This window comes from Mycobacterium sp. NGS56, from assembly GCF_059812425.1.
Map to the genome: position 1 here is coordinate 1 of NZ_JCALCQ010000011.1, position 113,606 is coordinate 113,606.

The following is a 113,606-nucleotide window of genomic DNA, read 5'->3' on the forward strand; positions in this document are numbered from 1 at the left end:
TTGCACGTCGGGACACTGGGCGAAGGCCGACGGGATGACGGCGGCGGACACGGCCGACACGGCCACGCCCGACGCTGCGATAACCGCTGCTGAACCGATGGAACGAACGATGTGACGCGCGATCATGCCGCCATTGTGCCCAACCGACACGCCTCTTAAACACCGGAAACACCGGAATTACCGTGTTCTCATAAATTAATCGCCGCTGATGCGGACGGGCTGAGATCGGTTGCGCGCCGTACTCATCCGCCGCCGGTGTGGGAACTTCGCGCGCCTACCCCATCATCGAGACCGCCTCCTGAGCCGTCACGAGCGGGCCGGAGCGCGGGCCCGTGATGCAATGTGGTCTGCTACTTGTAGTTACGAGCCCGGGGCGCGGTGAAGCAGCAGCCGACCTCGGCGAGCGGCTCGAGTGGATGCGGCAGCGAAGTTGAATGCGATAGCGCAGGCTCTGCAAACGGTCACGGACCACGTGGCCAACCCGGCGCGGGTATCGGACCCCGATAGGTTGCGCGCCGCCGTCTTAGGCAAAACCGTCTTGGTGACCGGCGCCTCCTACGGCATCGGTGAGGCGACCGCACGCAGCGTCGCCGCGGCGGGGGCGACCGTCCTGGTGGTGGCCCGGTCCGAGGAACGGCTCCACGACCTTACGGCGTCGATCAACGCCGGCGGGGGTAAAGCGGTCGCGTACCCGACCGACCTCACCGACGAATCCGCGGTGAGCACCCTGACCAAGCAGATCACCGAGGAGCACGGCCCCCTCGACATCCTGGTGAGCAACGCAGGCAAGTCGCTGCGCCGCTCGTTGCACGACCAATACGACCGACCGCACGACTTCCAGCGCACCATTGACATCAATTACCTGGGGCCGGTGCGGCTGCTGCTGGGGCTGCTGCCGGCCATGCGCAACAACGGCAGCGGGCACATAGTAAACGTGTCGAGTGTCGGCGTGCGGGTGGTGCCGGGTCCGCAGTGGGGTGCCTACCAGGCGTCGAAGGGCGCCTTCGACCGGTGGCTGCGCAGCGTGGCCCCGGAACTGCATACCGACGGCGTCGATGTCACCACGGTCTATTTCGCACTGGTCCGAACCAGGATGATCGCGCCTACACCGTTGCTCGGCCGTCTTCCCGGACTGTCGCCGGACGAAGCCGCCGACGCCATCGCCAAAGCGATCATCGAGCGGCCGCGCACCATCGAACCGCCCTGGGTGCTACCGGCCGAGTTGGCCTCTGTGCTGCTGGCAGGCCCGGCCGACTACGCTGCGCGGGTGTGGCATCGCCGGTTTTTGACGCAGCCCGACACCGACGAGGCCGACGATGTCGAATGACCGCGTGGTGACCACCGCCGCCCGTGCCCTGCTGCGCTCCGGTCTGCTCAATCCGCTGACCCCGCTTGCGGGGTTTCGGCTTCTTCGCGAGGCCCGACGGGGTGGCACGAATCCCTATACGCTCTTGGCGGTCACGACCGCTCGTTGGCCCGACCGGACGGCGATCGTCGACGATGACGGCGCGCTGAGCTATCGCCAGCTGCAGCAAGCCACCGAGTCCCTGGCGAAGCGGTTGTCCGCCGACGGCGTCGTGCACGGACAGGCGGTCGGGGTGATGTGCCGCAATGGACGCGGTTTCGTCGCGGGCGTTTTCGCCGCCGCGCTGCTGGGCGCCGACGTAGTGCCGATCAGTACGGAGTTCCGCAGCGATGCGCTGGCGGCCGCGATGCAAGCCCACCGCATTTCGGCCGTGGTCGTCGACGAGGAATTCGCTGAGCGAGTCCGGGCCGCGGATGACTCGGTCGTCACGGTCGATCCGGCGACGGTCGGCACCGACGAGGGCGCGCGCAGGCCGAACGTGGCCGCACCCGGTCGCATCGTGCTGTTGACGTCGGGCACCACCGGGCAACCCAAAGGGGTGCCGCGCACACCCCAGCTGCGCTCCGCGGTGGGCGTGTGGGTGACGATCCTCGATCGCACCCGGTTGCGCACGGGCTCACGAGTCTCGGTGGCAATGCCCATGTTTCACGGGTTGGGGCTGGGCATGCTGATGCTGACATTCGCGCTCGGGGGCACGGTCCTGACCCGCCGTGAATTCGACGCCGAAGCCGCGCTGGCCCAGGCGTCGCTGCAGCGCGCCGACGCCTTCACCGCGGTGCCCGTCGTGCTCGCACGCATCCTGGACCTACCCGAGCGGGTGCGGGCACGAAACCCGTTGCCCTACTTGCGGACAGTGATATCCAGCGGCGACCGCCTCGACCCCGCTCTGGGCCAGCGGTTCATGGACGCCTACGGCGACATCCTCTACAACGGCTACGGCTCCACCGAAGTCGGCATCGGTGCGCTGGCCACGCCCGCGGACCTACGCGAGGCTCCTGAGACGGTCGGGAGACCCGTCGTGGGGTGCCCGGTGCGCATCCTCAACAAGGGCGGCAGGCCGGTTGGGCCGCGTGTGACGGGGCGGATCTTCGTCGGCGGCGAATTGACGAGCCAGGGCTATACAGACGGCGCGGCGAAAGCCGTCATCGACGGCATGACCAGCACTGGCGACATGGGCTATTTGGACAACGCGGGCCGGCTGTTCATCGTCGGTCGCGAAGACGACATGATCATCTCCGGCGGCGAAAACGTCTATCCGCGTGCGGTAGAGAACGCGCTCGCCCAGCACCCCGCCATCGCCGACAGCGTGGTGATCGGTGTCCCCGACGAACGGTTCGGTCAGCGGTTGGCCGCGTACGTGGTCGCCAAGCCGGGCGGCGAGATCGATGTGGCGGAGTTGCGCGAGTATCTGAAGGGCCGGGTCTCTCGCTTCGAACAGCCCCGCGATATCAACATCGTCGACGGCATCCCGCGCAATCCCACCGGCAAGGTGCTGCGCAGGGAACTGTCCGGCTAAACACGATCGTCCGCCTCATTACTCGCGCCGCTACACGGCGCTCGCCGTCGCCGGACCGAAGGCTCACTCGTCGCCGGGCTCGAGGGCGGCGACCTGCTTGGCCAGCCAGTTGGGTGCCAGCGCCGAGATCGCGGTGGCACCCGCCGTCGAACCCAGCACGCCGGACCAGGCCACCGGGCCCAACGGTGTGCACCCGAAGAACTGGCTGAGCACCGGGGTCTGCACGATGCCGACCAATACGCCCGCGCTGCCGAGCGCGGTCGCCACGACGAGCGGGCTGTGCCGGCGTGTCAGCAACGTCTGTGCCAGCTGCGTAGTCACCAGTGCGGTCAAACCCATTGTCGCCGTGCGGCGTTCGGTACCCGGTGTCCACCGCCCGATGGTCCAGGCGGCCGTCGCACCCGCGGCCGTGACCGCGCCACGAGAGACGATCTGACGCATGAGCGGGGCGTCGAGCGAAGGGGTGGGTCCGGTGAGCACCTCGCGGCGGTGCAGCCGGCGCGCCTCATCGGCGGCCTCGGCGGAGTCGTACTCGGCTTCGTCGGGTTCGACGTACTGCGACGTGACCGCCACCGCGAGCGCGGGGAACATGTCGGTGAGCAGGTTCACCAGCAACAGCTGGCGCGTCCCCACCGGTGCGCGGCCCTGACCGAAGGCGGTCCCGATGATGGTGAACAACACCTCGCCGACGTTTCCGCCCACCAGGATGGTTACCGCGTCGCGAACCCCGGCCCACATGCTGCGGCCTTCGACGAGGGCGTCCATCAGCACGCTCAGATCGTCATCAGTCAAAACGATGTCGGCGGCGCCGCGAGCGGCGGACGATCCCCGACCGCTCACCCCGATACCGACGTCGGCCATCCGGATGGCGGCGGCGTCGTTGGCGCCGTCGCCGACCATCGCGGTCACGCGCCCGCAGCGCTGCAAGGCCGCCACGATCGCCACCTTCTGTTCCGGGCTGACACGGGCGAACACCTGCACGTCGGCGACCAGCCGGGCGCATGCGTCCTCATCGAGCCCGGCCAGTTCGGCGCCGGTCACCACCTGCGCGTCCGCGGGCAGGCCCAGCTGCCGGGCGATCGCGCGCGCGGTGATCGGGTGGTCGCCGGTGATCAGCACCACGTCACGGTCGGCGTCCACCAGCGCTTCGATCAACGGGCGCGCCGATGCCCGCGCGGTGTCGGCCAAACCGACGTAGCCGAGCAATTCGAGGTGCTCCGCCGCGGCGTCCACCGCATCGGCATCGGTGTCATCGTCTTCGGTCTCGTGCTTCCAACCGCGCTGCGCCACGGCGAGCACCCGCAAGCCCTGCTCGGCCAGCCCCCGCACTACCGCCTCGGCCCGCGCTCTGTCAGCTTTCGGATCGGCGAACTTGCAGCGCGGCAAGATGACCTCGGGAGCTCCCTTGAGCACCAGCACCGGCGCGGGCGCGGACTCGCCGTTGTCGTGGCCCTCGGTGCCGATCGCGGCGGCGAAGCCGCGACTGGACTCAAACGGCACCTCGGCGAGCATCATCCAGTCCGAATCACCGTGGCCGTTCAGCGAACTCGCGGCGGTGAGAATCGCCTCGTCGGTGGCGTGCGCATGTCCCTGGCCTTGCTGCGGCTGAGCGGACGCGCGCGCGGCGGCGCGCAGCAGGCCGGCCGATTCGGGATCGGTCAGTTTCGGGAACGGGTCGTGCGGATCGACATCGTCGGGCACGGCGCACACCACCCTCAGCCGGTTCTCGGTGAGGGTGCCGGTCTTGTCGAAGCAGATGGTGTCGACCCGGCCCAAGGCCTCGATGGTGCGCGGTGCGCGGACCAGGGCCCCACGGGCCGTCAGCCGCTGGGCGGCCGACAGCTGGGAGAGGGTGGCCACCAGCGGCAGCCCCTCGGGGACGGCGGCCACCGCGATCGCGACGCCGTCGGCCACCGCCTGTCGCAGCGGCGCGCGGCGCAGCAGCGCCAACGCCGACACCGTTGCGCCGCCGGCCAGGGTGAGCGGGAGCACCTTACTGGTCAGGTCCCGCAGGCGGGCCTGGATTCCGGCCGCCGTCTCGACGTCGGCGACGGCCGAGATCGCGCGGTGCGCGGCGGTGCCGACGCCGGTGGCCACGACGATCGCGCGGGCATGCCCGGCGACGATGGTGCTGCCCTCGAACAGCATGCTGGCGCGGTCGGAGTCGTTGACGGCGACGGGATCTACCTGCTTGTCCACCGGAAGCGACTCACCGGTCAGCAGCGACTCGTCGACCTCGAGGTCTTCGGCGATCAGCAGGCGGGCGTCGGCCGGGACCACTTCGGGTGCGGCCAGATCGATGACGTCGCCGGGCCGCAGGGACTTTGCGGATACCGTCGCGGTTCGGGTCGCGTGGCGGGCGGCCTCGAGCCGGCGGCGCGTGGTCGCGACGGCCGGAACGACGACGCGGCGCACCAGCTGGTCCTGCTCGGCGAACAGCTCGGCGGCGGCGGCCTCGGCCCGCAACCGTTGCGCGCCACCGGTTATCGCGTTGACCGTCATCACACCGGCCACCAGCAGCGCATCGATGTTGCTGCCGACGATCGCCGACGCCGCCGCGCCGACGGCCAGGATCGGCGTCAGTGGATCGGCGAGTTCGGTCCTGGTGGCCGACGCCAGTCTGACCACATTGTGCAAGGGCTTGCGCAGGGGCTCCAGCGCGGGGCTGTACGACAGGTCGTCGAGACGGCGTCGCCAGGACGGCTCGGTTTCGACGGCCAGCGGCCGCGCCCCACCGGCCAGCCGCGAGTACACGATTTCGGGATCCAGTGCGTGCCAGGCGGTGAGCGGTTGGGGGGTGGGGTCGGGCAACCGGAGCACCCGGGCGGCCGAGAAGGTTCCCGCCAGCAGGGCGGTGGCCGCCGCGGCATTGACCGGGTTGAGCCAGCGCCGGAAGCTCACCGGGCTGGTGGCCTTCTCTTCTTCGCCGGTGACGAGCAGCAGACCCGCAAGCGTGGTGCCGCCCTGCGCCAGGTGCACCGCCGATTCGCTGGCCGACCGGGCCACCGGGATCGCCGACAAAATGCGCACCGCGTCGGCCAGGTCGGTGCCGGTGATGATGTCCGCCGTCCACGCCGTCGCGGCACGCGGATCATCAAGCGCCACACCGACATCGGCGATCGCAAGCGCGGCCAGGGTGTCCGTCGAGGCGAAGTCCCGGTGCAGTGCGGTGATCAGCAGCACCGGTCCACGATCGGCTCGCAGCTCACGGACGACGTTCAGCAGCGGCGTGCCGGGCGGATGCGTGGTGCCGACGCTGGCGGTGAGGTCCTCGGTGCCTGCGACGTGGCGCAACACCACCCGCGCGCCGGTGCGGTTCGCGGTCTGAAACAGCGGAATCGCGTAGGGGTCGACCTCCCAGCCCACGTCGACGCGGCCGACGCGTTCGCCGTCGACGATCAGGTCGGCGCTTTCCAAGCCCTGCGCCGGCGCCGCCGAAGACCCTTGAGTCCGAGCCCATCTCAGTCGCGCACCGGTCGCGGGCAGTTCGTCGGGGTCGGGGTCGGGCGCCTCTTCGCCGTGCAGCAGCGCGTCGGCCACCTCGTAGACCCGGTCGTCGTCCCAGCCGGGAGCGTCTCCGCGGACGCGCAAGACGGCGCGATGGTCGCCGCGCAGCGCGGCGCCGTCGATAACGACAACCTTGACCCGGTCCAGGCGGCGCAGGGCGCCCGGGTCCAGAACCAGTTGCCCGGAATTGGCCAGCCCGCGGCCGAGTATCGCTGCGAACGCCTGGCGGCCCATATGAGCGGCCCGGGGCACCCCGGCCTCGATGGCCGCGGCCGCGTCCTCGATGCCACCGCCGGCGACCAGCGCGCTGACCGCGGCGATCAGCGAGCCGTTGGCCGCCGAATCGACATAGCTTTCCACCGGGCCGGCCATCGAGCCTTTGGCCTTGTCCATCGCGGCGTCGATCGTTCCGCCGACCACGACGTGGGAGGCCTCGCCGGCCGCCGCCGCGGCCCAGCTGTGCCGGGGCACCTCCGACTTGGCCGAGGAGATGACCGGAACCACCGGAGCCTGCGGCCGATCAGGGGAGGCAAGCTGCGGCTCGCGGTCGCGCCACACGCGCCGGTGCGCCGATGCCTCGGAGACCTGCAGGGTGCGTTGCGTCAGGTCGAGCATCGGGGTGCCGAACGATTGGGTCAGACCGTGGGCGGCCGCCGTCGTCGCTGCCAGCGCGATGTCCGTACCCACCCGGCCCAACCGGCCCTCCAGGATCGAGACCATGCGCGGCTGATGATTGATGAGCGCGGCCGCGGCGCGGGTGGTCTGCGGCGCAGCGGGCAGCCGGGTCACCCATCCGGTGACCGCCGCGCCTATAGCGACGAGATCCATCGCCGCCGCGGTCAGCGGCACCAGAATCGCGAGCGGGTTACCCGGGTCGGCGAACGGTGCGGAAGGCAGTTGCGGCTCCGACTTCGACCACGTGATGTCGGCGGCGATCGAAGACACCCCCGCGCGCACCTCGTCCAGAACGGCGCTGACGTCTGCGCCATCGGACAGTTCGACCACCAGGCGGCCCAGCGAGCCCTCGACGTGGGCCTTGGCCACACCGGGGATTCGCCGCACCGGCTCTTCCACGGCGGGCGCGTATTCGTGCCAGCGCGGGAACGGCAGCAACGGATCCAGGTCCAGGTGCACGCGGTTCCCGCTGTGCCAGCGCACCGGCGGCACGATGGCGGCGCGGGAACCGTCGGAGGAGCTGTCGAATCCGATCGCGTGGCCCGTCGTCTGGGCGACTGATTGAATGACCGGGCCGGCGAGCTCGGTCACCGGACTGACCAGCGCCTGCAGTGCGCCAGCGGCCCCTGCCGCGGTGGAAACACTGGCCCGCACTGCCTGAGCGGCTCCGCCAGCAACACCAGCGACGACGCCGGAAACGCCGGGAATCTTCACTCGCCACCCTTCAACTTCGTCTACCGCCCGCAATGATCCTGGCGTCTGGAGGGGCTGTCCACACGTGGGCGGGAAGGTAAAACCATGCGACGACACCGATGACGATGCAGGTCGGGCCTCCCTTATTGGGCAAGGGTGCGAATACGTCCCCCGACCAAGGTTACCGGGTTGGCGCCAAACCAAACGTGCTGAACAAGGCGGGGTCGAGGAAGACGGTGATGCCGGCGATCCCGGTAGCGCCGGTGGTCAGGACACTTCGGCAAGCACGAGCCGTAGCGCTTGTTCGGTGAGCCCGACCCCACCGATCCCAGCGACATCCGGTCGTCGCGCGAAGACCAAGTGGCGCAGCAGGTTCGGTAATTCTCGGCTGCTCCCGAAATGGACTGATAAAGGTGGGAAAACACGAATGCGCGGTAGCCGTCGAACGGCTACTCGCGCATATTCCGCTAAGAGAATTAGGCTATAAAATTCGGTGGTTCGCCCGGCCAACCTGATAGCCGGCGGGGAACGATTTCTCGATGACCTGGAGTTGGTGATCCACCCTGGATTCCAGCTCGAGCACGACGCAGTCGCTGAGGGCTTTCGATTCGAGAACTATGTACCGCTGACCACAATCGGTGATCGGGTCGCCCGAGTGCAATTTCTCGACCGGTACCGACTCCGCAGTTGCATCTGCCTCCATGCATGACACGTTAGGTCAATTCTGCATTTGAGGGAATAGACCGCTACGTCGCGCCGGGCCCCCGCTGCTTGAAGAACACGCTGACGTGAGAGATCAACCCGTCGCTGTTCTGCTCGAAAAGGATGCATTCGGGCCAGGTGGTCGCGACGTCATCGATCTCGAACGTCTCGGACAGCTCGGCGTACGACACCCGGGAATCCACGTGCGAGACCCGCTGCACATTGAGCCGATGGCCCTGCAGATTGGTGCAAACCTTGCGCAGGTAGGCGACATAGTGTGCCTTGCCCTCGACCACGTCGCAGAACGGGCCCTCCCGGGTAAGGCCGTCCCCGGCGATGGTGTCGGCCAGTCCGTCCCAGTCGTGAGCAGCCAGGCATTCCAGGTAGCGTTCGACCACTTGGCCTTGGGCGCCCATATTTTCTCCACTCGCTGGTGAGTCCACGGTAAGCATGGCGTCGTTGCCAGACTAGATCGATTGCCCGACTCCTTTTCGCGCCCCTGCGCGGCGCGCCTCGTCGTCGGGCTGGGTCGATTGCCCGACTCCTTTTCGCGCCCCTGCGCGGCGCGCCTCGTCGTCGGGCTAGGTTCCTCTCATGAGCTGGTGGACCGTCCACGCCGAACGAACGCTGTCTGAGCACGTGCCCGCGCCGCCCGACGCCGTCCGGGACTTCTACGTGAATCTGGACAACATCAAGCTCGTGCATCCGTTGATCGTGTCCGTGGAAACGGTGTCCCGCAGCGCAACCCCAGACGGCTACCAGCAGACCTACCGTGTAGTCGATCGGATTCCGTTGGGGCCGTTGACCTTACGAACCAGCTATCAGGCACGGCTGCGAGTGCCCGCGCGCGGTGACGTGCTGACCGAGGCCGATCAGTCGCCGGGGGTGCGGCTGCGCGGCACGGTGAGTTTCGATCCGGTCGACGGCGGCACCCAAGTCACCGAGCGGATAGGGATAACCGCCCCGCGGCTACTGGCCGGCGTGACCATCCGCGAAGGGGTCAAGGCCCACGTCAAGATGCTGGCCGGCATCCGCAGTCACTTCGAGTTAGGGAGGTCGCGATGAAGTGTCGTGCCGCTGTCCTGGACGGGGTCGGCAAAGACTGGGACATTCGCGAGGTCGATCTCGATCCGCCCCGCGCCGGTGAAGTCCTGGTACGCATGGCCGTTGCGGGCATCTGCCACTCCGACGACCACCTTGTCACTGGCGATGTGTTGCCGACCCCCGAGGTGCTGGCCTCAACCGGTATCCCCGAGCCTGACTGGTTCCCGATGCTCGGTGGTCACGAGGGCGCCGGTGTCGTGCAAGAAGTCGGGCCGGGTGTGACGGCGGTGCGGCCTGGGGACCACGTCGCGATGTCGTTCATTCCCGCGTGCGGCAATTGCCGGTTCTGTGTAAACGGCCAGAGCTACATCTGCGATGCCGGCGCCACTTTGTTCGCCAGGGAGATGCCCGATGGGACCTGTCGCCGGCATCTCGGCGACGTGAACCTCATGGCTTACGGTCAACTCGGCACGTTCGCCGAATACGCCGTGCTGACCGAAAGATCCGTCATCAAGATCGACGCCGCCATCCCGTTCCACGCCGCCTCACTCGTGTCGTGCGGCGTCAGCACCGGCTGGGGCTCGGCGACGGTATCGGCGGGCACCGAGCCCGGCGACACCGTGGTGGTCATCGGTACCGGTGGTGTGGGAATGAACGCCCTGCAAGGGGCCCGCGCCGCCGGCGCCACCTATGTCGTTGCAGTGGATCCCGTTGAATATAAACGGGATTCGGCTAAAATCTTCGGGGCCACGCACAACGCCTCCTCCGCCGAGGAGGCCATACCGCTGGTGGCCGACATCACCGCGGGAGTCATGGCCGACCGCGTCATCGTGACCGCCGGGGTTGTGCACGTGGACTTGATCCCGTTGGCCATGAGGCTGCTTCGCAAAGGCGGGACATGCGTGGTCACCGGCATCACTCCCTACAGCGAGCCCGCCGTCCCGCTCATCCTGCAGGAGATGGTGCTGTCCGCCAAACATCTCAGGGGAGCGCTCTACGGCGGCATGAATCCGCGCACCAGCGTGCCGTTGCTGTTGTCGATGTATCAGGCGGGAGCACTAAAACTCGACGAGTTGGTCACCCGGCACTACCAGCTCGACCAGATCAACGATGCGTTCATGGATCTGCGCGACGGCCGTAACATCCGCGGAATCATCGAGTTCGCCGATCTTTGACCAAGCCGGCCGGGTTCACTGTGCAAACCGGGCCCGCAACTCCCGCCTGAGCACTTTGCCGTAGCTGTTCTTCGGTAACTCGTCGACGAATTCGTAGCGCTTGGGCCGCTTGAAGCGGGCGATGCGCCGCAACAGATGCGCGTCCAACGACACGGCATCCACCACGCCCACGATGAACGCGACCACCACCTCGCCCCACTCGTCGTCGGGAGCCCCCACCACGCATGCCTCGCAGACGCCGGGATGCTCGAGCAGAGCCTCCTCCACCTCGCGCGGGTAGATGTTGCTACCACCGCTGATGACGACATCCTTCGACCGGTCCCGCAGCGTGAGGAAACCGCGGGAGTCGAACGATCCCATGTCGCCGGTGTAGAGCCAGCCGTCTTTGAGCGTGGTGCGCGTCGCATCGGGATTGTGCCAATACCCGGACATGACCGCGTCTCCGCGGCAGACGATTTCGCCGATCTCGCCCACGGGGGCGCTGCGCCCATCCGGGTCCAGCACCGCGACCTCCATCCCGGACCGCGCATAACCGACCGAACCCAGAATCGCGTCGTCAGCCGAGTCGTGGTCGGCGCGGCGCAGCCCGGTGATGGTCATCGGTGACTCGCCCTGCCCGTAGATCTGCGCGAAGACGGGGCCGAACGCCGCAATCGCCTTGCGCAGGCTCTCCACATACATCGGCCCGCCGCCATAGATGATCGCCTGCAGATTGGCCGGACGGCTGCGACCGGTATCCACCAGCCGCTGCACCATCGTCGGTGCCAGGAACGTGCTGACGGCCGGGTGGCGTTCGCAGAGGTCCAGGAACTCGTCGGGCTCGAACGCGCCCGACTCGGGCACCACCTGGCGGGCGGCGCGCAGGACGTACGGCAGGACATAGAGCCCGGAACCGTGCGACATCGGTGCCGCATGCAGCAGGGTGCAGTGTTCGTCCGGAGCGTCGATGTCGGCGAGGTGCGCGACCGTCATCGCCATGAGGTTGCGGTGCGACAGCATCGCACCCTTGGACCGGCCGGTGGTCCCGCTGGTGTAGAACAGCCACGCCAGCGCAGCCGGATCGGTGTGCGGCGGGTCTGTCGGCGGCGTGGCGAATCGCCGCGAATAGCTTTCGGAATCAATGGCTTCCGTCGGTACCCCGGTGAGTGGTGCCAGGCCGGTATGGATAGCCGATGAGGCGAACACTCGGGCCGCGCCCGCATCGGCGAGGATCTGCGCCATCTCGCGCGGATGCAGCTTGTAATTGATCGGGACGGCGACGCATTCGGCGGCCCAGGTCGCGAACATCAACTCGATGACCTCGGGGCGGTTGTGGGTAGCGATGGCGATCCGCGCGCCCGCACCATCCTGTTGCCGGATCGATGCGGCCAGGCGTAAGGCCCGGTCGCGCAACTGCACCCACGTGCACACGAGGCGATCCCCGTGATAGATCGCACCACGATCGGAAAAGCGGCTCGCGGCCTGATCGAGGAGGGCAAACAGGTTCATCGCTTGATCCACTGCGCCGACAACGCCGACTCCGAAAGATACTTCGTCGAGCTCCAGCCGCCGTCGACCACGATCGTTTGGCCGTTGATGAAACTCCCGCCCGGCGAGCACAGGAAGGCGACGGTGCTGGCGATGTCTTCGATGCGGCCCAACCGCTGATGCGGCGTCATCTCGGTGTTGATCTTGCGGAAGCGCTCATCTTTCAAACGCTTTTCGACCATCGGCGTCACCGTTACCCCCGGCGCGACCGCGTTGCAGCGGATGCCGGATGCGCCGTACTGGCAGGCGATGTGGGTGGTCAGCGCAGTGAGCCCGCCCTTGGCGGCGGAGTAGGCGCCGCCGCGCAGCCCGCCGACGACCGCGAACGTCGATGTGACATTGATGATCGCCGAGCCGGGCGCCATGTGCGGCAGCACCTCGCGGGCGAGCCTAAACGGTGCGCGCAGCATCAGGCCCAAGAAGTAGTCCAGGGTTTCGTCGTCGGTTTCGTGTAGCGGCTTCGGGCTGCCCACTCCGGCGTTGTTGATTAAAAAGTCGATGTGACCCCACCGGCCGACCGCGAGGTCCACGATGCGGCGCGGCGCGTCATCGTCCGTGAGATCCACGGAGAGTGTCGCGATCCGATCCGGATCATCGACCGCCCTTTCCAATTCGGTCAACCGTCCCTCGTCACGACCGGTGCCGACGATCGCCATACCCGCCTCGGCGAGCTTGGTGGCGCACCCCAGGCCGATGCCGCTGCTTGCTCCCGTGACGATTGCGACCTGCATCTCACCCATCCTTAATCTCTGCGCGCCGACCCGCCGCGCCCGGCTTCGCCCCGCTCGCGATCGCCACGTATCAGCGACGCCCGGATCTGATGCTTGAGTATCTTGCCCGCGTCGTTCTTCGGCAGGGCGTCCCAGATCACCACTTTTTCCGGGGCCTTGAACTTGGCGACCCCCTTGCTCACCAGGAACGCGAGCAGGCTCGCAACATCCGGGGTCTCGGCACCCGCGCAAACGATTACCGCACAGGCACGTTCTCCGGTGCGCTCGTCGGGCAGCCCGACGATCGCGATTTCGGCGATGCCGGGATGGTCGGCGAGCAGGTCCTCGACCTCCTTGGCCGAGATGTTCTCGCCGCTGCGAATGATGACATCCTTTGCGCGGCCGGTCACGACCAGGTACTCGTCATCGATCCAGCGCCCGAGGTCCCCGGTGCGGAAAAACCCAGCGGCATCGAACGCTTCGGTGCCGTCATCGGCATGACGGTATCCCAAGAGCATCTGCGGACCGCGCACGCAAATCTCCCCATCGCCGTCCGACGCCGCTTCGTGCGCGACGAGTTTGATCTCGGCGATCCCTGGCCTGCCGTCGGTTTCCGCCGCGCGATCGGCTTCCTCCGGCCGGGGGGCGCCGACCGTCGCGACGGGCACCTCCGTGCAGCCATACACCCGGGTGACCACCGCACGATCGAAATACCGGGCGGCGCTGCGGATCAGCGTCGGCGACACCGACGCACCACCGCAGATGAACATCTTCAGGTCGGGCATGCGGGTACCGGCGCGCTGCGCGGCGGACATCAGCTGTTGCAGAAACGGTGTGGCGCCGGCCATGTGGGTACACCGGTGCGAGCGCATCAGCGCGACCGCCTTATCTGCATCCCAGCGATCCATCAGCACCGCGGTCGTGCCCAGTAGCAGTGGGCACTCGAACGCATATATCGAGCCGCCGATGTGGGCGACCGGCGACGGCACCAGGAACGTGTCTCCCGGCGCGATCATCCACGGGTCACGGATCTGACGGATCAGCGCGTGCACCGAATTATGCGTGTGCAGGACGCCTTTGGGCCGGCTCGTGGTGCCGGAGGTGTAGAGGATCAATCGCACGGCATCGGGATCCAGCGGCGGAAGCGTCGCGGGGCCCGGCGCCTGCTGCAAGAGGGTCGCGTACGCCGTGTGCTGCCCGGCGTCACCGCGAAGCACCACCACTTCCGGCGCGCGGCTCATCGCGGTCGTCACGCGTTCGAGCATCGCCACATAGTCGTGGCCGCCGTATTGATACGGGACGAAAATCATCGCGGTCTCGGCGTCTTCGAGGATGTAACGCAGGTCGTGGTCGCGCAGCGACGGCAGGATCGGGTTCACCACCATCCCGGCGAGGGTGGCGGCGAGGTAAACGACGGCGCTCTCGTGCCAGTTCGGCAACATGAATGACACGGTGCCGCCCGGCGGCATGCGTGCCAGCATTGCGCTGGCCAGCGCGGTGGCCTGACTGGATAGGGCGGCGCAGTCCAGTCTTGTGTCCTTGTCCACCAAAAGCGTTCGCTGAGGCGATGATTCCACGGCCGCGCGCAGTGCATCAGCCAGCGTCGTGTGTACCCACCACCCGCGCCGGTATGCCTCCGCCGCACGCCCCGTGCCGGCCCGGGCGATCATCTCAGCCGGCCTGACCATCCACGCGACGCATCGTCATCGCGTACCGAAACCTCGACGACAGGTGGGTGTTGATCGTCACCTGGGCCACCTCGCCGTCGGAGGTCGTGTAGGTGCGCCGCATCTGCAACGCGGCGGTGCCCGCTTCGGCGCCGAGGCCATTTGCCATCTCGTCGGAGAGCGGGACGGCAGCGATCTCCTGGTGCAGCTGAGCGATGCTCACGCCGAAAAGGTCCTCGATCAAGGGAAATATCGGGCCGGCATGGCGCTGCAACAGCCTGCCCACCGCCGCGAAACTCCGGTTGATGTAGTACTCCGTCCGGCACAGCGGAACCGACGCGCCGTCGGCCTGCCGGTAGCCGCGGACCGACAGCCACTGGGTGCCGACCTCCAGGCCGGTCCGGCCGGCGAGCTCGTCGTCGATTATCACCATCGCGTTGGATTCGATTGTCAGCTGCGCCCCGGCGGCGAACGCGAGGAGGTCATCGATGGACATCGCGTCCTGCGCATAGGAACTCGACGCCGGCCGGGGAACCACCCGGGTGCCGGCCCGCGGGCGGGAAGCCACCAGGTTGTCCTCGCGCAGCCGGCGCAGCGCCTCGCGGATCGTGTAGCGGCTGACCGCGAAACGCTCGCACAGTTGGTGTTCGGTGGGCAACTGCGAACCCACCGGGTAAACGCCGTCGACGATCTCCTTGCGCAGGGTGCGTGCGATCTGGAGGTAGCGGTGGTCGCCCGCGATCGCCTGGACCATCATGGTCCGCCCGCGCTCGGGCGCAGCGCCAGCACGCTGCCGTCGCCGTCAGCCGAGAGGTAGAGCGTTCCGTCGGTCGCTGCGGCGATGCCGGCGAAGGGCCCCTGTGGCCCGGAGAACGGTGGCATGCCGCGCAGTGGCTTCGGCGTGACGCCGGGCGGAGGGCCGATGGGCAGCCCGGACGCGATCGTCCGCCGTGCCTCGGTGGTCATATCGAACGCGATCAACTCCTTGGCTCCGGCGTCGACGACGTAGAGCACACCGCCGTCGACCACAATGCCCTGCGGGCGCTGCAGATCGGCTATCACGGTCTCGATCCTCGACCCGCCCACGCGGATCACCCGGCCGGCACCGGCCTCTGCCACCAGACAAAGCCCGTCCGCGTCGACCGCCACCCCGACCGGCTCACGCAACTCTTTCGCCAGCACCTGAACGCCACCCGATTGCAGCGACAGCACCCGTCCGGTGCCCAGCTCCGCGAACACCGCGCCGCCGCCGCTCAGGGCGACACCGTAGAGCTGGTCGAAACGGTCGGCCAGCACCTCGGTTTCGCTCGCCCCCGGCCGGTAACGGGCGACCTGGCCGCCGGACGTGGTGACGACGAACTCGCCGGGGCCGCTTGGCGTGAGGCCGCGCAGAAACCCGGGATAGCCGGGGGTGAACAACATTGCCACGGTGCGCAGGGATCCATCCGGCTGCGCGGCGTAGAAGTACGTGCCGTCGGCGATGTAGAGCTGCCCGTCGTGGCCCACCGCCAGGTCCATGGGCCAGTTGAGGCCGCCGGCCAACACGGATCGCGTTGTGCCGTCCGGCGATATCTCGGTGATCTCGCCGGTGAAGTTGGAGACAAACAGCCGGTCGTCGACCAAGGTGCAGTTGTCCAGGCCCGGGCTCAATTGGGCGAGCAGGCGTTGTTCGCCGCTGCGGGGATCGATGCGCAGCACCTGACCGGTGGCCACCTGGGTTGAGACGATGTAGCCCTGCGCGTCGAACTTCACCGAGTCGGGCACGCCGAGACCGGTTGCGACACACTGCGGCTCGCCGCCGTCGGGGTGGACGCGCCAAATCTCGTTTGCGCCCATCACGGGGAAATACAACAGGCCGTCCGGGCCGACCTCCATCGCGTTCGGCGAGGGCACGTTCTCCAAGAGCACCCGTGGCGGTCCGCCCGCCAGGTCGAATTCCAGCAGCCGCCCACCGTCTCGGCATTCGCCGATGAACAACCGGCCCTGGTGAAACGTGATGCCGTTGGCGGACGGCACGTCGTCGCGCAGCACTCGCGTCCGGCCGTTGGTGTCGCGCACGCTGACCCGGCCGTCCATCACCTCGGTCGCATACAGATTGCCGCGGTCGTCGAACGCGACGTCGTCGGGCGCCACGATGTCGCCGCCCTTGGGGCTTGCGATGACGAGTTCCCCGGTGCGGTGATCGAGCGCGCTGATCTGACTGCCGGTCACCTGGGCGATGTAAATGCGCCCGTCCGGGCCGGTGCGCAGACCGTTGGCGCCGAACAGCCGGCTGGGTGCGGTGACCCGTTCGAGCTCCCAGCCCTCGGCGACGTCGATGGGCTGCGGCAGCGCATACCGCGAGGGCGGCGCTGAGATGGCCCCTGAGTTGGACATGCTCGCCGAGGTCCTTCCGTCAGCCGTTTGCGCTGGACGCTATCAACTCCTCTTAGTCCAGACAATAGCCGCCGACGCAGGCCGGGCCGACCTTGACAGCGCAGTCCAGCGATGGGAATAGTGTTCTCCAATGGACAGAACGCAATATTTTGTCCGGACAAATAAGTTAGCCGATCCCGCTGCGGACGCTGCCGCGTCGGCGGCGGGGGAAAGCAGGTCATGGCCGATCACGATGATCACGTGAACCTTTTGGGGCTCGACGGTCGCGTCGTGGTGGTGTCCGGCGCCGGCGGGGGCGGCATCGGCACGACCGTCACGGCCATGACCGCCCGGGCCGGGGCCACCGTGATCGCGGTGAGCCGGTCCAAGGAGAACCTCGACGAGCACATCGCTCCGCTGGCGCAGCAGGGGCTGGCGGTGGTGCCCGTCGCCGCCGACGCTTCGACCGATGAGGGTATCGCCACGGTGATCGACCACACGCGCCAAACGGACGGCAGTGTGTACGGTCTGGTCAATGTGGCCGGCGGCGCGGAGCCGTCGACGTGGATGCCGTCGACCCGGGTGGCGCGCGGCGACTGGCGCAAGATCTTCGCCGACAACCTCGAAACCGCGTTCTTCATGAGCCAGGCCGTGGCAAATGAACTCGTCGCGCGGCAACAGCATGGGTCGATCGTGTCGATCTCCTCGATCAGCGGCATGAACACCGCGCCTTTCCACATCGCCTACGGAACGGCCAAGGCCGCGATCGCCGCGATGACCCGCACCATGGCCCTCGAGTTGGCGCAGGCCGGGATTCGGGTCAACGCTGTGGCGCCCGGTGTCACCGAGACGGCGGCTTCGCGCACCTACGTCGACGAGGACCCCGAGCGAGACCGGCAGGCGATCGCGATGGGCCGCCGTGGGCGTCCCGAGGAGCAGGCCCGCGCCATCCTCTTTTTGCTTTCGGAGATGTCGAGCTATATCACCGGCCAGACGCTGCTCGTAGACGGCGGCCTGGACCTCAAGTGGAGTCACCTCGGCGCCGACAACACGTCGTTGTTCCTCAAAGACGAATCCTTCCGCGCGGCGATTAGGAGGATCCGATGACCGACCTGGACAAGGGCTTGAATCCCGAAGCGGGCGAGGAACTCTCGCAGCCGATGACGATCGGGGTCGAGGCATACATCTCGGAGGAATATGCCCGCGCCGAGCGCGACAAGCTATGGCGCAAGGTCTGGCAGCAGATCGGCCGCGTCGAGGAGCTGCCCGAGGTCGGCAGTTACCTGACCTACGACATTCTCGACGACTCGATCATCGTCGTGCGCACCGGCGAGCGGGAATTCCACGCACACCACAATGTCTGCATGCACCGCGGCCGCCGCCTGATCGACACCCCCGCGGGCGCCAAGAACGCCTGTGCGCGAACCCGAAAGTCGTTTGTTTGCGGCTTCCACGGCTGGACCTACGGCCTGGACGGCACGTGCACCCATATCCGCGAACAACAGGACTGGCGGGACGCCCTCACGCCCGACAACACCCACCTTCGACCCGTTCGAGTCGACACCTGGGGCGGTTGGTTGTGGATCAACATGGACCCCGACTGTGAGCCGCTGGGCGACTACCTGTTCCCCGCCGCGAAGATTCTGGACCCATTCGGGCTGGAGAACATGCGCTACAAATGGCGCAGGTGGCTGGATTTCGACTGCAACTGGAAGGTCGCGCTGGAGGCGTTCAACGAGACCTACCATGTCTACACCACCCATCCGGAGTTCAACAAGTTCGGCGAGTTCAAGGGATGGGCGAAAGCCCAAGGCAAGCACAGTCATATCGGCTACGACGCGCCCGAGGAGATGGAAGCGACCAAGTCCAAGATCCGCCTTGGCACCGGCGCCGATCCTCGTGTCTCGACTGCGGAGATGCAGGTGTACACGATGGAGGAAACCAACGCCACCACCACCCAGACGCTGGTGAACGCCGCCAAGCGACTGGTTCACGAATTGCCCGAGGGGACACCGGCCGACAAGGTTCTCGAGCACTGGCTGGCGTCGGCGCGCCGCGACGACGAAGCCCGTGGGGTGATCTGGCCGACGATCCCCGCCGACATCCTCGGGCAGGCCGGCACCGCATGGCAGATCTTCCCGAACTTCCAGATCGGCCAGGGTCTGACCAGCGCGCTGTGCTACGGCGCGCGCCCGCATCCCAGCTATAACCCGGACAGGTGCATCTTCGAGGTATCCGTCTTCGAGCTGTATCCGAAAGGCCAGGAGCCGCAGACACACTGGGAGTACACACCGGTCGGCGACCCCAGGTGGCGCTCGGTTCTGCCGCAGGACTTCTCCAACATGGCCGCCGTGCAGCAGGGTATGAAGTCTTCTGCCTTCCCCGGCACCAAGCCCAATCCGTATCGCGAGCGCAGCACCGTCAATCTGCACTACCAACTGTCGAAGTATATGGGCGCCGGTGAACCGCGGAAACTTTCAGGTGAGGAGCATTCACGGGCATGACGATGTACCAGGACGGTTGCGGGCCCACACAGACGCCCGATGACATCGACATCGCCGCGCTGCGCGAGAAATACGCTCACGAGCGAGGAAAGCGGCTGCGCAAGGAAGGATCCAAGCAGTACATAGAATTGGAGGACGACTTCGCCGGTTACTACGAAGTCGATCCCTACACCCCCGCGACGCCGCGCGAACCGATTGCCGAGGACATCGACGTCGCGGTGCTCGGCGGTGGCTTCGGGGGGCTGCTGTCGGCCGCCCACCTGAAGAAGGCCGGCGTCGACGACGTCCGGATCATCGAGCTCGGCGGCGACTTCGGCGGCGTGTGGTACTGGAACCGGTATCCGGGAATCCAATGCGACAACGAATCCTACTGTTACATCCCTCTTCTCGAAGAGCTGGATTTCATGCCTTCGAAGAAGTTCGCCGACGGCACCGAGATCTATCAGCATTGCCGCAACATCGGCAAGCACTTCGGCCTATATGATTCGGCGATCTTGTCCACCCAGGTACACGATCTGCGTTGGGACGCGGAGATCAAGCGGTGGCGGATCAGCACCAACCGCGACGACGACATCCGCGCCCGGTTCGTGGTGCTGGCGTCGGGCCCGTTCCACCGGCCGAAACTGCCCGGCATCCCTGACATCAAAGCGTTTGGCGGACACAGCTTTCATTCGTCGCGATGGGATTACGACTACACCGGCGGGGACGTCAGCGGCAACCTGCACAAGCTGGCCGACAAGCGCGTCGCGGTCGTCGGCACCGGCGCCACCGGCATCCAGATCGTGCCCTTCCTCGCCCGTGATGCCAAGCATCTCTACGTATTTCAGCGGACGCCGTCCACCGTCGACGCGCGCAACAACACCACGACCGATCCGGCCTGGGTCAAGACGCTGCGGCCCGGGTGGCAGCGGGAGCGACAACGCAACTTCCACTCGTGGACGTTCGAGGGCATGGCCCTGGGCCAACCGGATCTGGTGTGCGACTTCTGGACCGAGCTCGGTCGCAACACCGCGGCTCGGGTGCTCGCCCTGGACGACCCCGCTGCGATGACCCCCGAGGAGTTCATGGCCATCCGGGAGGAAGAGGACTACAAGATCATGGAGCGGCTGCGCCGCCGCATCGACACCCTGATCGAGGATGAGGCGACCGCCGAAGCGCTCAAACCCTATTACCGCTTCCTGTGTAAGCGGCCCTGTTCCAACGACGATTACCTGCCCAGTTTCAACCGTCCGAATGTCACGCTGGTCGACGTGTCCTCGAGCAAAGGCGTCGAGCGGGCGACGGAGAAGGGATTGGTCGCCAATGGTATCGAGTACGAGGTCGACTGCATCATCTATGCCAGCGGCTTCGAAATCACCACTGAGATCAGCCGCCGGTACTCGATCGAGACGATCGAGGGGCGCGACGGCCTGTCATTGTTCGACCACTGGAGCGACGGTTACAAGACGCTGCACGGGATGACCAGCCGTGGCTTCCCGAACCAGTTCTATACCGGCTTCACCCAAGTCGGCATCTCCGCCAACATCGCCGCCAACTACGAGCTGCAGGGCGAGCACATCGCCTACATCATCGCCGAAGCGCTGAAGCGGGGGGCGACCACGGTGGAGCCCAGCCGAGCAGCGCAAGAACAGTGGTGCGCGACGATCCGGGACACCGCGATCGACAACTCGGCGTTCGACGCCCAGTGCACGCCCGGCTATTACAACAACGAAGGCGGCGGCGGTGGAGAAGGAATCCGGTCACACCTGGGCGAGCCGTATGGACCCGGCTTCTACGCCTTCGAGGACCTGCTGCGGGTGTGGCGCGACAAGGGCGACCTGGACGGGTTGGTGCTCGGCACTTGAGCGAAACCCTTTCAGCGCAACTGCGATTCGATGGCCGTGTAGCCGTGGTGACCGGCGCAGGCCGCGGACTGGGTCGCGCCTACGCGAAGCTACTCGCCTCGCGTGGGGCGAAGGTGGTCGTCAACGATGCCGGCGGCGGCCTCGACGGCGACGGGGTGGACGCCGGTCCGGCCGAACGGGTGGTCGCGGAGATCGCGGCGGCCGGGGGCGAGGCCGTGGCATGCAGCGTGTCAGTTGCGACCCGCACAGGCGGCGAGTCCATCATCGCGGCGGCGCAGGAGCGCTACGGCGGCATTGACATTCTGATTCACAACGCCGGCAACGTCCGTCGCGGGTCGCTCAAGGAGATGAGCTACGAGGATTTCGAGGCCGTGTTGGACGTGCACTTACGCGGCGCGTTCAACGTTGTGCGGCCGGCATTTCCGGTCATGTGCGAGGCGGGCTACGGCCGCATCGTGCTGACGTCGTCGATCGGCGGCCTGTACGGCAACCACAACGTGGCAAACTACGCGACGGCCAAGGCCGGCGTGATCGGGCTGTCGAACGTCGCCGCGCTCGAAGGCGCCGCAGAGGGCGTGCGGTGCAACGTGATCGTGCCGGCCGCGGTGACGCGTATGGCCGAAGGCATCGACACGTCGTCGTATCCCCCGATGGGCGCCGAACTCGTTGCACCCGTGGTGGGCTGGCTTTCGCACGAGTCGTGCTCGGTGACCGGTGAACTGTTCATCGCGTTGGCGGGTCGCGTGGCGCGGGCGGTGATCGCGGAGAGCCCCGGCGTGTGCCGATCGTCATGGACGATCGAGGAAGTCGGGAGCCATCTGGATGCGATCCGACACGTCGAGGCGCCACTGATCTTTCCGGTTGTCCCCGACGGACACAATCAGCACATCCGCTACAGCTTCGAGCTGGCGCACCGCTTCGCCGACCAGGGAGCGCCCAATGGCTAGCCCGAGGGGCCCGATGGCCGGTATGCGGGTTATCGACCTCACCGCGATGGTGATGGGGCCGTATTGCACACAGATCATGGCCGACATGGGCGCCGACGTGATCAAAGTCGAACCACCACAAGGTGATAACACCCGCTACATCTCGGTGGGCCCGGCCCCGGGCATGAGCGGGGTGTTCGTCAACGTCAACCGCGGCAAGCGCAGCATCGTGCTGGACCTGCAAACCGACGCCGGAGCCCGCGCATTACGCGCTCTCGCCGAGACCGCCGACGTGTTCATCCACTCGATGCGCGCCAAAGCAATTACCAAACTCGGCTTCGGCTACGACGATGTCGCCGCGATCAATCCCCCCGTCATCTACACGAATTGCTATGGATACGGGCGTCGCGGGCCCGACCGCGACCGCCCCGCCTATGACGACACCATCCAGGCCGAATGCGGGCTGCCCGCGGTCCAACAGCAATTGACCGGCGAGGCCGATTACGTCGGCACCATCATGGCTGACAAGATCGCCGGACTGACCGCACTGTATGCGACGACGATGGCGTTGTTCCATCGCGAACGCACCGGACAGGGACAAGAAGTCGAGGTCGCCATGTTCGAGACGATGGCCTCGTTCATGCTCGTCGAACACGCCAACGGCGCGCTGTTCGACCCTCCCCTCGGCCCCGCGGTGTATCCACGAACCGTGGCGCCGAACCGCCGCCCGTATCGCACCAGCGACGGTTACATCGCAGCGCTGATCTACAACGACAAGCACTGGGACGCATTCATGAAAGCCGTGCAACCACCGTGGGCCAGCGAGGTGTATTCGACGTTGGAACAGCGCGCCCGCGAGATCGACACCGTCTACGGACTGCTGGCCAAAACCATGAAAGAGCGTTCCACCGCCCAGTGGTTGGAGTTGCTGCACGAACTCGAGATTCCGGCCGCGCCGCTGAACACGCCCGGCGCTCTGTTCGACGATCCGCATCTCAACGCCGTCGGCATGTTCGAGACGGTGGACAGTCCGCATGGCCCGGTGCGCTTCCCGGGGGTGCCCACCTGGTTCTCCCAGACACCCGGCCGCGTTGCCGGGCCGGCGCCCGAGCTCGGTGCCCATACCGCAGAGATCCTCGACGAGCTGGGGCTGGCCGTCGACGCCAACCCTGGATAACGGTTGCCAACGAGACAGATTGCCAGTGAAGGAGTTCCCCACGATGGCCGTGCCCGTCTACAAACGCATCCTCGACCTGTTCGAGGCCGAGGGTGTCAACACCCTGTTCGGCATTCCTGACCCGAACTTCGTGCACATGTTCGCCGAGGCGGACGCGCGCGGGTGGTCCGTGGTCGCACCGCATCACGAATTGAGCGCGGGATTCATGGCCGAGGCGGCGTCGCGGATGACGGGCAACCCCGGCCTGTGCGTCGGCACGCTCGGCCCGGGCATGGCCAACATTGCCGGAGCGATCCAGTGCGCGCTTGTCGAGAACTCGCCGGTGATTTTCCTCGGCGGGCAGCGGGCTCGCGTCACCGAGCGCCGGGTACGCCGCGGGCGTATCCAATTCATCCAGCAGGAGCCGCTTTTCGCCGCGTCGGTGAAATACAGCTCGTCCATCGAGTACGCCGACCAGACGGATGAGATCATCCACGAGGCCATCCGCAGGGCGATGTCCGGAACCCCGGGCCCGTCCTACGTCGAATTCCCGTCGCACGTGATCCTGGAGGAGCTCGACGTCGACGCCGCGCCGCCACCGTCGGCCTACCGGCTGGTCAAGCAGGGCGCAGGCACCCGCGAGGTGGCCGAGGCCGTCGAGCTGATCCGCGAAGCGAAGAGCCCGGTTCTGCTGGTCGGCCACGGCGTGCACACCTCCCGCACCCAGCAACAGGTCAAGGAGCTGGCGGAGCTGATGGCCTGCCCGGTGATCCAGACCTCCGGCGGCACCTCGTTCATTCCGGGACTGCAGGACCGGACGTTCCCCTACTTGTTCTCCCCGGCCGCCAACGAGGCCGTCGAGGAATCCGACCTGTGCGTCGCACTGGGAACCGAGCTCGGCGAGCCGATGCACTACGGCCGGACCCAGCATTGGGCCGCCAACAACGCGAACCGCAAGTGGGTGCTCGTCGAGCAGGACCCAACCGCCATCGGCGTCAACCGCCCGGTCGACGTGGCGCTGGTCGGCGATCTGCGCGGCGTGGTGCCGCAGCTGGTCGACGCGCTCAAGGATTCCCCACGCAAACCCGCACCCGCGCTGCAGGTCCTGATCGAAAAGGATACGAAAGAGCTTGCGGATATGGCGGAATCGGCACCGTCCGGGCATTCGCCGATTCATCCGGCCCGCTACGTCGTCGAGGCCACCAAGGCGTTCAACGAACTCGAGGACGGGATTCTCGTGCGCGATGGCGGCGCCACCGTGATCTTCCAGTGGACCTACTCGCAGTCCAAGCCGCGCGACGTGATGTGGAACCAGAACTTCGGCCACCTGGGCACCGGCCTGCCGTACGCGGTCGGAGCCTCCGTCGCCGAGGGGGGCAAGCGCCCGGTGATGCTGTTGACCAGCGATTCGGCGTTCCTCTTCCACATCGCCGAGTTGGAAACCGCTGCGCGGCAAAACCTTCCGCTGGTGTGCGTGGTGGGCGTCGACCACCAGTGGGGTCTTGAGGTGGGCGTGTACAAGCGCACCTTCTCCCAGCCGTCACCGCAGCCAGGTGTGCACTGGAGCAAGGACGTCCGGATGGACAAGGTTGCCGAGGGCTTCGGCTGCCACGGTGAGTACGTCGAGAAGGAAGAGGAGATCGGCCCGGCGATCGCTCGCGCCTACGCCAGTGGCAAAGTCGGTGTAGTGCACGTGTGCATCGATCCGAAGGCCAACTCCGAGGAGATGCCCAAGTACGACCGATTCCGGACGTGGTACGCCGAAGGCACCCAGTAAGAAAAGGACGATGTCATGCGCGAATACCTGAAGTTCTACATCGACGGCCAGTGGGTCGACCCGGTGCGCCCCAATGCCTTCGACATCGAGAACCCGGCGACAGAACAGGTTTCCGGGAAGATCTCGCTGGGGTCGGCGGCCGACGTCGACGTGGCGGTCAACGCCGCCCGGCGAGCCTTCGCCGGTTGGTCGCAGAGCACCCGCGAACAGCGTCTGGACCTCTTGCAGGCCATCCTCGCCGAATACCAGAAGCGGGCGGACGACCTCGCCGAGGCGGTCACCGAAGAGATCGGAGCGCCGCCCTCGCTCGCCGCCGGGCCGCAGGTCTTCCTCGGCATCGGTCACCTGACCACGGCCATCGACGCGCTGAAAAACTTCGAATTCTCCGAACAAAAAGGGGCGACCCTGATCACCAAGGAGCCGATCGGCGTCTGCGGTTTGATCACCCCCTGGAACTGGCCGATCAACCAGGTCGCGGTCAAGGTCTACCCGGCGCTGGCGACCGGCTGCACCGTCGTCCTGAAACCCTCTGAGGTAGCCCCGTATTCGCCCTACATCTTCGCCGAGATCCTGGATGCCGCGGGCGTGCCGGCCGGGGTGTTCAACCTGATCAACGGCGACGGCGCGGGGGTCGGTGTGGCCTTGGCGAGCCATCCCGACATCGACATGGTGTCGTTCACCGGATCCACCCGCGCCGGCGTCGATGTGGCCACGAACGCCGCCGCGACCGTGAAACGAGTGACCCAGGAGCTCGGCGGCAAGAGCCCCAACATCGTCCTCGATGACGGCGGCTTCACCCAAGCCGTCAGCGCCGGCGTGGCCAACATGATGCCCAATTCCGGGCAGAGCTGTAATGCCCCCTCGCGCATGCTGGTCCCGAATTCCCGGATGGACGAGGCCATCACCATCGCGCGTGAGGTCGCCGAACAGGTTCCCGTGGGCAGCGGCGAAGCGAAGGCCATCGGTCCGGTCGCGTCGAGGGCACAATTCGAAAAAGTTCAGCGCCTGATCCAGCAAGGCATCGACGAGGGCGCGACCGTGGTCGCGGGAGGCCCGGGCCGGCCGGCGGGGCTGGAGAAGGGCTACTACGTCAAGCCCACCGTCTTCGCGCATGTCACCAACGACATGACGATCGCCCGCGAGGAGATCTTCGGGCCGGTGCTGTGCATCCTCGGCTATGACGATCTCGACCATGCCGTCGAGATCGCCAATGACACGCAATACGGCCTCGCCGGTTATGTTTCGGGGGCCGACCTCGACACGGCACGCGAGATCGCCCGCAAGATCCGCGCGGGATGGGTGACCATCAATCACGCGTTCGACCTGAACGCCCCATTCGGCGGCTACAAGCGCAGCGGCAATGGTCGAGAATGGAGCGAGTTCGGCTTCCACGAGTATCTGGAGGTCAAAAGCACCCTGGGTTACGCGCCCGACAAGACCTGACGCGTCAGGCCGAAATCCCCACGCTGCACGGCGGAAAACACCTCGCGTGTCCTCCACCTGATTCTGTGCGCCCGCCTCTAGGCTGGCTTGCTGAACTCAACAGGAGGAGCAGCGACGTATCGGCATCAACCATGGCGCCGGGCGAAATGGTAGTTACGGCGCGCTGACAGCAAGCACAGAGCCGGGCGGGTCTCACCCCGCGCCGGCTCGCCGTACTCGGCCCCGATGGGTGGCCCCGGTGCGCCGGGTTGGCCGGTTGGCGATCTGGGACCGGCCGGAGCGGGCCAGTGGAATCCCGGCACTCGACGGGCTGCGCGCGATCGCGGTTGCGCTGGTGCTCATCGGGCACGGCGGCATCCCGGGCGTCAGCGGCGGATTCATCGGCGTCGACGTGTTTTTCGTTCTCAGCGGATTCCTGATCACCTCGCTGCTCCTGGACGAGCTGGGACGCAGCGGTCGTATCGAGTTGACCGGCTTCTGGATCCGGCGCGCGCGCCGGCTGCTGCCCGCACTGGTGCTCATGGTGCTCACCGTGGCCGCCGCCCGCCAGCTGCTGCCCGACCGGTCGCTGACCGGCCTGCGCGACGACGCGATTGCCGCCTTCGTGTGGATGGCGAACTGGCGATTCGTCGCCCAGAAGACCGACTACTTCACCCAGGGCGCTCCACCCTCGCCCCTGCAGCACACCTGGTCACTCGCGGTGGAGGAGCAGTATTACTTCGTCTGGCCGGTGCTGCTCATCGCGGTCACCCTACTGCTCGCCGCCCGCGCGAGGCGCCGCTGTTCCCGGGCCACCGTCGGTGGTGTGCGCTTCGCCACTTTCCTGATCGCCACCCTCGGTGCCCTGGCTTCGGCGGCCCTGGCCATCGTCTCGGCGTCGGATGGCACCCGCGACCGGATCTACTTCGGCACCGATACCCGCGCGCAGGCGTTGCTGATCGGTGCCGCGGCCGCCGCCCTGTTGGTGCGTGACTGGCCGTCGATGAACCGCGGTTGGTGCATGATCCGCACGCGGTGGGGGCGCCGGGTCGCCCGGGTTCTGCCGCTGTTGGGTTTGGCCGGATTGGCCGCGGCGACGCACTACGCCACCGGGGCCGGCGGAGAATTCCGCCACGGCTTGCTGATTGGAGTCGCGATTGCGGCGGTGATCGTCATCGCACCCGTCGCCCTGGAGCAGCGCGGAGTCGTCGCGCACGCGCTCGCGTTGCGCCCACTGGTGGGGCTGGGAACCATCTCCTATGGGGTCTATCTGTGGCATTGGCCAATCTTCTTGGCGCTGAACGGCGAACGCACCGGATGGTCGGGTCTGCCGCTATTCGCTGCCCGGTGTGGCGCCACGCTGTTGATTGCCGCAACGTCGTATTGGCTGCTCGAACAACCCATTCGGCGATGGCGCCCGGCGCGGGTGCCGCTGTTGCCGCTGGCGGCCGCGAGCGTTGCCAGTGCGGCCGCGGTGACTCTGTTGGTGATTCCGGTGGGCACCGGGCCCGGCCTGCGGGAGACCGGGCTACCGCCCGGCGTCTCGGCCGTCGCGGCGGTCTCGCCGTCGCCGCCCGGCGCGAGCCGGCCTCGAGACGCCAACCGGCCGTTCACCGTCTCGGTGTTCGGTGATTCGATCGGGTGGACCTGGATGCACTACCTGCCCCCGACGCCCGGGTTCACGTTCCTCGACCACACTGTCATCGGATGCAGCCTGGTGCGTGGCACGCCGTACCGCTACATCGGCCAGACTCTGGAGCAACGGTCCGAGTGCGACGGCTGGCCGATTCGTTGGTCGACCCAGGTCAGCCGCGACCAGCCAGACGTCGCGTTGCTCGTCATCGGCCGCTGGGAGACGGTGGACCGGGTCAACGAGGGCCAGTGGACTCACATCGGCGACCCGACCTTCGACGCCTACCTCAACGGTGAGCTCGAACGGGCGCTGAACATCGTGGGCGCTACCGGTGTCCGCGTGGTGGTTGCTACCGTTCCCTACAGCCGGGGCGGTGAAAAGCCGGACGGCCGGCTGTATCCGGAGGACCAGCCGGATCGGGTCAACCTGTGGAACACCATGTTGCGCAAGACCGTGAGCCACCATCGAGGAGTCGCGATCCTCGATCTGAACAAGAAGCTGTGCCCCGACGGGGTTTATACCCCCAAGGTCGATGGCATCAAGGTGCGCAGCGATGGCGTTCACCTCACCCCCGAAGGGGTGAAGTGGCTCACGCCGTGGCTCGAGGAATCGCTGCGCTAGACCCTAATCGCTTGTGCGGCAGCTGATCTCCATGCTATCGCTCTCGCGGACCTGGAAGTTGAAGCTGACGTAGCCGTTGTCCTGGTTGCGCACGCGATCGAGATAGGGCGCCAGGTCGGCCGAGCTGGCGTTGTCGGCGATGACCAGTGCACCCGTGGACAGGCGGGGCTCCAGCATCTCGATCACGGGTAAGTACAGGTCTTTCCAGCCGTCGAGCAACACGAAATCGACCGGTCCCCCCAAGTCCGCCAGCGTGGACAGCGCGTCGCCTTCCAGGATGGTGATGACGTCGTCCAGGCCGGTCTCGGCGAACGTCTGCTTGGCCGCGGCGATCTTGGTGTCGCTCAGCTCGGTGGTCACCACCCGGCCGGCGCCGTTGTCGCGCACCGCGGCGGCCAGATGCAGCGCAGAGATGCCGAACGACATGCCGAATTCGACGACGGTGGCCGGACGGGTGGCCCGCACCAGCGAATACAGCAGCCGGCCGGCGTCCCGCGTCACCGGGATGTAGAACTCGCTCATCGCCTCGGTGCGTTCCTGCGTGGTCATCGGCCGGTCGAACGCGCCGCGCCGCTCGCGCAACAGCGCCATCTGGTTTTTCGCCTCCGCATACATGCGGTCGAGCGTCGAAGCGACCCGGGCGTCCTGCAACGTAGTGGTCATGGCACCGAGCCTAGGCGCGCGTCCTTAGCGGGCGCTGGGAGAGCCGCGGAGGGTGTCAGGGATCCGCTAAGCGGTTTGACGACGCCGCGCACCGGTGTCACTATGGACCCCGCAAGCACCTCGGTAGGTGAGGCGTCTGCATGGATACAGGCCACTGACCCCGAACGTCGAGAGACGCCCCGGGTCAGGACAGCTCTTCCCGGACCCAAGGGTTGAGCCCAAGTGGCTTCCGGAATGTTACGGATACGCCGTGCAGTGCCGAAGCTCCGACGAGAGGGGTGCGGCCCGCGGTTTGTGTCGTGGGTCTTTCCAACCTCTTTCGTTCAGGTGAATGTGGCGACACCCGCGTGTGTCTTGGCCGTGAGGAGGTGAGGGCGAGATGAGTCCTGGCGATAGTCCGTATCCGAAATCCGTCTTGTCCCGATCCGGTTCCGGCATTTCTTTCACCGCCTGACCTCGTTGGTCTTGCGCGGTTGACACCCGTGCCGACGCCGATCGGGCTCCTGTCAGGAGAAGATCATGGCTTTTGTCGTCACGCACCGTTTTTCTGCGGCATCCGAGCGTGGACGGTCGATGCTGCGGGCAGGCCGGTTGGTGGCCAACAGGTTTCACCGGCGGGCCAGCTTGACCCCGCAGGAGCGGGCCAACCTGTACGTCTCGCGGATGCCGATCGCGATGGTCACCGCATCGCTGGGTGGCCACGTCGCGGGTTCCGACAGTAACCACCGTTGAACCACTGCCTGGGCGGCGGGCGTCCCAGCGGCGCCCGTCGCCCCAGGCTCGTTGAACGCCGCATCACCAATGCGTCCCCGCGACGTGAGAATCGCCCCAGATAGCGAGAATGCAATGACTTCGATCGACACCGGCGGCGGCCGCCGCACCCCGGTGGTCGGCGGGACCTCTAGCGCGCCGGAGGGCGCATCCTTGCCGGCCCGACGCCCGGCCGTGGTGGATTCCGCGCACGTCGGCGACATCGTCGGCGCGTTCGGGCGCATCCGGCGCGACGGGGACGGCGCGTCCAGTGGACGCTGGCGGCGGCTGCGGACGTTGGCCGTGATCACCGGGCCCGGGCTCATCGTCATGGTGGGTGACAACGACGCCGGTGGCGTCGCGACCTACGCGCAGGCGGGCCAGAACTACGGCATGGGCCTGTTGTGGACGTTGGCACTGCTGGTCCCGGTGCTGTACGTGAACCAGGAGATGGTACTGCGGCTAGGTGCGGTGGCCCGGGTTGGGCACGCGCGCTTGATATTCGAGCGGTTCGGCAAGTTCTGGGGCGCCTTCAGCGTTGGTGATCTGCTGGTCCTGAACGCGTTGACGATCGTCACCGAATTCATCGGTGTCGCATTGGCTCTCGGCTTCCTGGGTTGCCCGAAGATCATCGCCGTCCCGGCCGCCGCCGTGCTGCTGTTCGCCGTGGTGGCCGGCGGCTCGTTTCGCCGTTGGGAGAGGTTGATGTTCCTCCTGATCGCGGTGAATGTGCTGATCTTTCCGATGGTGTTCCTGGTGCATCCGACCGCCAAAGCAACCGTGGCCGGCCTGATCCCGCAATTCCCCGGCGGTCTCAACTCGACGGTGTTGCTGCTGGTGGTCGCGATCGTGGGCACGACGGTCGCGCCGTGGCAGCTGTTCTTCCAGCAGTCAAACGTGGTGGACAAGCGCATCACCGCCCGCTGGATCCCTTACGGCCGAGCGGATTTGGCGATAGGAATCGTTGTGGTCATGGTCGGCGCGACGGCGCTGATGGCCGTGGCGGCGTTCGGATTGACCGGCACCGCCGATGCGGGTCACTTCACCGATGCGGGCGCGGTCGCGGCGGGATTGTCGAAGCATCTGGGTCGCGCGGTGGGGGTGCTGTTCGCGATCATCCTGCTGGACGCGTCGCTGATCGGCGCCAACGCCGTCGGCCTGGCGACCACCTATGCGGTCGGTGATGCTATGGGTAAGCGGCACTCGTTGCATTGGAAGATCCGCGAGGCCCCGCTGTTCTACGGCGGCTACGCGATACTACTCGCGGTGTCGGCGGCGATCTCCTTCAGTCCCAACCACGTCCTGGGCCTGGTGACCCAGGGCGTACAGGCACTCGCCGGTGTGCTGCTCCCCTCGGCCACCGTATTCCTGGTGCTGCTCTGCAATGACCGAGCGGTGCTGGGGCCGTGGGTGAACACGGTGCGACAGAACATCATTGCGTGGAGCATCGTGTGGTGTCTGGTGCTGCTGTCGCTAGCGCTGACGGCGGCCACCTTCTTCCCCGATCTGTCGACGACCACCATCGAGGCTGGTCTCGCGGCCGGCGCGGCGCTCGGCATCGTCGGCGGTGCCGCGCTGATCATCATGGGTACACGACACCGGCACCTGACCGAGGCCGAAGCCATCGCGCGGACGCTCGGTGGCGGCCTGGACCCGCAAGAGGTCGACGAACTCGAGGACGCTTCGTCGCTGACGCGTGCCGAGAGACGGGCGGTACGGCGCCAGGACCGGTCGGCTTGGCAAACCCCCAACGTCGCGCTGCTCGATCGGCCCACGATGTCACCGATGCGCCGGGCGGGGCTGATGACCCTGCGGGTTTACCTGGTGGTGGCGGTAGTTTTCGTCATCATCAAGATCATGCAGGCCGGTGTTGTCGGGCCGGCCGCCTCATTCTGAGTTGGTTGGCAGCAGAACAATTTTCCCGTGCGTGTGCCGCTGCTCGAGTTCGGCATAAGCGTCAGCTACCCGGTCCAGCGGGTAGGTCGCGGCGATGTCGAACTCGATGGCGCCCGAGACGATCAGGTCGGCCATCTCCGCGAGCACCTCGGGCGTCGAGGCTTCCATGCTGCCCTCGGCCTTGGCGCCCACCTCGCCCGCCTTCTGAAACGAGATGATGGTGTCGATACGCTCGGGCGCCACGCCCAGATCGACGGCCAGCTGAACGTAGTCCGGACCGAACAGGTCGATGAACGCGTCGATGCCATCCGGCGCCGCGTCATGCAGCCGCCCGGCGAGTCCGTCACCGTAGGTGATCGGGCTGACGCCATGCGCGCGCAGCCAGTCGGCATTGCCCGGGCCCGCAATGCCGAGCACCCGCGCCTTGCGCAAGGCCAGCAGCTGCACGACAAGGCTGCCCACCCCACCCGCGGCGGCCGACACGGCGATCGTCTCACCGGGTCGGGGCGCCACCGCGCGGACGGCCGCATAAGCGGTCGCCCCAACCACGTACAGCGAACCCGCTGCCTCCCAACCGAGTTCGGAAGGTTTACGGATCAACTGGTTGACCGGGACCGCCGTGTGGGTGGCATGGCTGGACCGGCGCATGCTGAATCCCAAGACTTCGTCGCCGACCGAGAATTCGGTGACCCCGGGTGCCACTGCGGTGATGACGCCGGCCAGATCGCTACCCTGCCCGGAGGGAAAGGTGGCCGGGAACATCTCGTGCATCGCTCCGACGCGGATACCGGCTTCCCCGGGGTTTATCCCCGCGGCACGCACTTCGACGACGACCTCGCCCGGTCCGGGGGAGGGCATCTCGATGTCCGCGACGTACAACACCTCACGTCCCCCGTAACGGTCGAACCGTACCGCGCGCGCTGCAGCCGTCATACCGATCTCCTTCCAACACGAGACGTGTCACCCACGTCAGCATAGGCATGTCAAAGTGCTACCCACCGGACGCCGAGTGGGCCTATGTTCGTAGCAAGCCTGGTTTACCCCAGTGTTTCGCCGGCGGCGTCGGGAGCCGCGGTGAAAGCCGGATACCGATGACACGTGGAAGGAACATGCGTGGAAGTTGATCGGATCGGCATGGCCGGCTGGGCCGTTGCCCTCGCCGTGATCGGCGCCACGAGCACCGGATGCGGCGGCGCTGACAGATCCGCCTCGCCGTCGTCGACGTCGAAATCCCCCGCTTTGTCTATTTCGAGCGCGGTCACCGGCCCGCCGTCGGTCCAGCCCTCGGACTACGGCTACTTGCTGATCAAGCCGAACGACGTCGGCGGGGGCCTCACCGCGCCGCAGTCGCCCATGCTGAATCCCAACAATGCGCCCGGTGTTGCTCAGCTGTTCGCCAACGGCGACAGCAGCCATCGGCTGTGGGACACCATCGTGGTCGCCTCCGATCCTGCGGCGGCCGCCGCCGAATTGGCTTCCACCCAAGGCAGTTACAACGGCAAGGTGAATGGCAGCTGGCAACCGCTTGCCGTCGGCGCGAACGGGGTGACGATCTCGGGTACCACACCGGACAACACCCAGGCGATGGCGGTCTTGGTCTTCACCGAAGGCAAGGCACTGGTCACGCTGGAATTCGACAATCCGCCCAACGAGCCGGTCGATCCCGCCGTCGCTCTCGAGATAGCGCGCAAGCAGGACGCCGCGATAAAGGCCGGGCTACCCCGCTAGCTCAGCGTGCTCACACCAAGCCCAGCAAGCGCAGATCCGCGACGTACTTGTCGATCAACCCCGTCGACAGATGCGGAATATCCTTGCGTGGACCTATTTTCGCTGCCCGCACGGCGCTGCGGAACACATCGGTGGGGGCTGGCGCGCCGCGCAACGGCGTCTCCGGCTTTCGGTAGGCGTCCAGCAACGGCAGCACCGAATGCTGGCGCGGCTTGTCCGGCAAGGCCCGCAGGGCCGTGGCGAACCGGTCCAGCCATTCGTCGTAGTCGTCGATGCGCCGGATGTCGTGCCCGGCGGCGATCAGCCAGTCGACGAACACATCCAGGGATATGCCGTCGTCGTGCGGATTCATCACGTCGAACGACCGATAGTCTCCGGAATCCGCGGCGGGTGTGGCGATTTGCGCACCGAGCGCGGTAACCGCTTCGGCCACGAAATCGGCAGGCAGCCCGTCGTAATGGGCCACCGCCTGGTTCCCGTGCGCATCCGTTTGATAGAAGGAGGCCGGTGCGATACCGGTGGTCAGCAAGCTGAAGATCAAGCGGGTGAACGCATCTGGCACGTTCACCTGTCCGGCATACCGGCTGTGCGCCAGGATCATGTCGGACCGGAAGACCGCGACCGGCAAGCCGCACAGGTCGTGCGCCTCGCGCAGCAACACCTCGCCGGCCCACTTGCTGTTCGCGTACCCGTTCGCGTAGCTGTCATCGACCGGCCGCAACGCGCTGACGGTGCGGATGTCGCCGTCCTCGACGAACGTGGCCGGATCGACCGACAGGGCCACCGCGACCGTCGACAGGTATGTGACCGGTTTGATTCGCGTCGTTATCGCCAGCCGAATCAACTCTGCGGTGCCAACCACATTGGGGCCGAACAGTTGGTCGTATGGCAACACGTGGTTGACCAGCGCGGCCGGGTGCACGATCAGGTCGACACTCTGGGCGAGGCGCTCCCAAATATCCGGCTCCAAACCAAGATTCGGCACACCGATATCGCCGGTGATGACCTCGAGGTGGTCTGCGGCAAGCGTTCGGAACCGCTGCAGCAATTGCGGGTCGCCGCTATCGAAGACGGCCTCCAGTCGCTTGGTGGCGGCCGCGGCGTCCGCGGCGCGGATGATCGCGATGAGCTTTCCGCCGGTTTCGGCAAACCGTTCGAGCCACTCCAAAAGCAGGAACCGCCCGAGGTAGCCGTTCGCGCCGGTGAGCAGAACGGTGTGCGGCCTGCCGGTCGCCCGCGGCAGCGCCGGGGCCTGGGCCAGGGTGGACGGGTCGATGAACTTGTCCAAGGTGAGGTCCGCGGCGTGGACCTGCGTCGCTCCTTGCCCGTGCACCGTTGCGAAAGTTGGTCGCCGCGAACCCGATTCACGTTCAGATTCAACGTATTGCGCGATCCGTCCGAGGTCTGTTGCCGGTCCGGTAATCATCCCCACGGGCACCTCGATGTCGAAGATGTCCCGCAACAGGTTGGAAAAGGTAAGCGCCGATAGCGAATCGCCGCCCAGCTCAATGAATAGGGCGTCGGGTGCCGGCGGCCCGCCGGCCAGGCCAAGCAACGCCTCGGCCGCGCGGGTCAGCGTGAAGATCACCGGGCGGTCGGCCGCGCCCTCGCGCAAAGCACGCAATTCGGTCACCCGATTTTCGGCAAGCTGCGCATATAGCTGTTCGAGCCGAGCGCCGTAGTGCTCTTTGAGCTTGGGCCGTAGCAGCTTGCCTACCCCGGAGAGCAGGCCGTTGTCCTCGCTGAACGGTTGTGGCTCGACGACGAAGTCGACGGGCACCTCGTAGGACTGCAGCTCGGCGAGTTTGGCCGACTGGCGCAGGGATTCGCTCAGCGCAGCCTTCAGTCCGTCGTCGTCTTCGGCGAACTTCTGCGCGGCATCGTCGGTCGGGACGACGACGGCCAGCAGGTGCGGTCGCTCGCTGTTGCCGTACACGAAGATCTGGCGCACCAGGGCCGCGCTGGAGAACGCCGCTTCCAGGCGCGCCACGGCGACGAACTCTCCCTGGGCCAATTTCAGCACGTTGTTGCGGCGGTCGACATAAGCGAGCCGGCCCGGCTCCAGCTCGGCCATCACGTCACCGGTGCGGTAATAGCCGTCGGAGTCGAAGGCGCTGGCGGTGACATCGGGCCGCTTGAAGTATCCGGGGGTGGCGGTCAGCGACTTGACCAACAATTCGCCTCGTGGATAGGGCTTGTCGGTGCGAAAGTACCCCAATTCGGGAACATCGATCAGCTTGTAGTCAAGCACCGGGGGTTGGTTGATACGCCCGTCCTTGGTCACCATGCCGACCTCGGTGAGGCCGTAACCATCGAGAACGTGCACGCTCAAACAGGACTCGATGAAACTGCGCATCTCCGCTGCAAGGGGAGCGGTGCCACAGAAGGCGGTCACGATGCGTCCACCGAGTATCTGCTCGCGCAGCTCGGCCTGCGCCTGTGCCTTCGCCGCGGCGGTGTCGGCGCCGGAAGCCTCGAATCGATCGACGGCGCTCTGATAGCGCTGGTACAACATCTCCGCCACCCGTGGCACCAGTCCCATTTCGGTGGGACGCACCAGGTTCCAGTCGTCGAACAGCGTCGAGAGGTCACTCTCCGGGACAAAGTAACTGGTGCCACCGGCCTGGAACGCCGTCGACAGCGGTATCCGGCCGCCCAGGTGATTCAGGGGCATGAAATTCACGTTGATCACCGGCGTGTCCGCGAAGTCGGGCATCAATTCGGTGGTCCACAGCTTGCAGAGCATCCGCTCGGTATACATGGCGCCCTTGGGCAATCCCGTGCTGCCCGACGTGTACATGATCATGGCCAGCCGCTCGTCGGTGTCGCCGGTGAACATCGGCTCCGGCGGCAGGCTTCGGCCGCGTGCGATCACGTCATCGAGAGTCTCGATGATCACCGCAATGCCGGCACTCGCCAGGTTCGCCCGCGCGCGATCGACGCTCTCGCGGTGCTCGTCGACCTCGGGCCGGTAGTCGAAAACCACGACCCGCCGCAACGATGAAATGCCCAGTGCCGCTTGAACGGCGAGGTCGAGATAACCGACACCGGCGGCCAATACGGACGGCTCCACCTCCTCGACGATCGGCTTCAGCCGTGCGGCCGTCGAATTGTGCTGCAGCGGCACGGTGACCAGCCCGAGGTAGGCGCACACCAGATCGATGGTGAGATATTCGGCGCTCGCGAAACCGACGGTGGCGACGAAGTCCCCGGGCGCAACGGGATTGGTGGCGTCGTGTCGCCATGCGCCGGCGATAGCGCGGACGTTGTCCCATAGTTCGCGGTAGGTCATGGTGTCGAACCGGGGCAGCACCTGGGTGCCGGTTCGGCCGGTCGCTGAATCGGTGTTCAACGAGCGGGCGCGCCAGCCCACTGCGGGGCGATCGGCGTAACCCTGGGCAAAGATTTCCAGGATCTGCGGCAGTCGCAGGCCGGGTTGCCGTGCCGCGTGCTGCAGGGCCGGATCGGGCTTCGTAGTCCGAAACTGTTCGTCGTGGGCGTCCAAGTGGCGGATGCGTTCGGCTACCTGTTGGCGCGCCGCGCTGATCGGGCCTGTAGAGCTAACTTTCGCGCGCTTCGCCTCAACGGTCATGGCCCGCCTCTCGTTGGAGATCACTCGCCTACCTGAACGAACCCCCATGGGCCGCGCTTCCGTTCAACGGCTGTGACGGTTGTCACACCGTGTGGGCGCACGCCGGGGCGCCCGCGTCACGCCAGGGATATGTTGGCAGCGCTCACGCCACGACCTCGATAGGGTCGCCCACGTTGACCTGGTTGAAGTACCAGGCGGCGTTGTCGGGGCTGAGGTTGATGCAGCCATGGCTGACATTGGCGTTGCCCTGGGAATCAACCGACCATGGTGCCGAGTGCACGTAAACGCCGCTCCAAGTGACGCGTACGGCGTACTGAGCGGTGATCTTGTATCCCTCGGGCGAACTGAGCGGAATGCCGATGGTTCGCGAGTCCATCACCACGGTGCGCTGCTTTTCCAGCGCGGTGAAGCTGCCCATCGGGGTGGGCCGGCTGGGCTTGCCCATCGACGCCGGCATGGTGCGCAGCACCTCCCCGTCCCTGCTGACGGTGAAGGTGTGTTTGGAGATACTGGCGACACCGAGTAGCGCCTCGCCGGTATCGAAGCCTGTCGTCAGGGCTTGCACGCCGACCGACACGTGGGTGTGGGCGGGCCAATATTGGTTGGGAACCCACTGCACGACAGTGTTGTGGACCCACTCGAAGTGTCCGGTGACGCCGCTGGGCGACGTGACGTGGATGGACCGTTCGGCCCCGGCCCGATCGGCCACCGGAGCGGTGAAGGTCACCACGACCGGGTGGGCCACGCCCACCACGGCGCCGTCAGCGGGCAAAATCGAGGCGACTGCCGGGCTGGGTTGCGGTAGCGGCACGGCGGCGGTGCCGCGACCGACCGGCACGACGAGGCTCACAGCGGTGATCGTGACCATAACAAATAGATAACGAACACCCCGACGCATGGCGTCCACCCTTCGAGATGGTGTGACTAACACACCGATATCCTACTGGTTACCCATTGACCACCGGTTTCAGCAAACAATGACAGGCCAGCTGGGTCGTCACGGTAACGATTCGATCACCGATTGAGTTCAACCGCGCGCAGCGCAGCCGACTGGGTGCCGATCCTCGGCCGGCGACCCGTGACTTTTACGCAAGTTCGAGCCGCGGTTGCGTGAAAGCGGCGCCCATGCACCGGTTTTTTCGCGGACGCGAGGTTACGGTCTGCCCGGTAGGCCGAATTCATAGGGGTAACCGCCACGGTGGAGGCGCAAACTTCGGCTTGGGCCCGCGCCGGCAACGCGCTAGCCTCAGCGGGACCGGTGCCCAAAGGCCCAGCCGAACCCGAGGAGTGCGGGTGCTCTTCCGCCAACTGGAGTACTTTGTGGCGGTCGCTTCCGAGCGGCACTTCGCCCGGGCGGCCGAGAAATGCTTTGTCTCCCAGCCGGCGCTCTCAACCGCGATCGCCAAGCTGGAACGAGAACTGAACGTCACGCTGATCAACCGCGGCCACAGCTTCGAGGGCCTCACCCCTGAGGGAGAGCGGTTGGTGGTGTGGGCCAGGCGGATTCTCGCCGAACACGACGCGTTCAAGTCCGAAGTGGACGCCGTGCGCTCTGGCATCACGGGGACCCTTCGGCTGGGAACCGTTCCCACCGCCTCCACGACCGCGTCGCTGGTGCTCTCGGCGTTCTGTTCGGCGCACCCATTGGTGAAGGTGCACATCCTCTCTCGCCTGGCGGCCACCGAACTATACCGGCGGCTCCGCGAGTTCGAAATCGATGCCGCCATCGTGCATGCGGCGTCCGACGAGGCTCACGACGTCAACCTCGTCCCGCTGTACCAGGAGCGATATGTGCTGCTGGCAGCGGCGGACATGGTCGGATCGGGTACGGCGACGATGACGTGGGCGGAGGTTGCGCAGCTGCCGCTGGCGTTGCTCACCCCGGAAATGCGTGATCGCCAGATCATCGATCGAGCCTTCGCCGACCATTCCATCATGGTCGGCCCGCAGGTCGAAACGGATTCCGTTGCATCGTTATTCGCTCAGGTGTCGGCGGGCAACTGGGCCTCCATCGTGCCGCACACATGGCTGTGGGCTTCGCCGCTAGGGCCTGCGATCCGGGCGGTCGAAATGGTCGACCCGGTGCTCAAAGCCGATGTGGCCCTGGCTACCAACTCGAACGGACCGGGATCGCCGATCGCCCGCGCCTTGGGCACCTCCGCCGGGCAGCTGGCGCTGAACGAGTTTTTCGACGCGCAGCTGTTGGGGCTTACCCGCCGGCGCTGACCGCGGCCGGCGGTGGGGCGGCGGTACTGGCCGGGTTCAGGTTGGACAGATGCCCGCTTTCCACGCCCGCCGCCGGGTCGAGTTCGCAGTCGATGATCGACGGCTCACCGGTGCTGATCGCTTCGGTCAGCGCCGCACGCAGCTCCGGCGGAGTGGCGACGTGATATCCCCTGCCGCCGAACGCTTCCGCGAGCAGCTCGTGGCGCGCGCGGGCGTTCAACACTGTCGGAGCAGGATCCGATCCCATCGCCGCCGTGCCGGGGGTGGCCTCGTCGCCGCGGTAGACGCCGCCGTTGTTGAGGATGACGACGGCGACCGGCAGCCGGTAGCGGCAGATGGTCTCGATCTCCATGCCGCTGAAGCCGAACGCACTATCACCCTCGATCGCAACCACCGGCTTCCCGGTCTCGACGGCGGCGGCGATGGCATAGCCCATCCCGATGCCCATCACGCCCCAGGTTCCGGTGTCCAGCCGGTGTCGTGGCAGCTCCATGTCGATGACGTTGCGGGCCAGATCGAGCGCATTGGCTCCTTCGTTGACCACGTACGCGTCCCGGTTGTCCTGCAGCACAGCGCGAATCGCCCCAAGGGCGTTATAAAACCGCATGGGGTGCGGATTTTCGGCGAGACGCTCGCTCATCTTGGCATCGTTGCGTGTCGTGCGCTCGGCCAGCTCGCCGGTCCACTGTGGCGGCGCCGTGATCGGGCGGGCGGCCACGCCGTCATACAGCGCGGACATCACCGAGCCGATGTCTCCGGCCAGCGGCACGACTTGCTGGTTGCTGTCGAACTCGGTCGCGGCGATGTCCACTTGCACGAATTTGGCCGCACGGCTCCACTTCGGTGAATCCCCGTGGTCCAGAAGCCAATTCAGGCGTGCACCGACCAGCAGGACCGCGTCGGAACGCGAGATCGCCAGGGAGCGGGCGGCAGCGGCGGACTGCGGGTGCGAATCGGGCAGCAGGCCCTTTGCCATCGACATGGGCAGGAACGGAATCCCGGTGACCTCGACGAACTTCCGAATCACGATGTCGGCCTGGGCATACGCGGCGCCCTTGCCGAGCACGATCAACGGTCGTTGCGCCTGAGCCAGCACGCCCAGCGCGCGATCAACCGCGTCCGGCGCCGGCAGCTGTCGGGGCGCGGGGTCGACGACGCGCCAGACCGTGTCCGCCGCGGCGTCGGCGTTCATGGTCTGGCCCAGCACCTCACCGGGCAGATCCAGGTAGACGCCACCGGGTCGCCCGGAGACCGCGGCGCGAATAGCGCGCGCGACGCCACGCCCGATGTCTTCGACCCGATTGATCCGATACGCGGCCTTCGCGAACGGCTTCGCGGCGTTGAGCTGGTCGAGGTCCTGGTAGTCGCCGCGCTGCAGATCCACCAGCGCCCGATTGCTGGAGCCGGAGATCTGGATCATCGGGAAGCAGTTCGTCGTGGCATTGGCCAGCGCGGGCAGGCCATTGAGGAAACCGGGTCCCGATGTCGTGAGGCAAACACCGGGCCGCCGGGTCAGGAATCCGGCGGCGGCCGCGGCGTGGCCGGCCGAGGTCTCCTGCCGGAACCCGATGTAGCGGATTCCCGACGCCTGCGCGACGCGGGCAAGGTCGGTGATCGGGATGCCGACAATCCCATAGATGGTGCTTACGTCGTTGGCTTTCAGCGCGTCCACCACGAGGTGAAACCCATCGATCTGGCGTGTCGGAGATGCCGAAGCTGTGGACATGTGGCGACTCCTCGGGTGTTGCGGGTACTGCCTTCGCCATCACTGTCGCCCGTGCGCACGCCACGTGTCCAAGACCAGGGCGCTATCCGGCGATTTGCGTTGTCTATCGTGCCAGGTCAGCGCGCTGTTACCACGATTCAATAGCCGCCAGTTATCGATCGTGAGCGAATCGATATTGGACGCACCTGAAAGCCGACCGGCAGGGTGGCATCGGTAGCGGAAATGAAAGGAGTTCGGCGATGGGGTCAATTGAGGGCGGCGAGGAGTCGCCGGAAACCGCCGGCCCGCGCATCGCCGATCTGGTCGAGGCGGCCGCACGCCGGTCGCCGGAGGCACGGGCCCTGGTGGTCACCGCCGAGCGCATACCGGTCGACTATCGCGATTTGCTCCGGCTGGTCGACGATCTGGCCGCGCAGCTGACGTCCGCTGGACTGCTGCGCGGCGACCGGGTCGCGCTGCGTGCTGGCAATAACGCCGAATTCGTCGTCGGGCTGCTGGCTGCATCGCGTGCGGATCTTGTTGTGGTTCCGCTGGATCCGGCCCTACCCATCACCGAGCAACGTGCCCGCGGTGCGGCGGTGGGCGCTCGGGCCGTGCTTGTCGACCAGCGCGCCGACGCCGAAAACGACACGGGTGCATCGGACGGCTTGCCGTCGTGGCCGGTCGCGGTCACCGTCGACGGCACCGCCGCGGCGGTCAGCCTGGACGTCACCGCGGCACCCCGGCGTGACGTGTCGACCCCGGAGGGGCTGCGTGACGACGACACCATGATCATGTTCACCGGCGGAACCACCGGAGCGCCCAAAATGGTTCCCTGGACGCGCCTCAACATCGCCCGCTCGGTGGCCGCGATCATCGACGGCTACGGGCTCGGTTCGCAGGACGCGACGGTGGCGGTGATGCCGCTCTACCACGGGCACGGGCTGCTCGCCGCGCTGCTGGGCACCCTGGTGTCCGGGGGAGCGGTGTTGCTGCCCGCGCGTGGAAAGTTCTCGGCGCATACATTCTGGGATGACATCGAGGCCGTGGGGGCCACCTGGTACACCGCCGTCCCGACGATCCATCAGATCTTGTTGGAGCGCGCCCGCACCGAGCAGCCAGGCGGCGCACCCGCCCTGCGTTTCATCCGCAGTTGCAGCGCGCCGCTGACCGCCGAGACCGCGCAGGCACTGCACGACACCTTCTCGGCGCCGGTGGTATGTGCCTTCGGGATGACCGAGTCGACGCACCAGGTGGCGACGACGGCGATCGGCGGGGCGGGCAGGAGTGAAAACCCTGGTGCCACACCCGGTCTCGTCGGCCGGTCGACCGGACCGGAAATCCGGATCGTCGGTCCCGACGGCAAGACGCTTCCGGCGGAGACGGTCGGCGAAGTCTGGCTGCACGGCCCGACGGTGGTGCGCGGCTACCTCGGTGACCCATCCATCACCGCAGCCAACTTCACCGAGGGATGGTTGCACACCGGTGACCTGGGGACCGTGTCGCCGGCCGGCGACCTGGTCATCCGCGGCCGAATCAAGGAGCTCATCAACCGTGGCGGGGAGAAGATCTCGCCCGAGCGCGTAGAGGGTGTCCTGGCCACCCACCCCGACGTCCTCGAGGCGGGTGTGTTCGGCATGCCGGACAAGTTGTACGGCGAGACCGTGGCGGCGGTCATCGTCGCGCGCGGATCCGCGGCGCCGACGGCCGAGGAACTGACGGCGTTCTGCCGTGACCGCCTGGCGCCCTTCGAGGTGCCGGCCGAGTTCCAGCAGGCCGGTGAGTTGCCGCATACCGCTAAAGGTTCGCTGGACCGGCGCGCGGTGGCCGAGCAGTTCGGCCGCAAGGGCTGACGGGTTCTAGACGGCGGTGTTCAGCCGGGCGGCCGCGGATTCCGGCATGGGTTCGTAGCGGGCGAACGACCGGGTGAACGTCGCGGCCCCGTGGGCCAGGGACCGCAGGTCGATGGCGTAGCGGGTCAGCTCCACCTGCGGCACCTCGGCATTGACCACGGTGCGCTCGTTGCCCGCGGTGTCGGAGCCGAGCACCCGGCCGCGCCGGCTGGACAGATCACCCATTACCGCACCGACGAAGTCGTCGGGCACCAGCACCGAGATCTCGTCGATGGGCTCGAGCAGCGCCACCTTCGTCGCCGCGGCGGCCTCCCGCAACGCCAGCGACCCCGCCATCTGGAACGCGAAGTCCGACGAGTCGACGCTGTGCGCCTTCCCGTCGAGCAGCGTGACACGGATGTCGACTACCGGGTAGCCCGCGTGCACGCCCTTTTCCATCTGGGCCTTCACCCCCTTCTCCACGCTCGGGATGAACTGGCGCGGCACCGCTCCGCCGACCACCTTGTCCACGAACTCGAACCCGGAACCCTCGGGCAGGGGCTCCACCTCGATGTCGCACACCGCATACTGGCCGTGCCCGCCAGACTGCTTGACGTGGCGCCCGTGGCCTTTCGCCTTGCCGGCAAACGTTTCTCGCAGCGGGACGCGCAGTTCCACGGTGTCGACTGTGACGCCGTACCGGTTGGCCAGCGCCTCGAGTACCACGCCGGCGTGGGACTCCCCCATGCACCACAGCACGATCTGGTGGGTCTCCTGGTTCTGCTCGATCCGCAGTGTCGGGTCTTCGGCGGCCAACCGTCCCAGCCCCACCGAGAGCTTGTCCTCGTCGGTCTTGGCGTGGGCCGCAATCGCCACCGGCAGCAGTGGTTCGGGCATGGTCCAGGGCTTCAAGACCAACGGCTCCGACTTGTCCGAAAGCGTGTCACCCGTTTCCGCGCGGCTCAGTTTGCCGATCGCGCAGATGTCACCCGCCACCACCGAAGGCGCCGGGCGCTGCTGCTTGCCCAGCGGGAAGGACAGCACTCCGATGCGCTCATCCTCGTCGTGGTCCGGGTGCGCGTGGCCACTGCCGTTGCCGGTGCCGAAGAACGACGCAAAGTGGCCCGACACATGAACCGTCGTGTCGGGCCTGATGGTCCCGGAGAACACCCGGACCAGGCTGACCCTGCCCACGTACGGGTCCGACGTCGTCTTCACCACCTCAGCGAGCAGTGGCGCGTCCACGGCACACGTCAAACCGGCGTGCGGCGCACCGAGCTGGGTAAAGACCTCCGGCAGCGGGTGTTCCATCGGAGACGGGAAGCCGCGGGTAGCGACTTCCAGTATTTCCAGGGTGCCCACGCCGCTGCTGCTGCAGACCGGGATCACCGGAAAGAACGACCCCCGGGCGACGGCCCGCTCCAGATCCTGGATGAGCACGGATTCGTCGATGACCTCGCCGCCGAGATAGCGCTCCATCAGCGATTCGTCCTCGGACTCCTCGATGATCCCCTCGATCAGGGCGCCGCGCGCTTCCTCGATCTGCTCGGCGTCGGAGGGGTTCGGTGGCTGTACGGTGCGTTTGCCGTCGGTGTATTCGTAACGCGTCTGCGACAACAGCCCGATCAGGCCGTGGCAGGAGGGCAGGTCGGTGGGCAGGTAGAGTGGTAAAACCTTGTCGCCGAAAGCATTTTGCGCGGCAGCCAGCGCGTCGGCGTAATTCGCCCGGGTGTGGTCGAGCTTGGTGATCACCACGGCGCGGGGCATACCGACCTGGTCGCATTCCTGCCATAGCGATTTGGTGGGCTGGTCGACGCCTTCGTTGGCCGCGATGACGAACAGGGCGCAATCCGCGGCGCGTAACCCGGCCCGCAATTCGCCGACGAAGTCGGCGTATCCGGGAGTGTCGACCAGGTTGACTTTGACACCGTCGTGCGACAGGGATGCCACCGCGACGCCTACCGACCGCTGTTGGCGGATCTCGGCATCGTCGTAATCGCAAACCGTGCTGCCGTCGGCGATCGAGCCGCTCCGGGTTAGCACGCCGGCGGCGACCAGCAGGGCCTCGACGAGGGTGGTCTTGCCGCCACCTGACGGGCCCACCAGTACCACGTTGCGGATTTCGTCTGGACCGTTGGCGGTAGGAGCGTTGCCCGCTCCTTGGGAAGTGGTTGTCCTGTCGGCCATGACCTTCCTCCAGGTTGCCCGGGCGCGCCGTTGCTGACCTAGCCAGCACCTTTCTAGCTACCATTCACCCAACTTCGGTCGACCACAAGACCGTCGGGCCAGAACAGCCGCCACTGCGCCGGGCGGCGCCGCCGGGTCACCGCTCAGTAATGCCAGCTGGACCACCGCCGCACCGCGACCTCGATCACCGGGCCGTCCAGCGAAACCGATTGATATTGAGGGTATTTCGCGCGCAGTAGGCGGCGTGCGAGATCAACGGTGTCGTCGTCGGTGTGGACGGTGGCGACTCCGTCGAGGCGCACCCACCACAGTTGGGTCCAATCGTCGGCGTAGTGATCGACGAGCAGGCTCACCAGAGGGTTGCTGTCGATATTGGCCAGGCGGCGCAGCCGCCGGGTCGTCTTCGGCTTCGCGTCGACGGCCGTGTAGACGGATTCGCTCCCGTGGGGGGCGACCGCGAAGACCACCGGCACCAGGTGCGGTAGGCCGCCGGGCGCGACAGTGGCCAGGCGGGCCACCCGGGCCCGGCTGAAGCAGGCCTTGGGGTCGAATTCACCCACCGTGTCAGCTTAGGACGCGCGGTAGCTAAGGCCTGAAAGCCGCTGAGGCTGGTCAGAACCTGACACAGGCCGTGCATAGCTACCTGGATTACGGTTATATACACACACATGTGCCGCCAAGAGCCTGAGGCCGGGACAGTTGTTCTCTACCGCGAAGCAGGAGGCTGACACCGATGAGCAAACCGCACCGCCGCCCGGTCTTGTGGTCATGGTTGGTCAGCGTGCTGACCGTGGTCGGACTGGGCCTCGGCCTGGGGTCGGGCGTGGCCCTCGCTCCGGCGTCGGCGGCGCCATCCAACCTGGCGCTGGATCGGTTCAGTCCTCAGGCCCCAATCGACCCGTCGGCGATGGTCGGTCAGGTCGGGCCGCAGGTGGTCAACATCGACACCAAATTCGGCTACAACGACGCGGTGGGCGCCGGAACCGGCATCGTGATCGATCCCAACGGCGTCGTGTTGACCAACAATCACGTGATCTCCGGCGCTACCGACATCAGCGCGTTCGACGTCGGCAACGGCCAGACCTATGCCGTTGACGTGGTCGGCTACGACCGCACGCAGGACATCGCGGTGCTTCAACTTCGCGGCGCGTCCGGACTTCCCACCGCCGCGATCGGCGGCGAGGCCACCGTGGGGCAACCCATCGTCGCGCTCGGAAACGTCGGTGGCCAGGGCGGCACGCCCAACGCGGTGACGGGCAAAATCGTCGCGCTCAACCAGAGCGTCTCCGCGACCGACACGCTGACCGGCGCGCAAGAGAGCCTGGGCGGCCTGATCCAGGCGGATGCCCCGATCAAGCCCGGTGACTCCGGTGGGCCCATGGTGAACAGCGCCGGGCAGGTGATCGGCGTGGACACCGCCGCCACCGACAGCTACAAGATGTCCGGCGGGCAAGGCTTCGCCATTCCTATCGGGCGCGCGATGGCCGTTGCCGGGCAGATCCGGTCCGGCGCCGGTTCGAACACGGTCCACATCGGTCCCACCGCCTTCCTCGGCCTGGGTGTGATGGACAACAACGGCAACGGCGCGCGGGTACAGCGGGTGGTCAGTTCCGGGCCCGCCGCGGCCGCCGGGATCGCGCCCGGCGACGTCATCACCGGCGTCGACAACGTCGCGATCAACGGCGCGACGTCCATGACCGAGGTGCTCGTCCCGCATCACCCCGGGGACAACATCGCGGTGCACTACCGGTCCGGTGGCGGTGGTGATCGCACGGTCAACATCACCCTGGCGGAGGGACCGCCGGCCTGACACCCGCACCGACGCGACCCGACCGGTGGCCAATTCGTTTGCGACCGGGCGGGTTTCGGCGTAAGCGTGGGAGCGTGATTCCGAAAGTCGCGCCCAGGGTACACGTGGCATCGTGGATTTGATGAACGACGCAAGAGAAGCTGTCGAGCACCATCCCGAGGGGGGCAGTCACGTCCAGGACGGCGTCGTCGAGCACCCCGACGCCGAGGACTTCAACAACGCCGCCGCGCTGCCCACCGACCCAACCTGGTTCAAGCACGCGGTCTTCTACGAGGTGCTGGTTCGGGCTTTCTTCGACGCCAACGCAGACGGCGCCGGCGACCTGCGCGGTCTGCTGGGGCGCCTCGACTATCTGCAATGGCTGGGCATCGACTGCATCTGGCTGCCGCCCTTCTACGACTCGCCCCTGCGCGACGGCGGGTACGACATCCGGGACTTCTACAAGGTGCTGCCCGAGTTCGGGACGGTCGAGGATTTCGTCGCGCTGCTCAACGCCGCGCACGAGCGGGGCATCAGGGTCATCACCGACCTGGTGATGAACCACACCTCTGATTCGCATCCCTGGTTTCAGGAGTCGCGGCACGACCCAGATGGCCCGTACGGCGATTACTACGTGTGGAGCGACACCGCCGAGAAGTACACCGACGCGCGGATCATCTTCATCGACACCGAAGAGTCGAACTGGACCTTCGACCCGGTGCGCAAGCAGTTCTACTGGCACCGGTTCTTCTCCCATCAACCCGACCTGAACTACGACAACCCGGCCGTGCAGGAAGCCATGATCGACGTGCTCCGGTTCTGGCTCGAGTTGGGTATCGACGGTTTTCGCCTGGACGCGGTGCCCTACCTCTTCGAACGCGAGGGCACCAACTGCGAGAACCTGCCCGAGACGCACGCCTTCCTCAAGCGGGTCCGCAAGGTCATCGACGACGAATTCCCCGGCCGGGTGCTGTTGGCCGAGGCCAACCAGTGGCCGGCCGATGTCGTCGAGTACTTCGGCGACGCCACCACCGGCGGCGACGAATGCCACATGGCTTTTCATTTCCCGCTGATGCCGCGGATCTTCATGGCGGTGCGCCGGGAATCGCGCTTCCCGATTTCGGAGATCCTGGCCCAGACGCCTGAGATCCCCGACATGGCGCAGTGGGGGATCTTCCTGCGTAACCACGACGAGCTGACGCTGGAAATGGTCACCGACGAAGAGCGCGACTACATGTACTCCGAGTACGCCAAGGATCCGCGGATGAAGGCGAACGTCGGGATCCGCCGACGGTTGGCGCCGCTGCTTGATAACGACCGCAATCAGATCGAGCTGTTCACCGCGCTGCTCCTGTCGCTGCCCGGATCACCGGTGCTGTACTACGGCGACGAGATCGGCATGGGCGACGTGATCTGGCTGGGTGACCGCGACGGCGTGCGCACCCCGATGCAGTGGACCCCGGACCGCAACGCGGGCTTCTCCAAGGCCAACCCGGGCCGGCTCTACCTGCCGCCCAGCCAGGACTCCGTCTACGGTTATCAGGCGGTCAACGTCGAGGCACAACGCGACACCTCCACGTCGTTGCTCAACTTCACCCGGACGATGCTGGCCGTGCGGCGCCGCCACGAGGCCTTCGCGATCGGGACCTTCGAGGAGTTGGGCGGCTCGAACCCGTCGGTGTTGGCCTTCGTGCGGCAGGTTTCTCACGACGGTGACACCGTGCTGTGCGTCAACAACCTGTCGCGTTTTCCTCAGCCGATTGAGCTGAACTTGCAGCATTGGAGCGGTTGCACGCCTATCGAGCTGACCGGGCAGGTCGAGTTTCCGCGTATCGGTCACCTGCCCTACCTACTCACCCTGCCGGGACACGGGTTCTACTGGTTCCAGCTGGCGGGATGCGAGGAGGATGCATGACTCGCGCGGCGACGATGCAGAGCGAAGCGATGAGGAGGAGCGGCGCCGATGACTCACGCGGCGACGATGCAGAGCGAAGCGATGAGGAGGAGCGGCGCCAATGACTCGCGCGGCGACGATGCAGAGCGAAGCGATGAGGAGGAGCGGCGCCAATGACTCACGCGGCGACGATGCAGAGCGAAGCGATGAGGAGGAGCGGCGCCAATGACTCACGCGGCGACGATGCAGAGCGAAGCGATGAGGTGGGGGCACCTTCCGTTTGCGGGGAGATGCAAAGCGGAGTCGATGAGAAGGAGTGGCACAAATGACTCAGCCGGCCAAGCTGCCTTGGTCTGAGTGGCTTCCGCAGCAACGTTGGTACGCCGGACGCAACCGCGAACTGTCCAGCGCCGAGGCCAGCGTGGTCGTCCCGCTCGACGATGGTCTTGACCTGGTGCTCGTCGACGCCGACTACGTCGACGGTTCCCGGCATCGCTATCAGGTGATCGTGCGGTGGGACGCCGCCCCGGTCTCCGAATACAGCCACGTCGCCACCATCGGCGCCGCGGACGACCGGACCGGCTTCGACGCCCTGTATGACGCCGATGCGCCGCGGTTTTTGCTCTCGCTGATCGACTCGTCCGCCTCACGCAGCGGGTCGGGCACCGAGGTGAACTTCGTCAAGGAACCGGATGCAACGCTGCCGCTGGAGGCGATGGCGCACGTATCCGATGCCGAGCAGTCCAATACCAGCGTCATCTTCGACCGCGACGCCATCTTCAAGGTGTTCCGCCGAATCAGCAGCGGCATCAACCCCGACATAGAGCTGAACCGCGTACTGGGCCGGGCGGGTAACCCGCACGTCGCGCGGCTGCTGGGCACATACGAAATGGCGGGTGCGGACGGCGGCGCCGACGCGGCGTGGCCGCTGGGCATGGTGACCGAGTTCGCCGCCAATTCCGCCGAAGGTTGGGCGATGGCCACCGCCAGCATCCGCGACCTGTTCGCCGAGGGCGACTTGTACGCGTACGAGGTCGGCGGCGACTTCGCCGGTGAGTCCTACCGGCTCGGCGAGGCCGTCGCGTCGGTGCACGCCACCTTGGCCGAGACGTTGGGTACCTCGCAGGCAGCCTTCCCGGTGGACAACGTGCTATCGCGGCTGTCCTCGACGGTGGCCCTGGTTCCCGCGCTCAAAGAGCACGCGGCGACGATCGAAGAGCGATACCAGAAGTTGGTCAGCGAGACGATCACCGTGCAGCGCATCCATGGCGATTTGCACCTGGGCCAGGTGCTGCGCACGCCGGAGCGCTGGTTGCTCATCGATTTCGAGGGCGAACCGGGGCAGCCGCTCGAGGAACGCCGCGCGCCCGACTCTGCGCTGCGGGACGTGGCCGGCGTGCTGCGGTCCTTCGAATACGCCGCCTACGGACCGTTGGTCGACCAGGCGGACGACAAGCAATTGGCGGCGCGCGCCCGGGAGTGGGTCGAGCGCAACCGGACGGCGTTTTGCGACGGCTACGCGGCCGCCTCCGGGACCGACCCACGCGACTCGGCGCAGCTGCTGGCCGCCTACGAGCTGGACAAGGCGGTCTACGAGGCCGGCTACGAGGCGCGGCACCGGCCGGGTTGGCTGCCAATTCCGTTGCGCTCCATCGCTCGTCTGACCGCCGCCTAGTCGCGATCGCGGGCGTGGCGGGGCCGGGCGCAACGGGTCGCCGCCATCGGACGTGCCCTGCGAGCGCCAGGGTGATCGAAAGATAATTCCTGCTGTTCGCCGGCTTCATGGTGGGCGCAACGGTCGGCGGCTTCGTCAGCACGCTGGTCACCGGGACGGGGATGTTGGTGGTGGCGACCGTCGTGTGCGGGCTGACGGCCGGCTACACCTATTCGACTCCGACCGCCCGGCCCTTCTCGACGAGGCGTGAAAAGAGCATCGGCAGTAGCGCTGACCGGTGCGCTACTGCCGATGCTGGCCTGCCGGTTCTTAGGTTGCCGGTTGTGCTGGTTGCGCGGTGGTGGCGCTGGCCAGCAGCACCTGCTGCATGTCCGGCTTCATGGCCATCAACTGCTGATTCCAGTACGGCCACGAGTGCGTCCCGTTGGCCGGGAAGTTGAACACCGCGTTGCGTCCGCCCGCGGCCACGTAATTGTTCTGGAACTGCTGGTTGGTGCGCAACGTCAGGCCTTCCAGGAATTTGGCCGGCATGTTGTCACCGCCGAGATCGCTGGGGGTGCCGTTACCGCAGTAGACCCAGATGCGGGTGTTGTTGGCGACCAGCCGCGGGATTTGGATCATCGGGTCGTTGCGCTTCCACGCGGGGTCGCTGGACGGGCCCCACATGCTGTTGGCGTTGTAGCCGCCCGCGTCGTTCATCGCCAGCCCGATCAGCGTTGGCCACCAGCCCTCGGACGGGTTGAGGAAGCCCGACAGTGCGGCGGCGTACGGGAACTGTTGTGGGTAGTAGGCCGCCAGGATCAATGCGGAGCCACCCGACATCGACAGGCCCACCGCCGCGTTGCCGGCCGGGGAAACCTGCTTGTTGGCCTGCATCCACAACGGCATCTCCTGGGTCAGGAAGGTCTCCCACTTGTAGGTGTAGTTCTGTCCGTTACCCGACGACGGCTGGTACCAGTCGCTGTAGAAGCTGGACTGGCCGCCCACCGGCATAATCACCGACAGGCCGGACTGGTAGAACTCCTCGAACGCGGGGGTGTTGATGTCCCAGCCGTTGTAGTCGTCCTGCGCCCGCAGGCCATCGAGCAGGTAGACGGCGTGCGATCCGCCGCCCTGGAACTGGACCTTGATGTTGCGGCCCATCGACGGCGAGGGCACCTCAAGGTATTCCACGGGAAGGCCCGGTTTGGAGAAGGCCCCCGCGACGGGGGAGCCGCCGGAGGCTACCGCGAGACCGGACAGCAGGGAGGCACCCATAGCCGCGATCGCCAGTCGGCGCGGCATGATAGCCGCTGCGCCACGCAACTTTTCGAAGAACGACATAGCTCTCTACCCATCCCAACTTGCATCTGCCGCACGGTGCGGTCGAATTTGTTCTCGGGGAGTGAAACACAGCGGGAGCGCCGAATCCGACTGTCGCGGCCGCGATGACAGATCGCGGTTAGCTAACGATTGAGCCTCGCCCAGAAATCGTCACAGCCGGGTCACGATCGACTCTCGAAATCATCCGTCCACCTTGCGATGCGATAGCGCATGCACTATCGCATCGGCAACAGCATCAGGCAACCAGGCGGCGTAAAAGCGTTGATGCCGTGACGATTCCAAGAACAGCCGCCACCACCAGCACGACGATGTCCACGGGGTTGAAAGGGGTGCCGATCAGCAGGCCACGCAGTGCGTTCACCTCGTAACTCAGTGGGTTGACCTTGCTCAGCACGTGCAGCCACGTCGGCATCACGTCGACGGGGTACAGCGCGTTGGACGCAAAGAACAGCGGCATCGTGATCGCCTGGCCGATCCCCATCAGACGATCGCGGCTGCGCACCAGACCGGCCAGGGTCATGGACAGACACGCGAAGAACGCGGCGCCGAGCATGACGATGGCCATTGCGGACACGATCCGTAGCGGGTTGACCGTCAGGCCGATACCCATCACATACGCCAGCGCCAGTACGCCCACCACCTGGGCCACCGAACGGACGCCGGCTGCGAACGCCTTGCCGGTGATAAGCGCCGACGCCGGGGCCGGGGTCACCATGAGTTTGGCTAGTACGCCGGCGTCTCGATCCCAAATGATCTGTATCCCATAAAAAATCGAGATGAACAGCGCCGACTGGGCGATGATCCCCGGCGCCAGAAAAGCCAGGTACGACACCGATCCGGTGGGGATGACATGCAGGTGGCTGAACGTAGTCCCGAAGATCAACAGCCACAGCGCGGGCTGCACCATCCGGGTGACCAGCTCGGTCCTGTCGTGTTGCAGCTTCTGCAATTCGACGATCGCGAATGCTCCGATGCGACTGGACAGCGCGCCGATTCGTTGCCGGCCACGCGGGGCGCGGATCAGCGGACCCGCCACGGCGTTATCAACCGACACGACGCGCCACCTTTCTGCTGGATCGGATTTCGCGAATGGATCCGCCCGCTTCCGACGGATCCTCTTCGTCATCGAGACCCGATGCCGCGTAACGGCGGAACACATCCTCGAGGGTGGCCGATGGCGACACCGTCGCCTTCAACTTGTCTGGGGTGCCGACGGCCCGCAGTTGACCGCGGTGCATCAGCGCGACCCGATCGCACAGCGCGTCGGCCTCCTCCATGTAATGGGTGGTCAGCAGCACGGTCATGCCGAACCGCGCCTGCATCTTGTGCACCTGTGCCCACACACCGTCGCGCGCGATCGGGTCCAGTCCGACGGTTGGTTCGTCGAGTACCAGCAGCGACGGGCGATTGACCAGCGCCTGCGCCACCTCGAGGCGGCGCACCATGCCGCCGGAGTATGACGACGCCAGCCGGTCGGCCACCTCCATGAGATCCATGGCGACCAGCGCCTGATCGACCCGCTCGGCGCGCTCGTTGCGGGCTACGCCGTACAGCCGCGCGAACCAAGCCACATTCTGCCGGCCGGTGAGTGCGGGCTCAATCGAAAGCTGTTGCGGCACATAGGCGATGTTGCTTCTGATGTCGGTTGTTTGGCGGCGCGCGTCCATTCCGAAGATACGCAGTTCGCCGTGCTGCACCGGGGTCAGCGTGGTCAGCATCCGGACCATAGTCGTCTTGCCGGCGCCATTGGGCCCCAGCAGGCCCATGGTTTCGCCGGGCCGTACCTGCAATGTCACATCGTCGACGGCGGTGAACTGACCGTAGCGATACGTCAGGTTTCGGCCGTCGATCGCCATCGGCAGTGATCCGCTCATGATCGACGCTCTTGCAGTTTTCGAGTCATCGTGTCGAGGACCTCCAATCCCTTTGTCAAAGACTCGATTTCGTCGTCGTCGAGTTCATCGATCACCTCGGCCAACAATGCCCGCCGGGTGGCGCGGGACGCGTCGACGACCTGCTGGGCGGGCTCTGCGAGCCGGAGTTGGCAGACCCGACGGTCGGTGTCTCCGGCCGTTCGCAGCAACAGCCCGCCGGACACCAGCTTGGTGACCAGGGTCGAGGCGGTGTTGGGCACCAGCCCGAGCTCGGCGGCCGCGGTGCTGACCGATATCCCCGGGCGACGCCCGACCAGCCACAACAGCTCCGATTGAGACTCGGAAAGCCGCGACGAATCGAACCCGCGGCCGGCCGACCTGCGGAGTTGTCGGCGGAATCTGCCGACGACACCGAACAGCTCGCCCGCCACATCAGTGCGCGATTTCATATGGCCCCATAATACCTCTGTAGCCGAGCTATCTATGTGGAAGCTATGTGTGAGGTATGTACCCGTTACCGAGGCGATGCAGTACGACGTCGGTCAGCTCGCCGCCGTCGATGCGCGCGGTCATGTAGGTGCAGAACGGTTGTCGGCGGCGATCCGTCGGCGACCCGGGATTGAGCAGGCGCAAGCCGGTAGCCGTGGTGGTGTCCCACGGGATGTGGCTGTGCCCGAAGACCAGCACCTGACTGCCGGCGTAGAGCCGGGACATCCGGGCGTCGCGTCCGCTGGCGGCGCCGGTCTCATGCACGACGGTGAACCGCACCCCCGCCAAGCTCACGTGCGCTCGTTCGGGCAACCGCGCGCGCACGGCCGGGCCGTCATTGTTTCCCCAGCAACCCACCAGCCGGGCCGACCGTTCCTCGAGCTCGTCGAGGAACTCCGGCGCTATCCAGTCGCCGGCATGCACGACGACATCGGCCTCGGCCACCTCATCCCACACCGACGCGGGCAGGTCGCGGGCGCGTTTGGGGATGTGGGTGTCGGCAATCAGCAGAAGCCTCACAGCCCCATCTTGCGCCCGCGGTTGTCACCTCGCCGACGGCGCCAGGGCTTTTAAGGGCTTTGGGGCGTCCGCGGGCTCACCCAGCAGAAGCGAGCGAACGAGGCGACGCGGACCGAAGGGCCGGAGCATGGAGCTGGCCGGGCGTGGCCGCACCCGTTGCGGCCACCAGAACCACCGCCCGAGCAGCGCCGCGATCGACGGTGTCATCAACGAGCGCACGATCAGCGTGTCGAACAGCAAGCCAAGACCGATCGTGCTGCCGGCCTGGCCGATCGAGCGCAGGTCGCTGGCGACCATCGACATCATCGTGAAGGCGAACACCAGGCCCGCCGAGGTGACCACCCCGCCGGTCTCGCCCATCGAGCGGACGATGCCCGTTTTCAGCCCCGCCCCGATCTCCTCCTGGAACCGCGACACCAGCAGCAGGTTGTAGTCGGATCCGACCGCCAGCAAAATGATCAACCCGAAAACCGGCGCGATCCAGTTCAATTCGAGACCGAACAGGTGTTGCCAGACCAAGACCGACAGGCCGAAGGCGGCACCCAGTGACAGCAGCACCGTGCCGACGATCGCCAGGGATGCGACCAACGCACGCGTGATGATCAGCATGACGACGAAGATCAGCGTCAGCGCCGCGAGTCCCACGATCAGCAGGTCGTAATGGGAGCCCGCTTGGATGTCGCGATAGATGGCCGCGGTGCCGGCGAGGTAGAACGTGGCGCCGGTCAGGGTCGTCCCCTTGACCGCTTGATGGGCGGCGGTCAGTTCCGGCATCACCGCGGAGATGCCCGCAGGCGTCGCCGGGTCGGCGTCATGGGTGATGATGAAGCGCGCGGCCCGACCGTCCGGCGACAAGAAGAGCTTCAGACCGCGCTGAAAGTCAGGATTCTGGAACGCTTCCGGCGGCAGGTAGAAGTAGTCGCCACCGCGCGAGGCGTCGAAGGCCTGGCCCATCGCGCTGGCCGTGTCGGTCATCTGGGACATTTGCGTGATCAGACCGGAGAAGCTGCTGTGCATGGTTAGCAGCGTCCCCTGCATGGATTTGGCGACGGCGATGATCGGCGGGAGTTCGGCGAGCATCTGGGGCAGTATCGCGTCGACGTTGTTCACGTCCTTGATGAGCGTGCTCATGTTCTCGCTGAACTTGTCCACACCGTCGATCGCCTCGAACACCGACCTCGACGCCCAGCACACCGGGATGTTGAAGCAGTGTTGCTCCCAATACAGGTAGTTGCGGAACGGCCGCGCGAAGTCGTCGAAATCCGCCAGGTGGTCCCGCATCTCGTCCAGTGTGGCTTGCATCTCGTGCATGTCGCCGACCATGCGATGGGTCGCGCCGCTCATCTGCCCGAGCAGGCCCTGCATCCGCTGCATCGAGGTGGTCCAAGCGCCGAGGTCGTCGCTCATCCTGAGCATGTCGTCCGAGCGGTCCTTCATGAACTGAATGTTCTGCCGGATCGGAATCGATTGAGCACTGATCTGGAACGGTATGGACGTGTGCTCGATTGGACCACCCAGCGGCCGGGTGATGCTCTGCACCATTGCGATTCCGGGCGAATTGAACACGTTCTTGGCGATTCGATCCAGGATGATCATGTCGCCGCTGTTGCGCATGTCGTGATCGGCTTCGATCATGAGGATGTCGGGATTCATTGTGGCGGCGCTGAAATGGCGCTCGGCGGCCGCATAGCCGACGTTCGACGGCAGGTTGTGGGGTATGTAGAAGCGGTCGTTGTAGCTGACCTTCATGCTCGGCATGATCAGGATGCCGACGATCGCGATGACCAGAGAGGCCGCGAAGACCGGACCGGGCCAGCGGACGGTGGCTGTGCCGATGCGGCGCCACCCGCGCGTCTTGATCATCCGTCTGGGCTCGAGCAAGCCGAACCGGGTGGCCACCGCAACGACGGCGGGGGCGGCGGTCATCGCTCCCGCCACGACGACGAGCAATCCCAAGGCGGACGGGATCCCGAGCGCCTTGAAGTAGGACAGCCGCGCCAAGTGCAGGCAGAACGTGGCCCCGGCGATCGTCAACCCGGAGCCTAAAATGATGTGCGAGGTTCCACGAAACATCGTGTAGTAGGCGGCTTCTCGATCTTGGCCGGCCTGACGCGCCTCCTGGTAACGCCCGATGAGAAAAATCGCGTAATCGGTACCCGCTGCGATCGCCAACGAGGACAGCATCGCCACGACGAATGTCGAAAATCCCAACAGCTCGTTGTTCCCCAGTAGTGCGACAAGCCCTCTGGCCGTACCCATCTCGAACCCGACCATGACAAGGACCAGAAGCACTGTGCTGATGGAACGATAGGCGATGAAGAGCATGATCATGATGACCACGCCCGTGACTCCCATCATCTTGAACATGCTCTTGTCGGCGGCCTCGTTCATGTCCGTGGTCAGCGGGGCGGGACCGGTGACGTAGACGTTGAGCCCTTTGGGGGGCTCTGACTTGTCGACGATCCTTCGCACCGCGTCCACGGACTGGTTGCCCAGGGTGCTGCCCTGGTTGCCGGCCAGGTTGAGTTGGACGTAAGCGGCTTTGCCGTCCCGGCTCTGGACACCGGCGGCGGTCAGGGGGTCGCCCCAGACGTTTTGGACATGCTGCACGTGCTTGGGGTCGGCTTGCAGTCTTGTCACCAAGACGTCGTAGTACCGGTGCGCCTCGTCACCTAGTGGACTGCTGCTCTCCATGACGATCATCGCGGTGCTGTCGGAGTCCGACTCGTGGAAGGTTGCGCCGATGCGCTTGGCGGCGATCATCGCCGGCGCGTCTTGTGGCGACATCGTCACCGTGTGGTTGCGTGCGACCGACTCGATCGGTGGCACAAGGACATTCAGTGCGACGGTCAGCAGTAGCCATCCGAGGATGATGGGCCAGGCGAACCTGCGGACGAACCGCATGAACCTCGGACGAGCGTCGGTGCCGGTGTTCATCCGGCTTTGACCAGACAGGAAGTTTGGGCGTGGCGCCCGGCTGTGGATCGCTCGTCCTTGACCTCGCCGTTGACGGTGATGCGGCATCCGATGTCGTCGCTGTTGCCTTGTGCCACCACGCTGGCGATCACGGCCGGCACGGTCGTCGTCACCGTGAAGGTCCAGGGCAGGGTGGTGAAGTCCGCTTGTTCCGGCTGCGCGTTCTTGTCGAGGTAACTCACGCTTCCGGAGGTGCCGCTGGGTCCGTAGACCTCGTAGGTGACGTGCTTGACATGCGAGGCCTCAAGAGGTTCGGCGCTGCTGCCGGTTGCGGTGAAGATCGCGTCGGACCCGAAAACACCGCGGAGCCGGTCGACGGCAATACCGCCGAGGGCAACCGCCACCACGACGACGAGCGGCACCCAAGCCCGTTTGAGAAACGTGGACATTGAGTTTCCTTTCTCTCGTGACCTGGTCTTTCTGGTACGGAGTCTCGACCCGCATCGGCGCAGCCAATAGAGCCATTTGGCCCCCGCCTTGGGTCGGCAGGTATACCTCGCGGGGATCGCGTGCTACGTACCGGCAAGCCGCAGCGTGAACCGCAGGTCAACTAATACTATACCCCGGGGGGTATCAGGCAACCGCCGTGGTATACCCCGCCGGGTATGGTATGAAGGAGGTATGGCAAAGGAAGCACGCGGCGACGCAGCGATTAATGGTGGCATCGCCGGGCATAACCGAGGTGACATCGATGCGGTCCTTGCCCGGTTGCGCCGAGCGCAGGGTCAACTCGGGGGTGTCATCTCGATGATCGAGCAGGGACGCAGTTGCAAGGACGTCGTCACCCAGCTGGCGGCGGTATCGAGAGCCCTGGATCGCGCGGGATTCAAGATCATCGCCTCCGGCCTGCGGGACTGCATCACGTCATCAGAAGACCGGCCGGCCGGTGCGTCACCGCCGTCGATGGATGAGCTGGAAAAGCTGTTCCTGAGCCTGGCCTGACCGCCCGGCTGCTAGGAGAAGAGGAAAGGGCAGATGTCTTTCACCCGAAGCGATCAGACCGGACCGCAGGTGACATTGTGGCTGGACCCGGTGTGTCCGTTCTCGTGGAACACCGCACGCTGGTTGCGTGCCGTCGCCGAGCGGACGGGAATGGGCATCGATTGGCAACTGATGAGCCTGGCGGTCCTCAACGAGGGACGCGAACTGCCGCCCCCGCAGCAGGCCCGGATGCGTGACTCGCAGCAGGTCGGCCGACTGATGGTAGCCATCGCCCGTGACGGCGGCACCGACGGATGGACCGCCGCGTATTTCGCCTTCGGCGAGCGGTATTTCGAGCATTCCGAGCCCGTCGATGCGAATCTTGTTGCGCACGTTTTGATGACGGCGGGGGTCGGCGGCGCCACGGCGGCCGCGGTTACGGACGAATCGTTGGACGCGTCGATCCGGCTGCAACATCAAGCGGCGCAGGACGCGCTGGGTGAGATGGGCGGCAGCCCGATTCTGCGAATCGATGGACACACGTTTTTCGGGCCGGTTCTCACCGGTGTACCGGCCGCGAAGGACGCCACCGCGGTGTTCGACGCGGTCGCCAGCTTGGCCGCAACCCCGCAGTTCGCCCAGCTGCAACGGCCGCGCACCGCGGCCTAGCTGCTATCGGGCGGAATCCGGGGTAGTTCAACGCTGAAATGAGGAGGAAAAGATGACATCAGGATTGACCACCACGCTGCACACCTCGTTCGAGGACGCGGTGGATCGGACGACAAAGGCACTGGCCGAGCAGGGATTCGGCGTCCTGACCACGATCGACGTGAAAGCCACGCTGAAGCAAAAGCTCGGCGAGGACATGGAGAACTATCTCATCCTGGGTGCCTGCAACCCGGTGCTGGCGCATCGCGCGCTCGGCATCCACCGCCAGATCGGCCAGCTATTGCCGTGCAACGTGGTGGTGCGGTCGGACCCCGCCGGCGACGGCGACGCAATACTGGTCGAGGCGATGGACCCCCAAGTCATGGTCAAGGTGACCGAGGAGGCGGGGGCGCTGCAGGACGTGGCGGACCAGGCCACCGCCAAGCTGAAGGCGGCGATTAGCGCGCTAGCCTAGCCCGCTGCCGCATCCCCCGGTGTCGCCCGGACATCGCGCTCGCGGCGCCCAGTTCACCTGAAAGGTGTTGACCTGCCGGCGCTTTCAGGGCTGGTACTGCAGAAGTTGACTGCACCTGCGATGGTGGTCGCGCTTTCGTCCGTGCCCATGGTGGTGTCGTTGGTGCTGCTCGTTCACCATGGGCGGCCGTGTGTGTCCAGCGTCGCGTACGTCGGCGGCAGGCTGGTTTCACTTGGTGTGCTCACCGCCGCGTTTATGCACGTTTGGCGGCTGTTCGACGTGCTGCTCAGCCCCGGCCCCCCGTGGGCCGACTGGGCGGCGGTCATGGCGGTCCGAGAGCGTGATATCCCGCAGTTCGAGAGGCTCGATGAGGGAGTGCAGGTCTTTGGTGAGGTTCTCGTAGGTGTACCCGGTGAGGGGCTTGTCGCTGCGCGGCGAACCCGCGCCGCCGGTGTCGTCGACGTGCAGGTAGGTGTCCTTGAAGATGCCGTGGTGCGCGGTCACATCGGGCATGCGGTGGCCTTCCGTGCGGTTGGAGGTTGTGTCCACCGGCTACTACTCGCGGCTGCTTCGGACAAACCGGTCGGTGCCTCGGCCGGATGCCCGGGCGTCGATGCCCGGCGCTATTGTTAGCAGCCGAAACCAAGGAGAAACTTCAATGCGCACCTTCGAATCAGTCACCGAACTCGCCGCTGCCGCGGGCGAAGACCTCGGGCACAGCGACTGGGTCACCATCACCCAGGAAGACGTCAACCTGTTCGCCGATGCGACCGGCGATCACCAGTGGATCCACGTCGATCCGGAACGGGCCGCGTCGGGTCCGTTCGGCACGACCATCGCCCACGGCTTCATGACCTTGGCGCTTTTGCCGCGGCTGCAGCACCAGATCTACACCGTCAACGGAATCAAGCTCGCAATCAACTACGGCCTCAATAAAGTTCGGTTCCCCGCCCCGGTCCCCGTCGGCTCTCGGGTGCGCGCGCAGAGTTCGTTGGTCAGCGTCGATGACGTCGGTAACGGCGCCGTGCAGGCGACCATCTCGACCACGGTCGAGATCGAGGGCTCGGCCAAGCCGGCGTGTGTGGCCGAAAGCGTGGTTCGTTTCGTCGCCTGACGCCGTCAGCGCCTCAGCCACGAGACATAAACCACGCATATTCTTCTCGGCGAGTCGGGTGCGCAGGTTATGTGTCGCGACGGGGGGCGCGCCTTAAAACTCGGCGACCGCGTGTTCCAGCCGCTCGGCCAGTCGCGCCTGCGCCTCGGCGCGCCGGGTCGGGATATGGGCGGAGGGGAAAGGCGTTGTCACCGGCTCATATTCATGCAGGGTTCGGCGCGCGACCGTCATCTTGTGCAGCTCGGTGGCCCCGTCGGCGATGCCCAGCGATTCGGCGGCTACCAGCATCTTGACGAACGGCATCTCGTCGGAGACGCCCAGCGCGCCGTGCAGGTGCAGGGCTCGCTGGGCGACATCATGCAGCACCTGCGGCATGGCCACCTTCACCGCCGCGATGTCACGTCGGACCTTCTGATAGTCGTGGTGCTTGTCGATCAACCACGCGGTGCGCAGCACCAGCAGCCTGAACTGCTCGATCTGGATCCAGCTGTCGGCGATCTTCTCCTGGGTCATCTGGAAGTCGGCCAGTTTCCCGTGCCTGGTCTGGCGCGAGACGGCACGCTCACACATCATGTCAAAAGCCTTGCGTGCCAAAGCAATAGTTCGCATAGCGTGATGGATTCGGCCACCACCGAGTCGGGTTTGGGCGATCATGAACGCCGAGCCTTCGCCACCGAGCACATGGTCGGCCGGGACGCGCACATCGTTGTAGCGGACGTATCCGTGCGAGCCGTGCCTGCCCGATTCGCCTCCTACGGCGACGTTGCGGATGATCTCGATCCCGGGTGTCTCGCCCGGGACGATGAACAGCGACATCTTGTCGTACGTGCGCGCATCCGGCTTGGTCACCGCCATCACGATGAAGAACGACGCGTGCTTGGCATTGCTGGAAAACCACTTCTCCCCGTTGATGACCCAGTCGTCTCCGTCCCGGGTCGCGGTTGTCACGAACATCCCCGGATCCGAACCACCCTGCGGTTCGGTCATCGAGTAGCACGAGGTGATCTCGCCATCCAGCAGCGGCTGCAGGTAGCGCGCCTTCTGCTCATCGGTGCCAAACAGCGCGAGGATCTCGGCGTTGCCGGAATCCGGTGCCTGACAGCCGAACACCGAAGGCGCCCAACGGGAACGCCCGAGGATCTCATTCAGGAGCGCGAGCTTGACCTGACCGAAGCCCTGCCCGCCGAGCTCGGGGCGCAGGTGAGCGGCCCACAGTCCCTGGTCCTTCACCTGCTGTTGCAGCGGCCGCAGGATGGCCATCATCTCGGCGTTTTGCTTGTCGTAGGGGTCGAGGGCGACCAGGTCGAGCGGTTCCAGCTCTTCGACCATGAACTTTTCGACCCAGTCCAGCTTTGCCTGGTACTCGGGGTCTGTTTCGAAGTCCCACACGGTGGCCAACCAATCCCCGGCGCAACGGCGCGCCGGACTCGTTGATGAAGCCACCCCATCCTAGAGCGGGGCTTTCAGCTCGTATCCGGCAAGGACCTATTCGCGCTCGCCGCGGGTCTCGATGATCCGCTGGGCGATGTCGACGAGTTTCATCTGGTTCTCCTGCGAGAGCATCCGCAGCAACTCGAAGGCCCGGACGTCGTCGACGCCGAAGCGTTCCATGATGATGCCCTTGGCCTGACCGATGCGGTCCCGAGTCGATACCGCCGAATACAGTTGCTCCGCATGGCTTCCGGCCAGGATCGCCGCGGCGGCGTGCGCGGCGAACACCGACCCGATGGTCTCGCTTTCGGTGTCCCACACATTGGTTTGGTGGCCGAACAGGTTCAGTGCGCCGGCCGTGCGATCCGCGGTGTACAGCTTGAAGGACAGGCTGCTGAGCACACCGAGCTCGACCGCGGCGGGCGCATATTTCGGCCAGCGTGACTCGCTACGCAGGTCGTCGCTGCGCACAATCGTCTCCTGCAGGGCGGCCTCGGCACACGGCCCCTCACCGAAGTCGTGCTGCAGCTTGTCGAGCTGCGCGGCCAGGCCGTCGGTTTCGCCCAGCGATTCGAAGTCGCCGCCCTTTTTCACCAGCAGCACACCCGCGACGTCAGCTCCCGGTATCACCTCCACCGCCATGGCGGTCACGTCGCCAAGCACCTGCTCGAGGCGGCGCGGCGCGGCCAGCCCGCGGGCGAGCTCGGCCATCCGCACCGCCAGCGCGTGGTGGAAACCCGGGTCCGAAACGTCCATAGGACCCCGATTCTGCATGATTCGCCGACCGCGCGTAACCGCGCGGTCGCGTTCAGCGCAGCTTCGGTAAAACGTTCGCGCGGTAGAAGTCGATGGCGACGACGGGATCGTCCTGGGGAAAGTGCAGGAACGGGATGGCACCGGCGTCCAGTACACGCTGCACGGCCTCGATGTGCGTGGCTGGGTCGGTGCCGACGGTCCAGCCCGCTAACACCTTGTCAACGGGGTTGGACTCGGCCGCGCGCTGGATCTCGACGGGATTGGGCTGATCGACGGCCCCGGCCGTGAAACGCCACAGTGTGGCGGCCCGGGTCGCCATGGCGTTGTCGCCGACGACGGCGAACAGTTCGGCACGCTTGCTCAGCGTTCCGGCATCACGGCCGGCCTTTTGCGCGCCGGCAGCGAAGGCCGCCAACAGTTTTGGATCCGTCACATCGTGGGCCTGGGTGATCCAGCCGTCACCGCGCTGTCCGGCGAGTCGCGCGCTCTTCGGGCCGGCGGCGGCCACGAAAATCGGCGGGGGCGTGGCCGGGACATCGTAGAGCTTCAGCGAATTCGTCTGGAAATACCGCCCCGAGAAGGAAATTCGCGACCCACTCCACAGTTGGCGGATCAGGTCGATCGCTTCGGCCAGCCGGTCGTGGCGCTCGGCGTAGTTACCGTAGGTGTTGGTGGTGGCCTGTTCGTTGAGCCGCTCGCCGGTGCCAACGCCGAGAAACACCCTGCCCGGGTTGAGGATCGCCAGGGAGGCGAAGGCCTGGGCGACCGTCGCCGGGTGGTAGCGATAGGTGGGACACGTGACCCCGGTTCCGAACGAAACGCGACTGGTCTTGCTGCCGACCAGCGCCAGCGTCAGCCAGGGAAACATCGCGTGGCCTTCGTTGTCCTGCCAGGGCTGGATGTGGTCACTGGCCCACACGTACCGAAAGCCGGCCTCCTCGGCCGCCTGAGCCTGTGCCACCAGCCGATCGGTGCGGAACTGCTCGTGGGAGAGCACGAAGCCCACGCCCTTGCCCGGCGCCGGCGTTGGACCGCGGGACGTGGCATGCTCGCCAGCCGGTTTCGCGCATCCATCGGCCAGTCCGACCGATCCGAGCACGCCCGCGCCGGCTGCCACCCGCCCGAATGCTCGCCGCGAGATGCCGGTCACCGGATCGGCATACCCGTCCCGCCGGGGCTCACACGCACTAGCCTGATGCTGATGACCCCGCAGGTCCGACCGGCAGTCAAGGCTGATATCCGCGAACTTTCCCGCACGCTGGCGCGCGCGTTCCACGACGACCCGGTGACGATCTGGCTGATTCCCGATCAGGACAAGCGGACCGCACAGCTGTCCCGACTGTTCGCGACGATGACGCGCCACCACCACCTGGCACGCGGGGGCGTGGAGATAGCCCACGTCGACGCGGGTATCGGCGCGGCGGCGCTGTGGGATCCGCCCAACCAGTGGCGGGAGACAACCGGTGGGCAGCTGGCCATGACGCCGACCTTCATTCGGGTGTTCGGCGTGCGCTCGATGCGCGGACGCGCGATACAGGAATTGATGAAGAGCCTGCACCCCGAGGAACCACACTGGTATCTGGCCGTGATCGGAAGCGATCCGGCCGTCCGCGGCACGGGATTCGGTCAGGCGCTGATGAGGTCGCGGCTGGACCGCTGCGACGCCGAGTACTGCCCGGCCTATCTCGAGTCGAGCAAGCCCGAAAACGTGCCGTACTACGAGCGATTCGGCTTCACGGTCACCCGCGAGATCGTGCTGCCCGACGGTGGTCCGAGCCTGTGGGCCATGTGGCGCCCGCCGCGGTAGCCGCGCTTGACGGCTCCGCGCCCGCGTTTAACCCCCTGAATACGCGGGCAACCGTCTCGGCATGAGCGATAACCCCCAAGCCGACGAACAGGTGGATCCCGCGGACTTCCCCGAAGAGGGCGGCCCGGGTGACACCTTGAACGCGAGCGAAGGTACCGACTCGGACGAATTGCGCAACGACGACGGCGACATCGTGGTCGACCCTCCCGAGGGCTGGAGCGAGGCCAACAAGTTCGGCGTGACGGCCAGGGAAGAACGTGAGGGCGAATCCCTCGACGCCCGGTTGGCCGCCGAGGAACCCGACGTTCCCGATGCGATCGAGCCCGTCGACGACACCCCTCGGCGCGCCCATCGAGGCCAGATCGACGGCACGCCGGAGGACGGCGACTCGCTGTACGACGTCGTCGACGAGTAAGTCAGTGCTCGGCTGTTTACTCCAGTCGACGTAATCAAGGAGTGCTTCGCCAGCCGGCGATGCCGGTTGCGATCATCCTCAACTGCTTGACCGCGAGCCGGCGGATGTCGTCGGTCGCCTCTGTGCTCTGCGAATCCTCGATAGCCTCCGCGATCACGATCATGGCGTTGACGAACAGGGTGGCCAGCACGTTGAGATCCTCGGTGGTCCACTTGTTCAGCCCGGGGAATCGCGCCAGGTCGGTGGCCAGTTCGGACGTGATCAACCGGATCTCGGTGCGAATCGCGTACCGCAGCACCGACAGGCCGCTGTTGCGCTCCCTGCCGATGAGCCGCCAGTGTTCGCGCCTGTCGGCAACGCTGGCGACCAGGATCTCGACGGAGGACTCGATCACACGGTTCGGGTCGAGCTTGCCGGCACGCGCATCGCGCAGGGTGTCGCGCAAGCTCCGGAACGATTCGTCGATCAAGACGAGGCCCAGGGCTTCCATCGAATCGAAATGCCGGTAGAACGCCGCCGGAACGATGCCGACCTCACGGGTCACCTCGCGCAGACTCAGGCTGGAGAAGCTGCGGTCTTGCAGCAGCTTGAGGGCCGCGGCGATGATGGCCCGGCGAGTCGCCTCCTTGCGTTCCTCCCGCGACTGGCTGTCGCGCGAGCGCTCGCGGCTTGAGCCGCGCCCGCGTGAGCTAGGAGTACGGCTGTTCACTGTGTGAACCCTACCACAGCCAGGCATTAAACCCTTGACTGCACGGGCGCCGGGGTTGCACGGTGTACATATGTTCACTCAAACCGCTCAGACTTCTGGCCGCGCTTTCGCGCGGACCCTACGGCAGCGCGTCTTGGGTTCAGAGCTGTTAGACCTGCTGACCGGTCCGCACGGCGTCGATCGGTACACCGAACTGGTGGCGCCGACCTGGACGCTGGGCGAAGCTCGCGCCAAAGTGACCGACGTGCGCCGGACGACGCCGCGCAGTGTCACCCTGACCCTGACCCCCAACGACACCTTCCTGTCCGCTCACCCGCCGAAGGCCGGCCAGTACGTCAACCTCACCGTCGAAATCGACGGCCGCCGGCACACCCGCTGCTATTCGCCCGCCAATGCCGAAGGGACGCCCAACCTCGAGTTGACCATCGGTCGGCACGAGGGCGGCCTGGTCTCGAACTATCTGTACGAACGCGCGCACCGCGGCATGGTGGTGGGTTTGACGGGCACCGGCGGCGACTTCACGCTGCCGGCGCGTGGACCACAGCGCCCGCAGCGCATCCTCTTCATCTCCGGGGGTAGCGGCATCACTCCCGTGATGGCGATGGTGCGCACCCTGCTCGCCGAGGGGCATTCGGGCGAGATCGCCTTCATCCACTACGCTCGCACGCCGGCCGAGGCGTGCTACCGCAACGAATTGGCCGCCATGTCGTCGGTGCGGGTGCTGCACGGCTATACCCGATCACACGACGGCGACCTCACCGGGCGGTTCGGCCCAGAGCACCTGGCCGCCGCGATGCCATCACCCGATGCGGTATTCGTCTGCGGGCCAACGCCTCTGGTCGAGGCGGTCCGATCGCAGTGTGACAACGTGTCCACCGAGAGCTTCGTGCCACCGGTTTTCGAGCCGCCGGAGAAACCGTCGGGGGGACGAGTCACGTTCTCCGACAGTGGTGTTGACATCGTCGACGACGGGCGCTCGCTGTTGGAACAGGCCGAATCTGCGGGCCTGTCACCCGAAAATGGATGCCGGATGGGCATCTGCCACACCTGCACGCGCCGCAAGACGACCGGCACCGTGCGCAACCTGGTTACCGGCGCGGTCTCGACCGCTCCCGACGAGGACGTGCAGATCTGCGTGTCCGTTCCGGTCGGTGACGTCGACCTGTCGCTTTAAAAAGCCATCACGAAACGCTTGGAGGACAACCAATGTCGAACGACAAAATCATCCTGACACGCGAACAGGCCGACGCATTCGGCCGTGAACTCGACGCCATCAAGGAACGCGTGATGGCAGAGCTCGGCGAACAGGACGCCGACTACATCCGCCGCGTCATCAAGACGCAGCGTGCGCTGGAAGTCGGTGGCCGGGCGCTGCTGTTCGCCGGGTTCCTGCCGCCGGCGTGGCTGGCGGGCACCACGATGCTGGGCCTGTCGAAGATCTTGGACAACATGGAGATCGGCCACAACATCATGCATGGCCAGTACGACTGGATGCGCGACCCGGCGATCTCCGGTCGCACCTTCGAGTGGGACACGGCATGCCCGGCCGATCAATGGCGGCATTCGCACAATTACATGCACCACACCCACACCAACATCGTGGGGATGGACCGTGACATCGGTTACGGGATTCTGCGGATGAGCGAAGATCAGCGGTGGCAGCCGTACTTCCTGGGCAACCCGGTCTACGCCTTCCTGCTGATGGTCTTGTTCCAGTACGGCGTCGCACTGCACGAACTGGAAACCGAGCGCATTCGCTCCGGCGAGATCCGGCTCGAGGACAAGCGCGATGTCCTCCGGGCCATCTGGAAAAAGACCCGTCGGCAGACCCTCAAGGACTACGTCGCCTTCCCGCTGCTGGCCGGTCCCTTTGCGCCGTTCGTCTTCGCCGGTAACCTCACCGCAAACCTGATGCGCAATGTGTGGTCGTACATGATCATCTTCTGCGGCCACTTCCCGGACGGAACCCAGGAATTCACCGTCGAAGAAACCAGGGACGAGTCACGCGGCATGTGGTACTTCCGCCAAGTCCTCGGCTCGGCAAACCTCACCGGCGGCAAGTTCTTTCATCTGTTGTCCGGCAACTTGTCGCACCAGATCGAGCACCACCTGTTCCCTGACATGCCGGCCCGTCGTTACTCCGAGATCGCGCCCGAGGTGCAGGAGATCTGCGAACGCTACGGCATCCCCTACAACCGTGGTCCGCTGCTGCGCCAGTTCGGCACCGTCGTCCGCAAGATCGTCCGGCTGACCTTCCCCGACTCGTGGGCGCGCAAATCCATCGCCGAGCAGACCCCCGAGCCCGAGCTGATCGCCGCCTAATCCCCGCGGTCCGGCCATCGAGTTGGTGCGAGATATCGGCTGAATCACGACCGTGGGCCGTATGGACGATTCAAGGCGTCTCGCACCCATAGGACCACACCGGCGCAAGTGGGGACTGCTCAGCTCACCTCGGTAGGGGCGTCGGCCGCCTTGAGGAGTTTCACCTCGGGCCGCTGGGGCACGCCGTCGGCGAGGAACCACCGAAACGCCAGGTTCCCACGCGGATAGCCCAGCGTGGTAAGCGAATTCGGGTGTGTCGTCTTGTCGTTGGACAACACGACCGTCACGGAGCCGTCGCTGTTGACGACGGCACTGTGGCCGTTGAGGGAGCAGCGGGCATCCTGCGCGCCGAAGGTCGCCATGAACTGGTTCCACACCACCAGGTTCCAGAACCGGCATGGCGGCGGCCGGTGGGTGATGACCAGCGCCTCGTCCTGGTCGAGCACGAAGCTGCCATAGGAGTAACAGGCGTCGCGTGCCGACCAACCGAAGTTGGCGTCGGGCACCTGATAGGGATCGGCGAATGCGTTTGCGGCATGGTCGGTTTCGTGCCCCAGCGCGTGCCGCTCATCAACGCGGTTCCCAACGGCCAGCGGGACGATGGCGAACATGGTCCGCAACCAGGTCGCGGCGGCGCGCAGACTCGCCGCGGTCTCGGCGTCGCCGTGCCGGATCGGGTCGGGCTCCTCGAGCGCCGTGATGTGCCACGTCACCGGGCGGCCCGTCAGGGGATCAGCCTGATAGTCGCGGGTCATCAGCACGGCCGCGCCCGGCGTCGCGGGAAATTCGAACGTGAAGTTGCCGCCGGCGTCGATGTCGAGGTCGGTGTCGCGGACGATCGCGACCACCCGATCGGACCACGCCCCGGGCGATGGCTCGTTGTACGCCGTCACCGAAAAGTAGACGCTGTCACCCTTATTCCCGCTGATGCGGTACCGGCGACCGGGATCGACCGGGCAGATGAAGTAGTAGGCGTCGGTGTTGTCCCCGCCCCAGCGACGGTCGCGGCGCGACGGCGTGTTCACCGCGACGAATTGCGGTCGACCCGGCTCGGGAAACAGATAGGTGTCCAGGGCGACGCCCAGGGTGGCGGCCAGCATGCGGTAGCCGTCGGCGATGTGCCGGTCGTCGGTGACGGCACGGTCACCCTCGAGGAACGAGTGGTCCAGTTCGCCGAGCGTTTTCAGCAGTTCCTGCCACGCGTCCGTCGATTGGTGCGTCATGCGCCGATTCCTTTCAGGAGCAACCTGGTGGTGCGATCGACCCAGGCATCATCGAGTTCGGTGGCGCGGGTTAGCAGGGCCACCAGCGTGATGCCGGCGATGGTCTCGGCCAACTCGGCGGCGGTCACGTCCGGCCGCACCTCACCGCGCGCCGCGGCCGCCGCGAGCCAGTCGGCGAGACCTCCGCCGAGAACGCCGGCGAAGCGCTCCAGCAGCGCCGAATGCAGCGTCGGATCCGCGGCCATCTCGCCGACCAGACCCGGCAGCGCCGCTCTGGCGGCCGGCGTGCTGAGGAAAGCCATTGTGCGGCGGACCATCTCACGCAGACCATCGGGAGTAGACCCACTATCTGGAATAGCGGTACCGGCGCCGATCGGAAACACCGCCTCGTGCACCAGGTGGGCCTTGCTGGGCCAGCGGCGATAAATGGCGGGCTTGCTGGTGCCCGCGCGCTCGGCGATGGCGGAGACCAACAAGCCGGGGTAACCGGTCTCGGCCAGCAGTTCAACCGTCGCGCTAAGCACCGCGGCGTCGATGCGGGGATCACGGGGTCTGCCAAAATCCACTACCATTACGAAACTCAGAGTAACATAAGTGGCCGTGAACGTTCGCCTTGACGACCTCGCCTCGCCCAGGTTCAGCGTCGAGGGCCAGCAGGTTCTGGACATGATGGCCACGATGGCGCCGCAGTGCCCGCTGGATGCCGGCGCGCTGCACGCCAGGGCCAGCGCCGAGACCGGTCTGCACGATTTCGGTCCGAACGATTACCGCGAACGCCTCGAGGTGTATCTCGCCGCGCTGCGCGAGATCGACGGCCTGCACGACGCCGGGGTGGTGAACTTCTACGGCCAACTGCTGCAGGTGCTCAAGAACCGGCTGCTCTTGACAGACCTGCTGCGTCGCCATCCCGAGATCAACGAAATCGAATTACGCTCGCCCGTGGTGATTGCGGGGCTGCCCCGCACCGGTACCACACACCTGCACAACATGCTGGCAGCGCCGCCGACCTTTCGCACCATGCCGTACTGGGAAAGCAACGAACCGTTCCCGATGCCGAATGAAGTTGGCGTTGAGCCGGATCCGCGGCGAACCCGGATGGATGTCGCGGTCGGGGTGATCAACATGGTGATGCCCCATTTCGCGCTCATGCACGAGATGACCACCGACCACGTCCACGAAGAGATCCAGTTGTTGGCCAATGACGTGTCGACGATGCTGCTGGAGACACTCGCCGAGGTGCCCCGCTGGCGCGCCTACTACCAGGCTCATGATCAGACGCCGCACTACGAATACCTGGCCACCCAACTGCGGGCGATGCAGTATCTGCGCGGCGGACGGCGCTGGCTGCTCAAGTCGCCCCAGCACCTCGAGCAGGTGCCCGTCCTGGATCGGGTGTTCCCGGACAGCATCCTGGTGTTCACCCACCGCGATCCCGTACCGGTTGCCCTGTCGATGATCGCGATGATCACCTACTCCGCCCGCATGCACCGCTCGCGGGTGCCGGTGCGGCAGATCGCCGGCTCTTGGATCGACCGCCTCGATCAGATGCTCACCGCACTCATCCGCGACCGCGACACCATCGGACCGGACCGCTCGATCGACGTCCGCTTCGACGACTTCATGGCCGACGAACTCGGCGTGGCCCAACGGGTATACGCGCTGGCCGACGAACCATTCACCGACGAGGCACGCACGGCAGTCGGCGCCTACCTCGCGGGCCACCGGCGCGGACGACTGGGCAATGTCGAAACGTCCTATGAGATGTTCGGGTTGGACGAGGCCAACCTGCGCGAGCGCTTCGCGCCGTATGTCGAGCGGTTCCTCAAATAAGCGCAGTGCGCTAACTTCTCAACTCATGGTCACAATGCCCGCGCTGGACGGTGTCGAACACAGGTATATCGAGCTGGGAAGCGACGTCACGATCCATGTCGCGGACGCCGGTCCGGCCGACGGACCGCCCGTCATGCTGGTGCACGGCTTCCCGGAGAACTGGTGGGAGTGGCACGAACTGATCGGTCCGCTGGCCGCCGACGGGTACCGCGTGTTGTGTCCCGACCTGCGGGGCGCGGGCTGGAGTTCGGCGCCCCGCTCGCGGTATCTGAAAGCGGAGATGGCCGAGGACCTTGCGGGCGTGCTGGACAACTTGGGTATCGCGAAGGTGAAGCTCGTCGCCCACGACTGGGGCGGGCCGGTCGCCTTCATCATGATGCTGCGCCATCCGGAGAAGGTGACCGGCTTTTTCGGGCTGAACACGGTGGCGCCGTGGGCGAAATTCGATTTGGCGGCGATCCGCGACCTCTGGCGGTTCTGGTATCAGGTTCCGATGTTGCTGCCCGTCGTGGGACCTCGCGTGCTCAGCGATCCCAACTGGCGGTTCCTGCGGATGCTGGGTTCGTGGGTCGGCGGCGAGTTTTCGCTGCCCGAGGACAGCGCCCGGTTGTACAGCGAGTGCATGCGCCAGCCGGGCCACGCGGAGGCCGGATCACGGTGGTATCGCAGCTTCCAGGCGACGGAGATGCGCAGCTGGCTGGGTGGTGAGTACAACGATCTTCGAGTCGATGTACCGGTCCGCTGGCTCAGCGGTACTGATGATCCGGTGATCACTCCACGGCTGTTGGACGGATATGCCGACCACATAAGCGATTTCAAAGTAGAGCTGGTCGACGGCGTCGGGCACTGGATCGTCGCCCAGCGACCAGACTTGGTGTTGGATCGATTGCGCGCGTTTATGAAACTGTGAGCTAGTCGACCCCGATGGTGACTTCTGTCGATTTGATGAACACGGTGGCCGGCTGCCCGACCTTGAGTCCGAGCTCGGTCGCGGCGTCCTTGGTGACCGACGACGTGATGACCTGATCGCCACCGTCGAGCGTCACCCGCACAACGGCCATCACAGTGCCGAGTTCGACCTCGGTGATGGTTCCCCTGAGCTGGTTTCGGGTCGAGAGCCGCATCGCAGGATCCTCCATGTTGGACGGGTGGGGTCTGCGGTGAGCTTAGCCCCGTCGGACCGGGGCCGGAATGGCTTGGCACACTTTCAGTTACGCGGACGGACGATTCTAATGCCGCGGACCGAGCAGGGCTACGGATGCATCCACGGCCGGCTCCACGATTTCTCGGACCGGCTTTCCGTCTTCGACCGCAAGTGCGGTGAGCTCACGCAGGCCGCCCAGCAGGATCACGGCCAATGACGCGGTCAGCGGGGGCAGCTTTGCGCGGCGGAACCCCGGACTGGCGCTGAGGTCGATCAGCAGGCTGGTCAACAACTGCAATCCGCGGCGTTGCACCGGCCGAGCGGCAGCCCCCAGCGACGGCAGTTCACGGATCCAGCTCAACGTGATGGCCGGCCGCGCCTCGATAGAGCCGACGTAGGCCTCGACCGCCTGGCGGATCTGCACGTGCCAATCGGCCTCGGGATCGACGGATGCCACGATCTTCTCGCCGAGATTCTCGATGTCCACGGCCAGCAATTCCAGGAAACACTCTTCCTTGCCGGCGAAGTGGTCGTAGAACGTGCGTTTGGACGTGCGTGCGTGGCGGACCACGTCGGCAACCGTGCTGGCGCGGTAGCCGCGCTCGGTGATCGAGGTGGCCAGACCGTCAAGCAGCCGTTGCCGAAACGGATCCGGCTCGGCGGGTGCGTCGCCCGCAACCGCATCGGCGGCAGCCGCCGTCACCGCTGGTGTCACGCGGGCGCCCCCTTTCGACGAACGCGGCGCCTTGTCAGGCTTGGTACATCAGAGTACCGTACAGGGAGATGTTGCGGTACATCGCCGTACCACCCCGGTGCCGGGGCAGATATTGGGAGACGTCATCGCCATGAGCCACCAAGTCGCCGCCCCGCCGGCCGCAATCAAGCTGCCTCCGGCGGTCCGAATCCCCAAGTTGCTTCAGGGCCTTGGATTTTCGATGTCGCGGCGCTGGATGATCCAGCGACTGGCGCGCCGCCACGGCGACGCGTTCACGCTCAACCTGCCGATGTACGGGCGCGTCATCGCCATTGGTGACCCGCAGCTGGCCAAGCAGATCTTCACGACCAGCCCCGACGAACTCGGCAACATTCAGCCCAATCTAAGCAGGCTGTTCGGCACCGGCTCCGTGTTCGCGCTCGAGGGCGACGAACATCGCCAACGGCGTCGGCTGTTGGCCCCGCCGTTCCACGGCAAGAGCATGAAGAAGTACGAAAGCATCATCGAAGAAGAGACACTGCGCGAGATCGCCGACTGGCCGCACGGCAGCCCTTTCGCGACGCTGCCGCCGATGATGCGAATCACGCTGAACGCCATTTTGCGCGCGGTTTTCGGCGCAGAAGGCGCCGAGCTCGACGAGCTGCGCCGGCTCATCCCGCCGTGGGTCACCCTGGGCTCGCGATTGGCGTCGGTGCCGATGCCCAAACGCCAGTTCGGTCGGTACAGCCCGTGGGGCCGACTGGCCGAATGGCGACGCCGGTACGACAACGTCGTCGACAGGTTGATCGATGACGAGCGGGCCGATTCGCACTTCGCCGAGCGGACCGACGTCCTGGCGATGCTGCTGCGTACCACCTACGAAGATGGTTCGGCCATGTCGCGCAAGGACATTGGCGATGAGCTGCTCACGCTGCTGGCGGCCGGACACGAAACCACCGCATCCACGCTGGGCTGGGCGTTCGAGCGGATAAGCCGGCACCCCGACCTGCTGAAGGCGCTCGTCGAAGAGGCCGACGACGGCGGCGGTGAGCTGCGTCAGGCCACGATCTTGGAGGTCCAGCGAGCCAGGACGGTGATCGATCTCGCGGGTCGCCACGTCTACCCCGAGACGTTCCGCCTTGGCGAGTGGGTGATCCCGCGGGGCGATACCATCATCGTCGGAATCGGGCAGATTCACAGCAACCCCGACGTGTTCCCCGATCCCGACCGTTTCGACCCGCAACGCTTCATCGGGACCAAGCCGTCGGCGTTGTCGTGGATCCCGTTCGGTGGCGGGACGCGCCGCTGTGTAGGAGCGGCGTTTGCCAACATGGAAATGGACGTCGTGCTTCGGACAGTGTTGCGCCGCTTGACCATTGAGACGACGGACGCGCCCGACGAGCACTGGCATTGCCGTGGGGTCGCGTTCACCCCGAAGGACGGCGGCCGGATAGTGGTGCGCCAGCGCTGAATTCGGCGCGGGCCTGGACCCGGGAGGAGCCCGGCGTCGCTACTGGCCCGCGGTTGCCCGGCGCGGCAGTTTCCAGCCCGGGCGGATGAAGTGGCAGGTGTACCCGTTGGGATAGTGCTGCAGGTAGTCCTGGTGTTCGGGCTCGGCTTCCCAGAAGTCGCCGGCGGGGCTGACCTCGGTCACCACCTTGCCGGGCCACAGCCCGGACGCCTCGACGTCAGCGATGGTGTCCAGCGCGACTCGCTTCTGGTCCTCGTCGAGATAGAAGATGGCCGACCGGTAGCTGGCACCCCGGTCGTTGCCCTGCCGGTCTTTCGTTGTCGGATCGTGGATCTGGAAGAAGAACTCCAGCAACCTGCGGTAGTCGGTGACGGCCGGGTCATAGACGATCTCGATGGCCTCCGCGTGGGTGCCGTGGTTCCGGTAGGTCGCGTTGGGCACGTCACCGCCGGTGTAACCGACCCGGGTCGAAACCACGCCCGGCTGCTTACGGATCAATTCCTGCATCCCCCAAAAGCAGCCGCCGGCGAGAATCGCTTTCTGGTTGGTCATCGTTCGTCCTCCATAACCGGCCAGCACTCGGGCAGGAACAAAAGCCAGGCTACACTCCGCCGATGAGCTGCAACGGTGCCGCGAAATCATGAGCACGCCGAAATTCTCTCGTAGCGAACTGGCTGCCGCCTTCGAGAAGGTCGAAGCGACGGTCGATGCGGCGGCGCGATCGCACGACTGGGACGCGTGGGTCCAGCACTACACACCCGACGTCGTGTACATCGAACACGCGGCGGGCACCATGCATGGTCGCGATGAGGTCCGCGAGTGGATCAGCCGGACGATGGGCAGTTTTCCCGGCAGCCACATGGTCGCGTTCCCGTCGCTGTGGTCGGTGATCGACGAGGCCACGGGGCGCATCGTCATGGAACTCGACAACCCGATGCGCGATCCGGGCGACGGCACTGTCATCGGCGCGACGAACATTTCGATCATCACCTACGCCGGCGATGGCCTGTGGCGTCAGCAGGAAGACATCTACAACCCGCTGCGCTTCGTGCAGGCCACGCTGAAGTGGTGCCGCAAGGCCCAGGAGCTGGGCACCCTCGACGAGGCCGGCTCGCAATTCATGGCGCAGTACGGAGGGACCCAGTGAGCAGCAAGCCCAAACTCGTCATCGGCGCCAACGGCTTTCTGGGTTCGCACGTGACCCGACAGCTCGTCGCCGACGGTGCGCAAGTCCGGGCGATGGTGCGGCCGAACGCCAACACCCGTGCCATCGATGACCTTGCGCTGACCCGGTTTCACGGCGACGTGTTCGATACCGCCGTGCTGCAGGAGGCGATGGACGGTGTCGACGACGTCTACTACTGCGTCGTCGATACCCGTGCCTGGCTGCGCGACACCTCGCCGCTGTTTCGCACCAACGTCGAAGGGCTGCGCAACGTTCTCGACGTGGCCGTTGCGCAATCCGGGCTGCGCCGGTTCGTCTTCACCAGCACGTACGCGACCGTCGGGCGGCGTCGCGGACACGTCGCGACCGAAGCGGACGCCGTCGGCACCCGCGGGGTATCGGACTACGTCCGATCCCGAGTTCAGGCCGAGAACCTGGTGATGCGGTATGTGGCCGAGGCCGCGCTGCCCGCGGTGGCGATGTGCGTGTCGACGACATACGGCAGCGGCGATTGGGGCCGCACCCCGCACGGTGCGTTCATCGCCGGCGCGGTGTTCGGCAAGCTGCCCTTCACGATGGAGGGCATCGAGCTGGAAGTCGTCGGCGTCACCGACGCGGCCCGGGCCATGATCCTGGCCTCCGAACACGGGCGCATCGGCGAGCGATACCTGATTTCCGAGCGGATGATCGCCTTGAAAGAGGTGGTCCGGATCGCGGCCGACGAGGCGGGCGTGCCCGCGCCGCGACGCTCCATCTCCGTCCCGATGCTGTATGCGCTTGGCGCGCTGGGTGACCTGCGGGCCCGCTTCACCGGCAAGGACGCCGAGCTCAGCCTCGCTTCGGTGCGCATGATGCGTGCCGAAGCGCCCGTCGACCACAGCAAGGCCGTGCGCGAATTGGGCTGGCAGCCGCGGCCGGTCGAGGAGTCCATCCGCGAGGCGGCCCGGTTCTGGGCGGCGATGCGAGATGCCAAAGGTAGGAGCGCAACTCCGCGCTGAACACCACGCCGACCGCCGTTCAGGACGCTGCGCGGCGATCGGCGTAGGACTAGCCTCGGGCGGTGTGACGACCGCGCGAGTGCCCGTCGATCTCAGCGGAGCGCCCCAGACCATGCTGGCGACGTTCTACGCGAAGGCGCTGGACGCCGACTTCCCGAAACCGATCCTGGGCGATCGGTACGCGAAGGAGATCGTCGAGCGCATCGACTACGACTGGAAGAGAACGACCATCACCGCGCGGCGCGCGCCGTCGGTGACCACCCGGTCGGCGCACTTCGACCACTGGACGCGCAAATTCCTTGCCGCGCATCCGTGTTCGATCGTTCTGCACCTGGGCTGCGGGCTGGACAGCCGCTTTTTTCGCTTGCAGCCAGGCCCGGACGTCCAGTGGTACGACGTCGATTACCCCGAGGTCATAGCGCTGCGCTCCCAGCTTTACCCGGGCGGCGATCACTATCGCCTCGTTGCCGCCTCGGTAATCGACCCGGCGTGGCTGGCCGAAATCCCGGCCGACCGTCCCACGCTGATGATCGCGGAGGGGCTGACGATGTATCTCACCGAGCAGGACGGAACCGCGCTACTGCGCCGGGTGGTTGACCGGTTCGGTTCAGGTGAGCTGCAGTTCGACGCATTCAACTGGCTCGGGATCAAGTCGCAATGGCTGAACACAGTGGTGCGACGGTCGGGATCCACGCTGCATTGGGCGATCAACGGGCCCGACGACATCGTCGAAGCCGTGCCGACGGTGCGGCTTTTGGCCTGGGAACGATGGTTCGAGTCGGATACCTTCGCGCAGTTGCCCCGCTCATCGCGGGTCTTGGGCAAGATCATGTCGCAGTTCCGGGCGGTTGCGAACATGTCGCAATACCACCGCTACGCATTCGGTCCGCCGGACGGGAAGCCCTGACCACGGACGCGCGTTGAACCCGACAACTTCGTCTAAGGAGAAACCACCATGGCCCACCCGGAAATCAAGGAACCCAGCGCGGGACACCCGATCACCATCGAGCCGACCAAGGGACGGGTGCAGGTGCACGTCAATGGCGAGCTCGTCGCCGACACCACCGCGGCATTGGAACTACGCGAAGCTACTTTGCCTGCAGTGCAATACATTCCGTTCGCCGACGTGGTGCAGGATCGGCTCAGCCGGACGGAGACCAGCACCTACTGTCCCTTCAAGGGCCACGCGAGCTACTACAGCGTGACCACCTCGGCCGGTGACACCGTCGACGATGTGATCTGGACGTACGAGCAGCCGTATCCGGCCGTCGCGGCGATCGCCGGGCATGTGGCGTTCTACCCGACCAAGGCCGACATCAGCGTCTTTGCTCAGTAAGGGATCCACCCGGGAAGGGCATTTTCGACCGCGCGGGTGTCGCTGTACAGACGCATGGAGATGATCAGCCCGTCGCGGGTGTCGAAGATGCATACGAACGGGCTATCGAATTCGAGGCCGTTAGAGGTGGTGCCGGTGGCTTGCGCCTCCACCACCACGGTCTCTCCCTCGTTGACGCAGCGCACCAAGTCGATGGTCAGCTCGAGGTTTTGCTTGCGTCGCTCGACGGCCCGCCGAAACGTGGCCTTGTCGCAGGAAGTGCGCGTGTAGAGGGTCCAGTAGGTGAAGTCGTCACTGAGCAGCGCGAAGCCCTCGTCCAGATCCCCGTCATCGCTTACGGTCTGCAGGAACATCCAAGCCAGTTCGCCCTGCGGGTCATCGAACGGCGTCATCACAACGCAATATTGACTTGGCCCGCAGTTCACGGTCAATCAGATCAATCGGAGACTCATCAGGTGAAGAGCGCGCGCACGGTCGTTTTTCCCGGGGCCGTCAGCTTCGGGCACACGTTGGCGCCCCTTCGCCGCGGCCGCGGCGATCCGTGCTTCCGGGCTCCCGGTGACGGCTCGATCTGGCGCACCAGCCTGCTGCCCAGCGGGTCCGTCACGGCCCGGATCAGCCGCATCGCCACCAATGCCGTGCAGGGTGTGGCGTGGGGCAGCGGCGCACAGGAGTTCATCGAAACGCTGCCTGCCATGCTGGGTCTCGAGGACGACGACTCGGACTTCGTGCCGCAACATCCGACAATTGCGGCCGCGTACCAACGGGTTCCGCACTTGCGCCTCGGCCGCACCGGGCTGGTGCTGGAGGCTCTGATCCCGGCGATCATCGAGCAGCGGGTGCCCGGAGCCGATGCGTTTCGCTCGTGGCGGCTGCTGGTGACGAAGTACGGCACACCCGCCCCGGGGCCGGCGCCGGAGGGAATGCGCGTCATGCCGCCGGCGCAGGTATGGCGACACATCCCGTCGTGGGAGTTTCATCGCGCCAATGTCGACCCGCGGCGGGCGCAGGCCGTGGTGAGCTGTGCGCGGCGGGCTTCTTCGCTGGAACGGTTGGTGTCGTGGCCGACGGGGCGGGCACGTGAGGCGTTGATGTCGCTGCCGGGGGTCGGGGAGTGGACCGCCGCGGAGACCGCGCAACGCGCCTTCGGCGACGCCGACGCCGTGTCGGTGGGCGACTATCACATTCCCAAGATGATCGGTTGGACATTGCTGGGCCGGCCCGTCGATGACGCGGGCATGCTCGAACTGCTCGCGCCGATGAGACCCCACCGCCAGCGCGTGGTCCGGTTGCTCGAAGCCAGCGGACTGGCCTACGAACCCCGCCGCGGCCCGCGGTTGCCGGTGCAGCAAATTCGCTCGCTTTGATGCGTCGCGTTTTTCAGCGTGGTCATCGGGTACCCACCAGTGCAAGTAATTGTGTGCGAACCATGAAAGGAAGCTAGGGAATAAGCGATGACTCAGTTCACTATTCCGGGATTGACCGATAAGCAGGCGGCACGGCTCACCGAACTGCTGCAAAAGCAACTGAGCACCTACAACGATCTTCACCTGACGCTGAAGCACATTCACTGGAACGTGGTTGGCCCGAACTTCATCGGCGTGCACGAGATGATCGACCCGCAAGTGGACGCGGTGCGTGGGTTTGCCGACGATGTTGCCGAACGTATTGCGGCGCTTGGCGCTTCACCGCAGGGAACGCCCGGCGCCATCATCAAGGACCGGTCGTGGGACGACTACTCGGTGGGCCGGGACACGGTACAGGCGCACCTGGCCGCCCTGGATCTCGTCTACACCGGCGTCATCGAGGACATCCGCCAATACATCGACGAGACAGAGGAACTCGACCAGGTGACCCAGGACCTGCTGATCGGCCAGGCGGGGCAGTTGGAGAAGTTCCAATGGTTCGTCCGGGCGCACCTGGAAAGCGCCGGCGGAGAACTGGCGCACAAGGGTAAGAGCACCGAGAAGGATGCCGCGAGCAGCGCACGTGGCAAATCCTAGAAAATCCGTTCCGCGTAACTACGCACCTTCGCCCCGGCACCTTCATGCCGGGGCGAATGCGTTTCGTCGACGTGAGCGACCCGGCCCTCGGGGAATAAGTGGACCATAGTCCGGTTATATAGGCAGCTACTTCACCAGGAGGCCAGATGCCTGCAGTCACGGCTAACACGCTGACGTTGCCAAGGGTCAGCGGTCCCGGCCCCGCCGACACCGAGCGCCCGGTCCGATCGATCACCACCGGCCCTCGTGGCTACGAGGGCGAGGGCTTTCCCGTCGTGCGCGCCTTCGCTGGAGTCAGCGCGGTCGCGCTCGATCCGTTCGTGCACATGGACCAGATGGGCGAGGTCGAATATGAGCCGGGCGAACCGCGGGGCACCGGCTGGCATCCGCACCGCGGCTTCGAAACCGTGACCTACATGCTCGACGGGAAGTTTGCCCACCAGGATTCCCATGGCGGTGGCGGCCTGATCGCCGACGGTGCAACGCAATGGATGACGGCCGGCTCGGGCATCTTGCACATCGAGACGCCACCGGCCGAGCTGGTCGAGGGCGGCGGGCTCTTCCACGGCGTCCAGCTCTGGGTGAACCTGCCGAAGAAAGACAAGTTCGCGCCACCGCGGTATCAGTCGATCGAAGGCGGCGACGTCGCCTTGCTCGCTTCCGACGACGGTGGAGCGCTGATTCGCGTCATCGCCGGCAACGTCGACGGCCATCGGGGCCCCGGCATCACTCACACGCCGATCACCCTCGCGCACGCGACGATCGAGAACGGGGCACAGCTCAACATTGGGTGGCGGCGCGACTTCAATGCCCTGGTCTATGTGTTGTCCGGCAGCGGTTACGTCGGCCCGGTCGCCCATCCGATCCACCAGGGACAGTTAGCGGTTCTGGGGCCCGGCGATCGGATCACCGTGGGAACCCGGCAGGTCCGGCCTTCGGACACGACGCCGGGAGCCATTGATTTGCTACTTCTGGGCGGGCAGCCGATTCGCGAGCCGGTATTCCACTACGGCCCTTTCGTAATGAACAGTCGGGCGGAATTGATCGAGGCGCTCGAGGACTACCAGGCCGGAAAGTTTGGCAGCATTCCACCAAATGCGCTAATGCCGCACCACGGCGGTGGCACACTTTAGCAATGCTTCCACGGGGGACTCGCAGACCGGGACGGCCGCCTGCCGCGAAGGCCGACGAGACCCGGCAGCGAATAATCCAAGCTGCACGTTTGGTGTTCAGCGAACGCGGCTACGACGGCGCGACGTTTCAGGCCATCGCTGCGCGCGCGGATCTCACCCGGCCCGCGATCAACCATTACTTCTCCAGCAAACGGGCGCTTTATCGCGAAGTTCTGGCGGACACCAACGAATCCGTCATCGGAGCCGGCATCAAACAGGCAGAACGCGAAACGACCCTTGCGGCACAGTTGACGGCATTCATTGCCGAAGCGACGAGTGCCAATTCGAAGAATCCGGCCGGATCCGCGTTTTTAGTCACGGCCGTCCTGGAATCACAGCGCCATCCGGATTTGGTGGGAAGCGACACCGATTCCGTCCGGATTGCCCGAAATTTCCTGCTGGGTGTCATCAACGACGCGATCGAGCGCGGCGAGATCATCGCCGGCGTCGAGGCGTCGGCATTGACCGAGGCGCTGCTGGTGCTGGTCTGCGGGGTCGGGCTCTATGCGGGCTACATCGAGAGCCCGGAAAACCTGCTGGCCATCGTCGGTGTGATGCGTCAGCTCCTGGAAGGTGCGTTCCAGAAGCCAACCACGTAGCACCCGTCGGCGCGCAGTGAAGTTGCGCACAAAGCGTATAGGCTAACTAACTTATTCTGTACCATGGTCGGGACATGACTGACCTGGATGCCTCGTTGCCGCCTTCCGTACGGTCCGCCGGCGACAGCTGGACCATCACCGAACTCGTCGGCGCCACAGCACTGGGCGTCGCCGCGTCACGTGCCGCCGAAAGTGCCGGACCCGATCCGCTGATCCGCGACGACTTCGCGCGTCTGCTGGTGTCGTCCGCCGGTCCGGCATGGGCGCGGCTGGCCGACCCCAATCTCGCCTGGCTCGACGGTGATGAGCACGGACAGCGCGCGCATCGCTGCGGTATCGACTACCAGGCCGTGCGCACCCACTTTTTCGACGAGTACTTCGCGAACGCCGTCGCAGCAGGGATCCGCCAGGTGGTGATTCTGGCCGCCGGGCTCGACTCCAGGGCTTACCGGTTGGACTGGTCGGCCGGCACCACGGTCTATGAGATGGACCAGCCGCAGGTGCTGGAATACAAGGCCGACATCTTGCAGCAGCACGGCGCCGTGCCATCCGCTATCCGGCGTCCCGTCCCGGTTGACCTGCGTGACGATTGGCCCGCAGCCCTGACCGCCGCCGGATTCGACCGCACCCAACCCACCGCATGGCTGGCCGAAGGCCTGCTGCCGTACCTGCCCAGCGACGCCCAGGACCGGCTGTTCGACATGGTCACCGCCCTCAGCTCACCGGACAGTCAGATCGCGATCGAGATGTTCGGCATGAACTCGCGGAGCAACTCTCAGCGCTGGCTGCGGATGCGGGACCGGCTCGGTTTGGATGTCAACGTCCAGGCGCTGACCTACCACGAGCCGGACCGTTCCGACGCCGCGGCGTGGCTGGCCGAACACGGCTGGCGCGTGCACAGCGTGAGCAACCTCGACGAGATGGCCCGGCTGGGCCGTCCAGTACCCGACGACCTGACCGACGAAGCGGTGCGCAGCACGTTGCTGCGGGCCCGCTTCGACAAGCCCGCCGCCTGACCAAGGATCGAACCGAGGAGCACCGGTATGAGTTCACTGCGCACCCACGATGACACCTGGGACATCAAGAGCAGCGTCGGCACCACCGCGGTGATGGTGGCCGCGGCGCGCGCCGTCGAGACCGAACGTCCCGACGCGCTCATCCGCGACCCCTACGCCAAGCTGCTGGTCAGCAATTCCGGTGCCGGCGTGCTGTGGGAGGCCATGCTCGACCCGGAGATCGCGGCCAAGGTCGAAGCCCTCGACGAAGAGTCCGCGGCGCACCTGCACCACATGCGCGGCTACCAGGCGGTGCGGACGCACTTCTTCGACACGTTCTTCACCGACGCCGTCACCGCCGGGATCCGCCAGATCGTGATCCTGGCGTCGGGGCTGGACTCCCGCGCATACCGGTTGGACTGGCCGGCCGGCACCACGGTCTACGAGCTCGACCAGCCCGACGTGCTGGCCTACAAGGCGACCACGCTGGCGGAGAATGGGGCCACGCCCTCGGCCGAGCGCCGCGAAGTCGCCATCGATCTGCGCCAGGACTGGCCCGCCGCGCTGCGTGCTGCGGGCTTCGACCCCACCCAGCGCACCGCCTGGCTGGCCGAGGGCCTGCTGATGTACCTGCCGGCCGAAGCCCAGGACCGGTTGTTCACCCTGATCGGCGAGCTGAGCCCGCCCGGAAGTCGTGTCTCGGCGGAAACCGCACCCAATCACGCCGACGAGCGCCGCCAGCAGATGCGGGAACGGTTCAAGAAGGTGGCCGACGAGATCGGCTTGGAGCAGACCCTCGACGTAGGTGAGCTGATGTATCGCGACGAGCACCGCGCAAACGTCACAGAATGGCTCAACGAACACGGCTGGCGTGCGACGGCCGAGCACTCGACCGCCGCGATGCGCAGGCTGGGCCGCTGGAACGACAACGTCGCGCTGGCCGATGACAAGGACGCGTTCTCCGACTTCGTGGTCGCCGAGCGCTTGTAAGGGCACACACCGCTTCCTGACGGCGACACCCGTCGTAGGTACGCGTAAGGAGCCGTCCTCGCCGACCCGCCGTAGGTTCACCGTTGGCTCGCGGCTGCGGTTACCCGGAATTCGCCTGGTCATCCGGGACAATGGTCACTCATTATGGGCAGCGGCGGATCCGACCGGTCGCACCGCTGGGTGCTGAGCAGAGGCCGCCTCGTCGCCGCCACCGCCTCGGCGTTCGTCATGGCGATCACCGGGATGGGGTGGACGGGTTATCACACAGCCCTGGGCAAGATCATCATTTCGCACGCCCTACCGAATGCGGCGACGACGCTGGACGGCAGCCAGAACATTTTGCTGATGGGTCTGGACAGCCGGCTGGACCAGAACGGCAAGCCGCTGCCCCAAGAGATCTATGAGGCGCTGCATGCCGGTGACGAAAGCTCGGGCGGCTACAACGCCAATGTCCTTATCGTCGTGCATATTTCGGATGGCGACGGGCCACTCACCGCGATATCGATCCCGCGCGACGATTACGCGGAGTTACCGGGCTGCCCGGGGTCGGTGTGCGCCGGCAAGATCAAGCAGGCGTACGGCCTGGCCTACCAGCAGTCGTTGAATTCGCAGGCGGCCGGGAATTCGGGTGGTACGGGCGCCAACAACTTGACGGCTCGCGAGCAAACCGCCCGCGAAGCGGGCCGTAAGGCCGAAATCAACGCGGTCAAAGACTTTCTGGGGATTTCGGTCGACCATTTCGTCGAGGTCACCCTGGGTGCGTTCTTTCAAATCGCCAAAGCCGTCGAGCCGATCACCGTGTGCCTCAACGCCGATACGCGGGACAGTTATTCGGGTGCCGACTTCCACCAAGGAGTGCAGCGCATCGACGCCGCGGACGCGATGGCCTTCGTGCGGCAGCGGCGCGACGAAAACGACGGCTCATTCACCGATTTCGACCGCACGCGGCGACAACAGGCGTTCCTGGTGTCGCTGGTCAAGGCGGCTCGCGGCGGCGGTGCGCTGTCCAGCATGAGCGGGCTGCGCAAACTGCTGGAGGTCGCTCGCGACAACGTCGCCGTCGACGACGGGCTGGACGTCATGGAATTCGCCTCCCGGGCCTCGCGATTGAGCGAGCGTCCGCTGTCGCTGTATACCCTGCCGATCGCCGGCTTCGGCCAAGACGCCAACGGTTCCGACATCAACCAGGTCGATCTTCCGACCATCCGGCGCATCGTCAGCGAGCGCTTCATGTCGGACACACCCGTCGCGCTCGAGGCCGCAGCACCGAACACCCAGCCCCCGCGGTCGTTGGCCGAACCCGCGATTCTGGACGTCGTCAACGCGACGTCACGAGACGGGCTGGCGGGCGCCGTCGAGGAGGCCTTCGCCGCCCGCGGTTTCACCCGCGGCAGCGCCACGACCGCGGCGGTCCCGACCGACGACAGCGTCATCGAATACGGCCCCGGGGCCGAGCGGGGCGCCCAGTTCCTGGCCGACCAGCTGCACGTGCCGGCGACGGCGAACGACGCCGTGGCCCCCGGGACGGTGCGGCTGACCGTGGGAGCGCAGTTTCCTGCCGGCGACTACCTCGCCCACCCTGGCGCAACGACCGACCCGTCCGGGTCCGGCCAGGTGAGTGCCGTGGCCGCCAGCGGCACCGGCGACCGTGCTCCGGCCCCGACCGACCTCAGCCAGATGAGTGCGGCGGACGTCCCCTGCGTGAAGTGAACTGACCGGGTTGGTGGGCGCCTTGCCCCCAGGGGTCGAAACCATCTGGCCCGGCGAGACCGGGGGTTGGCAGGATCCTTCCTATTGGTCTCCCAACCGGATGGTTAGTATCGCGGTTATCACCGATGAGCGGCGGCCGCGCAGCGGGACTCTGCTCGGGAAGGACAATGATGACCACCGAATCGGTTGCATCGAAGACATCGGCCTCCACGAACGGGACCGCACCGGCCGATATCCCCGCCACCGTCGCCCGGCTTCGTCAGACCTTCGCCACCGGACGCACCCGTGACATCGAATGGCGCAAACGCCAGCTGCTGCAACTGGTGAAGTTGATGGAGGAGAATGAGGCCGCGATCTCCGCGGCGCTCGCCGAAGACCTGGACCGCAGCCCCTTTGAGGCCTATATCGCCGATATCGCCACCACCGCCGGTGAGGCCAAGTACGCGGCCAAGCGGGTGCGCAAGTGGACGCGGCGCAAGTATCGATTGCTGGAGATGCCGCAGCTGCCCGGTCGTGGCTGGGTGGAGTACGAGCCCTACGGCACCGTGCTGATCATCGGCGCCTGGAACTACCCCTTCTACCTGACGCTGGGTCCGGCGGTGGGCGCGATCGCCGCCGGGAACGCCGTCATCCTCAAGCCCTCGGAGATCGCCGCGGCGTCGGCGCACGTGATGGCCGACCTGGTGCCGAAATATCTCGACAACGATGCCATCGCGGTGGTCGAGGGTGACGGCGCGACGAGCCAGGAGCTCATCGCGCAGGGCCTGGACCGCGTGCTGTTCACCGGCGGCACCGAGATCGGCCGCAAGGTTTACGAGGGTGCGGCACCGCACCTGACCCCGTGCACCCTGGAACTCGGCGGCAAGAGCCCGGTGATCGTCGCGGCGGACGCCGACGTCGAGGTGGCGGCCAAGCGGATCGCCTGGATGAAACTGCTCAACGCCGGACAGACCTGTGTCGCACCCGATTACGTGCTGGCGGACGCAGCGATCCGCGACGAACTGGTCGACAAGATCGGTGCTGCCATCACCAAGTTCACCTCCGACAAGCCGAACGGCATGCGGGTGGTCAATCAGCGCCAATTCGACCGGATCAGTAGTTACCTGTCCAGCGGCGACGGCAAGGTCACCGTCGGTGGGGCTTGCGACGCGTCGAACCTGCGCATCCAGCCCGCCGTGGTGGTGGACCCTGACCCGGACGGGCCGCTGATGCAGAACGAGATCTTCGGTCCGGTCCTGCCGGTGATCACCGTCAAAAACCTGGACGAGGCAATACGTTTCGTGAACTCACGCCCCAAACCACTGTCGGCCTACCTGTTCACCAAGCGGCGGGAGACCCGCGAGCGGGTGATCAAGGAAGTGCCGGCCGGCGGCATGCTGGTCAACCACATCGCCTTCCAGGTGTCGACGGCCAAGCTGCCGTTCGGCGGCGTCGGCGCCTCGGGAATGGGGGCCTACCACGGCAAGTGGGGCTTCGACGAGTTCAGCCACCGCAAGTCGGTCTTGACCAAACCCACTCGGCCCGACCTGTCCAGCTTCATCTACCCTCCGTACACCGAGCGGGCTTTCAAGATGGCCCGCCGGATGTTCTGACAGCTGGCTTCATCGAACGCGTTGCCAGACCGAGTTTTTGATAGTTAGAGAGGAAACCTATGCCCGGAGTGCAGGATCGCGTCATCGTCGTCACCGGAGCCGGTGGCGGACTCGGCCGTGAGTACGCCCTGACCCTTGCCAAGGAGGGTGCCAGCGTCGTCGTCAACGACCTCGGCGGTTCGCGCGATGGCACCGGCGCCGGCCACAACATGGCCGACGAGGTGGTCAAGGAGATCAAGGACGCCGGCGGACGGGCTGTCGCCAACTACGACAGCGTCGCCGAGCCCGAGGGCGGCGAGAACATCATCAAAACCGCGCTCGACGAATTCGGCGCGGTGCACGGCGTGGTCAGCAACGCCGGCATCCTGCGCGACGGCACCTTCCACAAGATGTCCTTCGAGAACTGGGATGCCGTGCTCAAGGTGCACCTCTATGGTGGCTACAACGTCATCCGCGCCGCCTGGCCGCATTTCCGTGAGCAGAGCTACGGCCGCGTGGTGGTCGCCACCTCCACCAGCGGGCTCTTCGGCAACTTCGGCCAAACCAACTACGGTGCGGCCAAACTCGGCCTGGTCGGATTGATCAACAGCCTGGCGCTGGAGGGGGCGAAGTACAACATCCACGCCAACGCGATCGCGCCGATCGCGGCGACCCGGATGACTGAAGACATCCTTCCCAAGGAAGTTCTGGAGAAACTGACGCCCGAGTACGTCGCTCCGGTGGTCGCGTACCTGTGCACCGAGGAAAATCCCAACAGCGCGTCGGTTTTCGTGGTCGGTGGCGGCAAGGTGCAGCGCGTCGCGCTGTTCCAGAACCAGGGCGTCAACTACGACAAGCCGCCGTCGGTGGAGGACATCGCCTCGCAGTGGGACGAGATCACCGATCTGTCCACGGCAAAGCAGGCCGACTTCAAGCTGGGGTGAGTTGGTTGCGACAGGGCGGTCAGCGAGTCAGGCGAGCAACTCGCCGCGCAGGCGTTCCACGTCAGCCTCGCTGACGCCCGCGTCGCGCAGGTAGCCGTCCAGCGACCCGAATTCCACGTCGATGGTGTGGCGTGCGGCCTCCAGGTACTCCGGCCGCACGCCGAGCACTCCGTCGGACAGGCGGGCCTCGGTGAACGTCATCACCTCCGGCGTGAGCTCGACGTCGGAACGCTGCTGGATCATCTCGGAGATGTGGTCACGGAGTTGGGGGACCGCGGCGTTGCTGCGCAGGTAGTCGGCGACGATCGTGTCATGGTCGACGCCGACCACTTCGAGCACCGTAGCGATCACGAAACCGGTGCGGTCCTTGCCCGCGAAGCAGTGCGTGAGCACCGGACGCCCAGCTCCCAGTAACGAAAAGACTTGCCGCACAGCGCGTTGGGCCCCGTTGCGCGTCGGAAACTGCCGGTACTCCGCGATCATGTGGCGGACGGCGGCGTCGTTGACGGACTCGTCGGACTGGCTGGCGTCGCCTTGGAACAAGCGGCGGAATGCGTGTTCGTGCGGCGCTTCGTCGCTTGGTTCATCGTCGCCGAGGTCGGGAAGGGGGAGCCGGTGAATCTCGATGCCGTCAGGAACCAATCCCGGACCACGCCGGGCCACTTCCTGGTTCGCACGCAAGTCGGCGACATCGGTGATGCCCAACTCGCGGAGCGTTGCGCGCCCGGCGTCGTCGAGCCGGCTCAGTTCACCGGAGCGGAACAGCCGCCCGGGCCGCAGCGCGGGCGTCCCGTCGGCGACATCGCGAAAGTTCCACGCGCCGGACAGTTCTCGCAGGACCTCAGGCATGTGTGGTGACCGCCGCGGCGAGGGCGGATTTTTCCTTGCCGAGTTCGGCGCGGGCGATCGTCCGCATGTGCACCTCGTCGGGGCCGTCGAAGAGCCGCATGGCTCGGTGCCAGGCGTACAGGCGGGCCAGGGCGGTGTCCTCGCTGACACCCGCGGCCCCGTGCACCTGGATGGCGCGGTCGATGACGTCGCACGCCACCTGCGGCGCGACCGCCTTGATCTGTGAAACCAATGTGTGGGCGGCCTTGTTGCCATGCTGGTCGATGGTCCATGCGGCCTTCTCGCAGAGCAGCCTGGCCTGGTCGATCTCGTTGCGGGACTTGGCAATCGACTCCCGCACTACGCCCTGGTCGGCCAGCGGACGGCCGAACGCCACCCGCTTGGAGGCCCGGTCCACCATGAGGGCCAGCGCTCGCTCCGAGCCGCCCAGGGCACGCATGCAGTGGTGGATGCGGCCCGGCCCCAGCCGTGCCTGCGCGATGGCGAAGCCGCCGCCCTCCTCGCCCAGCAGGTTGGTGACGGGTACGCGGACGTTGTCGTAAATGATCTCGCAGTGTCCGGGCTGGTCTTGGAAGCCGAAGACGCTGGTCGAGCGGACCACCGTGACACCCGGCGTATCGATGGGCACCAGCACCATCGACTGTTGTTGGTGGCTCGCCGCTTCGGGGTTGGTGCGACCCATCACGATCAGGATCTTGCAGCGGGGGTCCGCCGCGCCCGACGTCCACCACTTGCGACCGTTGATCACGTAGTCGCCGCCGTCGCGGACGATAGAGGTCTCGATATTGCGGGCGTCGCTGCTGGCGACGGCGGGCTCGGTCATCGAGAAGCCGCTGCGGATTTCGCCGGCCAGCAATGGCTCCAGCCATTGCTGGCGTTGCTGCTCGGTGGCGAACAGGTGCAGGGTCTCCATGTTGCCGGTGTCGGGCGCCGCGCAGTTGAGCGCCTCGGGGGCGATCTCCAGGCTCCAGCCGGTGATCTCGGCCAGCGGCGCGTATTCCAAGTTGGTCAGGCCCGACTCCGCCGGCAGGAAGAGGTTCCACAGCCCTTGCGCCCGGGCTTTGACTTTGAGTTCTTCGATGACGGGCGGGACCGTGTGGTCGTGGGGGCCGGCTTCGTCGCGGTATTTGTCGTATTCGGCCTCGGCCGGGAACACGTATTCCGTCATGAAGTCGGACAGTCGCTTGTGGTAGTCGCTGGCTTTGGCCGACATCGCGAAGTCCATGCCCGTCACGATAGGACACGTGTCGAGTTCGCTGTGTTGCGGTCGTCAGCGCAATGCTTACGCCGCGATGAAAACGCGTCGGTACAGGCGCACGATGGACGGCATGAGTGAATTGCGCCCGCCGTTCCCGCCGTTCACCCGGGAAACGGCGATCCAGAAGGTTCAGGCCGCAGAGGACGCGTGGAATACGTGCGATCCCCGACGCGTCAGCCTCGCCTACACGGTCGATTCGCAGTGGCGCAATCGCGGCGAACACGTGGTTGGCCGCGACGAGATCATCGCGTTCCTGACCCGCAAGTGGCAGCGCGAGCTCGATTACTCGCTCCGCAAGAGCCTGTGGGACTTCACCGACAACCGCATCGCGGTGCGCTTCCAATACGAATGCCACGACCAGTCCGGCCAGTGGTATCGCAGCTACGGCAATGAGTTGTGGGAGTTCACCGAGTCGGGACTGATGGCGCGCCGCGAAGCGAGTATCAACGACGTGCCGATCGACGAATCGCAGCGCCGCTACTTCGGGCGCCGGCCGGAATCCGAACACGGTCAGGACATGCCGCTGTGGTAGCGGGCAAGCGGATCTGGCGCGACGGCGGTGCGGCCGGCGTAACCGGAGTGCGGAAGAGGCGCGCAACCGAATTCGGAGCAACAACCTCATCTTGTGACCTCACAACGGCACGGGCGCTACTGCATCGCCTCGCGGCGGCGAACGATCGACCGCAGGATCGATCGCCGCGGCCGGGGTATGCGCGCCCTGGCGTGGCCCGGAGCCGATCACACGTCCAGGGTGAAACCTGGTTAAGGTAGCGAAGCGCGCGGCCGAGCCAGCGCCACGCCCATCGGCAGGGACAGTACGGGAAAGTACGGAAAGTAGATGTACGCGCCATGACAAATGCGCAGACGACGGTAGGAGTGGTCGCCGAATCCGGCGTCGACGAGCGGCGGGTCGCGCTGGTGCCGAAGGCGGTCGCGTCGCTGGTGAGCAGCGGCGTCGCGGTGGTGGTCGAGCCCGGTGCCGGCGAGCGGGCGCTGTTGCCCGACGCCCTCTACACCGAGGCCGGTGCCAGCATCGGCGACGCCTGGGCCGCCGACGTGGTGGTCAAGGTCGCGCCGCCGACCCAGGCCGAGGTCGCCAAGCTGCACAGCGGCCAGACGCTGATCGGTTTCCTCGCGCCGCGCAACGTCGACAACTCGATCGCGGCCCTCAAGCAGGCCGGCGTGCAGGCATTCGCGCTCGAGGCCATTCCCCGGATCTCGCGGGCGCAGGCAATGGACGCGCTGTCGTCGCAGGGCAACGTGGCCGGCTACAAAGCGGTGCTGCTGGCGGCCTCGGAGTCCACCCGGTTCTTCCCGATGCTGACGACGGCGGCCGGCACCGTGAAGCCCGCGACCGTGCTGGTGCTCGGCGTGGGCGTGGCCGGGCTGCAGGCGCTGGCGACGGCCAAGCGGCTGGGCGCGCGCACCACCGGTTACGACGTGCGCCCCGAGGTGGCCGATCAGGTGCGCTCGGTGGGGGCGCAGTGGTTGTCGCTCGGCGACAAAGACGTGGCCGCCGCCGGTGAGGGCGGCTACGCCCGGGAGCTCACCGACGAGGAGCGCGCCCAGCAACAGAAGGCTCTCGAAGAGGCGATCGGCGGCTTCGACGTCGTGATCACCACCGCGCTGGTCCCGGGACGGCCGGCACCGCGCCTGGTCACCGCCGCAGCGGTGGAGGCGATGAAGCCGGGCAGTGTGGTGGTGGACCTGGCCGGCGAGACCGGGGGTAACTGCGAGCTCACCGAACCCGGGCAGACGGTCGTCAAGTACGACGTCACCATCGCGTCGCCGCTGAACCTGCCGGCGACCATGCCCGAACACGCCAGCGAGCTCTACAGCAAGAACATCACCGCACTGCTGGACCTGTTGCTCACCGACGGCAAGCTGGCGCCCGACTTCGACGACGAGGTCGTTGCGGACTCCTGCGTGACGCGGACCGCTGCCGGCGGCGACGCAGATCCGAGCGATGCCGAGAGCCGGCGCCAGACAGGCTGAGAGGACTACATGTACGACGAGCTATTGGCCAACCTGGCGATCCTGGTGCTGTCCGGATTCGTCGGGTTCGCGGTCATCTCCAAGGTGCCCAACACCTTGCACACGCCGCTGATGTCGGGCACCAACGCGATCCACGGCATCGTGGTGCTGGGCGCCCTGGTGGTGTTCGGCTCCGTCGAGCACCCGTCGCTTGCGGTGCAGATCATCCTGTTCGTCGCCGTGGTGTTCGGCACGCTGAACGTCATCGGCGGGTTCATCGTGACCGACCGGATGCTGGGCATGTTCAAGGGCAAGAAGAAACCCCTGCCCGCATCGAGCGAGGAGCCGGCGGCCAAATGAACTACTTGGTGATCGGCCTCTACATCATTTCCTTTGCGCTTTTCATCTACGGCCTGATGGGCCTGACCGGGCCCAAAACGGCGGTGCGGGGCAACCTGATCGCCGCGGTGGGTATGGCGCTGGCCGTGACGGCGACCCTGATCAAGATCCGCCACACCGACCAGTGGGTGCTGATCATCGCCGGCCTGGTGGTCGGCGTCGTGCTCGGCGTCCCGCCGGCTCGCTACACCAAGATGACGGCCATGCCGCAGCTGGTGGCGTTCTTCAACGGCGTCGGCGGTGGCACGGTCGCATTGATCGCGCTGTCGGAATTCATTGAAACCAGCGGCTTTTCGGCATTCCGGCACGGCGAGTCACCGACCGTGCACATCGTGGTGGCCTCGTTGTTCGCCGCGATCATCGGCTCGATCTCGTTCTGGGGATCGATCATCGCGTTCGGCAAGCTGCAGGAGATCATCTCCGGGTCGCCGATCGGCTTCGGTAAGGCGCAGCAGCCGATCAACCTGCTGCTGCTGGCCGCGGCCGTAATCGCCGCGGTGGTGATCGGGCTGCACGCCCACCCAGGCGGTGCCGGGGCAGCACTGTGGTGGATGGTCGGCCTGCTGGCCGCCGCGGGCGTGCTGGGTCTGATGGTGGTGCTGCCGATCGGTGGCGCCGACATGCCGGTGGTCATTTCGCTGCTGAACGCGATGACGGGCCTGTCGGCCGCGGCCGCGGGCCTGGCGCTGAACAACACGGCGATGATCGTGGCCGGCATGATCGTCGGCGCGTCGGGTTCGATCTTGACCAACCTGATGGCCAAGGCCATGAACCGCTCGATCCCGGCGATCGTCGCGGGCGGCTTCGGCGGAGTGGTCGTCAGCGGCGGCCCCGATGGTCAAGGTGGCGACAAGACCGTCAAGGCCACGTCGGCCGCCGACGCCGCGATCCAGATGGCCTACGCCAACCAGGTGATCGTGGTGCCCGGCTACGGGCTGGCCGTCGCGCAGGCCCAGCACGCCGTCAAGGACATGGCGGCCCTGCTGGAGGACAAGGGCGTGGAGGTCAAGTACGCCATCCACCCGGTGGCGGGCCGGATGCCCGGGCACATGAACGTCTTGCTGGCCGAGGCCGAGGTTGACTACGACGCCATGAAGGACATGGACGACATCAATGACGAATTCGCCCGCACCGACGTCGCGATCGTCATCGGCGCCAACGACGTCACCAACCCGGCAGCCCGCAACGACGCGTCCAGCCCGATCTACGGCATGCCGATCCTCAACGTCGACAAGGCCAAGTCGGTGATTGTGCTCAAACGGTCGATGAATTCCGGCTTCGCGGGCATCGACAACCCGCTGTTCTACGGCGAGGGAACCAGCATGCTGTTCGGCGACGCGAAGAAATCGGTGACCGAGGTCGCCGAGGAACTCAAGGCGCTATAAGCAACGTGATGATCGCAAGCGCAGCGAAGCTGGGCGCGGCGGGTCACCACGACAAAGATGGGGTTAGACAGGCGGGTACGCCGGGGGCGGGTATCCGTTTCCGTCGGTGACCCCACGCAGGCCCCAGGTCAGGTACCGCATGAAGAACTCGATCTCGTCGCTTCCGTCGTAATCCGGACTCGGATCCATCGGCCCCACCTCTCGACTCATCGCGTTCGATGAGGAGTCTAGTCGCATACGCGTGCACGTGACACCCGGCGTTTTGCATAAACTGTCCAACCAGTTGATTGATAGCTATTCTGGGCCGGACTGGCCCCTGGCCAGGCCATACGACGATAGTGAGAACAGATGCCCACCGACAGCACCACCCCGAATGGGCAAACCCGGCGCCAAGAGCTGCTGGCGGTAGCCACCAAGCTGTTTGCGGCCCGCGGCTATCACGGCACCCGGATGGACGACGTGGCCGACGTGATCGGCCTGAACAAGGCGACCGTCTACCACTACTACGCCAGCAAGTCGCTGATCCTGTTCGACATCTACCGCCAGGCCGCCGAGGGCACGCTGGCCGCCGTGCACGACGACCCGTCCTGGACGGCGCGCGAGGCCCTCTACCAGTACACGGTTCGCCTGCTCACCGGCATCGCCAGCGATCCGGAGCGGGCGGCCGTGTATTTCCAGGAGCAGCCGTACATCACCGAATGGTTCACCAGTGAGCAGGTAGCCGAGGTCCGCGAGAAGGAAGCTCAGGTCTACCACCACGTGCACGGCCTGATCGACCGCGGGATCGCCAGCGGCGAGTTCTACCCCTGCGACTCGCACGTGCTGGCGCTGGGCTACATCGGCATGACGCTGGGCAGCTACCGCTGGCTGCGTCCCAGCGGCCGGCGCTCGGCCAAGGAGATCGCCGCCGAGTTCAGCACCGCGCTGCTGCGCGGGTTGATCCGCGACGAAGGCATCCGCACGACGTCTCCGCTGGGGCCTTAGCGCGCTTCCCGCCGAGATTCCCGCCACGGCAGTGAAAGCTGCGGCCGGAACAGCCCTCACGGCAATCTCGTTGGCGACCGGACCACGCTCCGCCCGGTGCGCTTCTAAATTAGTGGACTAGTGTCTAGAAAAGTTTGAGCGCTCAACGGACGGAGACTCTCATGGCGATCCGCGTCGCGCACGTCGGCACCGGAAATGTCGGAGGGCTGGCCCTCGCCGAACTCATCACCAACCCGCAGTTCGAACTGGTCGGCGTGTGCGTCTCGACGCCCGCCAAGGTCGGTAAGGACGCCGGCGAGTTGTGTGGCGTCGGTCTGGACGCCGGCGTGGTCACGGGCGTTGCGGCCGTCGATGACCTGGACGCGATCATCGCGGCCAAACCCGACTGTGTCGTCTACTGCGCGATGGGCGACACCCGACTGCCCGAGGCGATGGCCGACGTCATGCGCATCCTGGCAGCGGGCATCAACGTCGTCGGGTCGTCGCCCGGGCTGCTGCAATACCCGTGGGGTGTCATGCCCGACAAGTACATCGCCCGCGTAAAAGACGCTGCCAAGCAAGGCAATTCGAGCATCTTCATCAGCGGTGTAGATCCGGGATTCGCCAATGACCTGATTCCGTTGGCGCTCGCGGGGACCTGTCAGCGCATCGAGCAGGTGCGCTGCATGGAGATTCACGACTACGCGTCGTACAACGGAACCGAGGTCATGGACTACATGGGCTTCGCTCGCCCCATGGACGAGATTCCGATGCTGCTTCAGCCGGGCATCCTCAGCATCGCGTGGGGCACCGCGATCCGCCAGTTGGCGGCCGGCCTCGGCATCGAGGTCGACGAGATCACCGAGTCTTACCAGCGCGAGCCGGCACCCGAGGACTTCGACATCGCGGTCGGTCACGTGGCCAAGGGCACCGTGGCGGTGCTGCAGTTCGAGATTCGCGGCATGGTCAAGGGTCACCCCGCCATCGTCATCGAGCACGTCACCAGGCTGCGACCGGACCTGCGTCCCGACCTGCCCCAGCCCGCCGCGGGCGACGGCTCCTACCGCGTCGAGATCACCGGCGAGCCCTCGTATGCGGTCGACATCATTCCCAGCAGCCGCAAGGGCGACCACAACCACGCGGCCATCGCGGGCGCCGCGGGCCGCGTCGTCAACGCCATCCCCGCCGTGATCGCGGCGCCGCCCGGCATTCGCACCACACTCGATTTGCCGCTGGTAACGGGCAAAGGCCTTTACGCACCAAGCACTTTGGTTACCACCTAAACGAAAGGAGACCCGCGTGGGTCGGGTAGACGGCAAGGTAGCGCTGATCAGCGGTGGCGCAGGCGGGATGGGTGCCGAAGACGCTCGCCTGCTGGTCGAGGAAGGCGCCAAGGTTGTTATCGGCGACATCCTCGACGACCAGGGCAAGGCGCTCGCCGACGAGATCGGTGACTCCGCGCGCTACGTGCACCTCGATGTCACCCAGCCGGACCAGTGGGACGCCGCGGTCGCCACAGCGATCGGCGAATTCGGCAAGCTCAACGTGCTGGTCAACAATGCCGGAACCGTCGCGCTCGGGCCGCTGAAAAGCTTCGATCTGGCCAAGTGGCAGAGGGTGATTGACGTCAACCTGACCGGGACGTTTTTGGGTATGCGGGCAGCGGTCGAGCCGATGATCGCGGCCGGTGGCGGCTCGATCATCAACGTGTCGTCCATCGAGGGCCTGCGCGGCGCACCCATGGTGCACCCCTACGTCGCGTCGAAGTGGGGTGTGCGCGGGCTGGCGAAGTCGGCGGCTTTGGAGTTGGCGCCGCACAACATTCGGGTGAACTCGGTGCACCCGGGGTTCATCCGCACCCCGATGACCGCCCATTTGCCCGAGGACATGGTGACGATTCCGCTCGGGCGCCCGGGCGAGGTCCGGGAAGTCGCGACGTTTGTGCTCTTCCTGGCCAGCGACGAGTCGTCCTACTCCACCGGCAGCGAGTACGTGATGGACGGCGGGCTGGTCACCGACGTGAATCACAAGGAGTTCTAGCGCGCCGCGCTGTAGGCAGGCTGTTTTCCTCACGGGAGGCAATGTTGCTGTTGCCCGCCTTTGAGCGACAACCGGCGGTGCCGGCTCCCGGTCGCTCCCGCGCGTGACCGGTTGTCGCTCAGAGGCGGGCATTTACGCATATGCGCGGTCTGCGGCATGTGGAAGATAAACCTTAACGGGGACCGGTCGAAGGGATTAAGCGCGGTGAAGGCCATGGCGGGTGTCGATATGCCACCACACCTGCCGACCGTGCTGTCCGGTCCCGACGGCGTCGTGCGCTGCCGCTGGGCCACCGAGACGGGCCGCGATCTGACCGTCTATCACGACGTCGAATGGGGTAGACCCACTCACGACGAGGTCACGCTGTTCGAGGCGCTGGTGCTGACCTACTTCGAGAACGGCCTGTCGTGGGCAACCGTGTTCGACAAGCGGGAGAACTTGCGCGCCGCGTTTCACGGGTTCGACCCGGCGGCGGTGGCGGCGATGACTGACGACGATGTCGAGCGACTGATGGCCGATGCCTCCATCATTCGCAACCGGCGAAAGATTGAGGCCACGCTGCACAATGCCCGCCTGCTTTCCGCACAATCGCTCGCGCAATTGGCGTGGAAACATCAACCGCGACAACACCATCGACTGCGCAGCTGGGCCGACGGCCGGATGACCAGCCCGGAGTCGTATCAGCTTGCGAAAGCATTGCGGGAGACGGGATTTCGGCATGCCGGCCCCGTCGTCGCCCACTCGTTCATGCAGACCGTGGGAATCGAAAACGGTCATTTCGAAGGGTGTTTTCGTGCAGTGTCACCGCCGTCGGACTGAAGCCGCACACACGCGGCCGGTGTGAGCGATGCGCGCCGGCGGTGCTATAACCGCGATCATGCTGCGCAGCCTGGCGAGCCTGGTCGGATCGAATCACGTCGTCACCGACCCCGATGTGCTGGCGGCGTGCAGCGTCGACCACACCGGCCGCTACCGCGGGAAGGCGAGCGCCCTGGTGCGGCCGGGCACCGCCGAGCAGGTCGCCGAGGTGCTGCGCGAGTGCCGGGACGCCGGTGCGCACGTTACGGTGCAGGGCGGCCGGACCTCGCTGGTGGCCGGCACCGTCCCCGAACACGACGACGTGTTGCTGTCCACCGAGCGGCTGAACGCCGTCGGCGACGTTGACACCGTCGAACGCCGCATCGAGGCCGGCGCCGGAGCCACCCTGGCCGCGGTGCAACGGGCCGCGGGCACGGCCGGTCTGGTGTTCGGCGTGGATCTGGCGGCCCGCGACACTGCGACCGTCGGCGGCATGGCGTCGACGAACGCCGGCGGCCTGCGCACGGTCCGCTACGGCAACATGGGTGAGCAGGTGGTCGGCGTCCATGTGGCCCTGCCGGACGGCACGTTGTTGCGCCGACACAGCCGGGTGCGCCGGGACAACACCGGCTACGACCTGCCGGCGCTGTTCGTCGGCGCCGAGGGCACGCTTGGCGTCATCACCGAGCTGGACCTGCGGCTGCACGCCACGCCGTCACACCGGGTGACGGCGATCTGCGGCTTCGCCGACCTCGAGGCGCTGGTAACCGCCGGGCGCACCTTCCGCGATGTGGACGGCATCGCGGCGCTGGAGCTGATCGACGGCCGCGCCGCCGCGCTGACCACCGAGCACCGCGGAGTCGGCGCCCCGGTCCCCGGCGACTATCTGCTGCTGGTGGAACTGGCCGCCGATCACGACCAGACCGAGCGGCTCGCCGACCTGCTCGACGAGGTGCCGACGTGTGCCGATCCCGCGGTCGGCGTGGATGTCGCTGCGCAGCAACGGTTGTGGCAGATCCGCGAATCGCTGGCCGAGGTGCTCGGTGTGTACGGGCCCCCGCTGAAGTTCGATGTCTCGCTGCCACTGGCGACGATCGGCGAATTCGAAAGACGCGCAATCGATTTGATCGACACGCATGCCCCCGACGCGCTGCCGGTGCTGTTCGGCCACATCGGCGAGGGCAACCTGCACCTCAACGTGCTGCGCTGCCCGGCCGACCGGGAACGGGCCCTGTATGAGCCGATGATGGACCTCATCGCGCGATCCGGGGGCAACGTCAGCTCCGAACACGGCGTCGGCAGCCGCAAACGGCCCTACCTCGGTATGTCCCGCGAGGCCGCCGACATCGCGGCGATGCGCACGGTCAAAGCCGCGCTGGATCCAACTGGATTCCTCAACGCCGCGGTGTTGTTCGACTAGCTGCCCTTAATCCCCACCGCGTGCCGCAGCTGTGCCAAAAATTGGTCGGCGTCGTCGCTTCGCACGATGTAGTGCGATATCGCAATCCGGATCACCGTCGCCGCCTTCACCGCCGCGTTGGGCCCGGGCAGGTGGCGCTGCAGACCCTCGCGCATCTGCGGGATGACCCAGGAGAACTGGGCGATGGTGTGCTCGGGCTCGACGTCCACCATGCGCACACCGGAGTACGAATGCTGATATTCGACGATGAACCGCAGCACGGCGTCCAGCTTGTCCACGCCCTTGAGGCCCGCGGTGGCCTTCACCAGACCGCTTTCGAAGATCTGGCGCTCGTAGCTCGAAAACGCCGACAGCAACTCCTCTTTGGACGCGAACCAGCGGTATAGCGTCGGGCGGGAGACGCCCGCCTGGGTGGCGACGTCGGACAGGCTGAGCTTGGTCTTGCCGTTTCGGCCGAGCACCTCGGCGGTGGCCGCCAGAATGCGCTGACGGGTCGAGGTGTCGGTGTCGGCGATCGTCGTCGCCCGGGCCGGCTGGCTCATGATTCAAACTTTTCGAAGTGTCGCCGAGGTGTCATGGTCATTCGCTCCCACGTTAGGCCCGAGGGGGACGCCGGCGCACCAGCACCGACTGCTGGATGGCGCCGACCGCGCCCTGCTCGTCGAACAACGTGCCGATCGTCGTCCCGATGCCGTCCGGCCCGTAGCTGGTCTCCGCGCGAATGCCGATCCAATCGCCGTCAGGTACACGAAATACGTGCACGGCCAGATCGGTGTTGAGGAATGTCCATTTGGTGATGTCCAACTTGCTGCCGATGCCATTGGCGCAGTCGGCCACCGCGAACAGCCGTTCCAGCTGCGTCATGGATTCGCCGTTGACCAGGTCGACGGTCGGGTTGATCCAGGATTCGCCGGGGCCCTCGCTGAGCGGCTCGGTCAGCCACAGCCACTCCAGGCTGTGCACGTAATTGCGGTCCCAGTCCCGCGCCTTGAGGTTGCGGTTGAAGGCCTCGGCCCGCCGCCGGGGCAGTGGCGCCGCGGCGTGCGCGATCGGTTCCGTGTCCTGGTGCTGCAACCGCCACCCGCTGGCGCGCGCCACCGGCCGCGGTGTGCCGTCGGGTCCGGGGGCCAGCATCTCGGCGCCGAGCAGCTCGATTTGCTTGCCCGGACGTTGCACCTGCGCGCGCACCCACAGATCACCTTCGGCCGGCACCCCGCCCAATAGGTCGATGACCACCCGGGACAGGCGCGTGTCGTCGCGCTGCTCGCACCGCTCCAGCGCCCGGACCAGCAGCGCCGACACCGGACCGCCGTGCTGGATGGCCGCCGACCAGGTGCCGCGCGCGAGATCCGTCGCCCGGAACTTCTCACCCAGCGCGGTGGCGTCGTCGCCGGCCGGATCGATCAGCTCGTAGTAGGCGTCGGTCATCGTCAGCCTCTCGGGTCAGGGCAGGCCGGCGCCGGGAGTGGTCACCGTGACGGCATCCAGCCGGGAAAGCCGGGTGCCGACCAGGCGTTGAGGATAGGCCTCCGTGCTCGACAACAGAAACAGCGTGCGGCGCTGCGGACCGCCCAGGGCGCAGGCGATGGCGACCCGGTCGCCCATGTCGATGCGATCGGTCACGGTGCCACCCGCCACGATCCGCTCGAACTGATGGGCCAGGGTCATGGACGCCCACACCCCACCCTCGGCGTCCAGCGCGATGCCGTCGGGCGGCCCGTCGAGGCCGTCGGCGAAAACCCGGCGATCGGATAGCCCGCCGTCGCGGGCGATGGAAAATGCGGTCAGCCGCCGGGCCGTCGATTCGGCGACGATCAGCGTCCCGCGGTCCGGGGTGATCGCCATGCCGTTGGGGAAGTCGAGGTCTTCGGCCACGATGGTGGCCCTGGTCGCACTGTCGTCGGGGTCCAGCCGAATGATGACCCCACCGCGCAATGCCTGGCAGCCGATGTAGGCGCGGCCCGCGTCATCGAGGACCATGTCGCCGAGTGCCGCGGGTGCCAGGTCGGCCAGATCGGCGATGGTGACCACGGTTTCGCCGTCATAGCGCAGCACCTGCCGGTCTTCGGTCGAGGCGATCAACAGCGACCCGTCGGGCCGGAAGCCCAGGCCCGACGGCGAGTGCCCGGGCAGCGGCAGCGTGGTCAGCGAGCCACCCATGGTCGCGGTGTGGACGGCCTCGCCCAGCATGTCGGAGAACCACAGCAGGCCCTCGAACCAGCGCGGCCCCTCGCCGAAGCAGAATCCGTTGGCCAGCGGCTCGGGAATCATTCGTCCCCGCCTTCGGCAAATCGGTCCGCTTTACAAAACATCGCAAAAGTGTCATGCACCGCGGGTACCGGTGTCAATCTCCTGCGAGTTCGCACGCGACGATCGTGTGCTCGGCGTTGGGACGTCGGCGCCGCGATACCACGTTGCTGGCCGCCGACAGCGAGGGGTTTCACCGCGCTCGACAAGGTTGGTAGCAGTCGATACGCTGACGCGACCGCCCGGCCAACGGAGGCACGGTTGAAAATTCTCAGGGCATCGTGTTGGGTCTTGCTCGTCCTCACGCTGCTCGCGGCGGCGGTCACGGCGGTGCGTCCGTCGCTGGCTACTCAAGCCGGGGCCGCCCAAATGGGATTTCTCATTCTGTTTGTCATCGTCCATGCGTGGCTGGGCTACTCCGCACGAGGCATGGCCGCATTCGTCGTCATCGCCGGCGTTGTTGCGTTCGCATTGGAGGCAATCGGCGTCGCGACCGGTTTCCCCTTCGGCTCCTACACCCATCACCTACCCGGTCCGAAACCCCTTGGCGTCCCCCCGGTGGCCATCGCCAGCTGGATCATGTTCGGCTGGCTGGCCTGGGCGCTTGCCCGCGTGATCATGCGACCCGCACCTGGTGTGGCTGTCGGTAAGGCCGAACGATTTACGACACCCATCGTGGCGACATTCATCCTGGGGGGTTATGACCTGGTGTACGACCCCTTGGGGGCGACGGCGCACGACTGGTACTCCTATGACCACCCGACCGGCGCGCTGGGTGTCCCGCTGACGAATTTTCTCGGCTGGCTTCTGACGGGCTGGTTGATCTTTCAGCTCGTCGCGCTCATCGAGACGCGATTCCCCGGACGCCCCGTCATCCGAACCCGCACTTACTGGCTACTGCCGTGCCTGTTCTGGCTTTCCACCACCACCCAGGTCTTCACCAGCCTGATCCATCCTCCCGACGGCGTCGCGGTCCGCGGAGGTAAGACGATCGCGATCGCCGACGTCTACGAATCATGTGCGTCGGCGGCGTTATTCACCATTGTGTTCAGCGGGCTCACCGCGTTGCTCCGGCTCTACGGCCGTCAGCCGTCGCTTCGCTGATTCGCCTTGCCGATACACGGTGTTCGCGCTACAGACTTGTGACGGCACCATCTGGAAACGGTGCGCGTCGTAGTGCGTGTTGCGCACCAACAATGAGGCGGTCATCGAGGGGCGACTTGGCTACCGCTGAGTGGTTCTGCTGCGCGAATGAAGGAGTTGGACGTGGACCGCCAGCTGAAGACGCGGTCACCGTCGGGACCGGCTTCCTCCCGGGTGTCGCCGACCTTGAGCGGCAGCTGCGGCAAGTTGGCGATGTGAAGTGGTCGTCACGATGTCCAATGGCGTTGCCTCCCTGGGCTTTCAGCCGTTCCGCCGCCCGGCCGGGCCGCCGTCTTGTTAGCCAAGCTTTACAAAAGCTGCTCAAAGTGTCACGCTGAGCGCTGAGCTGCGAGCGCGAGAGGTGAACTGGATTGACGAAGGCGTCTGAGGAATCCGCGCAGACCGAATGGACCGTGCAGGGCCTGCTGGATCTGTTCGACGTGCAGGCCGACGGGGACGACCGATTCACCGGTGACACCGGCATCGCCGTAGGCGACGAACGCCAGGTGGTGGAAGGCACCCAGGTGCTGGCACAGGCGATTGTCGCGGTGGCGAAGCGCTTTCCCGATAAATCGGTGCGCTCAGCGCACGCGGTGTTCTCGCGCGCCGTGGTCGTCGGTCCGTCGATCGAACTGGTCCTCGACGTCGTATCCGAAGGCCGGTCCACCGCCACCGCGGTGGTCGCCGTGCACCAGAACGGCCGGCGCTGCCTGAGCGTCACCGTGCTGGCCGACGTCCCGACCGACGACGTTATCCGGCACCACCTGCCGCGCCCGGAGGTCGCCGCCCCGGCCGACGCGCACCCCTCGCCGATGCCGATGATCGGTCGCGAGCTGCGCCTGGTCGACGTCGTCGACGTCAACAGCCCCGACGAGGTCGGCCCGCCGGAACTCTACGCGTGGCTGCACTACGATCCGATCCCGACCCGCGACGAGTTGGCCAAGGCGCTGCTCGCGTACTTCACCGGGCATCTTGGGATCTCGACCACCATGCGCGCGCATGAGGGCATCGGCACCGCCCAGGCGCACCTGACCGTGTCCACCGCGCCGATGAGCATCTCGGTGGCGTTCCACGAACCGGTGGACTGGACCGGTTGGCTGCTCTACACGCACGAGAGCACCCAGGTCGGCGCGGGCATGTCGTACGTGCGCGGCACCGTGCACGCGCAAGAGGGCGAGCTGTTGGCATCGTTCGCCCAGGAGGCGCTGATCCGGCCGCTGCGCACCAGCGACACGGCGATCGACTCGCGCGCGCGGTTCTAAGACCATGCGGTTCACCATCACCCACCCGATGCACAGCCATCCCTACAACCCGGAGCTGGTCAGCGGGGACGGTATCGGCAAGGTGGCCGCGGCATGCGAGGCGGCCGGGATTCACGGTTTCGGCTTCACCGATCACCCGGCGCCCTCGCAGCGATGGCTGGAGGCCGGCGGACACGATGCGTTGGATCCCTTTGTCGCATTGGGTTTCGCGGCAGCCACGACATCCACGCTGCGGTTGATCCCCAACATCGTGGTGCTGCCGTACCGAAACCCGTTCGTGGTGGCCAAGTCCGGCGCCACCCTGGACCTGCTCTCCGGTGGGCGCTTCACGCTCGCGGTGGGCGTGGGCTACCTCAAGCGCGAGTTCGCGGCACTCGGAGTGAGCTTCGACGAGCGGGCCGAGCTGTTCGAGGAATCGCTACAGGTGATCCGGGCCATCTGGACCGGTGACGATATCTCGTTCGAGGGCAAGCATTTCAGCGCGCGCGGCATCACCGCGCATCCCAGGCCGGTGAGCGATCCGCATCCGCCGATCTGGATCGGCGGCAATACGTCGTCATCGCGGCAGCGGGTGGTCCGGTACGGCGACGGCTGGTGCCCGTTCCCGGCGCCGCCGCAGCTGGCCCAGACGGCCGGCACGGCCGTCATCGACTCGGTGCAGAAGCTCGCACGCGGGATCGACGATCTGCGCCGCAGATGCGATGCGGCGGGCCGGGATTGGTCGGCGATCGACATCACCTTCACCAACTTCGAGGGCGGCAGTCCCGCGAGCGACGACTTCAACGCCGACGCCTACCTCGAGGGCCTAGAGGAGTTGGCGAAGCTGGGTGTCACCTGGGTCGGCATGCACCTGCCCGGCGACAGCATGGCGCACGCGCTCGAGACGCTCGACAGGTTCCGCACCCTCGTGGTCGATACCGCCTGATGAACTTCTCCCGCGTCGAGCTTTCGCCCGAGGATCAGAAATTCTTCGATGAGACCCGGGCGTTCATCGCCGAACACGTCACCGACGAAGTGCGGCAACGTGATCGCGAGACTGGCGAAAACTTCAGCGAACAAGTGCATTTGGCGTTGGGCGAGGCGGGTTATCTGGCGTCGGATTGGAAGCTGGAGTCCGAAGGGGGATTCAATCCGGTGCGCCGGCGGATCTTCCACCTCGAGATCGGCCGCGCTCACACGCCGTGGTTCCACTGGGGCACCACCGCAACCGTCGCGCGGTTGGTGAAGCAATTCGGGGCGGCCGAACTCGCCGACGCGATACTGCCCGGCGTGCTGTCCGGGGAGATCCGGCTCTGCCTGGGCTACACCGAGCCCGAAGGCGGCTCCGACGTCGCCACCTGCAAGACCCGGGCCGTGCGGGATGGATCGAGCTGGGTCATCAACGGTTCGAAGATGTTCACCTCGAACGCACAGAATGCCAAGTACGTCTTCCTGCTCACCAACACTGATCCGCACGGACGCAGACACAAGAACCTGACCATGTTTTTGGTACCGCTGGATTCCGACGGCATCGAGATCCAGGGCATCCGCACGCTGGACGGTGACCGCACCAACATCGTGTATTACAGCGACGTGCGGGTCGATGATCTGTATCGGATCGGGGAGGTCAACGGCGGCTGGACGGTGATGCGGTCTGCGCTCGACGCGGAACACGGCATTACCGACCCCGAAGACCATGGCCTGCAAAACATTTCGATGCTATCCGAGCACGGCCACCTGATGGCCGAGGCGGCCGACGGAGTCGCGGCGGTCCTGGCCACGCCCGATGCGACCGGTCGGCGCCTCATCGACGACGAAGCGACCAAATACCGGCTAGGCCGCAGCATGGCCCGCATCGAGGCGGCCATGTCGACGCCCGGTATGTACGGGCGGGTAGCGATCATCCAGACCATGCGGGACGTCTCCCACGAATTGATGGACCTGCTGGGGACGGCGTCGACATTGCCCACCGATACACCGGGTTCCGCGGACGACGGTGCCATCGAGTTCATCTATCGGCACGGCGTGCCCGCCGGCATCTACGGCGGCACGATGGAGGTGTTCCGCAACATGATCGCCCAGCACGAGCTGGGTCTCGGGCGCCCTAGCTACGGCCGCTGACCGGCAGCTCGGCCGACACCTCGACGCGGGTGTCGTCGAAGCTGAGGAATCCCTTGATGGGCAGGCTTTCCGGGGGCGGGCCGGGATAGCTCCAGGCGACGTCCTCGACAACCTGGTCGCCCGACACGAACGTCCAATACGTCGCAAACCCTTTGTAATTGCAGTAACTCGACGTCTCGGAACGTTTCAGCAGATCGGTGCGCACGTGAGCCGGATCGACGTAGAGCCGCGGGGCGAGCGCGGTCTCGAACAGGATCACGGTGTCGTCGGTGTCCACCAGCGTGGTGCCGGCGACGCGGACGCGCAAGCGGCGTTGGGTGGGACGACAGTCGACGCGGTGATAGGGATTGGGCGGGTAGTGCACGAGTTTGCGTCCCTCTTCCATCCAGGTATCGACCGCGTCCCAGGGCACGTGGACGAAGCCCGGCGCTTCGGGTTCCGGCTCGCTCGGCAAGTCGCCGACCTCGTCGGCAGCGAAGGCGTAGCTCAGCGGCCGGCCGCGCCGGTGCACCATCAGCGCCCGCTCGGTGTCTATCACCACGCGGCCGTCCTTGACGGCCTGCACGCGCCGCGGATGCGGTTCGACGTAGACGACGTCGTCGGGTATTGCGGGCGAGAAGCGCCCCGCGGGATCGTTGCTGAGCGGACCGCGACCGGCCACCAGAGTCATGCTTGAAAGCCTATAAGGCCGTCGAGCGTGGGGCGGGTAGACCAAATCGGGGCCGTTCCGGTGCTTGGCGCCCAAGGTCGGCGCTTAGGGTAAACCCATGGCGGGACCGGTGGAAGGCGTCAAAGTCGTCGAACTCGGGGTTTGGGTGGCCGGACCGGCCGCCGGCGGCATCTTGGCGGACTGGGGCGCCGACGTGATCAAGATCGAGCCACCGACCGGTGATCCGGGGCGCATGTTCGGCCGGATGCTGGGCTGCGATCTGGGCTTGAACCCGCCGTTCGAGATGGACAACCGGTCCAAGCGCAGCGTCGTACTGGACCTCGGGACCGAGGAGGGACGTGACACCGCGTTCGAATTGCTCGCCGACGCAGACGTTTTCCTGACCAATGTGCGACCCGGCGCGCTCCAACGGCTCGGCCTGGACTTCGGGCCGGTGTCGGCGGCCAACCCCCGACTGGTTTATGGGCTCATCACCGGATACGGCGAAAGCGGCCCGGACGCCGACCGCGCCGCCTTCGACGTCGCCGCGTTCTGGTCCCGGGCCGGGGTGGCCCACCTGCTCACCCGCCCCGGCGACACGCCCCCGTTCCAGCGCGGCGGGATGGGCGACCACTCCGCCGGGATGACGATGGCCGCGGCCGTGTGCGCGGCCCTGCTCGCGCGCGAACGGACCGGGACGGGTCAGCTGGTGTCCACCTCGCTCTACCGGCAGGGTGCCTACACGGTCAGCTTCGACCTCAACACCTATCTGATGAGCGGGCAGCCCATCGCGATCGGCCAGCGCGAAACGATGGGCAACCCGTGCATGAACAACTACGCCGCCGCCGACGGGCGGCGGTTCTGGATCGTCGGCCTCGAGCCCGAGCGGCACTGGCCGGCGTTGTGCCGCGCGGTCGGCCGGCCCGAGTGGCGCGACGATCCGCGGTTCGCCGATGCCCGTGCCCGCGCCGTCAACTCGACCATGCTGATCGCCGCGCTGGATGAAATCTTCGCCTCGCGGCCACTCGACGCGTGGGCAGAGGTGTTCGCCGGCGAACCGGACTTTTTCTGGTCACCGATCAACACCCTCGAGGACGTCGTCGCCGACCAGCAGTTCCACGCCGCGGGTGGCATCGTTGACGTCCCGGACGGCGAAGCCGCCGTGCCGATGGTGGCCACACCGGCGGATTTTCATGGGACTCCGTGGGCACCGCGTTCTGCGGCACCAGAACTCGGGCAGCACACCGAGGAAGTGCTAGCCGACCTCAAGGCGCGCCGCGGTTCCTGACGAACCAGGGAAGCTTTACAAATTTCGTCAGAAGTGTCACCCTGTGCGGTGAGTCGCATCGCCGGCGCGTGAAGCGGCTCCAGCCCTTGAGAAAGCCCATGACAAGCGCTTGAGACCCGTCAGCGAAGTGGCGGTGAGGAATGGATCGATGGCCGCTCCAACATTCGATATCAGCAACAGCAGCGCTGCGAAAGCAACCCGCGCAAACGGCGAGGGTCTGCGCTACCGGCTCGACGTCGTCGCGGCCAGCGCCGTCGACGTCGTGCAATCGGCCGGCGGCTGGCTCTACGACCGGGCCATGGCCGGTTGGGAAGTGACCGTGTTGCTCCCGCGACGCTGCGACACCCCGTCGCTGCGAATCCTGGGGGTACGGGCGGCGGAGCTCGAGCCGGAGCTCGACGAGCTGGGGGCGCGCTCGACGGGCCTGGCCGTCAGCGCGCAGGCATTCACTGCCGACGACCGGGTCCGGGAGGCGGTGCTCGAGTCGCTGAGCAACCCACTGATCGAGGTCGCTTTATGGGGTGAAGGATGGCCTTTGAGCGTGAACCGCGCGACGACGCGTGCGCAGCATCTGCTCAGCGGTGCGGCCCGGATGTTCAAGGGCTATGCGCTTGCGGCGGCGGGCATTCCGCGAGCGACGGTCTATGCCACCGAGACGCTGCTGTGTGACGTGGGCCTGGGGGTTGACGCAGAGCTCATCCGGCTCGACTAGCCCGATGAAGAAATACTTCGGACACACGCTGCTCTACTTGCACGAAACGATCTCGCTGGGGTCCGGGCGAAGCGACCGGTTCACCGAGATCTTCGCCGACACCTATCAACCGATGATGGAGCAGCTCGGCGCTCGGCTTTTCGCGATCTGGGAATCCACGCCGTACAACGGTCACTGGCCGCAGGCGACGGTCATCTGGGAGATCGACGGTTTCGCCGACTACGCCAGGATCGGTGCCGCGCAGGCTCGCGGCGGCAGCCACGATGCCGCGTCCGGTAAGTGGTCGGCATTCCTTGCCGACATCGGCGCCTCGGGGGAGGGCCGCATCATGTACCCCGGGCCCAGCAACAAGACGCTCGCCCAACTGCGCGAGGTCAATTTCACCGCGCCGCTGGTGATTCAAGAGATCATGCAGACCAAACCGGGACGCCAGGACGACTACATCCGCGAACTGGAACGGCTCTACGTTCCGTGGTCGGAACGCACGGGTAAACGCTGGCTCGGTTCGTTCACCACGACCTTCCGCTACAACGAGGTCATCCACTACTGGGCGCTGGACGGCGGCTGGGACTGCTTCGCCGAGCACTATCCGTCCTGGAAGGAGAGCCCCCCGGCCGAGATCGTCACGTGGATGAGCGTGGCTCCCGCGTTGCGGGACGGCTGGGAGGATTCCATTCTGCAGGCCCTCCCGCCGTCGCCGCTACAGTGACGAAACGACCGAACGCTGTGAACGTCAACGATTTCCGCTACGATCCCTTCGACGCGGCGGTGATGACAAACCCGTTGCCGTACTACCGGATACTGCGCGACCACCATCCGGTGTACTACATGCCGCAGTGGGACACGTTCGCGCTGTCGCGCTTCGAGGACATCTGGACGGTGCTGGAAGTCAATAACGGCACGTTCGTCGCCTCGGAGGGCACGCTGCCGCCGGCATCGGTTCTGGCGCAACACAACAGCGGCCCGGTCCCCGATCCGCCCCTGCACCCGTTGCCGTTTCACGCCATGTTCGACGCCGACCTGTACGGCGAGATCCGGCGTACCCATTCCCGACCGTTTCGGCCGCGGTCGGTCAAAGACCTGGAAGGCCGGATCCGCACGCTGGCCAACGAGCGCCTTGATGCGCTGCTTGCGGGTGGCACCTTCGACCTCACCCAGGACTACGGCGGCATCGTGGTGGCCGCCATCGTCTGCGAACTCCTCGGCATCCCCACCGATCTCGCACCGCAGGTCCTTGCCACCGTCAACGCCGGCAGCCTCGCCCAGCCCGGCGTCGGCGTGGACACCGGGCAGGCGCGACCCAACTATTTCGAATATTTGCTGCCGGCGGTTGCCCGCCGCCGGGCCGATCCGTCCGCGGCGCCGCTCGACGTGGTCGATGGTCTGCTGGACTATCGCCTGCCCGACGGCAGCGCGCTCGACGACATGGAAGTCGCGACACAGATGCTGTGCATCTTCATCGGGGGAACCGAGACGGTGCCCAAAATCGTCGCCCACGGCCTGTGGGAGCTCCACCGGCGGCCCGAGCAGCTTGCCGCCTTGCGCGCCGACCTGGAGAACAACGTGCTCATCGCACGCGATGAGATGATCCGATTCTGTGCGCCGGCGCAATGGTTCGCGCGAACGGTGCGCAAGCCCTTCGAGATTCACGGCCAAACTCTGAATCCGGGACAGCGTGTGATCACCCTGCTCGCATCGGCCAACCGCGACGAGCGGGAATACCCCTACCCTGACGAGTTCATCTGGGATCGGCCGATCCGCCGCTCGCTGGCGTTCGGCCGTGGCCAGCACTTCTGCATCGGATATCATCTGGCGCGCCTGGAAGTGGCTGTGCTGCTGGCCGAATGGCTCCGCCGGGTGCCCGACTACGCGATCCAGGCCGAAGCCGCCACTCGGCTGCCGTCCAGCTTCCAATGGGGTTGGAACAACATCCCGGTGGAGGTCTGACGTGTGGTCCTACCGGATCATCGCGCCGTATCTGTTCGAGCGCACCACGATCGACGACAAGACACCCGAGTGCCTGGCCGACGGGCAGGTGCTGTTGCGGTTTTCGGCCGCGGGCGTCTGCGGCAGCGATCTTCCGGCGTTTCGCGGCGCCAAGGGACGGCTCCCGGGAGACGACGGCCGAAGCGGTCCCGAAAAAGACGGCTTCCCCATACACGAGGTCGCCGGCGAGGTGATCGCCAGCCGGCATCCCGCCCACCGTCCCGGCGATCACGTTGTTGGCTGGGCATCCGGTTTCGACGGCATGATGGAACGCGTTGTCAGCGACGGTGACGGACTGGCGCCCTACGACCCGGCGCTGACCCCCGCCCAGGCGGTCGGCCTGCAACCATTGGCCTGTGTGCTCTACGCCTGCGAGCAACTCGGCGATCTGGCCGACCGGCACGTCGCGATCATCGGCCAGGGATCGATCGGCCTGTTGTTCTCCTACGTCGCCAAAACGGCGGGCGCGCGGCGCGTCACCGGGGTCGACCCGATCGATCGCCGTGACCTGGCAACGGCTTTCGGAGTCGACGACCTGGTGCGCGCCACCAGTGACCGCTGGGTGAGTCACCTCGGGCCCGCGGACCGCGCGGACGTGGTCATCGAGGCCGTGGGTCACCAGGTCGCCACCCTGAACCACGCCATCGACGCGGCCGCCCCCGGCGGCACCGTGTTCTACTTCGGTGTCGCCGACGACGAAATGTATCCGATCAGCATGCGGGGGATGCTGCGCAACAACTTGACGCTGAAATCCGGTGTGACGCTGGACCGGCGGCGGATGCTGGAGCTTGCCGGGAAATTCGCCGCCGAGCACCCTTGGCTGCTGGGCGCCTACCTCACCCACACCTTCGGCATCGACCAGGCGCAGGACGCCTTCGACCTAGCCTGCCGGCCGGTCGTCGAACGGATCAAGATCGCCATCGCCGGATGAGCCGACCATGACAGACACCTCGCCGAGCAGCCTGCAGCTGGCGCTGCGCGGTAAGACCCCGATATTCGGCGGCTGGGTCACCGGCCCGACGGCGCTGGGCCCGGAGGAATTCGCCCGCGCCGGTTACGATTACGTCGGCTTCGATGCGCAGCACGGCTATCTCGACGACGCCGGCATCGCCGGCATCTTGCGCCGCATCGAGCACGTGCCCGTCGGCACCGTGGTGCGCCTGCCCAACGCCGAGGCGGCGCCGATAGGGCGGGTGCTCGACGCGGGCGCCGACGCCGTCGTCATCGCGATGATCGAGTCTGCGGACCAGGCCGCCGCCGCGGTGGGCGCCACCCGCTACCCGCCGAGGGGCGTGCGCAGCTTCGGTCCGCTGCGCGCCAGCCTGGGGCACGACCCCGCCACCCACGAGTCACGGGTCGGGGTGTTCGCGATGATCGAGACTGCGGCGGCGCTGTCGGGCATCCAAGAGATCTGCGCCGTCGACGGGCTGACCGGAATCTACGTCGGGCCCGCCGATCTGGCCATCTCGCTGGGCGTCCGCGTCGTGGGCGCCACCCGGCACCCGGACGTGCTCGACGCGATCGTGCGCATCCACCGGGCGGCTTCGGACGCGGGCTTGGTCACCGGCATTCACGCTGGGGACGGCAAGACGGGGCATGCCATGGCGCAGCTGGGATTCGACATGATCACCCTGGCGGCCGAGGCGCAGGCGCTGCGACGAGGCGCGGCGGAGCACCTGCGCGAGGCCACGCGATGATCGACGACGACCACTCAAGGATCCGAGAGCTGCTCGCCGGCTACGCCCTGGCACTTGATGTCGGCGACGTCGACGCATGCGTCCGGCTGTTCGCACCCGACGGCGAATTCCTGGTCTACGGCAAGACCTTCGCCGGCCATGACGGCATCGCGGGCATGTTCCGCGCGGCGGCCCGCGGCCTGCACCTGACCGGCAGCGCGCGGATCGAGGTCGAGGGAGAGCGCGCCACCGCCAGATCTCAGGTGCTGTTCGTCCGCGCGGGCGATCTTCAGGTGCGGCCCGCGATCTACGACGACGAGCTGGACCGCGTCGGCGGGCAGTGGCGCTTTACGCGGCGCCGCTGCCGCTTCATCACCGAGGCCGGATTGGCCGATAGCCCGGAGGTGAGTTCAGCATGAATGAACGCGTCGCACTGGTGACCGGTGCCGCCGGCGGGCAGGGCTGGTCCATTGTCCAACGACTGCGCGACAAAGGATTTTCGGTGGCCGCGTGCGACACCCGGACCGGCGAACTGATCACCGCGGTCGACGAAGCGGGCGACGACGGCCTGATCGCCCTCGAGCTCGACGTCACCTCAGCCGAGCAGTGGAACTCGGTGGTCGCCGCGGCCGTCGGTCGCTTCGGGTCGCTGAGCACGCTGGTCAACTGCGCCGGCGTGCTGCATCGGGCGTCGCTGACCGAGGAGACTCCCACCGGCTTTGAAACCGCTTGGCGCGTCAATTGTCTGGGCCCGTTTCTCGGGATGCGCGCCGTCCTGGGACAGCTGCGGGAGGCGCCGAACGCGTCGATCGTCAACATCTGCAGCACCGGCGCTATTCGCCCCTTCCCGCAACACAGCGCCTACGGGTCGTCGAAGTGGGCGTTGCGCGGCCTGACCCAGACCGTCGCGGCCGAACTCGCCCCCTCGGGCGTCCGGGTCAACGCCGTCTTCCCCGGGCCGATCGCCACAGCGATGCTCGACGAGGTCACCCAGGCACGGCTTGCCGCGGCATCGATGTTTGGGCGGATAGGCGAGGCCGGTGAAGTCGCCGACGCCGTGGCCTTCTTGGTGTCGG

At 66.4% G+C, this 113,606-nt stretch carries 104 protein-coding genes, 4 pseudogenes and 1 riboswitch (1 of these 109 running past the window's edge); of the genes and pseudogenes, 66 read left to right on the top strand and 42 right to left on the bottom strand.

The features are described 5' to 3' along the window. Positions 1–126, bottom strand: a pseudogene (locus tag AC5Y4F_RS21135) (cutinase family protein); the annotation flags it as partial. Between the two features lie 304 nt (positions 127–430). Between AC5Y4F_RS21135 and AC5Y4F_RS21140 the strand changes: the two are divergent. Beyond that, complete coding sequence (locus tag AC5Y4F_RS21140; RefSeq protein ID WP_197520517.1) at positions 431–1,327, top strand: SDR family NAD(P)-dependent oxidoreductase; 897 nt, start codon at positions 431–433, stop codon at positions 1,325–1,327. Continuing rightward, entirely contained in the window at positions 1,317–2,882 is a 1,566-nt protein-coding gene (locus AC5Y4F_RS21145) for an AMP-binding protein (protein WP_067932975.1), read from the top strand. Before AC5Y4F_RS21140 ends, AC5Y4F_RS21145 begins: the two co-directional genes overlap by 11 nt. 63 nt (positions 2,883–2,945) lie before the next feature. On the opposite strand, the gene AC5Y4F_RS21150 is transcribed toward AC5Y4F_RS21145, so the two are convergent. The 3 genes from AC5Y4F_RS21150 to AC5Y4F_RS21160 all read right to left on the bottom strand — a co-directional run bounded on the left by AC5Y4F_RS21150 (position 2,946) and on the right by AC5Y4F_RS21160 (position 8,875). Further along, positions 2,946–7,778, bottom strand: a complete 4,833-nt coding sequence (locus AC5Y4F_RS21150; RefSeq protein ID WP_499998360.1) for a cation-translocating P-type ATPase — start codon at positions 7,776–7,778, stop codon at positions 2,946–2,948. Between the two features lie 460 nt (positions 7,779–8,238). Next, positions 8,239–8,460 carry a hypothetical protein gene (locus AC5Y4F_RS21155; RefSeq protein WP_067932971.1) on the bottom strand — a complete coding sequence of 74 codons (222 nt, stop codon included), beginning with the start codon at positions 8,458–8,460 and terminating at the stop codon, positions 8,239–8,241. Positions 8,461–8,503: 43 nt separating this feature from the next. Further along, the gene (locus tag AC5Y4F_RS21160) at positions 8,504–8,875 is read right to left on the bottom strand and encodes a nuclear transport factor 2 family protein (protein ID WP_067932970.1); all 372 of its coding nucleotides are present in this window, start codon (positions 8,873–8,875) and stop codon (positions 8,504–8,506) included. A 178-nt stretch (positions 8,876–9,053) separates the two neighbouring features. Here AC5Y4F_RS21160 and AC5Y4F_RS21165 point away from each other — a divergent pair, with 178 nt between their 5' ends. Both AC5Y4F_RS21165 and AC5Y4F_RS21170 read left to right on the top strand, forming a co-directional pair. Continuing rightward, positions 9,054–9,524: an SRPBCC family protein gene (locus AC5Y4F_RS21165; RefSeq protein WP_067932969.1), complete on the top strand. Its 471-nt coding sequence runs from the start codon at positions 9,054–9,056 to the stop codon at positions 9,522–9,524. Then, positions 9,521–10,678, top strand: coding sequence for an NDMA-dependent alcohol dehydrogenase (locus AC5Y4F_RS21170; RefSeq protein WP_067932968.1), 1,158 nt, complete (start codon positions 9,521–9,523; stop codon positions 10,676–10,678). The genes AC5Y4F_RS21165 and AC5Y4F_RS21170 overlap by 4 nt, the downstream gene beginning before the upstream one ends. Before the next feature lie 15 nt (positions 10,679–10,693). On the opposite strand, the gene AC5Y4F_RS21175 is transcribed toward AC5Y4F_RS21170, so the two are convergent. From AC5Y4F_RS21175 to AC5Y4F_RS21195, 5 genes are read right to left on the bottom strand one after another with little or no spacing between them, the layout of a single operon-like run. Then, positions 10,694–12,166: an AMP-binding protein gene (locus tag AC5Y4F_RS21175; RefSeq protein WP_499998366.1), complete on the bottom strand. Its 1,473-nt coding sequence runs from the start codon at positions 12,164–12,166 to the stop codon at positions 10,694–10,696. Next, positions 12,163–12,945: an SDR family NAD(P)-dependent oxidoreductase gene (locus AC5Y4F_RS21180; protein ID WP_499998370.1), complete on the bottom strand. Its 783-nt coding sequence runs from the start codon at positions 12,943–12,945 to the stop codon at positions 12,163–12,165. The genes AC5Y4F_RS21175 and AC5Y4F_RS21180 overlap by 4 nt, the downstream gene beginning before the upstream one ends. Before the next feature lie 2 nt (positions 12,946–12,947). Then, the gene (locus AC5Y4F_RS21185) at positions 12,948–14,585 is read right to left on the bottom strand and encodes an AMP-binding protein (protein ID WP_499998590.1); all 1,638 of its coding nucleotides are present in this window, start codon (positions 14,583–14,585) and stop codon (positions 12,948–12,950) included. A 1-nt stretch (position 14,586) separates the two neighbouring features. Then, positions 14,587–15,336, bottom strand: a complete 750-nt coding sequence (locus tag AC5Y4F_RS21190; RefSeq protein ID WP_499998595.1) for a GntR family transcriptional regulator — start codon at positions 15,334–15,336, stop codon at positions 14,587–14,589. Beyond that, positions 15,336–16,958, bottom strand: coding sequence for an SMP-30/gluconolactonase/LRE family protein (locus tag AC5Y4F_RS21195; RefSeq protein ID WP_067932966.1), 1,623 nt, complete (start codon positions 16,956–16,958; stop codon positions 15,336–15,338). The genes AC5Y4F_RS21190 and AC5Y4F_RS21195 overlap by 1 nt, the downstream gene beginning before the upstream one ends. A gap of 219 nt (positions 16,959–17,177) precedes the next feature. On the opposite strand from AC5Y4F_RS21195, the gene AC5Y4F_RS21200 reads away from it, so the two are divergent. The 8 genes from AC5Y4F_RS21200 to AC5Y4F_RS21235 all read left to right on the top strand — a co-directional run bounded on the left by AC5Y4F_RS21200 (position 17,178) and on the right by AC5Y4F_RS21235 (position 28,820). Next, positions 17,178–18,044, top strand: a complete 867-nt coding sequence (locus AC5Y4F_RS21200; protein WP_067932965.1) for an SDR family NAD(P)-dependent oxidoreductase — start codon at positions 17,178–17,180, stop codon at positions 18,042–18,044. Further along, positions 18,041–19,441 (top strand): aromatic ring-hydroxylating oxygenase subunit alpha, encoded by a 1,401-nt coding sequence (locus tag AC5Y4F_RS21205; RefSeq protein WP_499998376.1) that lies wholly within the window; start codon positions 18,041–18,043, stop codon positions 19,439–19,441. Before AC5Y4F_RS21200 ends, AC5Y4F_RS21205 begins: the two co-directional genes overlap by 4 nt. After that, positions 19,438–21,285 (top strand): flavin-containing monooxygenase, encoded by a 1,848-nt coding sequence (locus tag AC5Y4F_RS21210; RefSeq protein WP_067932961.1) that lies wholly within the window; start codon positions 19,438–19,440, stop codon positions 21,283–21,285. Before AC5Y4F_RS21205 ends, AC5Y4F_RS21210 begins: the two co-directional genes overlap by 4 nt. Further along, a complete protein-coding gene (locus AC5Y4F_RS21215) occupies positions 21,282–22,232 on the top strand; it encodes an SDR family NAD(P)-dependent oxidoreductase (protein ID WP_499998379.1) in 951 nt (316 codons plus the stop codon). Before AC5Y4F_RS21210 ends, AC5Y4F_RS21215 begins: the two co-directional genes overlap by 4 nt. Positions 22,233–22,245: 13 nt before the next feature. Then, a complete protein-coding gene (locus AC5Y4F_RS21220) occupies positions 22,246–23,388 on the top strand; it encodes a CaiB/BaiF CoA transferase family protein (protein ID WP_067932958.1) in 1,143 nt (380 codons plus the stop codon). Between the two features lie 43 nt (positions 23,389–23,431). Next, on the top strand, positions 23,432–25,144 hold the full coding sequence (locus AC5Y4F_RS21225) for a thiamine pyrophosphate-binding protein (protein ID WP_499998382.1): 1,713 nt from the start codon (positions 23,432–23,434) through the stop codon (positions 25,142–25,144). A gap of 15 nt (positions 25,145–25,159) precedes the next feature. After that, positions 25,160–26,587, top strand: coding sequence for an aldehyde dehydrogenase family protein (locus AC5Y4F_RS21230; protein WP_067932956.1), 1,428 nt, complete (start codon positions 25,160–25,162; stop codon positions 26,585–26,587). 238 nt (positions 26,588–26,825) lie between these two features. Further along, on the top strand, positions 26,826–28,820 hold the full coding sequence (locus AC5Y4F_RS21235; RefSeq protein WP_067933047.1) for an acyltransferase family protein: 1,995 nt from the start codon (positions 26,826–26,828) through the stop codon (positions 28,818–28,820). Positions 28,821–28,823: 3 nt separating this feature from the next. Here AC5Y4F_RS21235 and AC5Y4F_RS21240 read toward each other — a convergent pair whose 3' ends face one another. Further along, positions 28,824–29,483 (bottom strand): O-methyltransferase, encoded by a 660-nt coding sequence (locus AC5Y4F_RS21240; RefSeq protein ID WP_067932954.1) that lies wholly within the window; start codon positions 29,481–29,483, stop codon positions 28,824–28,826. 112 nt (positions 29,484–29,595) lie between these two features. Beyond that, positions 29,596–29,768: riboswitch (M-box (ykoK) riboswitch) on the top strand. Between the two features lie 234 nt (positions 29,769–30,002). On the opposite strand from AC5Y4F_RS21240, the gene AC5Y4F_RS21245 reads away from it, so the two are divergent. Together AC5Y4F_RS21245 and AC5Y4F_RS21250 are read left to right on the top strand one after the other, a co-directional pair. After that, positions 30,003–30,215 carry a hypothetical protein gene (locus AC5Y4F_RS21245; RefSeq protein ID WP_067932952.1) on the top strand — a complete coding sequence of 71 codons (213 nt, stop codon included), beginning with the start codon at positions 30,003–30,005 and terminating at the stop codon, positions 30,213–30,215. Positions 30,216–30,329: 114 nt separating this feature from the next. Then, complete coding sequence (locus AC5Y4F_RS21250; RefSeq protein WP_499998387.1) at positions 30,330–32,129, top strand: NRAMP family divalent metal transporter; 1,800 nt, start codon at positions 30,330–30,332, stop codon at positions 32,127–32,129. Here the strand turns inward: AC5Y4F_RS21250 and AC5Y4F_RS21255 are convergent. After that, entirely contained in the window at positions 32,121–33,062 is a 942-nt protein-coding gene (locus AC5Y4F_RS21255; protein WP_499998390.1) for an NADP-dependent oxidoreductase, read from the bottom strand. The genes AC5Y4F_RS21250 and AC5Y4F_RS21255 overlap by 9 nt on opposite strands. A 180-nt stretch (positions 33,063–33,242) precedes the next feature. On the opposite strand from AC5Y4F_RS21255, the gene AC5Y4F_RS21260 reads away from it, so the two are divergent. After that, positions 33,243–33,857 carry a hypothetical protein gene (locus tag AC5Y4F_RS21260; RefSeq protein ID WP_499998392.1) on the top strand — a complete coding sequence of 205 codons (615 nt, stop codon included), beginning with the start codon at positions 33,243–33,245 and terminating at the stop codon, positions 33,855–33,857. 10 nt (positions 33,858–33,867) lie between these two features. Here AC5Y4F_RS21260 and car read toward each other — a convergent pair whose 3' ends face one another. Both car and AC5Y4F_RS21270 read right to left on the bottom strand, forming a co-directional pair. Next, positions 33,868–37,449 carry a carboxylic acid reductase gene (gene car, locus AC5Y4F_RS21265; RefSeq protein WP_499998394.1) on the bottom strand — a complete coding sequence of 1,194 codons (3,582 nt, stop codon included), beginning with the start codon at positions 37,447–37,449 and terminating at the stop codon, positions 33,868–33,870. Between the two features lie 142 nt (positions 37,450–37,591). Further along, complete coding sequence (locus tag AC5Y4F_RS21270; protein WP_499998396.1) at positions 37,592–38,347, bottom strand: L,D-transpeptidase; 756 nt, start codon at positions 38,345–38,347, stop codon at positions 37,592–37,594. A gap of 395 nt (positions 38,348–38,742) precedes the next feature. Between AC5Y4F_RS21270 and AC5Y4F_RS21275 the strand changes: the two genes are divergently transcribed. Then, entirely contained in the window at positions 38,743–39,675 is a 933-nt protein-coding gene (locus tag AC5Y4F_RS21275) for a LysR family transcriptional regulator (RefSeq protein WP_499998398.1), read from the top strand. Here AC5Y4F_RS21275 and oxc read toward each other — a convergent pair. Continuing rightward, complete coding sequence (gene oxc, locus AC5Y4F_RS21280) at positions 39,659–41,401, bottom strand: oxalyl-CoA decarboxylase (RefSeq protein ID WP_499998400.1); 1,743 nt, start codon at positions 41,399–41,401, stop codon at positions 39,659–39,661. The two genes, AC5Y4F_RS21275 and oxc, sit on opposite strands and share 17 nt — an antisense overlap. 239 nt (positions 41,402–41,640) lie before the next feature. On the opposite strand from oxc, the gene AC5Y4F_RS21285 reads away from it, so the two are divergent. Continuing rightward, complete coding sequence (locus AC5Y4F_RS21285) at positions 41,641–43,233, top strand: FadD7 family fatty acid--CoA ligase (protein WP_499998402.1); 1,593 nt, start codon at positions 41,641–41,643, stop codon at positions 43,231–43,233. A gap of 6 nt (positions 43,234–43,239) precedes the next feature. On the opposite strand, the gene AC5Y4F_RS21290 is transcribed toward AC5Y4F_RS21285, so the two are convergent. Both AC5Y4F_RS21290 and AC5Y4F_RS21295 read right to left on the bottom strand, forming a co-directional pair. Further along, positions 43,240–45,399 (bottom strand): elongation factor G-like protein EF-G2, encoded by a 2,160-nt coding sequence (locus AC5Y4F_RS21290; protein WP_499998406.1) that lies wholly within the window; start codon positions 45,397–45,399, stop codon positions 43,240–43,242. A 143-nt stretch (positions 45,400–45,542) separates the two neighbouring features. Further along, positions 45,543–45,959 (bottom strand): TIGR03668 family PPOX class F420-dependent oxidoreductase, encoded by a 417-nt coding sequence (locus AC5Y4F_RS21295; protein WP_067932941.1) that lies wholly within the window; start codon positions 45,957–45,959, stop codon positions 45,543–45,545. 173 nt (positions 45,960–46,132) lie between these two features. Here AC5Y4F_RS21295 and AC5Y4F_RS21300 point away from each other — a divergent pair, with 173 nt between their 5' ends. From AC5Y4F_RS21300 to AC5Y4F_RS21315, 4 genes and pseudogenes are all read left to right on the top strand, one after another. Beyond that, the gene (locus AC5Y4F_RS21300) at positions 46,133–47,209 is read left to right on the top strand and encodes a S1C family serine protease (protein WP_067932939.1); all 1,077 of its coding nucleotides are present in this window, start codon (positions 46,133–46,135) and stop codon (positions 47,207–47,209) included. 121 nt (positions 47,210–47,330) lie between these two features. Further along, the gene (gene treS / locus AC5Y4F_RS21305; protein ID WP_067933036.1) at positions 47,331–49,103 is read left to right on the top strand and encodes a maltose alpha-D-glucosyltransferase; all 1,773 of its coding nucleotides are present in this window, start codon (positions 47,331–47,333) and stop codon (positions 49,101–49,103) included. A 304-nt stretch (positions 49,104–49,407) separates the two neighbouring features. Further along, entirely contained in the window at positions 49,408–50,757 is a 1,350-nt protein-coding gene (locus AC5Y4F_RS21310; RefSeq protein ID WP_067932937.1) for a maltokinase N-terminal cap-like domain-containing protein, read from the top strand. A gap of 86 nt (positions 50,758–50,843) precedes the next feature. After that, positions 50,844–51,007, top strand: a pseudogene (locus tag AC5Y4F_RS21315) (DUF1275 domain-containing protein); the annotation flags it as partial. Positions 51,008–51,066: 59 nt separating this feature from the next. Here the strand turns inward: AC5Y4F_RS21315 and ag85C are convergent. From ag85C to AC5Y4F_RS21350, 7 genes are all read right to left on the bottom strand, one after another. Next, a complete protein-coding gene (gene ag85C / locus AC5Y4F_RS21320; RefSeq protein ID WP_067932935.1) occupies positions 51,067–52,080 on the bottom strand; it encodes a diacylglycerol acyltransferase/mycolyltransferase Ag85C in 1,014 nt (337 codons plus the stop codon). Between the two features lie 235 nt (positions 52,081–52,315). Continuing rightward, entirely contained in the window at positions 52,316–53,134 is an 819-nt protein-coding gene (locus AC5Y4F_RS21325) for an ABC transporter permease (RefSeq protein WP_499998413.1), read from the bottom strand. Further along, a complete protein-coding gene (locus AC5Y4F_RS21330; protein WP_499998418.1) occupies positions 53,124–53,954 on the bottom strand; it encodes an ATP-binding cassette domain-containing protein in 831 nt (276 codons plus the stop codon). Before AC5Y4F_RS21330 ends, AC5Y4F_RS21325 begins: the two co-directional genes overlap by 11 nt. Beyond that, entirely contained in the window at positions 53,951–54,403 is a 453-nt protein-coding gene (locus AC5Y4F_RS21335; RefSeq protein ID WP_499998421.1) for a MarR family winged helix-turn-helix transcriptional regulator, read from the bottom strand. Before AC5Y4F_RS21335 ends, AC5Y4F_RS21330 begins: the two co-directional genes overlap by 4 nt. A 43-nt stretch (positions 54,404–54,446) precedes the next feature. Further along, positions 54,447–54,962 (bottom strand): metallophosphoesterase family protein, encoded by a 516-nt coding sequence (locus tag AC5Y4F_RS21340; RefSeq protein WP_067932928.1) that lies wholly within the window; start codon positions 54,960–54,962, stop codon positions 54,447–54,449. A 24-nt stretch (positions 54,963–54,986) separates the two neighbouring features. Continuing rightward, positions 54,987–57,899, bottom strand: a complete 2,913-nt coding sequence (locus tag AC5Y4F_RS21345) for an MMPL/RND family transporter (protein WP_499998424.1) — start codon at positions 57,897–57,899, stop codon at positions 54,987–54,989. After that, entirely contained in the window at positions 57,896–58,327 is a 432-nt protein-coding gene (locus tag AC5Y4F_RS21350) for an MmpS family transport accessory protein (protein ID WP_067932924.1), read from the bottom strand. The genes AC5Y4F_RS21345 and AC5Y4F_RS21350 overlap by 4 nt, the downstream gene beginning before the upstream one ends. Positions 58,328–58,559: 232 nt before the next feature. Between AC5Y4F_RS21350 and AC5Y4F_RS21355 the strand changes: the two genes are divergently transcribed. The 3 genes from AC5Y4F_RS21355 to AC5Y4F_RS21365 are packed head-to-tail and all read left to right on the top strand — an operon-like array spanning position 58,560 to position 59,982. Beyond that, the gene (locus tag AC5Y4F_RS21355) at positions 58,560–58,880 is read left to right on the top strand and encodes a metal-sensitive transcriptional regulator (RefSeq protein ID WP_499998429.1); all 321 of its coding nucleotides are present in this window, start codon (positions 58,560–58,562) and stop codon (positions 58,878–58,880) included. Between the two features lie 33 nt (positions 58,881–58,913). Next, positions 58,914–59,528, top strand: a complete 615-nt coding sequence (locus AC5Y4F_RS21360; RefSeq protein WP_067932920.1) for a mycothiol-dependent nitroreductase Rv2466c family protein — start codon at positions 58,914–58,916, stop codon at positions 59,526–59,528. 52 nt (positions 59,529–59,580) lie between these two features. Next, on the top strand, positions 59,581–59,982 hold the full coding sequence (locus AC5Y4F_RS21365) for a DUF302 domain-containing protein (RefSeq protein ID WP_067932918.1): 402 nt from the start codon (positions 59,581–59,583) through the stop codon (positions 59,980–59,982). Positions 59,983–60,318: 336 nt separating this feature from the next. On the opposite strand, the pseudogene AC5Y4F_RS21370 reads toward AC5Y4F_RS21365, so the two are convergent. Beyond that, positions 60,319–60,495, bottom strand: a pseudogene (locus tag AC5Y4F_RS21370) (alpha/beta hydrolase); the annotation flags it as partial. 145 nt (positions 60,496–60,640) lie between these two features. On the opposite strand from AC5Y4F_RS21370, the gene AC5Y4F_RS21375 reads away from it, so the two are divergent. Then, positions 60,641–61,096: a MaoC family dehydratase gene (locus AC5Y4F_RS21375; protein WP_067932913.1), complete on the top strand. Its 456-nt coding sequence runs from the start codon at positions 60,641–60,643 to the stop codon at positions 61,094–61,096. A 93-nt stretch (positions 61,097–61,189) separates the two neighbouring features. On the opposite strand, the gene AC5Y4F_RS21380 is transcribed toward AC5Y4F_RS21375, so the two are convergent. From AC5Y4F_RS21380 to AC5Y4F_RS21390, 3 genes are all read right to left on the bottom strand, one after another. Continuing rightward, positions 61,190–62,485, bottom strand: coding sequence for an acyl-CoA dehydrogenase family protein (locus AC5Y4F_RS21380; protein WP_067932911.1), 1,296 nt, complete (start codon positions 62,483–62,485; stop codon positions 61,190–61,192). Positions 62,486–62,581: 96 nt separating this feature from the next. Next, on the bottom strand, positions 62,582–63,283 hold the full coding sequence (locus tag AC5Y4F_RS21385) for a GAF and ANTAR domain-containing protein (protein ID WP_067932909.1): 702 nt from the start codon (positions 63,281–63,283) through the stop codon (positions 62,582–62,584). 52 nt (positions 63,284–63,335) lie between these two features. After that, a complete protein-coding gene (locus AC5Y4F_RS21390; RefSeq protein WP_067932907.1) occupies positions 63,336–64,433 on the bottom strand; it encodes a F420-dependent hydroxymycolic acid dehydrogenase in 1,098 nt (365 codons plus the stop codon). A gap of 51 nt (positions 64,434–64,484) precedes the next feature. On the opposite strand from AC5Y4F_RS21390, the gene AC5Y4F_RS21395 reads away from it, so the two are divergent. Both AC5Y4F_RS21395 and AC5Y4F_RS21400 read left to right on the top strand, forming a co-directional pair. Further along, positions 64,485–65,090 (top strand): GNAT family N-acetyltransferase, encoded by a 606-nt coding sequence (locus AC5Y4F_RS21395; protein WP_067933034.1) that lies wholly within the window; start codon positions 64,485–64,487, stop codon positions 65,088–65,090. Between the two features lie 61 nt (positions 65,091–65,151). Further along, positions 65,152–65,505: a hypothetical protein gene (locus AC5Y4F_RS21400; protein WP_067932905.1), complete on the top strand. Its 354-nt coding sequence runs from the start codon at positions 65,152–65,154 to the stop codon at positions 65,503–65,505. A 34-nt stretch (positions 65,506–65,539) separates the two neighbouring features. On the opposite strand, the gene AC5Y4F_RS21405 is transcribed toward AC5Y4F_RS21400, so the two are convergent. Further along, positions 65,540–66,241, bottom strand: a complete 702-nt coding sequence (locus AC5Y4F_RS21405) for a TetR family transcriptional regulator (protein WP_197520515.1) — start codon at positions 66,239–66,241, stop codon at positions 65,540–65,542. A 43-nt stretch (positions 66,242–66,284) separates the two neighbouring features. On the opposite strand from AC5Y4F_RS21405, the gene AC5Y4F_RS21410 reads away from it, so the two are divergent. After that, positions 66,285–67,388, top strand: coding sequence for a flavin reductase family protein (locus tag AC5Y4F_RS21410; protein WP_499998446.1), 1,104 nt, complete (start codon positions 66,285–66,287; stop codon positions 67,386–67,388). A gap of 32 nt (positions 67,389–67,420) precedes the next feature. Beyond that, positions 67,421–68,536, top strand: coding sequence for a fatty acid desaturase family protein (locus AC5Y4F_RS21415; protein ID WP_499998448.1), 1,116 nt, complete (start codon positions 67,421–67,423; stop codon positions 68,534–68,536). Positions 68,537–68,655: 119 nt separating this feature from the next. Here the strand turns inward: AC5Y4F_RS21415 and AC5Y4F_RS21420 are convergent, their stop codons facing one another. Together AC5Y4F_RS21420 and AC5Y4F_RS21425 are read right to left on the bottom strand one after the other, a co-directional pair. Then, entirely contained in the window at positions 68,656–69,759 is a 1,104-nt protein-coding gene (locus AC5Y4F_RS21420; RefSeq protein ID WP_067932896.1) for a DUF1214 domain-containing protein, read from the bottom strand. Then, positions 69,756–70,331 (bottom strand): TetR/AcrR family transcriptional regulator, encoded by a 576-nt coding sequence (locus AC5Y4F_RS21425; RefSeq protein ID WP_067932894.1) that lies wholly within the window; start codon positions 70,329–70,331, stop codon positions 69,756–69,758. The genes AC5Y4F_RS21420 and AC5Y4F_RS21425 overlap by 4 nt, the downstream gene beginning before the upstream one ends. Before the next feature lie 28 nt (positions 70,332–70,359). On the opposite strand from AC5Y4F_RS21425, the gene AC5Y4F_RS21430 reads away from it, so the two are divergent. Together AC5Y4F_RS21430 and AC5Y4F_RS21435 are read left to right on the top strand one after the other, a co-directional pair. Then, positions 70,360–71,589 carry a sulfotransferase family protein gene (locus tag AC5Y4F_RS21430; RefSeq protein WP_499998453.1) on the top strand — a complete coding sequence of 410 codons (1,230 nt, stop codon included), beginning with the start codon at positions 70,360–70,362 and terminating at the stop codon, positions 71,587–71,589. Positions 71,590–71,614: 25 nt separating this feature from the next. Beyond that, positions 71,615–72,499, top strand: coding sequence for an alpha/beta fold hydrolase (locus AC5Y4F_RS21435; protein WP_499998455.1), 885 nt, complete (start codon positions 71,615–71,617; stop codon positions 72,497–72,499). Position 72,500: 1 nt separating this feature from the next. Here the strand turns inward: AC5Y4F_RS21435 and AC5Y4F_RS21440 are convergent, their stop codons facing one another. After that, positions 72,501–72,713: a TOBE domain-containing protein gene (locus AC5Y4F_RS21440; RefSeq protein WP_067933030.1), complete on the bottom strand. Its 213-nt coding sequence runs from the start codon at positions 72,711–72,713 to the stop codon at positions 72,501–72,503. Positions 72,714–72,818: 105 nt separating this feature from the next. Next, a complete protein-coding gene (locus tag AC5Y4F_RS21445) occupies positions 72,819–73,436 on the bottom strand; it encodes a TetR/AcrR family transcriptional regulator (protein ID WP_067932890.1) in 618 nt (205 codons plus the stop codon). A 142-nt stretch (positions 73,437–73,578) separates the two neighbouring features. On the opposite strand from AC5Y4F_RS21445, the gene AC5Y4F_RS21450 reads away from it, so the two are divergent. Beyond that, complete coding sequence (locus AC5Y4F_RS21450) at positions 73,579–74,898, top strand: cytochrome P450 (protein ID WP_067933028.1); 1,320 nt, start codon at positions 73,579–73,581, stop codon at positions 74,896–74,898. 39 nt (positions 74,899–74,937) lie between these two features. On the opposite strand, the gene msrA is transcribed toward AC5Y4F_RS21450, so the two are convergent. Next, positions 74,938–75,450, bottom strand: a complete 513-nt coding sequence (msrA, locus tag AC5Y4F_RS21455; protein WP_067933026.1) for a peptide-methionine (S)-S-oxide reductase MsrA — start codon at positions 75,448–75,450, stop codon at positions 74,938–74,940. An 88-nt stretch (positions 75,451–75,538) separates the two neighbouring features. Between msrA and AC5Y4F_RS21460 the strand changes: the two genes are divergently transcribed. The 4 genes from AC5Y4F_RS21460 to AC5Y4F_RS21475 all read left to right on the top strand — a co-directional run bounded on the left by AC5Y4F_RS21460 (position 75,539) and on the right by AC5Y4F_RS21475 (position 78,397). Continuing rightward, a complete protein-coding gene (locus tag AC5Y4F_RS21460; protein ID WP_499998464.1) occupies positions 75,539–76,045 on the top strand; it encodes a nuclear transport factor 2 family protein in 507 nt (168 codons plus the stop codon). Beyond that, positions 76,042–77,061, top strand: coding sequence for an NAD-dependent epimerase/dehydratase family protein (locus AC5Y4F_RS21465; protein ID WP_499998466.1), 1,020 nt, complete (start codon positions 76,042–76,044; stop codon positions 77,059–77,061). Before AC5Y4F_RS21460 ends, AC5Y4F_RS21465 begins: the two co-directional genes overlap by 4 nt. Positions 77,062–77,140: 79 nt before the next feature. Beyond that, positions 77,141–77,968, top strand: a complete 828-nt coding sequence (locus AC5Y4F_RS21470; protein ID WP_067933024.1) for a class I SAM-dependent methyltransferase — start codon at positions 77,141–77,143, stop codon at positions 77,966–77,968. Positions 77,969–78,016: 48 nt separating this feature from the next. After that, positions 78,017–78,397 (top strand): DUF427 domain-containing protein, encoded by a 381-nt coding sequence (locus tag AC5Y4F_RS21475; RefSeq protein ID WP_499998468.1) that lies wholly within the window; start codon positions 78,017–78,019, stop codon positions 78,395–78,397. Here the strand turns inward: AC5Y4F_RS21475 and AC5Y4F_RS21480 are convergent. Beyond that, positions 78,391–78,789 carry a nuclear transport factor 2 family protein gene (locus AC5Y4F_RS21480; RefSeq protein ID WP_067932883.1) on the bottom strand — a complete coding sequence of 133 codons (399 nt, stop codon included), beginning with the start codon at positions 78,787–78,789 and terminating at the stop codon, positions 78,391–78,393. The two genes, AC5Y4F_RS21475 and AC5Y4F_RS21480, sit on opposite strands and share 7 nt — an antisense overlap. Positions 78,790–78,852: 63 nt before the next feature. On the opposite strand from AC5Y4F_RS21480, the gene AC5Y4F_RS21485 reads away from it, so the two are divergent. From AC5Y4F_RS21485 to AC5Y4F_RS21525, 9 genes are all read left to right on the top strand, one after another. Then, the gene (locus AC5Y4F_RS21485) at positions 78,853–79,764 is read left to right on the top strand and encodes a DNA-3-methyladenine glycosylase family protein (RefSeq protein WP_067932881.1); all 912 of its coding nucleotides are present in this window, start codon (positions 78,853–78,855) and stop codon (positions 79,762–79,764) included. An 87-nt stretch (positions 79,765–79,851) separates the two neighbouring features. Next, positions 79,852–80,400 (top strand): Dps family protein, encoded by a 549-nt coding sequence (locus tag AC5Y4F_RS21490; RefSeq protein WP_067932879.1) that lies wholly within the window; start codon positions 79,852–79,854, stop codon positions 80,398–80,400. A gap of 146 nt (positions 80,401–80,546) precedes the next feature. Beyond that, positions 80,547–81,533: a pirin family protein gene (locus tag AC5Y4F_RS21495; RefSeq protein ID WP_067932877.1), complete on the top strand. Its 987-nt coding sequence runs from the start codon at positions 80,547–80,549 to the stop codon at positions 81,531–81,533. Positions 81,534–81,535: 2 nt separating this feature from the next. After that, positions 81,536–82,171, top strand: a complete 636-nt coding sequence (locus AC5Y4F_RS21500) for a TetR/AcrR family transcriptional regulator (RefSeq protein ID WP_082947532.1) — start codon at positions 81,536–81,538, stop codon at positions 82,169–82,171. A 74-nt stretch (positions 82,172–82,245) separates the two neighbouring features. Next, positions 82,246–83,187, top strand: coding sequence for a class I SAM-dependent methyltransferase (locus AC5Y4F_RS21505; protein ID WP_499998476.1), 942 nt, complete (start codon positions 82,246–82,248; stop codon positions 83,185–83,187). Positions 83,188–83,214: 27 nt separating this feature from the next. After that, complete coding sequence (locus AC5Y4F_RS21510; RefSeq protein WP_499998478.1) at positions 83,215–84,156, top strand: class I SAM-dependent methyltransferase; 942 nt, start codon at positions 83,215–83,217, stop codon at positions 84,154–84,156. Between the two features lie 144 nt (positions 84,157–84,300). After that, complete coding sequence (locus tag AC5Y4F_RS21515; protein ID WP_499998480.1) at positions 84,301–85,866, top strand: LCP family protein; 1,566 nt, start codon at positions 84,301–84,303, stop codon at positions 85,864–85,866. A gap of 167 nt (positions 85,867–86,033) precedes the next feature. After that, positions 86,034–87,458, top strand: coding sequence for an aldehyde dehydrogenase family protein (locus AC5Y4F_RS21520; RefSeq protein WP_067932866.1), 1,425 nt, complete (start codon positions 86,034–86,036; stop codon positions 87,456–87,458). A 59-nt stretch (positions 87,459–87,517) separates the two neighbouring features. Then, a complete protein-coding gene (locus AC5Y4F_RS21525; RefSeq protein ID WP_067932864.1) occupies positions 87,518–88,381 on the top strand; it encodes an SDR family oxidoreductase in 864 nt (287 codons plus the stop codon). 27 nt (positions 88,382–88,408) lie between these two features. On the opposite strand, the gene AC5Y4F_RS21530 is transcribed toward AC5Y4F_RS21525, so the two are convergent. Both AC5Y4F_RS21530 and AC5Y4F_RS21535 read right to left on the bottom strand, forming a co-directional pair. Next, entirely contained in the window at positions 88,409–89,230 is an 822-nt protein-coding gene (locus AC5Y4F_RS21530) for a tyrosine-protein phosphatase (protein WP_067932862.1), read from the bottom strand. Continuing rightward, the gene (locus tag AC5Y4F_RS21535; RefSeq protein ID WP_499998601.1) at positions 89,223–90,443 is read right to left on the bottom strand and encodes an acyl-CoA dehydrogenase family protein; all 1,221 of its coding nucleotides are present in this window, start codon (positions 90,441–90,443) and stop codon (positions 89,223–89,225) included. Before AC5Y4F_RS21535 ends, AC5Y4F_RS21530 begins: the two co-directional genes overlap by 8 nt. Positions 90,444–90,558: 115 nt before the next feature. Here AC5Y4F_RS21535 and AC5Y4F_RS21540 point away from each other — a divergent pair, with 115 nt between their 5' ends. From AC5Y4F_RS21540 to AC5Y4F_RS21555, 4 genes are all read left to right on the top strand, one after another. Beyond that, positions 90,559–91,020: a nuclear transport factor 2 family protein gene (locus AC5Y4F_RS21540; protein ID WP_067933020.1), complete on the top strand. Its 462-nt coding sequence runs from the start codon at positions 90,559–90,561 to the stop codon at positions 91,018–91,020. 317 nt (positions 91,021–91,337) lie between these two features. After that, complete coding sequence (locus AC5Y4F_RS21545) at positions 91,338–92,483, top strand: Re/Si-specific NAD(P)(+) transhydrogenase subunit alpha (RefSeq protein WP_499998484.1); 1,146 nt, start codon at positions 91,338–91,340, stop codon at positions 92,481–92,483. Positions 92,484–92,492: 9 nt separating this feature from the next. Further along, positions 92,493–92,822: an NAD(P) transhydrogenase subunit alpha part 2 gene (locus AC5Y4F_RS21550; RefSeq protein ID WP_067932858.1), complete on the top strand. Its 330-nt coding sequence runs from the start codon at positions 92,493–92,495 to the stop codon at positions 92,820–92,822. Beyond that, on the top strand, positions 92,819–94,246 hold the full coding sequence (locus AC5Y4F_RS21555; protein ID WP_067932856.1) for an NAD(P)(+) transhydrogenase (Re/Si-specific) subunit beta: 1,428 nt from the start codon (positions 92,819–92,821) through the stop codon (positions 94,244–94,246). The genes AC5Y4F_RS21550 and AC5Y4F_RS21555 overlap by 4 nt, the downstream gene beginning before the upstream one ends. A gap of 63 nt (positions 94,247–94,309) precedes the next feature. Here AC5Y4F_RS21555 and AC5Y4F_RS21560 read toward each other — a convergent pair whose 3' ends face one another. Then, the gene (locus AC5Y4F_RS21560; protein ID WP_003874194.1) at positions 94,310–94,435 is read right to left on the bottom strand and encodes a hypothetical protein; all 126 of its coding nucleotides are present in this window, start codon (positions 94,433–94,435) and stop codon (positions 94,310–94,312) included. Positions 94,436–94,594: 159 nt separating this feature from the next. Between AC5Y4F_RS21560 and AC5Y4F_RS21565 the strand changes: the two genes are divergently transcribed. From AC5Y4F_RS21565 to AC5Y4F_RS21585, 5 genes are all read left to right on the top strand, one after another. Beyond that, positions 94,595–95,230 (top strand): TetR/AcrR family transcriptional regulator, encoded by a 636-nt coding sequence (locus AC5Y4F_RS21565; protein ID WP_067932854.1) that lies wholly within the window; start codon positions 94,595–94,597, stop codon positions 95,228–95,230. Positions 95,231–95,391: 161 nt separating this feature from the next. Then, the gene (locus AC5Y4F_RS21570; protein WP_067932852.1) at positions 95,392–96,492 is read left to right on the top strand and encodes an NAD(P)H-dependent amine dehydrogenase family protein; all 1,101 of its coding nucleotides are present in this window, start codon (positions 95,392–95,394) and stop codon (positions 96,490–96,492) included. A 16-nt stretch (positions 96,493–96,508) separates the two neighbouring features. Then, positions 96,509–97,249: a glucose 1-dehydrogenase gene (locus AC5Y4F_RS21575; protein WP_067932850.1), complete on the top strand. Its 741-nt coding sequence runs from the start codon at positions 96,509–96,511 to the stop codon at positions 97,247–97,249. 213 nt (positions 97,250–97,462) lie between these two features. Further along, positions 97,463–98,068 (top strand): DNA-3-methyladenine glycosylase I, encoded by a 606-nt coding sequence (locus AC5Y4F_RS21580; RefSeq protein ID WP_231986317.1) that lies wholly within the window; start codon positions 97,463–97,465, stop codon positions 98,066–98,068. A 58-nt stretch (positions 98,069–98,126) separates the two neighbouring features. Next, positions 98,127–99,467, top strand: coding sequence for an FAD-binding oxidoreductase (locus tag AC5Y4F_RS21585; protein ID WP_499998490.1), 1,341 nt, complete (start codon positions 98,127–98,129; stop codon positions 99,465–99,467). Here the strand turns inward: AC5Y4F_RS21585 and AC5Y4F_RS21590 are convergent. Genes AC5Y4F_RS21590 through AC5Y4F_RS21600 form a run of 3 tightly spaced genes read right to left on the bottom strand, consistent with a single transcriptional unit; the run spans position 99,464 to position 101,738 of the window. Beyond that, positions 99,464–100,009 carry a TetR/AcrR family transcriptional regulator gene (locus AC5Y4F_RS21590; RefSeq protein ID WP_007769268.1) on the bottom strand — a complete coding sequence of 182 codons (546 nt, stop codon included), beginning with the start codon at positions 100,007–100,009 and terminating at the stop codon, positions 99,464–99,466. The genes AC5Y4F_RS21585 and AC5Y4F_RS21590 overlap by 4 nt on opposite strands. A gap of 52 nt (positions 100,010–100,061) precedes the next feature. Next, positions 100,062–100,895 (bottom strand): thioesterase family protein, encoded by an 834-nt coding sequence (locus tag AC5Y4F_RS21595; protein WP_499998492.1) that lies wholly within the window; start codon positions 100,893–100,895, stop codon positions 100,062–100,064. A gap of 15 nt (positions 100,896–100,910) precedes the next feature. After that, on the bottom strand, positions 100,911–101,738 hold the full coding sequence (locus AC5Y4F_RS21600) for an SMP-30/gluconolactonase/LRE family protein (protein ID WP_499998497.1): 828 nt from the start codon (positions 101,736–101,738) through the stop codon (positions 100,911–100,913). A 237-nt stretch (positions 101,739–101,975) separates the two neighbouring features. Here AC5Y4F_RS21600 and AC5Y4F_RS21605 point away from each other — a divergent pair, with 237 nt between their 5' ends. Continuing rightward, entirely contained in the window at positions 101,976–102,818 is an 843-nt protein-coding gene (locus tag AC5Y4F_RS21605) for a carotenoid biosynthesis protein (RefSeq protein WP_231986316.1), read from the top strand. Positions 102,819–102,985: 167 nt separating this feature from the next. On the opposite strand, the pseudogene AC5Y4F_RS21610 reads toward AC5Y4F_RS21605, so the two are convergent. Then, a pseudogene (locus tag AC5Y4F_RS21610) lies at positions 102,986–103,075 on the bottom strand (SRPBCC family protein); the annotation flags it as partial. 153 nt (positions 103,076–103,228) lie between these two features. On the opposite strand from AC5Y4F_RS21610, the gene AC5Y4F_RS21615 reads away from it, so the two are divergent. The 3 genes from AC5Y4F_RS21615 to AC5Y4F_RS21625 are packed head-to-tail and all read left to right on the top strand — an operon-like array spanning position 103,229 to position 106,219. After that, entirely contained in the window at positions 103,229–104,119 is an 891-nt protein-coding gene (locus tag AC5Y4F_RS21615) for an acyl-CoA thioesterase (RefSeq protein ID WP_499998500.1), read from the top strand. Between the two features lie 4 nt (positions 104,120–104,123). Then, positions 104,124–105,044 (top strand): LLM class F420-dependent oxidoreductase, encoded by a 921-nt coding sequence (locus AC5Y4F_RS21620; protein ID WP_067932838.1) that lies wholly within the window; start codon positions 104,124–104,126, stop codon positions 105,042–105,044. Then, entirely contained in the window at positions 105,044–106,219 is a 1,176-nt protein-coding gene (locus AC5Y4F_RS21625; protein WP_499998505.1) for an acyl-CoA dehydrogenase family protein, read from the top strand. Before AC5Y4F_RS21620 ends, AC5Y4F_RS21625 begins: the two co-directional genes overlap by 1 nt. Here AC5Y4F_RS21625 and AC5Y4F_RS21630 read toward each other — a convergent pair. Then, the gene (locus AC5Y4F_RS21630) at positions 106,203–106,889 is read right to left on the bottom strand and encodes a DUF427 domain-containing protein (protein WP_067932835.1); all 687 of its coding nucleotides are present in this window, start codon (positions 106,887–106,889) and stop codon (positions 106,203–106,205) included. The genes AC5Y4F_RS21625 and AC5Y4F_RS21630 overlap by 17 nt on opposite strands. Positions 106,890–106,986: 97 nt before the next feature. On the opposite strand from AC5Y4F_RS21630, the gene AC5Y4F_RS21635 reads away from it, so the two are divergent. The 8 genes from AC5Y4F_RS21635 to AC5Y4F_RS21670 form a co-directional block, all read left to right on the top strand. Next, complete coding sequence (locus AC5Y4F_RS21635; RefSeq protein WP_067932833.1) at positions 106,987–108,156, top strand: CaiB/BaiF CoA transferase family protein; 1,170 nt, start codon at positions 106,987–106,989, stop codon at positions 108,154–108,156. Positions 108,157–108,304: 148 nt separating this feature from the next. Continuing rightward, a complete protein-coding gene (locus AC5Y4F_RS21640; protein WP_067932831.1) occupies positions 108,305–108,868 on the top strand; it encodes a hypothetical protein in 564 nt (187 codons plus the stop codon). A 4-nt stretch (positions 108,869–108,872) separates the two neighbouring features. Further along, positions 108,873–109,577 (top strand): NIPSNAP family protein, encoded by a 705-nt coding sequence (locus AC5Y4F_RS21645; RefSeq protein ID WP_067932829.1) that lies wholly within the window; start codon positions 108,873–108,875, stop codon positions 109,575–109,577. Between the two features lie 62 nt (positions 109,578–109,639). Beyond that, on the top strand, positions 109,640–110,815 hold the full coding sequence (locus AC5Y4F_RS21650; RefSeq protein WP_499998603.1) for a cytochrome P450: 1,176 nt from the start codon (positions 109,640–109,642) through the stop codon (positions 110,813–110,815). A 1-nt stretch (position 110,816) separates the two neighbouring features. Continuing rightward, entirely contained in the window at positions 110,817–111,785 is a 969-nt protein-coding gene (locus tag AC5Y4F_RS21655) for a zinc-binding dehydrogenase (RefSeq protein ID WP_499998513.1), read from the top strand. 7 nt (positions 111,786–111,792) lie between these two features. Beyond that, positions 111,793–112,551 (top strand): HpcH/HpaI aldolase family protein, encoded by a 759-nt coding sequence (locus tag AC5Y4F_RS21660; RefSeq protein ID WP_067932825.1) that lies wholly within the window; start codon positions 111,793–111,795, stop codon positions 112,549–112,551. After that, positions 112,548–112,949, top strand: coding sequence for a nuclear transport factor 2 family protein (locus AC5Y4F_RS21665; protein ID WP_499998516.1), 402 nt, complete (start codon positions 112,548–112,550; stop codon positions 112,947–112,949). The genes AC5Y4F_RS21660 and AC5Y4F_RS21665 overlap by 4 nt, the downstream gene beginning before the upstream one ends. Next, a protein-coding gene (locus tag AC5Y4F_RS21670; RefSeq protein WP_067932821.1) for an SDR family NAD(P)-dependent oxidoreductase crosses the window boundary here: on the top strand, positions 112,946–113,606 show its 5' portion. Its footprint extends 68 nt past the window's final position; 661 of the gene's 729 nt are visible here — the first part of the coding sequence; its start codon is at positions 112,946–112,948; its stop codon lies off the right edge, out of view. Before AC5Y4F_RS21665 ends, AC5Y4F_RS21670 begins: the two co-directional genes overlap by 4 nt.

Bases quoted from the DNA above. Each gene is read 5' to 3' on its own strand.
- AC5Y4F_RS21185 (WP_499998590.1), bottom strand. From the start codon at position 14,585: ATGATCGCCCGGGCCGGCACGGGGCGTGCGGCGGAGGCATACCGGCGC.
- treS (WP_067933036.1), top strand. From the start codon at position 47,331: ATGAACGACGCAAGAGAAGCTGTCGAGCACCATCCCGAGGGGGGCAGT.
- AC5Y4F_RS21425 (WP_067932894.1), bottom strand. From the start codon at position 70,331: ATGGTAGTGGATTTTGGCAGACCCCGTGATCCCCGCATCGACGCCGCG.
- AC5Y4F_RS21250 (WP_499998387.1), top strand. From the start codon at position 30,330: ATGACTTCGATCGACACCGGCGGCGGCCGCCGCACCCCGGTGGTCGGC.
- AC5Y4F_RS21600 (WP_499998497.1), bottom strand. From the start codon at position 101,738: ATGATTCCCGAGCCGCTGGCCAACGGATTCTGCTTCGGCGAGGGGCCG.
- AC5Y4F_RS21595 (WP_499998492.1), bottom strand. From the start codon at position 100,895: ATGACCGACGCCTACTACGAGCTGATCGATCCGGCCGGCGACGACGCC.
- AC5Y4F_RS21220 (WP_067932958.1), top strand. From the start codon at position 22,246: ATGGCCGGTATGCGGGTTATCGACCTCACCGCGATGGTGATGGGGCCG.
- AC5Y4F_RS21525 (WP_067932864.1), top strand. From the start codon at position 87,518: ATGCCCGGAGTGCAGGATCGCGTCATCGTCGTCACCGGAGCCGGTGGC.
- AC5Y4F_RS21415 (WP_499998448.1), top strand. From the start codon at position 67,421: ATGTCGAACGACAAAATCATCCTGACACGCGAACAGGCCGACGCATTC.
- AC5Y4F_RS21175 (WP_499998366.1), bottom strand. From the start codon at position 12,166: ATGAACCTGTTTGCCCTCCTCGATCAGGCCGCGAGCCGCTTTTCCGAT.
- AC5Y4F_RS21330 (WP_499998418.1), bottom strand. From the start codon at position 53,954: ATGAGCGGATCACTGCCGATGGCGATCGACGGCCGAAACCTGACGTAT.
- AC5Y4F_RS21350 (WP_067932924.1), bottom strand. From the start codon at position 58,327: ATGTCCACGTTTCTCAAACGGGCTTGGGTGCCGCTCGTCGTCGTGGTG.
- AC5Y4F_RS21360 (WP_067932920.1), top strand. From the start codon at position 58,914: ATGTCTTTCACCCGAAGCGATCAGACCGGACCGCAGGTGACATTGTGG.
- AC5Y4F_RS21170 (WP_067932968.1), top strand. From the start codon at position 9,521: ATGAAGTGTCGTGCCGCTGTCCTGGACGGGGTCGGCAAAGACTGGGAC.
- AC5Y4F_RS21400 (WP_067932905.1), top strand. From the start codon at position 65,152: ATGAGCGATAACCCCCAAGCCGACGAACAGGTGGATCCCGCGGACTTC.
- AC5Y4F_RS21405 (WP_197520515.1), bottom strand. From the start codon at position 66,241: ATGCCTGGCTGTGGTAGGGTTCACACAGTGAACAGCCGTACTCCTAGC.
- AC5Y4F_RS21520 (WP_067932866.1), top strand. From the start codon at position 86,034: ATGATGACCACCGAATCGGTTGCATCGAAGACATCGGCCTCCACGAAC.
- AC5Y4F_RS21590 (WP_007769268.1), bottom strand. From the start codon at position 100,009: ATGAGCCAGCCGGCCCGGGCGACGACGATCGCCGACACCGACACCTCG.
- AC5Y4F_RS21440 (WP_067933030.1), bottom strand. From the start codon at position 72,713: ATGCGGCTCTCGACCCGAAACCAGCTCAGGGGAACCATCACCGAGGTC.
- AC5Y4F_RS21460 (WP_499998464.1), top strand. From the start codon at position 75,539: ATGAGCACGCCGAAATTCTCTCGTAGCGAACTGGCTGCCGCCTTCGAG.
- AC5Y4F_RS21640 (WP_067932831.1), top strand. From the start codon at position 108,305: ATGGCCGCTCCAACATTCGATATCAGCAACAGCAGCGCTGCGAAAGCA.
- AC5Y4F_RS21530 (WP_067932862.1), bottom strand. From the start codon at position 89,230: ATGCCTGAGGTCCTGCGAGAACTGTCCGGCGCGTGGAACTTTCGCGAT.
- AC5Y4F_RS21515 (WP_499998480.1), top strand. From the start codon at position 84,301: ATGGGCAGCGGCGGATCCGACCGGTCGCACCGCTGGGTGCTGAGCAGA.
- AC5Y4F_RS21500 (WP_082947532.1), top strand. From the start codon at position 81,536: ATGCTTCCACGGGGGACTCGCAGACCGGGACGGCCGCCTGCCGCGAAG.
- oxc (WP_499998400.1), bottom strand. From the start codon at position 41,401: ATGTCCACAGCTTCGGCATCTCCGACACGCCAGATCGATGGGTTTCAC.
- AC5Y4F_RS21345 (WP_499998424.1), bottom strand. From the start codon at position 57,899: ATGAACACCGGCACCGACGCTCGTCCGAGGTTCATGCGGTTCGTCCGC.
- AC5Y4F_RS21475 (WP_499998468.1), top strand. From the start codon at position 78,017: ATGGCCCACCCGGAAATCAAGGAACCCAGCGCGGGACACCCGATCACC.
- AC5Y4F_RS21210 (WP_067932961.1), top strand. From the start codon at position 19,438: ATGACGATGTACCAGGACGGTTGCGGGCCCACACAGACGCCCGATGAC.
- AC5Y4F_RS21540 (WP_067933020.1), top strand. From the start codon at position 90,559: ATGAGTGAATTGCGCCCGCCGTTCCCGCCGTTCACCCGGGAAACGGCG.
- AC5Y4F_RS21650 (WP_499998603.1), top strand. From the start codon at position 109,640: ATGACAAACCCGTTGCCGTACTACCGGATACTGCGCGACCACCATCCG.
- AC5Y4F_RS21230 (WP_067932956.1), top strand. From the start codon at position 25,160: ATGCGCGAATACCTGAAGTTCTACATCGACGGCCAGTGGGTCGACCCG.
- AC5Y4F_RS21200 (WP_067932965.1), top strand. From the start codon at position 17,178: ATGGCCGATCACGATGATCACGTGAACCTTTTGGGGCTCGACGGTCGC.
- AC5Y4F_RS21335 (WP_499998421.1), bottom strand. From the start codon at position 54,403: ATGAAATCGCGCACTGATGTGGCGGGCGAGCTGTTCGGTGTCGTCGGC.
- AC5Y4F_RS21645 (WP_067932829.1), top strand. From the start codon at position 108,873: ATGAAGAAATACTTCGGACACACGCTGCTCTACTTGCACGAAACGATC.
- AC5Y4F_RS21190 (WP_499998595.1), bottom strand. From the start codon at position 15,336: ATGGTCCAGGCGATCGCGGGCGACCACCGCTACCTCCAGATCGCACGC.
- AC5Y4F_RS21255 (WP_499998390.1), bottom strand. From the start codon at position 33,062: ATGACGGCTGCAGCGCGCGCGGTACGGTTCGACCGTTACGGGGGACGT.
- AC5Y4F_RS21410 (WP_499998446.1), top strand. From the start codon at position 66,285: ATGTTCACTCAAACCGCTCAGACTTCTGGCCGCGCTTTCGCGCGGACC.
- AC5Y4F_RS21480 (WP_067932883.1), bottom strand. From the start codon at position 78,789: ATGACGCCGTTCGATGACCCGCAGGGCGAACTGGCTTGGATGTTCCTG.
- AC5Y4F_RS21545 (WP_499998484.1), top strand. From the start codon at position 91,338: ATGACAAATGCGCAGACGACGGTAGGAGTGGTCGCCGAATCCGGCGTC.
- AC5Y4F_RS21565 (WP_067932854.1), top strand. From the start codon at position 94,595: ATGCCCACCGACAGCACCACCCCGAATGGGCAAACCCGGCGCCAAGAG.
- AC5Y4F_RS21620 (WP_067932838.1), top strand. From the start codon at position 104,124: ATGCGGTTCACCATCACCCACCCGATGCACAGCCATCCCTACAACCCG.
- AC5Y4F_RS21160 (WP_067932970.1), bottom strand. From the start codon at position 8,875: ATGGGCGCCCAAGGCCAAGTGGTCGAACGCTACCTGGAATGCCTGGCT.
- ag85C (WP_067932935.1), bottom strand. From the start codon at position 52,080: ATGTCGTTCTTCGAAAAGTTGCGTGGCGCAGCGGCTATCATGCCGCGC.
- AC5Y4F_RS21285 (WP_499998402.1), top strand. From the start codon at position 41,641: ATGGGGTCAATTGAGGGCGGCGAGGAGTCGCCGGAAACCGCCGGCCCG.
- AC5Y4F_RS21245 (WP_067932952.1), top strand. From the start codon at position 30,003: ATGGCTTTTGTCGTCACGCACCGTTTTTCTGCGGCATCCGAGCGTGGA.
- AC5Y4F_RS21145 (WP_067932975.1), top strand. From the start codon at position 1,317: ATGTCGAATGACCGCGTGGTGACCACCGCCGCCCGTGCCCTGCTGCGC.
- AC5Y4F_RS21625 (WP_499998505.1), top strand. From the start codon at position 105,044: ATGAACTTCTCCCGCGTCGAGCTTTCGCCCGAGGATCAGAAATTCTTC.
- AC5Y4F_RS21665 (WP_499998516.1), top strand. From the start codon at position 112,548: ATGATCGACGACGACCACTCAAGGATCCGAGAGCTGCTCGCCGGCTAC.
- AC5Y4F_RS21395 (WP_067933034.1), top strand. From the start codon at position 64,485: ATGACCCCGCAGGTCCGACCGGCAGTCAAGGCTGATATCCGCGAACTT.
- msrA (WP_067933026.1), bottom strand. From the start codon at position 75,450: ATGACCAACCAGAAAGCGATTCTCGCCGGCGGCTGCTTTTGGGGGATG.
- AC5Y4F_RS21165 (WP_067932969.1), top strand. From the start codon at position 9,054: ATGAGCTGGTGGACCGTCCACGCCGAACGAACGCTGTCTGAGCACGTG.
- AC5Y4F_RS21450 (WP_067933028.1), top strand. From the start codon at position 73,579: ATGAGCCACCAAGTCGCCGCCCCGCCGGCCGCAATCAAGCTGCCTCCG.
- AC5Y4F_RS21550 (WP_067932858.1), top strand. From the start codon at position 92,493: ATGTACGACGAGCTATTGGCCAACCTGGCGATCCTGGTGCTGTCCGGA.
- AC5Y4F_RS21555 (WP_067932856.1), top strand. From the start codon at position 92,819: ATGAACTACTTGGTGATCGGCCTCTACATCATTTCCTTTGCGCTTTTC.
- car (WP_499998394.1), bottom strand. From the start codon at position 37,449: ATGACCGTTGAGGCGAAGCGCGCGAAAGTTAGCTCTACAGGCCCGATC.
- AC5Y4F_RS21155 (WP_067932971.1), bottom strand. From the start codon at position 8,460: ATGGAGGCAGATGCAACTGCGGAGTCGGTACCGGTCGAGAAATTGCAC.
- AC5Y4F_RS21205 (WP_499998376.1), top strand. From the start codon at position 18,041: ATGACCGACCTGGACAAGGGCTTGAATCCCGAAGCGGGCGAGGAACTC.
- AC5Y4F_RS21535 (WP_499998601.1), bottom strand. From the start codon at position 90,443: ATGTCGGCCAAAGCCAGCGACTACCACAAGCGACTGTCCGACTTCATG.
- AC5Y4F_RS21195 (WP_067932966.1), bottom strand. From the start codon at position 16,958: ATGTCCAACTCAGGGGCCATCTCAGCGCCGCCCTCGCGGTATGCGCTG.
- AC5Y4F_RS21580 (WP_231986317.1), top strand. From the start codon at position 97,463: ATGGCGGGTGTCGATATGCCACCACACCTGCCGACCGTGCTGTCCGGT.
- AC5Y4F_RS21510 (WP_499998478.1), top strand. From the start codon at position 83,215: ATGAGTTCACTGCGCACCCACGATGACACCTGGGACATCAAGAGCAGC.
- AC5Y4F_RS21435 (WP_499998455.1), top strand. From the start codon at position 71,615: ATGGTCACAATGCCCGCGCTGGACGGTGTCGAACACAGGTATATCGAG.
- AC5Y4F_RS21310 (WP_067932937.1), top strand. From the start codon at position 49,408: ATGACTCAGCCGGCCAAGCTGCCTTGGTCTGAGTGGCTTCCGCAGCAA.
- AC5Y4F_RS21635 (WP_067932833.1), top strand. From the start codon at position 106,987: ATGGCGGGACCGGTGGAAGGCGTCAAAGTCGTCGAACTCGGGGTTTGG.
- AC5Y4F_RS21505 (WP_499998476.1), top strand. From the start codon at position 82,246: ATGACTGACCTGGATGCCTCGTTGCCGCCTTCCGTACGGTCCGCCGGC.
- AC5Y4F_RS21420 (WP_067932896.1), bottom strand. From the start codon at position 69,759: ATGACGCACCAATCGACGGACGCGTGGCAGGAACTGCTGAAAACGCTC.
- AC5Y4F_RS21585 (WP_499998490.1), top strand. From the start codon at position 98,127: ATGCTGCGCAGCCTGGCGAGCCTGGTCGGATCGAATCACGTCGTCACC.
- AC5Y4F_RS21495 (WP_067932877.1), top strand. From the start codon at position 80,547: ATGCCTGCAGTCACGGCTAACACGCTGACGTTGCCAAGGGTCAGCGGT.
- AC5Y4F_RS21630 (WP_067932835.1), bottom strand. From the start codon at position 106,889: ATGACTCTGGTGGCCGGTCGCGGTCCGCTCAGCAACGATCCCGCGGGG.
- AC5Y4F_RS21225 (WP_499998382.1), top strand. From the start codon at position 23,432: ATGGCCGTGCCCGTCTACAAACGCATCCTCGACCTGTTCGAGGCCGAG.
- AC5Y4F_RS21300 (WP_067932939.1), top strand. From the start codon at position 46,133: ATGAGCAAACCGCACCGCCGCCCGGTCTTGTGGTCATGGTTGGTCAGC.
- AC5Y4F_RS21375 (WP_067932913.1), top strand. From the start codon at position 60,641: ATGCGCACCTTCGAATCAGTCACCGAACTCGCCGCTGCCGCGGGCGAA.
- AC5Y4F_RS21560 (WP_003874194.1), bottom strand. From the start codon at position 94,435: ATGGATCCGAGTCCGGATTACGACGGAAGCGACGAGATCGAGTTCTTC.
- AC5Y4F_RS21270 (WP_499998396.1), bottom strand. From the start codon at position 38,347: ATGCGTCGGGGTGTTCGTTATCTATTTGTTATGGTCACGATCACCGCT.
- AC5Y4F_RS21240 (WP_067932954.1), bottom strand. From the start codon at position 29,483: ATGACCACTACGTTGCAGGACGCCCGGGTCGCTTCGACGCTCGACCGC.
- AC5Y4F_RS21365 (WP_067932918.1), top strand. From the start codon at position 59,581: ATGACATCAGGATTGACCACCACGCTGCACACCTCGTTCGAGGACGCG.
- AC5Y4F_RS21290 (WP_499998406.1), bottom strand. From the start codon at position 45,399: ATGGCCGACAGGACAACCACTTCCCAAGGAGCGGGCAACGCTCCTACC.
- AC5Y4F_RS21355 (WP_499998429.1), top strand. From the start codon at position 58,560: ATGGCAAAGGAAGCACGCGGCGACGCAGCGATTAATGGTGGCATCGCC.
- AC5Y4F_RS21385 (WP_067932909.1), bottom strand. From the start codon at position 63,283: ATGGACGTTTCGGACCCGGGTTTCCACCACGCGCTGGCGGTGCGGATG.
- AC5Y4F_RS21570 (WP_067932852.1), top strand. From the start codon at position 95,392: ATGGCGATCCGCGTCGCGCACGTCGGCACCGGAAATGTCGGAGGGCTG.
- AC5Y4F_RS21180 (WP_499998370.1), bottom strand. From the start codon at position 12,945: ATGGGTGAGATGCAGGTCGCAATCGTCACGGGAGCAAGCAGCGGCATC.
- AC5Y4F_RS21660 (WP_067932825.1), top strand. From the start codon at position 111,793: ATGACAGACACCTCGCCGAGCAGCCTGCAGCTGGCGCTGCGCGGTAAG.
- AC5Y4F_RS21490 (WP_067932879.1), top strand. From the start codon at position 79,852: ATGACTCAGTTCACTATTCCGGGATTGACCGATAAGCAGGCGGCACGG.